This is a genomic window from Nocardia sp. NPDC019323, assembly GCF_044389845.1.
In the GTDB taxonomy this organism is placed as follows: Bacteria; Actinomycetota; Actinomycetes; order Mycobacteriales; family Mycobacteriaceae; genus Nocardia; species Nocardia implantans.
On sequence record NZ_JBIRYN010000008.1, the window covers coordinates 1 to 115,343 of the forward strand.

Here is a 115,343-nt window from a genome sequence, read left to right on the forward strand (position 1 = left end):
GACTTCGCCACCGCATACATCGCCACAACCAGATCCACCGACCGACGCAACGCCAGCGCCACCCGCGACTCCGGACCAACACCCAACGAAATCAGGTGCCGCGCAAGACGATTCACCCGCACATCGAGTGCGGCGTAGGTGATCGACTCGCCGTCCTCGGTGACGAGCGCGACTTCCTTCGGCCCGGCCGCCACGGTCGCGTCCAGCAGCGACACCAGCGTGGCGGAGGTGTCCACCGGCTGGTCGGTCGCGTTGCGCGCGGTGAGCAGCTGGGTCCGCTCGGCGGCGTCGAGCAGCTCGAGGTCGCCGACCGGGGTGCGCGGCGCGACGACGATCTCGCCGAGCAAGCGCGCGAACCGGTCCACGAAGCCCTGCACCGTCGCGCGGTCGAACATGTCGGTCGCGTAGGTGAAGAAGCCGGTGATGCCCTCGGGCGCGCCGGCGTCGTCGTAGCGGTCGGTCGCGATCAGGTGCAGGTCGAACTGGGACAGCTCGGTGTCGATGTCCAGACCGGACACGCTCAGGCCGGGCAGTTCCAGCGCCGACTGCGCCAGGTTCTGGAACGACAGACCCACCTGGAACAGCGGGTGCCGCGCGGTCGAACGCACCGGGTTGAGCACCTCGACCAGGCGCTCGAACGGCACGTCGGCGTTGGCGAACGCCTGGATGTCGATCTCGCGCTGACGGCCGAGCAGATCGGTGAACGCCTCGCCCGCGTCCACCCGGGTGCGGAACACCAGGGTGTTGACGAACATGCCGATCAGATCGTCCAGCGCGGCCTCGCCACGGCCCGCCATCGGCGTGCCGATCGCGATGTCGTCGGTGCCGGACAACCTGGCCAGCAGGACCGCCAGCGCGGTGTGCACGACCATGAACAGCGTCGCGCCCTCGGCACGCGCCAGTTCGATCAGCGCCTGATGGGTCTGCGCGTCCACCCGCAGTTCGACCTTGCCGCCCGCGAACGACTGCACCGCGGGGCGCGGCCGATCCGAGGGCAGGTCCAGCTGATCGGGCAGATCGGCCAACGCCTGCTTCCAGTAGGCGACCTGCTTGGCGGCCAGCGATTCCGGATCGTTCTCGTCGCCGAGCAGTTCGCGCTGCCAGATGCTGTAGTCCGCGTACTGGACCTCCAGCGGCGCCCAGTTCGGCGCCTCGCCGGCCGACCTGGCGGCGTAGGCGATCATCAGGTCCCTGGTCAGCGGGCCGACCGAGGAGCCGTCACCGGAGATGTGGTGCACGACCATGGCCAGCACGTAGTCCACCGACCCGTCCGCCGGAGTCTGCGCGCCATCCCCGGCGACCTGGAACAGCGCGACCTTCACCGGCACCTCGGTGGTGACGTCGAAGATCGTCGAGGTCAGCGCCACCACGGCGGCCTCGATCTGCGACGGCGCGACCACCCGCACCTCCAGCCGCGGCACGGCCTGGGCGGGCGGGAGGATGACCTGCACCGGCCCCGCCTCGGTCTGCGGGTAGACCGTCCGCAAGATCTCGTGCCTGCTCACCAGGTCCGCGATCGCGGCACGCAGCGCGGCCACGTCCAGCGCGCCGGACAAGCGCACCGCGATCGGCACGTTGTAGGCCGCCGACTGGGTGTCGAACCGGTTGAGGAACCACATGCGCTGCTGCGCCAGCGACAGCGGGATGTGCTCCGGACGCGGTCCCGCGGTCAGCGCGCGGCGACCGCCCATGTCGGCGTGCTGCTCCACCCGCACCGCCAGCGCGGCCACGGTGGACGCCTCGAACAGCAGGCGCACCGGCACCCGCGTGTTGAGCGCCTCGCCCAGCCGGGCGGCGACCTGCGTGGCCAGCAGCGAGTTGCCGCCCCACGCGAAGAAGTCGTCGTCCAGACCGAGCCGCTTGGACCCGCCGGAGCCGCCGTCGCGATCGGAGATCCGCAGCACCTCGGCGAAGGTGTTCGCCACGATCTGCTCGATCGGCGTGACCGGCGCGCGGAACACCGCCTTCTCGAAGGTGGGCTCAGGCAGCGCCTTGCGGTCCAGCTTGCCGTTGGCGTTGAGCGGCAACGCGTCCAGCTGGATCAGCATCGACGGCACCATGTACGACGGCAGCTCGGCCGACAGGGCGGACTGCAGCGCGCGCTTGTCGAGCGCGCCCGTGCGGGTCACCACGTAGGCGACCAGCCGGTCACCGATGTTCGGATCGGTGTGCGCGACGACGGCAGCGGCGCTCACCGCGTCCTGCCGCAGCAGCGCGGCCTCGATCTCGCCGAGTTCGATGCGGAAACCACGGATCTTCACCTGGAAGTCGGTGCGGCCGCGGTAGTCCAGCTCGCCGGTGGCGCTCCAGGCCACCAGGTCGCCGGTGCGGTACATCCGCTGGCCCGGCGCGCCGAACGGGTCGGCGACGAACCGGTCCGCGGTCAGGTCCGGGCGGCCGAAGTATCCACGCGCCAGCTGCGCACCGGCCAGGTACAGCTCACCCGACACGCCGACCGGAACCGGCCGTAGGCGCGAGTCGAGCACGTAGACGCGGCTGTTCCACTCCGGCGCGCCGATCGACACCGACGCCTCGTCGGCGTCGGTGACCAGGTGGCTGGTGATCGACACCGCCGCCTCGGTCGGGCCGTAGAGGTTGTGCAGTTCGGCGGCGTTGTTGCGGCGCAACCGCTGGGCGGTCGCCGCGGGCAGCGCCTCGCCGATGGCCAGCACTCGCCGCAGCGAATCCGACAGGCGGCCACCGGATTCGGTGAGCAGCGCGTCCAGCATGGACGGCACCACATGCAGGGTGGTGACGCCGGTGGCACGCATCAGCTCGTTCAGGTACGCCGGGTCGCGGTGTCCGTCGGCGGAGGCGATCACCAGGCGGCCACCGGAGACCGCGGCCGACCAGAACTCCCAGACCGAGAGGTCGAAGGTCGCCGCCGTCTTCAGCAGCACCGCGTCGGCCGCGCCGAGCTCGAAGACGGAGGTCTCCCACTGCAACTGGTTGGCGATCGCGGCGTGCGGGACCGCGACGCCCTTCGGCTGGCCGGTGGAACCGGACGTGAAGATCACGTACGCGGTGTTCGCCGGGGTCAGCGCGCCCCTGCGCTCGGCAGCGGTCACCGGGGCGGTCGGGTGGTCGGTCAGGTCGATGGCGTCGATCTGCACGACGTCGGCCGCCGCGGTGTGGAACCCGTCGCGGCCGGTGGTCAGCACGCACACCGGCGCGGCGGTGCCGAGGATGTAGTCGGTGCGCTCCGCGGGCTGATCCGGATCGATCGGCACGTAGGCGGCACCGGCCTTGGCGACCGCGTACATGGCGATCACGAGATCGCTGCTGCGGCGGATCGCCAGCGCGACCCGGTCCTCCGGGCCGACGCCGCGGCCGATCAGGTACCGGGCCAGGCGGTTGACCCGGGCGTCCAGCCCGGCGTAGGTCAGCTCGCGGCGGCCGGTCGGCTCGTCGGCGACCAGCGCCACCGCCGCCGGGGTCGCGGCCACCGTGGCATCCAGCAGGGACACCAGCGTCGCGGTCGTGTCCACCTCGTGCTCGGTGGCGTTCCACGCGGTGAGGATGCGCTCGCTCTCCTCGGCCGCGAGCAGATCGATCTCGCCGACCCGCACCGTGGCGTCGGCCAGCACGGCGTCGAGCACCCGCAGGAACCGGTCGGCGAAGCCCTGCACCGTGTCCTCGTCGAACAGGTCGGTGGCGTAGCCGAATTCGGTGATGATCTCGGCGGGCGTGCCGTCCTCGGCGTACCGGTCGTAGAGCGTGACGTGCAGGTCGGTCTTGGCCAGCTGCGAGTCGAAGTTGACCGCGCTCACCGTCAGGCCGGGCAGCTCGAAGGTGGTCTCGGCCAGGTTCTGGAACGACAGGCCCACCTGGAAAAGCGGGTTGCGCGCGGTCGAGCGCACCGGGTTGAGCACCTCGACCAGGCGCTCGAACGGCACGTCGGCGTTGGCGAACGCCTCCAGGTCGCGTTCCTTGACGTCGCCGAGCAGAGCGGCGAACGAGTCACCGGCCTTCACTTCGGTCCGGAACACCAGGGTGTTGACGAACATGCCGATCAGGTCGTCGAGTTCGCGCTCGCCGCGACCGGCGATCGGGGTGCCGACCGCGATGTCGTCGGTACCCGACAACCGCGACAGCAGCACCGCGAGCGCCGCGTGCACCACCATGAACAGCGACGCGTTGTGCGCGCGCGCCAGCTCGTGCAGGCGGGCGTGCCGCTGCGGGTCGATCTCGAAGCGGATCGCCTTGCCCTGGAACGACTGCGCCGGCGGGCGCGGCCGGTCGGCGGGCAGTTCCAGCTGATCGGGCAGGCCGGCCAGCGCCTGCTTCCAGTACGCCACCTGCTGGGCGGCCAGCGATTCCGGATCGTCCTCCGACCCGAGCACCGCGCGCTGCCACAGCGCGTAGTCGGCGTACTGCACCGGCAACGGCTGCCACTGCGGCGCCTCGCCCTGCACGCGGGCCACGTACGCGGCCATCACGTCGCGGGCCAGCGGGCCCATCGACGAGCCGTCGGCCGCTACGTGATGCACGGTGAACGCCAGCACATGTTCGTTGTCGGCGATCCGGAACAGCGCCACCGCCAACGGCACCTCCACGGTGACGTCGAAGGTGGTGAGCGCGAACCCGATGACGGCGCCGAGCAGGTCGTCCTCGGTGACGTCGATCGGGGTGAGCGCCGCCGCGGACCGGTCGGCCGGGCGGATCACCTGGTGCGGGCCCTCCGCCGAGCGCGGGTAGGTGGTGCGCAGCACCTCGTGGCGGGCGAACACGTCGCCGATGGCCTGCTCCAGCGCGGCCACGTCGAGCGTGCCGGACAACCGGACGGCCAGCGGGATGTTGTCCACCGCCGAGGTGGCCGTGTCGAACTGGTTGAGGAACCAGTACCGCTGCTGCGCGGGCGACAGCGGGATGCGCTCCGGGCGCTCCCCCGCCTCCAGGCGCGGCCGGGCCCGGCCGGACCCGGCGTTGCGCTCCACCCGGGCGGCCAGCGCCGTCACGGTGGACGCCTCGAACAGGTCGCGCACCGCCAGCTGGGTGTCCAGCGCGGCGCCGAGCCGCGCGGTCACCTGGGTGGCCAGCAGCGAGTTGCCGCCGAGTTCGAAGAAGTCGTCGTCCAGGCCGACCCGCGCGACGCCGAGCACGTCGCCGAAGGTGCCCGCCACGATCTCCTCGATCGGGGTGGACGGCGCCCGGAACACCTTGGCCTCGAACACCGGAGCGGGCAGCGCCTTGCGGTCCAGCTTGCCGGAGGCGTTCAACGGGAACGCGTCCAGCACGACGAACGCCGACGGCACCATGTACGCGGGCAGTTCGCCGCCGAGTTCCGCGCGCACGCCCTCGATGTCCACCGAGCGTCCCGCCGTCGCGATGACGTACGCGACCAGCTGATCGCCAAGCCGCTCGTCCGAACGCACCACCACCACGGCCTGGGCGATCGAGTCCAGCGCGGTGAGCGCCGACTCGATCTCGCCGAGCTCGATGCGCAGACCGCGCAGCTTCACCTGGAAGTCGGTGCGGCCCAGATATTCCAGCTCGCCCTTGTCGGTCCAGGAGACGAGGTCGCCGGTGCGGTACATCCGCTCGCCCGGCCGGCCGAACGGGTTGGCCACGAACCGGTCGGCGGTCAGGTCGGGGCGCGCGACGTAGCCGCGGGCCAGTTGGACGCCCGCGAGATACAGCTCACCCGCGACACCCACCGGCACCGGGTGCAGGCGCGAATCCAGCACGTACACCTGCGTGTTGAACACCGGAGCGCCGATCGGCACCGACACCGCGTCGTCCTCGGTCACCTCGTGATAGGTGACGTCGACGGCGGCCTCGGTCGGGCCGTACAGGTTGTGCAGGCGCGCGCCGGTCAGCTCGACGAGCTTCTGCGCCGTCTGCGCGGGCAGCGCCTCACCGGAGGCGAAGACGTTGCGCAGGCTGGTGCATTCGTCGGCGCGTTCCTCGGCGACGAACACCGACAGCATCGACGGCACGAAGTGCGCCGTGGTGACCCGCTCGCCGGTGATGACCTGCACGAGGTAGGCCGGGTCGCGATGCCCGTCCGGCTTCGCGACCACCAGGCGCGCGCCGACCTGTAACGGCCAGAAGAACTCCCACACCGACACGTCGAACGTGGCCGGGGTCTTCTGCAACACCACGTCGGTGTCGTCCAAGCCGTATTCGTCCTGCATCCACACCAGGCGGTTGACGATCGCGGCGTGCGAGACCGCCACGCCCTTCGGGCGGCCGGTCGAACCGGAGGTGAAGATCACGTAGGCGGTGTTCGACGGGCGCAGCGGCGCACGGCGGTCCGCGTCGGTGACCGGTTCGTCGGAGTAGCCGGCCAGCGAGACCACATCGATCTCGACGGCCTTGGTCGCGCCCGCGTCGAACCCGTCGCGCGAGGTGGTGAGCACGCACACCGGCTGTGCGGTGTCGAGCACGTAGCGGGTGCGGTCGGCCGGATGGTCCGGATCCAGCGGCACGTACGCGCCACCGGCGACGCTCACCGCGTACATGCCGACCACCAGGTCGATCGAGCGGCGCATGCCGAGCGCGACCATCGAGTCCGGGCCGACGCCCAGCGAGATCAGATGGCGGGCGAGGCGGTTCACCCTGGCAGCGAACTCGGCGTAGGACAGACTCGTCCCCTCGAACGTCACCGCGGTCGCGTCCGGAGTCCGCGCCAGCTGCGCGGCGAACATCGACACCAGGGTGGCGTCCGGGTCGACCAGGTGCGCGGTGTCGTTCCACCGCTCCAGCACCTCGGTGCGCTCGACGCTGTCGAGCAGCTCGACATCGCCGATGGCCACCGACGGATCGGCGGCGATCGCGGTCAGCAGCCGCACCAGCCGCGCCGCGACGCCCGCGATGGTGTCGGGGTCGAACATGTCGGTGGCGTAGGCGAATTCGGCGGTCATGCCGTCGGCCGAGCCCGAGGCGTCGAACCGGTCGGCGAGGTTGAGGTGCAGGTCGAACTTGGCGGTCACCACGTCCAGCGGCACCCCGGCCACTTCCAGGCCGGGCAGCTCGAAGGTGGCCTCGCCGGTGTTCTGGAACGACAGCATCACCTGGAACAGCGGATGCCGCGCCTGCGAACGCGCCGGGTTCAGGATCTCCACCAGCCGCTCGAACGGCAGGTCCGCGTGCGCGAACGCCGCGAGGTCGGTGTCCTTGGTGCGCGCGAGCAGTTCGGTGAACGCGAGGGCGGGATCGACCGCGCTGCGCAGCACCAGAGTGTTGACGAACATGCCGATGGCGTCGTCGAGCACCGCCTCGCCGCGGCCGGCGACCGCGGTGCCGATGGCGATGTCGTCGCTGCCGGACAACCGCGCCAGCAGCGCGGCGAACGCGGCGTGCACCACCATGAACAGGCTGGCGCCGTTCGCGCGGGCCAGCGCGTTCAGCTCCCGCAACAGCTGCGCGTCGAGCGAGAACTCGTACACGCCACCGCGGTTGGACGCCACCGCCGGACGCGAGCGGTCCGACGGCAGGTCCAGCTGGTCGGGCAGCCCGGCCAGGGTGTCGGACCAGAACGCGACCTGCTGGGCGATCAGCGAGGCGGGATCGCCCTCGGAGCCGAGGGTTTCGCGCTGCCACAGCGCGTAGTCGGCGTACTGCACCGGCAGCGGAGCCCACGCGGGCGCCTCGCCGCGCGAACGCGCCGAGTAGGCCACCATCACGTCGCGCGCCAGCGGGCGCACCGACCAGCCGTCGGCGGAGATGTGGTGCACCACGAACACCAGCACGTGGGTGTCGGGCTGGGAGCCGTCCATCGAGCCCGCGATGCGGAACAGCTGTGCGCGCACCGGGACCTCGGCGGTGACGTCGAAGCCGGTCAGCACCAGTTCGCTGATCCGATCGGAGATCTCGGCCTCGGACACCTCGATCGGGGTGAGATCGATGGCGCTGTGCCCGGCGGGCAGCACCACCTGCACGCCTTGGCCGTCGGCGGTCTCCGGGTAGACCGTCCGCAGCACCTCGTGCCGGTCGACCACGTCGGCGACAGCTTGGCGCAGCGCCTCGGTGTCCAGGGTGCCGGTGAGCCGGACCGCGAGCGGGATGTTGTTCACCGCGGTCTGGTTGTCGAACCGGTTCAGGAACCACATGCGCTGCTGGGCCAGCGACAGCGGGATCTTCGGCGGGCGCGGTCCGGCGACCAGCTCGCGGCGGCGGCCGGTGCCCTGGTGCGTCTCCACCCGCGCGGCCAGCGCGGCCACGGTCGGCGCCTCGAACAGCGTGCGCACCGGGATCCTGGTGTCCAGCGCGGCGCCGAGGCGGGCCACCACCTGGGTGGCGATCAGCGAATTGCCGCCCAGGTCGAAGAAGTCGTCGTCCAGGCCGACGGCGCGTTCGGCCGTTGCCAGGCCGAGCACTTCGGCGAAGACGTCGGCGACGATCTCCTCCACCGGCGTCGAAGGCGCGCGGAATTCCCGCGCCTCGAAGACCGGTTCGGGCAGCGCGCGGCGATCCAGCTTGCCGTTCGGGTTCAGCGGCATGGCGTCGAGCACCACGATCGCGGCGGGCACCATGTACGACGGCAGCTGCGCGGCCAGGTGCGCGCGCAACGCCTCGACGTCCACGGTCGCGCCGTTCGCGGGCACCACGTAACCCACCAACTGGTCGCCGGTGCGCGCGTCGGAACGCACCAGCGCGACCGACTGGGCGACCGATTCGTGCGCCGTGAGCGCGGTCTCGATCTCGCCGAGCTCGATGCGCAGACCGCGCAGCTTCACCTGGAAGTCGGTGCGGCCCAAGTACTCGATGGCGCCAGTTGCGTCCCGGCGCACCAAGTCGCCGGTGCGGTACATCCGCGCACCCGGCGCGCCGTACGGGTTGGCCACGAAGCGGTCGGCGGTCAGGTCGGCGCGGCCGAAGTAGCCGCGCGCCAGCTGGTCGCCCGCGAGGTACAGCTCGCCCGCGACGTTCGCCGGTACGGGGTGCAGCCGCGAATCCAGCACGTACGCCTGCGCGTTCCACACCGGAAGGCCGATCGGGACAGCACCGTCCACCTGGTCGGCGACCGGACCGTGCGTGGCGTGCACGGTGAACTCGGTGGGGCCGTACAGGTTGTACAGCGCGGCGTCGCTGACGCGGCGGATCGCGACCACTGCGTCGGCGGTGAACGCCTCACCGGCGACGAACAGCGTGCGCAGCGAGGCGAGCGCGTCGGCGTCGGCCGGGTCGATGGCGCCGGCGAAGACGGTCAGCATCGACGGCACGAACGAGGTCATGGTGACCCGCTCGGCCGCGATCACCTCGGCCAGGTACTGCGGGTCGCGGTGCCCGTCCGGGCTCGCGACCACGATCCGCCCGCCGGTGCTCAGCGGGCCGAACAGCTCCCACACCGACACGTCGAAGGTGGCGGGGGTCTTGAACAGCACCACGTCACCCGAGCCGATGCCGTATTCACCGGTGATCCAGCGGATCTGGTTGACGACCGCCGAATGCGGCACCGCGACGCCCTTGGGGCGTCCGGTGGAGCCGGAGGTGAAGATCACGTACGCCGGGTGCTGCGGGCGCAACGGCGCGATGCGCTCGGCGTCGGTGACCGGGGCGTCCGCGTAGCCGGACAGCTCCAGCTCGTCGATGCGCAGCGTCGGGCGGCCAGCGCCGTCGAACGCGTCGCGCGCGGTGGTCAGCACGCAGACCGGGTCGGCCGAGTCGAGCACGTAGTGCACGCGGTCGGCGGGCTGGTCCAGATCCAGCGGCACATAACCGCCGCCCGCCGCGTGCACCGCGTAGGCGGCCACGACCAGGTCCACCGAGCGGCGCAGGCCCAGGGCGACCAGGGTCTCCGGGCCGACGCCCGCCTCGATGAGGCGACGCGCGAGCCGCCGCACGCGGGCGGCGAATTCGGCGTAGGTCAGGTGCGTCCCGGTGGCCGGGTCGATCACCGCGACCGCGTCCGGCGTGGCCGCGGCCTGCGCGGCGAACTCGTCGACCAGCGTGCTCGCCGGGCCGAGGTCGCGCGCGGTGTCGTTCCAGCCGCGCAGCGCCTGCTCGGTCTCCGGCTCGTCCAGCAGGACGATATCGCCGATCGGCCGGTCCGGCGCGGCGACGACGGCCTTCAGCAGCCGGCCGAAGCGCCGCCCGAACTCGGCCATGGTGGCCGGGTCGAACAGGTCGGTGGCGTAGATCAGCTCGGCCGCGATGCCCGCGGGAGCCGAGCCTGCGCCGGTTTCGGCGTCGCGTTCGGAGAGCACCAGTTGCAGGTCGAACTTGGCGACGTCGATGGGCAGCTCGACACCGCTCACCGTCAGGCCGGGCAGCTCCAAGCTGTTCTGGCCGGTGTTCTGGAACGACAGCATCACCTGGAACAGCGGATGCCGCGCCTGCGAACGCGCCGGGTTCAGGATCTCCACCAGCCGCTCGAACGGCAGGTCCGCGTGCCCGAAGGCGGCGATGTCGGTGGCGCGCACCGCACGCAGCAGTTCGGTGAACGTCGCACCGGACTCGATCGGGGTCCGCAGCACGAGGGTGTTGACGAACATGCCGATCAGATCGTCGAGCGCGCGCTCACCGCGTCCGGCGACCGGCGTGCCGATCGCGATGTCCTCCTCGCCGGACAGCCGCGACAGCAGCACGGCCAGCGCGGTGTGCGCGACCATGAACAGCGTCGCGCCCCTGGTGCGGGCGAGTTCGGTGAGCTGGGCGTGGGTCTGCGCGTCGATCTCGAAGACGTGCGTGGCGCCGCGGCCGGAGGCCACCGCGGGACGCGGCCGGTCCGACGGCAGGTCCAGCTGCTCGGGCACCCCGCGCAGCGTGTCCGACCAGAACGAGATCTGTTCGGAGATCACCGAAGCCGGATCGTCCTCGGCGCCGAGCACTTGGCGCTGCCACAGCGCGAAGTCGGCGTACTGGACCTCCAGCGGACGCCAGGCCGGTTCGCCGCCGTCGACGCGGGCGCCGTAGGCGGTCATCACGTCGCGGGTCAGCGGGCCCATGGAGAAACCGTCGGCCGAGATGTGGTGCACCACCAGGGCGAGCACGTGCTCGGTGGGGCTGATCTCGAACAGCCTGGCGCGGAAGGGCACCTCGGCGGTGACGTCGAAGGCCGTGCCGATCAGCTGCGAAAGGCGCTCGGGCAGTTCGGCTTCGGTGACGTCGATCGGCGTCAGGTCCGGGATGACCTTGGCCGTGGCCACGATCTGCTGATGCGCGGCGCCGTCCACCTCGGGGTAGAAGGTGCGCAGCGACTCGTGGCGGGCCAGCACGTCGGCGACGGCGATCTGCAGCGCCTGCCGGTCCAGCAGGCCCGACAGCCGCACCGCGGCCGGGATGTTGTCCACCGCCGAGTCGGGGTCGAAGCGGTTGAGGAACCACATGCGCTGCTGGGCAAGCGACAGCGGCACCAGCTCGGGCCGCTGCTGCGGCGCCAGCGGCGCACGGCCGCCCGCGCCCGCCTTGGTCTCCGCGCGCGCCGCCAGCGCGACCACGGTGGAGGCCTCGAACAGCTCGCGCACGCCGAGATCGGTGTCCAGCGCGGCCGACAGCCTGGCCGCGACCTGGGTGGCCGACAGCGAGTTGCCGCCGAGGGCGAAGAAATCGTCGTCCAGGCCGACCCGCTCGAGGCCGAGCACGTCGGCGAAGGTGGCGGCGACGATCTCCTCGACCGGCGTGGTCGGGGCGCGGAACACCGCGGCCTCGAACACCGGCGCGGGCAGCGCCTTGCGGTCCAGCTTGCCGGAGGCGTTGAGCGGGAATTCGTCGAGCGTCATCACGATCGACGGCACCATGTAGGCGGGCAGCTGACGGCCCAGGTCCTCGCGGACCAGGTCGGTGTCCAGCGCGGCGTCCGGCGCGGGGATGACGTAGGCCACCAGCTGGTCGCCCGCGTGCGGGTCGGAGCGCACCACGACGACGGCTTGAGCGATTTCGTCCAAGCCGGTCAGCGCCTGTTCGATCTCGCCGAGCTCGATACGCAGACCACGCAACTTCACCTGGAAGTCGGTACGGCCCAAGTACTCGAGCTCACCGTGCTCGGTCCAGACCACCAGGTCGCCGGTGCGGTACATCCGCGCACCCGGCTCACCGAACGGGTTCGCGACGAACCGGTCACTCGTCAGGTCCGGGCGCGCGACATAGCCACGGGCGAGCTGGACGCCCGCGAGGTACAGCTCACCCGCGACACCCACGGGAACCGGGCGCAACCGAGCATCCAGCACGAACACCTGCGTGTTGAACACCGGAGCACCGATCGGCACCGTCTCGACATCGGCATCCACGACCTCGTGGAAAGTGACGTCGACCGCCGCTTCGGTCGGACCGTACAAGTTGTGCAAGGACGCGCCGGTCAACTCCCGCAAACGATGCGCGGGCTTGGGCGGCAACGCCTCACCCGAAGCGAACACCAACCGCAACGAATCACACTGCGCCGCAGCGGCATCCGCGACGAACACCGCGAGCATCGACGGCACGAAATGGGTGACCGTCACCCGCTCGGCGCTGATGACCTCAGCCAGATAGGCCGGGTCACGATGCCCATCCGGCTTCGCCACCACCAACCGCGCACCGATCTGCAACGGCCAGAAGAACTCCCACACCGACACATCGAACGTCGCGGGCGTCTTCTGCAACACCACATCAGCCGGCGTCAACCGGTAGGCAGTCTGCATCCACACCAGGCGGTTGACGATCGCCGAATGCGGAACCGCGACACCCTTCGGACGACCCGTCGAACCCGACGTGAAGATCACGTAGGCGGTATTCGACGGACGCAGCGGCGCACGACGGTCCGCGTCGGTGACCGGCGCCTCGGACAGGCCCTTCAGATCGAGCAGATCGATCCGCACCTGCGCGGTATCGATGTCCAGATCGCTGCCGGAGGTCAGCACACACACCGGATCGGCCGTGGCGAGGATGTACTCGGTGCGCTCGGCCGGGTGATCCGGGTCCAGCGGCACGTACGAGCCACCGGCCACGGCGACGGCGTACATGCCGACCACCAGATCGATCGAGCGGCGCATACCCAGCGCCACATACGATTCCGCGCCGACGCCGCGCGCGATCAGCCAGCGCGCCAGCTGGTTCACCCGCCAAGAGAACTCGGCGTAGGACAGACTTGTCCCCTCGAACGTGATCGCGGTCGCGTCCGGAGTGCGTTCGACCTGGTCGTAGAACATCGAGACCAGAGTCGCGCCGGTGTTGTCCACCGGGTGCGCGGTGTCGTTCCAACCCGACACCACCAGCTCGCGCTCGGCGGCATCCAGCAACTCGATGTCGCCGACCACCGCGTCGGGCTCGGCGGTGATCGCGGTCAGCACCCGGATCAGGCGGTCGGCGATGCGGCGCACCGTTTGCTCGTCGAACAGGTCGCGCAGGTAGCCCGCGCGCACCCGCAACCGCGAATCCAGCTGCGCGATCAAGGTCAGCGGGTAGTGCGTGGCGTCGGCCGCGTCCAGGCCGACCACGGCCATGCCGTCGATGTCCGCCGCCTGCGCCTGCAAGCCCGCGGCGTCGACCGGGTAGGACTCGAACACCACCAGGGTGTCGAACAGGCCGCCGATGCCCGCGACCGCTTGGATGTCGGCCAGGCCCACGTAGTGGTGGTCGAGCAGATCGGCCTGCTCGCCCTGGGTCCGCGTCAGCAGGTCGCGCACCGATTCCGACGAGTCGAAACGCACCCGCACCGGCACGGTGTTGATGAACAGGCCGACCATCGCCTCCACGCCGGACAGCTGCGCGGGACGACCGGAGACGGTGGTGCCGAACAGCACGTCGTCACGGCTGGTCATGCGGCCGACGAGGATGCCCCAGGCGGTCTGCAGCACCGTGTTCGGCGTGACGCCCAGCGAGCCGGCCAGCGCGGTCAGCCGCGCGGTGGTCGCCTCGTCCAGCTCGAAGAAGTACTCGCCGGACAGCGAGGTGATCTCGCGACCGGCGTCCGGCCGCGCCAGCAGGGTCGGCTCGCCGACGCCACGCAGCGCGCGCGCCCACGCGGCCAGCGACGCCGCGTGATCCTGCTGCCGGGTCCAGTCCAGGAAGTGGCGGTAGGACCGCACCGCGGGCAGCGCGGAGACGTCCGCGTGCGCGGCGTAGAGCACCAGCAGATCCCGCATGAGCAGCGGCATCGACCAGCCGTCGAGCAGGATGTGGTGGTTGGACACCACGAACTGCCAGCGGGCCCCTCCTTCCGCCGAAGAGTCTGCCACCTGGATCAGCGTGAAGCGGATCAGCGGCGGCTCGGCCAGGTCGAACCGGCGCATGCGGTCGGCCTCGATCAGGTCTTCGGCCGAACCGGATTCGATCCGGTCGTGCTCGGCCCACGCCACCCGGACGCTGTCCAGCACGATCTGCACCGGGTTGCCGTCGTGGTCGGTGACGAACGCGGTGCGCAGGTTCTCATAGCGGTCCACCAGCGCCTGCGCGGCCGCGCGCAACCGGGCGGCGTCCACCCGGCCGGTGAGCGTCAGCACCGCCTGGGCGGTGTACACATCCACCGAGCTCGCCGCGAGGCGGGCGTGGAACAGCAGACCGGCCTGCAGCGCCGACAGCGGCCACACGTCGGCCAGCGCCGGGAAGCGCCGCTCCCAGACGTCGATATCCCGCTGGGTGCTGCGCACGAGCGTGAAGTCCGACGGGGTGTGCCCACCCACGCCCGCCGAATTGGCATGCCGGGCCACGGCTTCCAGCGCGGCGGTCCACAGCTCGCCGAACTCGCGCACGTCGTCGGCCGACAGCAGGGTGGACGGGTAGCCGATGTTCGCGGTCAGCTTGTCGCCCACCACGATCGCGTTCACGTCCAGCGGCGCCATCGCGGGCATGTCCGCGTCGTAGGCGCCGCCCAGCGCGCCGAGTTCCGGCGCGGGAATCCAGCCGAAGCCGCGCAGCGACTCCGGCACGTCGCCCTCGGAGACGCGACCGAGGTAGTTGAAGCTCACCTGACCGGGCAGTTCGCGCGGCAGCTCGGCCGCGGTCTCGGCGTTCAGGTAGCGCAGCAGTCCGTAGCCGATGCCTTTGTCCGGCACCGCGAGCAGTTGTTCCTTGACCGCCTTCAGGGTCGCGCCCAGCGCGGGGCCGCCGGTGAACGCGGCGTCCACGTCGATGCCGGACAGGTCGAAGGCGACCGGGTAGATCGCGGTGAACCAGCCGACGGTGCGCGACAGATCCGCACCGGGCACCACGTCTTCCTCGCGGCCGTGACCCTCTAGGCGCAGCAGCAGCGCGTCCCCGGCGTCCGCGGCCACCCGGCGCGCCCGCCACTTGGCGGTGGCCAGCGCCAGCGCGGTGAGCAGACCGTCGTTCACACCGCCGTGGAACAGCGCCGGAACCGTGGTGAGCAGCGCCTTGGTGACCTCGGCGGACACCTCGACCTGATGCTTGGCGATGACGCCGGAGGTGTCGACGGCCGGGTCCATCGGACGCTCGGTCAGCAGCGGATCGGCGGTAGCGACCACCGAACGCCAGTAGTCGAGTTCGGCCACCCGCTCCGGGCTGGCCGCCTCGCGCTCCAGCGCGTGCGCCCAGGCGCGCATCGACGTGGCCGGAGCCACCAGCTCGGGCGTCTGCCCGGCGGTGCGCTGCCCCCACGCGGTGACGAAGTCCGGCACCAGGATGCGCCAGGAGACGCCGTCCACCACCAAGTGGTGGGCGACGACGATCAGGCGTCCGGCGCGCTCGGCGGAGTCGGGCTCGAGCCAGACGAACCGGATGACCACGCCGGCGGCCGGATCGAGCCGGTCCAGCGACTCGTCCAGCGCGGCCGAGGCGATCTCGACCAGTTCGACGTCGGTGACGCCCGCGGCGAACTCGGTGCGGTCGATCAGCGCATCCACCTCGACCGTGCCCGGCGCGGCGGTCTCGACGACCCAGTCGTCACCGTCGCGGCGCAGGCTCGCGCGCAGCATGTCGTGGCGATCGATGACAGCGCCGACCGTCGCGGCGATGCCCGCGCGGTCGATGCCGACCGGCAGTTCCAGCGCCAGCGTCTGGTTGAACCGGCCGAACGAGCCGCGCCGCTCGGCCATGAACCGCACCACCGGCGTCAGCGGCATGACGCCGACGCCTCCGCCCGGCGGCTCGGCCAGCGTCGTCGCCGACGCCTCGGCCGCCTCGGTGGTCTCGGCGACCGACGCCAGACCCGCCACCGTGCGCTGCTCGAAGACGTGCCGCGGGGTGAACACCACGCCGCGCGCCTTGGCCCGCGACACCAGCTGGATGGAGACGATGCTGTCGCCGCCGAGCGCGAAGAAGGAGTCGTCCACGCCGACCCGCTCCACGCCAAGCACCTCGGCGAACACTTCCGCGATGGTCTGCTCGAGCGGGGTGCGCGCCGCGCGGAACACGACCTCGGTCGCGAACACCGGCTCCGGCAACGCCTTTCGGTCCAGCTTGCCCACCGGGGTGAGCGGCACGTGGTCGATCACCATGATCGACGAGGGCACCATGTAGGCGGGCAGGCGCTCCTCGACGTGCGCGGTCAGCGCCGCCACGTCGATCGACTGTCCTTGCGCGGCAACGACGTACGACACCAGCGACACCGCGCCCGCGGCGCTCTTGTGGCCGACGGTGACGGCGAAGTCGACGGTCTCGTGCGAGGCCAGCGCGGCGTCGATCTCGCCGAGTTCGATGCGGAAACCGCGGACCTTCACCTGGAAGTCGGAGCGGCCTACGTATTCGACGACAAGCGACTCGACTCCTCCAACGGGCGCGGAGCCTGCGGAGTGCCCGACCCGGGTCCAGCGCACCACGTCACCGGTGCGGTACATCCGCGCTCCGGGCACGTACGGGTTGGCGACGAAACGCTCCGCCGACAGGCCGGGGCGGGCGTGGTAGCCGCGCGCCAGCTGGACGCCCGACAGATACAGCTCACCTGCGACACCCACCGGAACGGGCCTGAGCTGGGCGTCCAGGATCAGCGACTGCATGCCACGGGTCGGGCCACCGATGGTGACCCGGTCGCCCGGCGTGAGCGCGTCGCTGATGTTGGTCATGATCGTGGTCTCGGTCGGACCGTAACCGTTGTGGAAACGGCGGCCAGAACCGTCGGGAGCGCCACCCCACTTGGCGACCAGATCGGCGGGCACCGCCTCGCCGCCCGCAACGATCACCCGCATCCCGGCCAGCGCGGCCGAATCCAGCGAGGCGAGCACCGATGGGGTGATGAAGGCGTGCGTGACCCGCTCGGCGCGGATCAGCTCGGACAGTTCCTCGCCGCCGTACACGCCGGGCGGGCAGACCACGAGCGCGCCGCCGCGACCGATCGCCAGCAGGAATTCCAGGATCGATGCGTCGAAGCTGGGCGAGGCGAAATGCAGTGCGCGCGTGTCGGAATCGACGTCGTAGCGCTCGTTCTGCTCGTCGCGGAAGTTGGCAAGGCCCGCGTGGGTGACCACGACGCCCTTGGGCACGCCGGTGGAACCGGAGGTGTAGATGACGTAGGCCGGGTGCTCCGGCCGCACCGGGCGCACCCGGTCGGCGTCGGTGATCGCGGCGGCGTCGAACCCGTCGAGATCCAGCTCGTCGAGCACCAGCCACTCGACCGACTCGGGCAGCTCGGCGCGCACCGACGCCACGGTCAGACCGATCGGGGAGCCGGAGTCGGTGACCATGTGCGCGATGCGGTCGGCCGGATAGGTCGGGTCGATCGGCACGAACGCGCCACCGGACTTCGACACCGCCCACTCGGCGAAGTACGACTCGTCCGATCGCGGCACGGCGACCGCCACCAGATCCTCGGTGCCGATGCCGCGCTCGATCAGCAAGCGGGCCAGGCGGTTCGACCGCGCGTCCAGCTCGCCGTAGGACACACTTCTCCCCTGGAACACCACGGCGGGCGCTTCGGGATTCATGGCGGCGGCCTCGGCGATCAGGTCGGGCAGCGTCCGCGCGGGTGTGGCGGGGGCGCCGGTGCGCGCGACCAGGTCGGCGCGCTCGGCGGCGTCGAGCACGTCGATCGCGCCGACGGTCACCGACGGATCGGCCGCCACCGCCGCGAGCACACGCTCCCAGCGGTCCACGATGGCCGCCGCTGTGGTCTCGTCGAACAGCTCGGTGGCGTAGGTCAGCGCCAGCGCCATGGCGCCGGAACCGGTTTCGCCGCGCTCGGCGAGGGTGAACTGCAAGTCGAAGCGCGCGACGTTCTCTTCCAGGTCCAGCGCGGACACCGAGAGGCCGGGCAGCTCGAGGGTGGTGCGCTCCAGGTTCTGGAACGCCAGCATCACCTGGAACAGCGGGTTGCGGGCCTGCGAGCGCTCCGGCGCGAGCAGTTCCACCAGCCGCTCGAACGGCACGTCGGCGTTGCCGTAGGCGTCCAGGTCGGTGCGGCGCACCCGGTCGAGCAGATCGGCGAACGACTCGCCCGGCGCGATGCCCGTGCGCAGTACCAGCGTGTTGACGAACATGCCGACCAGGTCGTCCAGCGCGGCCTCGCCACGTCCTGCGACCGGCGTGCCGACCGCGACGTCGTCGCTGCCGGACAGCCGCGCCAGCAGCACCGCCAGCGCGCCGTGCATCACCATGAACAGCGACGCGCCGCGCTGCCGCGCGATCTCCTCCAGCGCGGCGACCAGGTCACCGGACAGCTCGCGGTGCAGCGTCGCGCCGCGGTGCGAGGCGACGGCAGGCCGCGGGCGGTCGGTGGGCAGGGCCAGCTCGTCGGGGATGTCGTCGAGGGCGTGCCGCCAGTAGGCGACCTGCTTCGCCAGCAGCGAATCGGGATCGTCTTCCGAGCCCAGGATCTCGCGCTGCCAGACCGCGAAGTCGGCGTACTGCACCGCCAGTGGCGCCCAACCGGGGGCGCTGCCGGTGCTGCGCGCGGTGTAGGCGGCCATCACGTCGCGGGTCAGCGGGCCCATCGAGAAGCCGTCGGCCGCGATGTGGTGCACCACGACGACGAGCACGTGCTCGTCCGGGCCGGCCGCGTAGAGCCGGGTGCGCAGCGGAACCTGTTCGGCCACATCGAAACCGGTGGTGACGAACTCGGTGACGGTCTCGATCAGCCGCGCCGGATCGACCGGCTCGGGATGCAGATCCAGCGCGATGTCCTCGGCGGGCACGATCACCTGGACCGGGGTGCCGCCGTGCTCGGGGTAGCGGGTGCGCAGCGATTCGTGCCTGCGCACCACATCGGCCACCGCCAACCGCAGCGCCTCCACGTCCAGCGCGCCGGTGAGCCGGATGGCGATCGGCAGGTTGTAGGCCGCCGAGGAGGTGTCGTACTTGTTCAGGAACCACATGCGCTGCTGCGCGAACGACAGCGGCACCAGTTCGCCCGCCGCGCGCTCGCGGGCGACGAGACGAGCCCGCGCCGCGCCGTCGGCGTGCGATTCCACCCGCGCGGCGAGCGCTTCCACCGTCGAGGCCTCGAACAGGGTGCGCACCGCCACGGTCGTGCCGAGCGCGGAGCCGATGCGGGCGACGACCCTGGTGGCGATCAGCGAGTTGCCGCCGAGGTCGAAGAAGTCGTCGTCCACGCCGACCCGGTCCAGGCCGAGCACGTCGGCGAACACCGCCGCCACGGTCTCCTGCACCGGGGTGACCGGCGCGCGGAACGCACGGGACTGCGCGGTCGGGGCGGGCAGCGCACGACGGTCCAGTTTCCCGTTGACCGTCAGCGGGATCCACTCCAGCCGCACCACGGCCGAGGGCACCATGTAGGCGGGCAGCTGCGCGGCCGCGCCGTCGCGCACCGCGTCCAGCGCGGGCTCGGCGCCCGGCTCGGACACCACGTACGCGACGATCCGCTGATCGCCGGGCTGGTCCTCGCGCACGATGACCGCGGCCTGGGCGATGCCGGGCTGGGCCAGGATCGCGGATTCGATCTCGCCGAGCTCGATGCGGAAACCGCGCACCTTCACCTGATCGTCGGCGCGGCCCAGGTACTCGAGCTCGCCGAAGCGGTTCCAGCGGGCGAGGTCGCCGGAGCGATACAGTCGCCCACCCGGCGTGTCGCCCATCGGGTCGGCGACGAAACGGGTCGCCGACAGGTCGGGGCGTCCGAGGTAGCCGCGCGCCAATTGCGGGCCTGCCACGTACATCTCACCCGCGACGCCGACCGGCACCGGGCGCAGCCTGCTGTCGAGCACGTACACCCGCAGCCCGGCGATGGCGCGGCCGACCACGCTGCCGGAGGCGGCGGCGATGGTCGCGGCGTCCAGCGCGCGGTAGGACACGTGCACCGTGGTCTCGGTGATGCCGTACATGTTGACCAGCAGCGGCCCGGTGGAGGCACCGGTGCCGTCGCCGTGGCGCGCCACCCACTCCGACAGCCTGCGCAGCTCCAGCGCCTCACCGCCGAACACCACGTACCGCAGCGCCAGCGGCGCGGCGTCGGCCGCGGCGTTCCGGTCGGCTTCGGCCAGCTGGTAGAACGCCGACGGGGTCTGGTTGAGCACCGTGACGCGTTCGGCGCGCAGCAGTTCCAGGAACTGCTCCGGCGAGCGCGAGGTGTAGTAGTCGACCACCACGAGGGTGCCGCCGAACAGCAGCGGACCCCACAGCTCCCACACCGAGAAGTCGAAGGCGTAGCTGTGGAACAGCGTCCACACGTCCTCGGGGCCGAAACCGAAGTCGCGGTCGGTGTTGGCGAACAGCCGCACCACGTTCCGGTGCGCGACCGCGACGCCCTTCGGGCGGCCGGTCGAGCCGGAGGTGTAGATCACGTACGCGACGTTGTCCGGCGTGAGCGCGGAGTTGCGGTCGGCGTTGGTGATCGGGGCGTCGTCGGCGTCCTCGATGTTGCCGGTCTCCACCGCGAACCCGTCCAGCACGACCGACGGCAGCCCGGCGGGCACCTCGACCTGCACCGTGGAGTCGAGCACCACGCTGGTCGGCCGGGAATCGGCGAGCACGTAGGCGATGCGCTCGGCCGGGTAGGTCGGGTCGACCGGCACGTAACCCGCGCCGGTCTTCACCACGGCCAGCAGCGCGACCACCAGGTCCAGCGAGCGCGGCAGGATCACCGCGACCAGCGTCTCCGGCCCGGCGCCGTCGCTGATCAGCCTGCGCGCCAGCACATTCGCGCGCCGGTCCAGCTCGGCGTAGGTCAGCGTCTCCACGCCGAAGCGGGCGGCCACGCGGTGCGGGTGCGCGGCCACGGCCGCGTCGAACAATCCGACCAGGGTGATGTCCGGATCGGCGAACAGGCCCGCGACGCTCTCGGAGCCCGACGACACCCAGCGCTGGGCGACGTCCAGCCGCTCGCCCTCGCCGAGCAGATCGATGTCGCCGATCACGACTCGCGGATCCTCGGCGACGCCGCGCAGGATGCGCACGAAACGATCGGCGAACGCGGCCACCGTCTCGGGATCGAACAGTTCGGTGGCGTAGTTCCACGACAGCGTCAGCCCGCCGTCGGCGGCCTCGCCCACGGTGAGCTGCACATCGAATTTCGCGGTCCCGGGGTCGAATTCGACCGCGGCGACCTCGAGGCCGCCGGGCAGCGCGACCGCACCCAGATCGGCCGCCGAGGCCGCCTCGAAGGTCAGCGCGACCTGGAACAGCGGATGGTGCGCCTGCGAGCGCGCCGGGCTGAGCACGTCCACCAGCCGCTCGAACGGCACGTCGGCGTTGGCGAACGCGGCCAGATCGGTGCGGCGCACCTGCTCGAGCAGCTCGTCGAAGCCCGCGCCCGGCTCCACCTGGCTGCGCAGCACGAGCGTGTTGACGAACATGCCCACCACGTCGTCGAGCGCGCGTTCACCACGGCCCGCGATCGGCGTGCCGATCGCGATGTCGGTGCTGCCCGACAACCGGCCCGCCCACACCGCCAGCGCGGCGTGCACCACCATGAACAGCGTCACGCCGCGAGCGCGCGCCAGCTCCGCCAGCGCTTCGTGCACCTGCGCGTCCACCGCGAAGTCGTGCGTGCCGCCTGCGTTCGAGGCGATCTCGGGCCGGGGCCGATCGGCGGGCAGCTCGATCTGGTCGGGCAGGTCACGCAGCTGCTCGGTCCAGTAGGCGATCTGCCTGGCCGCCACGGAGTCCGCGTCGTCCTCGGCGCCGAGCACCTCGCGCTGCCACAGCGCGTAGTCGGCGTACTGCACCTCGAGCGGGGCCCACGAGGGAACCTCGCCGCGAGCGCGCTCGGTGTAGGCGAGCACGACATCGCGCAGCAGCGGCCGCAGCGAGAAGCCGTCCGCGCTGATGTGATGCATCACCAGCACCGCGACGTGCTCGGTCGCCGACAGCGACAGCAGGCTCGCCCGGAACGGGATCTCGGCGGTCACGTCGAAACCGACGCTCGCCAGCTCGACGATCCGCGCGGGCAGTTCCTCCGCGGCGACCGGCTCGGCGACCAGGTCGAAGCCGACCTCGCCTGCCGGGAGCACGCGCTGATACCCGGTGCCCTCCACCTCGGGGTAGATGGTGCGCAGCGCCTCGTGCCGCGCGAGCACGTCACCGATGGCCGCGCCCAGCGCGGCGACGTCCAGCGCACCGGTCAGCCGCAGCGCGACCGGGATGTTGTTCACCGCGGTGCGGTTGTCGAACCGGTTGAGGAACCACATCCGCTGCTGCGCGAGCGACAACGGCACCAGCTCGGGCCGCTCCCGCGCCACCAGCGGCGTGCGGCCGCCCTCGTCCGCGACGGATTCCACCTTCGCCGCCAGCGCGGCCACGGTCGACGCCTCGAACAGTGTGCGCACCGGGACCTGCGTGTTCAGCGCCTCGCCCAGCCGCGCCGCCACCTGGGTGGCGACCAGCGAGTTGCCGCCGAGTTCGAAGAAGTCGTCGTCCAGGCCGACCCGCTCCACACCGAGCACCTCGGCGAAGGTCTCGGCCACGATCTCCTGCACCGGCGTCGTGGCCGCGCGGAACACCTTGGCCTCGAACACCGGCTCCGGCAGCGCCTTGCGATCCAGCTTGCCGGAAGCGTTCAGCGGGAACTCGTCGAGCACCACGTAGGCCGCGGGCACCATGTACCCGGGCAGCCGCGCGCCGAGTTCGGCCTTGACCGACTCGACGTCCACCACCCGGTCCGGGTCCGTCACCAAGTAGGCGACCAGTTGGTCACCCGTCCGCTCGTCGGTGCGCACCACGACCACCGCTTGCGCCACCGAATCCAGCGCCGTGAGCGCCGACTCGATCTCGCCCAGCTCGATGCGCAGACCGCGCACCTTCACCTGGAAGTCGGTGCGGCCCAGGTACTCCAGCTCACCGTCTTCGGTCCAGGCCACCAGGTCGCCGGTGCGGTACATCCGCTCGGCGTCGCCGAACGGGTTGGCCACGAAACGTTCGGTGGTCAGGTCGGGGCGGCCCACATAGCCGTGCGCCAGCTGCGCGCCCGCGAGGTACAGCTCGCCGGGCACGCCGACCGGAACCGGCCGCAGCCGCGAATCCAGCACGTACACCTGGGTGTTGAACACCGGGGCGCCGATCGGCACCGACACGGTGTCGTGGTCGGTCACCTCGTGGAAGGTGACGTCGACGGCGGCCTCGGTCGGGCCGTACAGGTTGTGCAGCCGCGCGCCGGTCAGCTCGCGCAGCTTCTGCGCGGTCACCGCGGGCAGCGCCTCACCGGAGGCGAAAACGTTGCGCAGGCTGGTGCATTCGGCCGCACGCTCCTCGGCGACGAACACCGACAGCATCGACGGCACGAAGTGCACCGTGGTGACCTGCTCGTCGACGATCAGCCGCGCCAGGTACGCGGGATCGCGATGCCCGTCCGGCTTGGCCACCACCAGGCGCGCGCCGACCTGCAACGGCCAGAAGAACTCCCACACCGACACGTCGAAGGTCGCGGGCGTCTTCTGCAACACCACGTCGTAGGCCGCCAAGCCGTACTCGGCGTGCATCCACACCAGACGGTTGACGATCGCGGCGTGCGAGACCGCGACGCCCTTCGGGCGGCCGGTCGAACCGGAGGTGAAGATCACGTACGCGGTGTTGGCCGGACGCAGCGGCTTGTGCCGGTCGGCGTCGGTCAGCGGCTGGTCGGAGAACTCCGACAGGTCGAGCTGATCGATGCGCACCTGGCGGGAGACGGTGGTCTCCAGATCGGAACCGGAGGTCAGCACGCACACCGGGCGCGCGGTCTCCAGGATGTAGTCGATGCGCTCGGCCGGATGGTCCGGATCCAGCGGCACGTACGCGCCGCCCGCGGCGTTCACCGCGTACATGCCGACCACCAGGTCGATCGAGCGGCGCATCCCCAGCGCCACATACGATTCCGGCCCGACGCCGTTGACCTTCAGCCAGCGCGCAAGCTGGTGGACCCGGCGGGCGAACTCGGCGTAGGAGAGACTTGTCCCCTCGAACGTCACGGCGGGACTGTCCGGGGTCCGCGCGACCTGGGCTTCGAACAGCGAGACCAGCGTCGCGGCGGCGTCGCCGACCGGCGAGGTGAGCGCGGCGTCGACCGCGAATTCGGTGGCGTTCCACCGCTCGATGACCAAGGCCCGCTCGGCGTCGTCGAGCAGATCGATGTCGCCGACGGTGACCGACGGATCGGCGGCGATGCCGCGCAGCACGCGCACGAAGCGCTCGGCGAACGTCCCGGCGAACACCCCGTCGAAAAGATCGGTGGCGTAGACGAGTTCGGCGTCCATCGCCGTCTCCGCGCCGGGGACCTCGCTGAGCGTGAGCTGCAGGTCGAACTTCGCCGTCGGCTGGTCGATGCCCAGCTCGGAGACGGTGAGACCGGGCAGCTCCAGCGCGGTGCGGCCGAGGTTCTGGAACGACAGCATCACCTGGAACAGCGGGTGGCGCGCCTGCGAGCGCGCCGGGTTGAGCACCTCGACCAGCCGCTCGAACGGCACGTCGGCGTGCGCGAACGCCTGCAGGTCGCGTTCGCGGACCCGGCCGAGCAGCTCGGCGAACGACTCGGCGGTGTCCACCTGAGCGCGCAGCACCAAGGTGTTGACGAACATGCCGACCAGATCGTCGAGCGCCTGCTCGCCACGACCGGCGACCGGGATGCCGATGGCGATGTCCTCGGAGCCGCTCAACCGCGCCAGCAGGGCGGCGAACGCGCCGTGCACCACCATGAACAGCGTGCTGCCGTGCGTCTGCGCGACCCGGTTCAGGTCCTCGATCAGCTCGCCCGGCACGCGGAACCGGTAGGTGCCCGCACCGTAGGAGGCGACCGCGGGGCGCGGGCGACCGGCCAGGCGCAGTTCGTCGGGCAGTCCGGCCAGCGTTTCGCGCCAGTAGTCGAGCTGCTCGGAGATCAGCGAGGTCGGGTCCTCCTCGGAGCCGAGCGTGTCGCGCTGCCACAGCGCGAAGTCCACGTACTGCACCGCCAGCGGCGGCCAGCCGGGCTCGGCCGCGGAGGTGCGCGCCACGTAGGCGGTCATCAGGTCGCGGACCAGCGGACGCATGGAGAAGCCGTCCGCGGCGATGTGGTGCACCACGACGACCAGCACGTAGTCGTCGGGGGCGAGCCGGTAGGCGCGCAGGCGCACCGGCGGCTGGGTGGTCACGTCGAAACCGCGCTCGACGAACTCGTAGAGCACGCCCAGCAATTGGCCCTCGGCCACCTCGACCACGTCGAGTTCGGGGATCGCCCTGGTGGCGTTCAGCACGCGCTGGTAGGCCACACCGTCGCGGGACGGGTAGATGGTCCGCAGCGATTCGTGGCGGCCGACCACGTCGGCGATCGCTCCGCGCAGCGCGTCCAGATCCAGCGCGCCTTCCAGCCGCACCGCGGCCGGGATGTTGTTCGCGGCGGAGTCGGCGTCGAAGCGGTTGAGGAACCACATGCGCTGCTGCGCCAGCGACAGCGGCGGGTGCTCGGGACGCACCTGTGCCGTGAGCGCCTGGCGCGCACCGCTTCCCGCGTGCGACTCGATCCGCGCGGCGAGCGCGCCGACGGTCGGCGCCTCGAACAGCACACGCACGCCGACCTCGGTGTTCAGCGCGGCGCTGACCCGGGCGACCACCTGCGTTGCGACCAGCGAGTTGCCGCCGAGCTCGAAGAAGTCGTCGTCCACGCCGACGCGCGGCACGCCGAGCAGGTCGGCGAAGATCTCCGCGACGATCTCCTCGATCGGAGTCGACGGCGCGCGGAACACCCTGGCCTCGAACACCGGCGCGGGCAGCGCCTTGCGATCCAGCTTGCCGGAGGCGTTGACCGGGAAGGCGTCCAGCACGACCAGCGCGGCCGGGACCATGTAGCCGGGCAGCGCCCCGGCCAGCGCGGTCTTCACCTCGTCGATGTCGACGGCCACATACGGTTCGCAGACCAGGTAACCCACCAGCTGGTCGCCGGCGTGCGCGTCGGAGCGCAGCACGACCACCGCCTGCGCGATCCCGGGCTGCGCCAGCAGCGCGGCCTCGATCTCGCCCAGCTCGATGCGCAGACCGCGCAGCTTCACCTGGAAGTCGGTGCGGCCCAGGTAGTCCAGCTCGCCGTGCGGCGTCCAGGCCACCAGGTCGCCGGTGCGGTACATCCGCTCGCCCGGCGCGCCGTAGGGGTTGGCCACGAACCGGTCGGCGGTCAGGTCGGTGCGGCCGAGGTAGCCCAGCGCCAGCTGTTCGCCCGCGAGATACAGCTCACCCGCGACACCCGGCGCGACCGGGTGCAGGCGGCTGTCGAGCACGAAGACGCGGGTGTTCCACACCGGGCGTCCGATCGGCACCGACACCGTGTCGGCGTCCGTCGCCTCGTGATAGGTCACGTCGACGGCGGCCTCGGTCGGGCCGTACAAGTTGTGCAGGCGCGCGCCGGTCAGCTCGCGCAAACGCTGCGCGGTCTGCGCGGGCAGCGCCTCGCCGGAGGCGAAGACCTGCCGCAGCCGCGGCGACGGCAGTCCGTCGCCGTTCTCGTTGCCCAGCGTGGAGACGAACACCGACAGCATGGACGGCACGAAATGCGCCGTGGTGATCTGCTTCTCGGCGATGATCTGGGACAGGTACACCGGGTCGCGGTGACCGTCCGGGCGCGCGACGACCAGCCTTGCGCCGGTCTGCAACGGCCAGAAGAACTCCCACACCGACACGTCGAACGTGGCGGGCGTCTTCTGCAGCACCGCGTCGTCGCGGCCGATCGGATACTCGTGCTGCATCCACAGCAGCCGGTTCACGATCGCGGCGTGGCTGACCGCCACGCCCTTCGGACGACCGGTGGAACCGGAGGTGAAGATCACGTACGCGGTGTTCTCCGGCCGCAGCGGGCGCGTGCGCTCGGCGTCGGTGATCGGCGCGCCGCTGGTCTCGGCGAACCCGGGCACGCCCTCGATGCCCTCCACCGACAGCGCGGTCACTTCCGGCTGCGGGTCGAGGCCGAATCCGTCCGCCGAGCGGTACAGGATCATCCGCGGGCGCGCGGTCTCGATGATGTAGTTGATCCGCTCGGCGGGCTGGTCCGGGTCCAGCGGCACATAGGCCGCGCCGGTCTGCACCACCGCGTACATCGCGACCACCAGTTCGGTGGAACGCCGCAGCGCCAGCGCCACCAGCGATTCCGGGCCGACGCCCGCGCCGATGAGCTGGCGGGCGATGCGGTTGGCCCGCTCCTGGAACTGACGGTAGGTCAGCCGCTCGCCCTCGAAGTCCAGCGCGATCGCGTCCGGCGTCGCCGCCGCCTGCGCGTCGAACAGCGAGACCAGCGTCGCGACCTGATCCACCGGGTGTCCGGTGTCGTTCCAATCGACCAGCACCCGAGCGCGTTCCTCGGACGCCAGCAACTCGATGTCGCCGATCGGGACGTCCGGGTCGGCGGTCACGGCCGCGAGGATGCGGTCGAGGCGCCGGGCGAACGCCGCGACGGTGGGCTCGTCGAAAAGATCGAGGGCGTAGGAGAACTCGGCCGACATGCCCGCCGAATCGCCTTGCTCGTCCTGGGTCTCCGACAGCGTCAGCTGCAGGTCGAACTTGGCCAGCCGCGCGTCGTAGTCGATGCCGTTGACGGAGAGACCGGGCAGCTCCAGGCTGGCCTGCCTGGTGTTCTGGAAGGTCAGCATGACCTGGAACAGCGGGTGGCGCGCCTGCGAGCGCGCCGGGTTGAGCACCTCGACCAGACGCTCGAACGGCACGTCGGCGTGCGCGAACGCGTGCAGGTCGGTCTCGCGGGCGCGGGCGAGCAGGTCGGCGAAGCTCATCGCGCCGTCCACCTCGGTGCGCAGCACCAGGGTGTTGACGAACATGCCGATCAGGTCGTCCAGCGCGGCTTCACCGCGACCGGCGACCGGGGTGCCGATCGCGATGTCGCTGGTGCCGCTCGCGCGCGCCAGCAGCACCGCCAGCGCGCTGTGCAGCACCATGAACAGCGAGGCGTTGTGCTTGCGGCCCAGCTCGATCAGCGCGCGCTGGGTCTCGCCGGAGATCACGAACGGGTAGGTGCCGCCGCGGTAGGACGCCACGGCGGGGCGCGGCCGATCCGACGGCAGCGTCAATTCGTCGGGCAGGTCGGCCAGTTCGCGCGTCCAGTACCGGATCTGGTTGGAGATCAGCGAACTCGGGTCGTCCTCGGAGCCGAGCACCTCGCGCTGCCACAGCGCGTAGTCGGCGTACTGCACCGGCAGCGCCGACCAGGCGGGCGCCTCCCACGACGTGCGCGCGGCGTAGGCCACCATCACGTCGCGGGCCAGCGGGCCCATCGACCAGCCGTCGGCCGAGATGTGGTGCACCACCATGCCGAGCACGTACTCGGTCTCGCTGATCTCGAACAGCCGCGCGTGCAGCGGCACTTCGCTGGTCACGTCGAACGCCATCGACGCCAGCTCGACCAGGTGATCGATCAGGTTGTGCTCGGTCACCGGCACCGGGGTCAGGTCCGGCACGATCTGCGCCGCGTCCAGCACCACCTGCACCGGGCCGGTCTTGGTCTCCGGGAACACCGTCCGCAGCGACTCGTGCCTGTCGATCACGTCGATGACCGCGACCTGCAACGCGGCGATGTCCAGATCGCCGGACAACCGGATCGCGACCGGGATGTTGTTGACCGCCGACGAGGTGTCGAACCGGTTGAGGAACCACATGCGCTGCTGCGCCAGCGACAGCGGCACCTGCTCCGGGCGCTGCCTGGCGACCAGCGCCTTGCGCGCGCCGTCACCGGCGTGCGACTCCACCCGCGCGGCCAGCGCCTCGACCGTGGACGCCTCGAACAGCATGCGCACCGGCACCCTGGTGTCCAGCGCGATGCCGAGGCGGGAGGCCACCTGGGTGGCGATCAGCGAGTTGCCGCCCAGCTCGAAGAAGTCGTCGTCGACGCCGACGCGGGAGATGCCGAGCACCTCGCCGAAGATCTGCGCGACGATCTCCTCGATCGGCGTGGTGGGCGCGCGGAATTCGCGCACCTCGAACACCGGCGCGGGCAGCGCCTTGCGGTCCAGCTTGCCGGAGGCGTTCAGCGGGAACGCCTCGAGCACCACGATGGCCGAGGGCACCATGTACGCGGGCAGCGTGCGGTGCAGGGCGTTCTTGATGTTGTCGATGTCGACCGGGCCGCCGGTGCTCACCACGTAGGCGACCAGCTGATCACCCGCGACGGTCTCCATGACCAGCACCACGGCCTGGGTGACGGCCGGGTGGTCGAGCAGGGCGGTCTCGATCTCGCCGAGCTCGATGCGCTGACCGCGGAATTTCACCTGGAAGTCGGTGCGGCCGATGTACTCCAGCACACCGGCGCTGCCCACTTCGGGATCGCGCGGCCGCACCCAGCGCACCAGGTCGCCGGTGCGGTACAGGCGGGAGCCGGGCGGGCCGAACGGGTCGGCGACGAAGCGTTCCGCGGACAGGTCGGCGCGGCCGTGGTAACCGCGGGCGGTCTGCACGCCGCCGAGGTACAACTCGCCGGGCACGCCGACCGGCACCGGAGCAAGGCCCTCGTCGAGCACGTAGGTCTGCGCGTTCCACACCGGGCGGCCGATCGGCACCGACGTCGGCGCGACCTCGTTGAGGTGCCAGGCGGTGGCGTGCACGGTGAACTCGGTCGGACCGTACAGGTTGTGCACCGCGGCGGTGGAGAACTGCCGGAACGCGGTGACGGTCGCGGGCGGCAGCGCCTCACCGGCGACCAGAACCGCACGCAGCGAAGCGCATTCGGCGGTGTCCGCGGCCCCCGCGAACACCGAGAGCATGGACGGCACGAACGAGGTCATGGTGACCCGGTGCCGTCCGATGATCTCCGACAGGTAGATCGGGTCGCGATGACCGTCCGGCGCGGCGATCAGCATGCGGGCGCCGACGGCGAGCGTGCCGAACAGCTCCCACACCGACACGTCGAAGGTGACCGGCGTCTTCTGCAGGATCACATCGGCCGGGCCGATCCGGTATTCGGCGGTGATCCAGGCGATCTGGTTGACCACCGACGCGTGGCTGACCGCGACGCCCTTGGGGCGGCCGGTGGAACCGGAGGTGTAGAGCACGTACGCGGTGTTCGCCGGGCGCAGCGGGGCGCGGCGCTCCGCGTCGGTGACCGGGCCCTCGTCGAACCCGCTCAGGTCGAGGGTGTCCAGCGTCAGCACCGGGATGTCCGCGGCGGTGACGTTGTCGGCGGTGGTGGTGAGCACGCACACCGGCGAGGAACTGTCGAGCACGTACTCGGTGCGCTCGGCCGGGTGGTCGGGGTCGATCGGCACGTAGCCGCCGCCCGCGGTCAGCGTGGCGTAGATCGCCACCAGCATGTCCACCGAGCGGCGGATGCCGACGGCGACCAACGTCTCCGGGCCGACGCCCGCTTCGATCAGCTTGCGCGCCAGGCTGTTCACCCGCGCGGCGAACTCGGCGTAGGTCAGCTCGACCGGCGCGCCGAACTCCTCCGCGCCGCGCGAGCCGCCGTCGAACACCACGGCCGGATCGTCCGGCCTGCCCCGCACCTGCTCTTCGAACAGGTCGAGCACGGTGGCGGCGGGCACGTCGTGGCGAGTGTGGTTCCACTCGGTCAGCACCCGGGCGCGCTCGGCCTCGTCGAGGATCTCGATGTCACGCACCGTGGTTCCCGGCGCGGCGACCGCGGCTTCCAGTACACGCAGGTAGCGCCGGCCGAATTCGGCGACGGTGGGCGCGTCGAACAGGTCGGTGGCGAAAGAGATGACCGCGCCCATGCCCGCGGGCTCGCCGTTCGCGCCGCGCTCCTCGGTGACCGTCCACTGCAGGTCGAATTTGGCGATGTCCACCTCGAGCTCGTCGGCGGTGACCGAGAGACCGGGCAGTTCCAGCGTCGCGTGCGACATCTCCTGGAACGACAGCATCACCTGGAACAGCGGGTGGCGCGCCTGCGAGCGGGTCGGGTTGAGCACCTCGACCAGCCGCTCGAACGGCACGTCCGCGAACGCGAACGCGGCGAGGTCGGTTTCCCTGGTGCGGCCGAGGAATTCGGCGAACGACTCGCTGCCGTCCACCTCCGAGCGCAGCACGAGGGTGTTGACGAACATGCCGATCAGGTCGTCGAGCGCCTGCTCGCCGCGCCCGGCCACCGGCGTGCCGATCGCGATGTCGCTGGTGCCGGACAACCGGGCCAGCAGCACGGCCAGCGAGGCGTGCATGACCATGAACAGGCTGACGCCCTGCGCGCGGGCCAGCGCGACCAGCCGCCGGTGCAGCTCGGCGTCGATGTCGAAGCTCACCCGGCTGCCGTGGAAGCTCTGCACCGGCGGACGCGGGCGGTCCGCGGGCAGGTCGAGCTGATCCGGCAGGCCCGCCAGCGCCCTGCGCCAGTAGGCGATCTCGCGCGCCGCCATGGACGCGGGATCGGATTCCGCGCCGAGCAGTTCGCGCTGCCAGACGCTGAAGTCCTGGTACTGCACCGGCAGCGGCGCCCAGCTCGGCGCCTCGCCCGCGGCGCGGGACAGGTAGGCGGCGGCCACGTCGCGCGCGAGCGGTCCGAAGGAGAAGCCGTCGGCCGCGATGTGGTGCACCACGAACGCCACCGCGTAGTCGGCCGCGCCGTTGCCGCGCCCGCCGGTGACCGCGAAGACCCGCACCCGGATCGGCAGCTCGCGCGAGACGTCGAACCCGCGCGCGGCGAATTCGGCCAGCGCGCCGTGCAGTTCGGCCTCGTCGATCGGCTGCACCTCGATGCCGAGATCGACCTGATCCACCGGCAGCACCTGCTGGTAGCCGCCGTCGCCGGACTCGGGGAAGACCGTGCGCAGCGACTGCTGTCGCTCCACCACGTCCAGCAGCGCCGACTGCAACGCGTCCAAGTCCACCTGGCCGCGCAACCGCACCACGAACGGCAGGTTGTAGGTCGGCACGGTCGGGTCGAACTGGTTGATGAACCACATGCGCTGCTGCGCCAGCGACAGCGGCACCCGCTCCGGCAACTGCTGGGCCACCAGCGGCGGACGCGATTCGCCCACGGGAGCGGCGTTCTCGGCGCGCGCGGCGATACCGGCGACGGTCGGGGTCTCGAACAGCGCGCGCACCCCGATCTGGGTGCCGAACGCGGCGCCGATGCGCGCCACCACCTGGGTGGCGACCAGCGAGTTGCCGCCGAGGTCGAAGAAGTTGTCGTCGATGCCGATGCGGTCCTGGCTGAGCACGTCGGCGAAGATGCCCGCCACGATCTGCTCGGCCTGGGTGCGCGGCGCGCGGAAGTCACCGGCGTCGGCGCTGAACACCGGCTCCGGCAGGGCCTTGCGGTCCAGCTTGCCGCTGGTGTTGAGCGGGAAGGCGTCCAGCACCATGATCGATGCGGGCACCATGTAGCTGGGCAGCTGCTCGGCGGCGAACCTGGTCAGCTCGACCGGCTCGACGGTATGGCCGGGAGCGGGCACGACGTAGGCCACCAACTGCTGACCGGTCGCGGTGTCCACCACCAGCACCACGGCCTGGCTGACCGCGGGATGGGCGAGCAGATCGGTCTCGATCTCACCGAGCTCGATGCGCTGGCCGCGGAACTTCACCTGGAAGTCGGTGCGGCCGATGTATTCCAGCGTGCCCGCCTCGTTCCAGCGCACGAGGTCGCCGGTGCGGTACATCCGCTCACCGGTGGTCGACAGCGGGTTCGCGACGAAGCGGTCGGAAGTCAGGTCGGGACGGCCGCGGTAACCCCGCGCGAGCTGACGCCCGCCGAGGTACAGTTCGCCCGGCGCGCCGATCGCGGCCGGGCGCAGCCGCGAATCCAGCACGTAGACCTGGACGTTCCACTCCGGGATACCGATCGGCACGGTCACCGTGTCGGCGGCCGTCGCCTCCCAGTAGGTCACCGAGACCGCGGCCTCGGTCGGGCCGTACAGGTTGTGCAGCCCCGCGTCGGTGATCGCGCGGAAACCAGCCGCGGTCTCCGGCGGCAACGCCTCGCCGATCACGAAAACCGCCCGCAGCGTGGCGCATTGGGCCCGCGTGGCGTGCGCGACGAACACCGTGAGCATGGACGGGACGAAGTCGGTGACGGTCACCCCGTGCCGCTGGATCATCTCCGCCACGTACAGCGGGTCGCGGTGCCCGTCGGGCGAGGCGATGACCAGCTTCGCGCCCACCAGCAACGGCAGGAAGTAGCCCCACAGCGACACGTCGAACGTGGTCGCGGTCTTCTGCAGATACACGTCCGCCGCGGTCAGCCGGTACTCGTCGAGCATCCACAGCTGCTGGTTGACGATCGCGTGATGGGTGACCGCGACGCCCTTGGGGCGACCGGTCGAACCCGAGGTGTAGATGACGTAGGCGGTGTTGTCCGGGCGCAACGGCGCGAGGCGGTCGGCGTCGGTCACCGGGTCGGCGGAGTACGCCGAGGTGTCCAGGGTGTCGATCTCCACCCGTCGCACCGAATCCGGCAGCTCCAGCTCGTCGGCCGACAGCGTCAGCACGCACACCGGCGCGGCGCTGTCGAGGATGTAGGCGGTGCGCTCGGCCGGATGGTCCGGATCGATCGGCACGTACGCGCCACCGGCCTTCAGCACGGCGTGCATGCCGATCACCAGTTCCAGCGAACGGCGCATGCCCAGCGCGACCAGCGACTCGGGGCCGACGCCGTCGGCGATCAGGAAGCGGGCCAGCCGGTTGACCCGCGCGTCGAACTCCGCGTAGGTGAGCGTGGCGCCCTCGAAATCGAGCGCGACGTTGTCCGGGGTCAGCGCCATCTGCACGTCCAGCAGCGCGGCGAGCGTGGTGTCCGGGACATCCCGCTCGGAGTCGTTCCACTCCAGCAGCGTCCGCTCGCGCTCGTCGGCGGTGGTGACCGGAAGCGCCCATACCGTGGCGTCCGCTTCCGCGGCGAGGAAGCGATCGAAGAACTCCAGGAAGCGGCCGTGGTGACGACGCGCCTCGTCCTCGGTGTAGAGGTTGGGGTTGGTCTCGAAATCGATGTGCGAGCGGGTGCCCGCGACCGACTGGTAGAAGTTGACGCCCAGATCCTCGATGCTGCCGGTGGACAGCACGTGCATCTGGCCGACCACCGAGCCGAGCGCGATCTCGTCGTGGAACAGCATGATGTTGACCCACGGACCGAAGAACTCCGTGGTCACCACGCCGTCACCGGCCGCGTCGCGGCGGATGTCCTCGTGCCGGTAGCGCTGGTGCCGCAGCGCGCCGGACACCTCGACCTGCACCTGCTTGAGCAGCTCAGCCACCGTCGTGTCGTGGCCGACGCGCAACCGCAGCGGCACGATGTTCGACGACGCGCCACCCGAGCGGCGCATCGCCGCGGTGGTGCGCGCGGTCACCGGCAGGCTCAGGATGACGTCCTCGACGCCGTTCCACTGCGCCAGATACGCCGCGAAGCCGGCCAGCAGCAGCCCGGCGGGCGAGGAATCGTGTCGCGCGACCGCCGCGTCCAGCGCGGCGTTCTGCTCGTCCGACAGCGCCGCGCTGGCGATGCCGTTGATCGCCGCGGGCGGCGCGGAGCGGCCGGTCAGGCTGGTGCCTTCCTCCAGCCCCGCCACCCGCTGGGCCCAGTACTCCTTGTCGGAGGTGAAGCGCGAGCTCTCCCGGTAGGCGATCTCCTGCTCGAACAGCGTGCGCAGGTCCGTCGCCTTCGACGGCGCGGGCTCGACGCCCTCGGCGTACGCGGTGTACAGCTCGGCGATCCGGTTGACGTTCGTCATGGCGCCGAAGCCGTCGAGCGCGATGTGGTGCGAGCGGCTGTACCAGTACCAGTGATCGTCGGCCAGTTGCAGCGCGGCCGCCTTGATCAGGCGGTCGGTGGTCAGATCGAGCGGGCGGCTGTATTCCGCGCGCATCCACGCCAGCGCGGCGGCCTCCGGATCGGCCTCCGCGCGCAGATCGACGTACTCGACCCGGTCGTAGTCGGCGATCGAGTGGTCGACGAACTGCAACGGCTCGCCGTCACGCTCGACGATCCGCAGGAAACCCGAACCCAGCTCGTGCGAGGCGTCGATGCTGGCCCGGTTGAGCAGCTCGACGTCCAGCTCCCCGCGCAGGTCGACGTACTGCGCGATGTTGACCGGCACCTGCGGGTCGACATGCTGCGCGTACCAGATACCCAGCTGAGCAGGGGACAACGGGAAAGCGCCGGACAAGCCGGGGTCAACCCCTGCACCAGCGTCCGTCCGTTCGCCACCAGTTTCGCCGTTTCCGCCGAAATCCAGCCGGTCCAACCGTAACCTCGCTTCCGGAACACCACGCAAGCGCTCCCCGACCACACCCGGAGAGGGCGCCCACCTATCCGAGCGTGGCGCCTGCGTCTCCAGGTTCAGTTCTCACATCAAATCAGGCAAAAAATGTTCATTTGAACTATCTGTCCAACCGGCCGGGCTCGTTACATGGGCTCGACCGCGCCCAGAACCCACCGACCGGCTCCGCCGGGACCTTCTTTGCGAATCACCGGATCAATCTACCGTCGCCCCCGGCGGGCAACCAACCAACGGTCATAGCCGATAAACATCAGTGCTGGTTATCGCCCTGGAAAAGGTTTGCCAGGAGGATGTTGCGGTTCTCACATGAGTCACCCGCGTATCAAACCGGCACCTTCGCGCCGAGGAAGGCGGGCGCCTACGGCAGCTGCCGTCACCGGACGGGGGCACGTGGACCAAGATCGCCGCGCGCCGCCGCCTGGGTTCCCGAGCCACGCCTACCCAGCCGATCCCGCGACGACCCCCTGCCCACCGACCACGCTGTCCGCCCTGCCCGCCGACCGCACTACTCCGACCGCACTGCCCCGCCGACCGCACTGCTCCGACCGCACTGCCCCGCCGACCGCACTGCTCCGACCGCACTGCCCCGCCGACCGCACTGCTCCGACCGCACTGCCCCGCCGACTGCTGCCCGCCGACCAGGGCAGATGGGCGGCCGCCACGACTAATCGCGCGATGCGCCCGCCGGCCCACGCACGCGCGCCGGGTCGTAGAGGTGGGACTGCGCGCACGACACCGCGGGCGTGAGCGCGCGGCCCACCAGGATCACCGCGGCCTGCCGCAGTCCGGCGGCCTCGACCTGGTCGGCGATGTCGTTCAGGGTGCCGCGCAGTATCAGCTGCTCGGGCTGGCTGGCCCGGTAGACGACGGCGACCGGGCAGTCCGGCCCGTAATCGGCGGCCAGTTCGGCGGCCAAGACGCGGATGCGGGTGATAGCCAGGTGCAGCGCGAGCGTGGCGCCGGTGGCGGCGAAGTTCGCCAGCGCTTCGGACTCGGGCATCGCGGTGGAGCGGGCCTGCGCGCGGGTCAGCACGACCGACTGGACCAGCTCCGGCACCGTCAGCTCCGCGCCGAGCACCGCCGCCGCGGCGGCATAGGCGGGCACGCCCGGTGTGACGTCCCAAGGAACCCCGAGCGCGTCCAGCCTGCGGGTCTGCTCGGTCAGCGCCGAATACAGCGACGGGTCGCCCGAGCACAGGCGGGCCGCGTCCCGGCCGTCCCGGTGCGCCCGCAGCAGATGCTCGGTGATCTGGTCGAGGTCCAAGTGCTGGGTATCCACCAGCTCTGCGTCCGGCGCGCAGTACGCCAGCACGTCCGGATCCAGATACGTCCCCGCGTACAGGCACACCGGCGACGCGCGCAGCAACTCGACCGCGCGCACCGTCAACAAATCGGCCGCGCCCGGCCCGGCCCCGATGAAGTGCACGGTCATGGGCGCGAGTGTATTGACCACCGGGCATCGCTCCTTCGGCGACCGAGCGCCGGAGTGCGCCCGATCCCTCCGGAGCGGCGGGAACACCGGAAGCCGATGTCCGGTGGGCGCGGCGGTCTCACCCGCAGCCCAGTCGATCTTCTCGCCCCACCCCGTTCCAGCGCGTCAGCGCTCAGGAGGCCCGGCAATCGAGCGGCGCGCGGACGCGCCGGTCAGGCGGTGGCGTCGAAGTGGGCGATCACCTTGTCCGGGCGGAGGCGGACGACGAGTTCGCCCGGCACGCCGTTGCGCTTGCCGAATTCCTCGGCGCGGTCGGCACCCATGTAGCGGCCGCCGATCTCGGTGGCGGTGCGCAGCAGTTCGTCCGGGTCTTCCGAGAGGGTGACCGTGCCCCGCAGCTGGACCGACGCGTAGGGCGGCTCTTCCAGGTCGACACACACCGCGACGCGCCCGTCCCTGGCGAACGCCTTGCCCTTCACGGTGGACTTGCCGGTGTTGAAGACCAGGTCGTCCCCCTCGACGACGAACCACACCGGCGTCACCATCGGCGTGCCGTCGGCGGCCACGAACGCCACCTTGCCGGTGCGGGTGCCGTGGGTGAGAAACTCGCGCACTTCGGGATCGGAAAGAGAAGCCATCCGCTCACCCTAGGTGTCGCTTCGCGATCGCTCGGCACGGTTGATCAGATCGGCACCGTTCGGCTGATGGGGGGTCGTTCGATCCGCCGCGGACCGCGGATGAGCTGCCTCGACGCGGTAAGGGCCCGTAGGCGAAGCCTGGCGGTCGATGCGCGGGATGCCTCGGTGTCGCGCGTACGCCGGGTCAGCGCTGCCAATTGGTGTCGGTCGGGTTGGGGGCCGGCGGCTGGGGCCACTGCGCGCCCGGAGCGGGGTGCTGGTACTGGGCGTTCTCGGCGCCTGCGCGGGCGAGCAGGTCGGCGACCTGCGGTCCTGCGATCGGCGACGACGCGCCGCACCAGGTGCAATCCAAGTGGTGCTTGGTGCTGATCGGGAAAAGCGGGATGAAGAAGAGCGTGAACTTGGTGACGAGTTTGCGCAGCGCGTGTGCGGCGGGATTGCCGCAGCGACCGCAGATCAAGGTGATCATGGCGAGCGTGTGGACACGCTTCTGCCAGCCCCAGATCAGCATCTGAAACCCCCAGAGATAGAGAATCCGATGCCGGTCACAGTAGTTGATCGGGCACGCGACGAGTGGCCGAGTGATGACCTCTTCGCGCGGCGATCCGCCCGAACGGTGGCATGGCGAACTCGGTCGCGCTCGGCCTCACAGCATGCCGCGCTCACGGGCCCGCGCCACCGCGGAGGTGCGCGAGCGCACGCCGAGTTTTCCGTATATATGCACCAGGTGGGACTTGACGGTGGTCTCGCTGAGGAACAGCTGTCTGGCGATCTCGCGGTTGGAGCGTCCGTCGGAGACCAGCCGCAAAACCTCGATCTCGCGCCTGCTCAGTGTGGTGTCGGCGCGGCGAACCCTGGTCATGAGCTTGGAGGCCACCGCGGGCGAGAGCACGCTGTCCCCCGCCGCGGCCGCCCGGACCGCGGCCAGCAGTTCGGCGGGCGGCGTGTCCTTGAGGATGTAACCGCACGCGCCCGCCTCGACGGCGCCGAGGATGTCGGCGTCGGTGTCGTAGTTGGTCACCACGAGGACGTTCGGCGGCATCGCCAGTTCACGCAGCCGCGCGGTCGCCTCGACTCCCGACCGGCCCGACCCGAAACTCAGGTCCATCAGCACGAGATCGACCGGCGTGGTCGCGCAGAACGCGACGGCGGCTTCCGCGGTGGCCGCCGCACCCACGACGGTGATGTCGTCGGCGACATCCAGCAGTGCGCGCAACCCGGCGCGGACGATCGCGTGGTCATCGGCGAGCAGCAGGCGGATCACTCCTGCTCCTCCGTGCCCAGGTCGCGCGGCTGCGTGTCCGCCCTGCCCTGGTCGGCAGCGGATTCGGATCTACCGTGATTGCCGGAGACCGGCCCGCCGGGGTTCGGCGCAGCCGATTCCGTCCAGGCGGCCGGTTCCGTGCGCGGCGGCTGCGCCAAGCCGGGCGGCACCGCGCCGCGTTCGCCCGCCGGGACCGTGTCGAGCGGGAACGACACGGTGACCGCCGTGTGCCCCGGCTCGGACTCGACCGCCATGGCGCCGCCCTGCTCGTGTACCCGCGACCGCATGGCGGCCAGCCCGAACGATCCCGACGCGCTGCGCTGGAGCAGTTCGGGAGCCATGCCCACGCCGTCGTCGACCACGTCGAGATGGATCGCCTCGTCCGCGTAGGTGAGCGTCACGCGCATCCGGCTCGCACCGGCGTGCCGGACCACGTTCGAGACCGCGCCCTGCGCGATTCGGACCAGCGCGGCCTCGATCGGCATGGGCAGCCGCTCCGGCCGACCCTCCACCGCGAACCGGGCGTCCAGACCGGGCGGTGCGGCGCGCTGGGTGATCCGCTCCAGCGCATCGGCCAGCGACTGCCCGTCCAGCGCGACGGGAGCCAGTTCGGCGACCAGGCGCCTGGTCTCGGCGAGGTTCTCCGCGGCCGCCTCTCTGGCCAGCCGGATCCGTCGCAGCGCGGGGTGATCCGGCGCTTCCTGTTCGACGGCGTGCAGCAGCAGTTGAATGGAGCTGAGCCCCTGCGCCACCGTGTCGTGGATCTCGGCGGCCAGCCGCTCCCGCTCGGCGAGCTTGCCCGCCGTGCGTTCCCGTTCGGCCAATACCGCTCTGGTGCTGAGCAATTCGTCGATCAGGCGTTGCCGGTCGGCGGCCTCGCGGAACAACGCCTGATAACCGAGCCCGATGCCGACGGCGACGGCCGCACCGATGACCGGCCCGACGACACCGGCCGCCGACCAGCCCCGATGCAGGCCGAAGCCCACTACCGCAACGGCGGTCGCGGCGGCGACGGCGCAGAGGTTCCACACGCGCGGCAACAAGTGCAGGTACAGGAAGAACAGGCCGAACGCGAGGTAGCCGGCGTCGGGCGCGAGCACGACGAGCCCGAGCCACAGCGCCGTCAGCGCGCCGAGCCACGCCGGGATCGCGCGTCGTTTTCCGGCGAACGCGGCGCCCGCGAAGTAGGTCGCGAGGAAGGCCGCGGCGAGACTCACGGTCGCCGCCGGATGCGCGGCCCCCGGCAGCACCGCGCGCACCCCGACCACCGCCGCCAAGCCGGTCATCAGCACGTGCAGCCCGAGCCGCAACGTGGTGAAAACCGGGGTCAGCGGGGACGAGTGCACGGTGCCAGCTTATGGACCGCTATCGCACGGGCATCCATCGAAAGGTGGAAAACTGTCGCCGACTTTCGCTCATCCGCACTTCCTCCCCCGGCGCGATGGAGACGCCCCGGCGCGGCGCGAAGGTGGGAACATGTTCGTCGCACTCCGAGACCTTCGCGCCGCCCGCGGCCGGTTCGCACTGATCACACTCGTCGTCACGCTGGTGGCGGTGCTGGTGAGCTTCCTCAGCGGGCTCACGGCCGGGCTCGCGCATCAGAACGTCTCGGCCGTCGAGTCGATGCCCGGCGACACCGTGGTCTTCGCCGACACCGGCGGCGCTCCCTCGTTCGACGGCTCGGTGCTGACCGAGGACCAGCTCGCGGCCTGGCGCGCCGCCGCCGACGGCGTGACACCGGTCGGCATAGCCCGCGGCAAAGCGGCCGGTGACGGCCGCGCGCCCGCGCAGGTCGCTCTGTTCGGCACGGACACTGCATTCGGCGATCACTCGGCGACCGAAGCGGGCACGGTGCTGCTCAGTACCGGCGCGGCCGCCGGTCTCGGTGCCGTGCCGGGTGATTCCGTCGCGATCGGCGGACGCGCCTTCACCGTGTCGGCGGTGCGCGGCGACGACTGGTACAGCCACACGCCCGTGGTCTGGATGACGCTCGCGGATTGGCAAGCGCTCAACCCTCGTTCCGGCGCGGCCACCGTGCTCGCCGTGTCGGGCGCGACCGAGCCGGACGCGGTGAACGCCACCGCGCACACCCGGACCACCGACGTGCCCGGAGCGCGTTCGGCGATCGGCTCCTACCGCGCCGAGAACGGCTCGCTCACCATGATGACCGTGCTGCTGTTCGCCGTGTCGGCGCTTGTGATCGGCGCGTTCTTCACCGTGTGGACGATTCAGCGGATGCCCGACATCGCCATTCTGAAAGCGTTGGGGGCGACTTCGGGCTCACTCGTGCGCGACGCACTCGGCCAAGCCGCGATCGTGCTCGCGGCCGGTATAGCGACCGGCCTCGGGATCACCACCGCGACGGCGGCGTTGCTCGGCGACGCGGTGCCGTTCGTGCTGAGCCCGGCCACCACGCTGCTCCCTTCGGCCGCTCTCATCCTCCTCGGCCTGCTCGGCGCGGCATTCGCCCTGCGCTTCGTGTTCACCGCCGACCCACTCACCGCACTCGGTGTGAACCGCTGAACTACGCCGTCCGACCGTCGACCGCGGCCGTAACACTCGCCCTGCGAGCACCCGCGCCGCCTGCCCGCCCACGCCACCGGAGTTGCCCATGACCACACTCACCCTCGCGGACGTAACGCTCACCTACCCGGACGGCGCGGGCCGCCTCACCGCACTGGACCGAGTGAATCTGCGGGTCGCCGGCGGCGAGATCGCCGCCATCACCGGCCCTTCCGGCTCGGGCAAATCCAGCCTGCTGGCCGTGACCGCCACCCTGATCCGCCCGGACGCCGGACGGATCGGACTTCAAACGCCTTATTTCTCAGTCGATCTAGCCACCGCGAGCCGTCGCGAAGCCGCGGCGCTGCGCCGCTCGTCGATCGGCGTGGTCTTCCAGCAACCGAACCTGATCCCGGCGCTCACCGCCGTCGAGCACCTCGAGGCGATGGCCCACCTCGGGCAGCGAATCGCCACGTCACGCCGGCAGCGCCGCACGACGCGCGCCCGCGCCCTGGCCCTGCTGGACTCGGTCGGGCTCGCCGAGCAGCGGAACAAACGCCCCGCACAACTGTCCGGCGGCCAGCGCCAACGAGTGAACATCGCCCGCGCCCTGATGAACGACCCGGCCCTGCTGCTGATCGACGAACCCACCAGCGCACTGGACACCGAACGCGGCGCGGCGGTGATCGACCTGATCCTGTCGGTCGCCCGCGACCACGCGACCGCCACCCTCTTGGTCACCCATGACCGCTCCCATCTACACCGGATGGACGCCGTCTACCGCATGGTCGACGGGCGCCTCGCACCCGAAACCGCTCCGACCGATAATCCGCCGTTCGACCCCGATCGCGGCGTTTTACCGGTGGGGTGAATGCCGCCGCTACAACGTGATCGGCGGGCGGGAGTTAATTTCCGACCGGAATTCCGAAATTTACCCATACCGATCACCTATCGACATTGTCCAGGGCAAAGGAGAAGGATCAACTATTGACGGTCGATGTCGCCCGTCCGGGGGAATTCCAACACCATCGTCCGATGATTGGACTTCCGATGTTTATCAAGAAATTGGTGGCTACCGCCCTTTTGGCCGTCGCGTCGACGGGCATAGCGATGGCCACGGCACACGGTGAGGGCACCCTGGCAGACCTCACGATGAACGGGGTGGATGGACCGATCTCCTACACGACGACCCTCGCGGCGGATCACCGCACCGCTACGGTCGATCTTGCTTCGGGACGGTTCGAGGTGACACCGGCAGCGGTCGACGTGCTGTCCGAGGACGGCGCGATCGTCGGTACGATCCCGACGACGCTGCGTATGGAGACCGGCCAGAACTTCAGCGTCATACCGTCGGTAGACCCGTCGGCAAGGACGCTGACGCTCACGCCGGCGGCAGGTGTTCCGTCGCCCGCCGCGGTCACACCCGAATTGCAGGGCCTGATGCATGATGCCCTGTTCGGTGGCGCCTTGGTGGGCGCGGCGATCGGTTGCGCGATCGGCATCGCCATCGGCATCTGGTTCTTCGTGGTCGGCGCCGTCATCGGCTGCGCGGTCGGCGCTGCCGTCGGAGCCTGGTTCGGCTTCTTCTTCACACCGTTCTGATCGATCGGGGAGGAATCCCATCCAAGTGTCGGCACAGGCCGGGCGGATCACGAATCCGCCCGGCCTTATCAGTCATCGCCTGCCGTACCCGGCCACACGGCCATGCCGCGCGAGGCCCTGTAGCGATGGACAAGGTTGGCCATTCGATAAGCGAGCGCATATCATCTACGGATGCTTACCGATAGCTTGGCCAACCGATCCGACGACAACCCCAGCGAGCCTGTTCAGCAGCCCTTTTCCGACGGGACCGTGCTGATGCCCTGGCAAGCGGGGCCGCTGCATGACACCGGAGGCGCGGTGTTCGTCAGCGTGACCGACTTCCTGGCCGCCTCGGAAGCGGACGTGCAGGCGATCTACAAGACCGGGATGCGCCTGGGACGGAACTGGCCGGTGATGCAGGGCGCGGTCGGCCTGTGGCTGTGGGCTCGGCCGTCGGAGGCGCGCGGCGGCTCGATCTCGGTGTGGGAGACCGAGCACGACATGCGACGGTTCGTGCGCTGGCCGGTGCACGCCGACATCATGCGGAAATGGCGCGGCCGAGTCGGTCTGGCCACCGACTCGTGGCAGGCCGCGAAGTTCGAAGCGGAGGAAGTGTGGGCACGGGCGCGGAACACGATCGAACGGCGCCCGCACCCACAGGCCGGATAGATCCGAACGGCCGGATCTCACCCCGCGGCCGCTGTATCCGGCACGGGTGTCAGCGCTGCCAGGGCAGGCAACCCGCGAGGCGCAAGCGGGTCGCCAGACCGGAGCCGATGGTGGTGCTGGAACCGTTGCCTGCGGTGAGGGCCAGCAGGAGGTCGAGGCCGAGTCCGGCTCCGAGCGAGCAGCCGAGCAGGTTGATATCGACCGAGATGATCTCGTCCTCGGGTGCGCCGGGCAGGGTGTCCTCGGCGTGCACCGCGCTCGCGCCGACCACGGTGGCGGCGGCGAGTGTGACGGCGATGAGACCGGCTCGGATGGAACGCACTTCTGTCCTCCTTCTGCGCCATGATCCGGCGCACTTGGAATGCCGGGCAACGAGACCTGCTCCTCGGCGCCCGCGCTCCCGGCCCGCGGTCCGCCGCCTCGTTAGTTGACCGATCGGCAGCGCGGGAAACCCCATCCTCCAGCGCTACTCGGGACCCGGTGGGCACGATCGGCGACGGCATCCATACGCTCGGCCGATCCAGCGACCAAGTCACGGTGACCACCTCAGTCGTCCGTCCGATCGCCGGTGCGGGCCCGAAGGATCACGCGGCGGGCCGGGTGTCGTCCCCCCGCGGCGGGATGTGCCGGGATTCGAGCGTGATCAGCGCACATACCGCCATGATCTCGTCCGCTCGGAATTCCACATGTTCCAGCGTCGGCGTGATCACCGCGACCGCGCCGACGCGAACCACGACGGTGCGCAGCGCCGTGAGCGAAGCGGGCGCGGTCGGCCCGGCGACCAGGGTCCGCGCCAGATCGAACCCCGACGCCTTCGCCAGCGCGCGAATTTCCATTTCATGCCTGCGCGCGCGGCGTCCGGAGATATCGCGGCGCAGATATCCGACCACTTTCGGCTTCATCATCACCTCTCGTTCGATGGGAGCGCCCGCCGCCGGGGGCTCTCGCCCCCGTCCGCGGCTCACCGCGTCCGAAGTGCCGTGCCCGGCACGGCATCACCCCGGCGGCGCGCGCACGACACAGCCTCGAGCAACGAAGGGTCCACCGCGACGCTGTCAAGTGCGCGCGACCAGGTGTGCGACATCTGCGGTTGTCCGTCGGGGCCAGCGCCATGGCGCTAAAGTGCGGCGGCACAATGACTTCGACGCAGGGGGCGGATGTGGCGAACAGCGAAATCGACCGCGTATGGCAGTCGCCGCACTTTCGTAAGTTGCTCGGCGAGGGACGTCCAGGTCGGGCCCTCGCGCTCGTTCGCAAGAAAATGGGACTGTCTCAAGCCGATTTCGGCGCGCTCCTGCACTGGGACCGAACCCACGCCGGGCGCGTGGAGCGTGGGGAAGTCGGGACCATCTTCGACATCCGTGAACTGGTCCGCGCCGCCGACGCACTCGGGGTGCCACGCACGGCATTGCTGCCCCTCTTGCTCGCGACCCCCGAGACGGGGACCATCGACAACGGAGCCTGCGAAGGAGTCGATGACGTGGACCGCAGACAATTCGGCCTGGCAGCGACGATGACGGCGTTTACGGGCGTCTCCATACCGCCGACCAGGGCCGCGGAACCGATTCGAGTCGGCTCCGGGCACGTCACATATATCCGCATGCTCACAGAGCGGCTGTGGGAGCATGACCATCATCGCGGCAGCGGCGCGATATTCGATTACGCGGCAAGGCAATACGCGTCCATACGGCGGCTACTCGACTCCCGAACCTACGGCGACCGCATCGGCGTCGAATTGGTCAGCGCCACCGGGTGGCTGTCGAATACCGTCGCATGGCTGGCGCGGGACAGTAATCGCCCTGGCACATCCCGGCGGCACCTCACAGAATCGATCCTGCTTGCCGAACAATGCGGTGACACCACCTTATTGGCCGCCGCCCTCGGAGATCTCGCGAACCTCGCCGCCTCCTCACCTGCTTCCTCAGCCGAGCCCGTGCGCCTCGCCCGGCGCTCGACAGAACTCGTCAGGGGAATGCCGTCGGCGCGCATGAACGCGTTGAAGGCCGCGGAGGAAGCAACGGCTTATGCGGCCGTCGGCGACGAGCGGGAATTCACCCGCGCGATGGCGCGCGTCTGGCGTGAAGCCGACCGCGGCCTCGACGACCCGGACGACCCGGCATGGTTGGAGCACGTCAACGAGGCCGAGTTGCGCGCCCACGAGGCGCGCGGACTCCGCATGCTGGGCCACCACAACCGGGCGGTTCAGCTGTACAGCGAGAGCGTCGGCCAGCGGAACTGCTTCCCCCGCGACGAAGCGTCCTACCGCGCCTACTACGCCGCCGCCCTCACCGGCCTCGGCGATACCCCCTCCGCCATCACCGAAGCCCACACCGCAATCACCCTGCTGGAAGGCCCGGTCAACTCCCCACGCCTCCTGGCCGAACTACGCCCTGTCCGCGTCGCCGCCACCCACACCCGAGGCGACGACGCCGAACACTTCCGCCACCGCTTCGACGCGCTCGCCCACACGGCGTGACCTGGGTTCGACCGGATCTGTGAGGTTGCGGCGCAGCCGACACTCCCTCCCACGGCGCTGACCAACGATTCGAGACGTTAGAAGGCGTATCGAAGTATGCGGTTGGCTTGCCGGGACAGTGCTGGGCTGAGGGCTGTGGCGCGGGTCATGGCGCGTAGCGGTTGGGGGAAGAGGGCGACTTCGGGGGCTCGGGTGAGGAGTTGTTCTTCGATCAATTTCAGGCCAGCGCCCCAGGTTTCGGGTTCGTGGGGGTCGTCGAATCCTTGGGCGGCGCTGATGCCGAGGGCTTTGATCGAGGGGTGGTACTTCATGGCCCAGGCGGCGAAACGGGTGTAGCCGTTGAGGGCGAGTTCACCGGTCGGGAAATGCGTGGTCGCCTCGCGGATCAGGGTGTGGAAGGTGTCGCCGGGCAGGAAAGGCAGCAGGCCCTCGGCGACGATCATGGCTGGTCGATCGGCGGGCAGCTGCTCGGTCCAGCCCGGCTGGGTGAGATCGACGCCCAACAGATGGGAGCTGTGCGGAAGCAATTGCCCGCGCATTTCGACGACTTCCGGGTAATCGATGTCGTACCAGTCGACATCGGCGGAGGGATCGCATCGCAGCATGCGGGTGTCCAGGCCGCAGCCGAGATCGATTACCACCGCATTTCGGTGCGTCGCGGTGAACGCCCGCACCGCGTCGTCGAGTTTCTTCGCGCGTAGCGCCGTTCCGCAGATGAGGCTGGGTTTCAGCTTCAGTTTGGTGTAGTCGTAGTCGATCCGGTCGGCCAGCTCGGCCTGGTGGGTGTCGCCCAGGATCGGGGTGCGCGTGGTCGCGTCCAGCGCTCGGGCTCGCAGGGTGAGCAGCAGGGTTTCCTGGATCGGGTTCAGGTCGGGTCGGATTCGAAGCACGATCGGTCCTTCATGTGGTGGTGTCCCTGGGTCGGGCGGCGAGGTCGCGCAGCCAGGTCAATGCCTGCTGAGCGGCCCGGATGCGCTCGGTGAGCGCGGGATCGGCGCCCCCGACCAAGGCGAGTCCGTCCTCGGCGATGTCGCCGAAGGCGCCGAGGCCGGCGATCTTGCGCTCGATGACCTTCTCCCAGGCGTCGTCCTCGATGCGGTAGTAGGCGGTGCGGTCACCGGGGATCCGCACCTTGCGGACGAGGCCGATCGTGGTCAGCAGGCGCATGTTGGAGGTCAGCGAGGCGCGGCTGGCACGGATCGCCTCGGCGATCCGGCCTGCGGACTGCTCCGGCGGATCGCAGATCATCAGGAGTCCGAGGATGCGGCCGGTGATGGGGGGCAGTCCCCATTCCTCGACGCAGAAGGTAGCGACTCGCTCGACCCACTTCAGCGTGGCGTCCTGTCGGTCCGTGTCCGGCATGCTGTGTCCTCCTGCGCTGTGTTCGGCTGGATTACTGTGGCACAGCGGTCACCGACTCCCAGGTAGGCGCCGGGGTGGGAGCGACGAGGCGGGTCCGGCGCAGATACCGGTCGAACCACTCGACGGCCAGAGCCATGGCCTCATCGAGCCCGGGACCGGTGTAGAGACCGAGCACGTCGTAAGGCAGGATCTCGAGGCGTTTCGGCTCACCGGCCTTGGCGAAGGCGCTCTGTGCTTCCTCGAGCATGTGGTATGGGTCCCAGCCGCCGTTGGCGATCATCAGCAGCGGGGTCGGCGCCAGGCGGTGAATGAGGTCCTCCGGCGCGAAGGTCAGGAGATGTTCGGCGGAATCGAGGGTCTTCTCGTTCCGATAGTTCGGGAACATCTCGGCGGCGAGATCCGGTGTGCTCTCTACGTTTTCGCCTTGCAGCGTCAGGTGCGGCACCCGAGCGCTCTCGTGGCCGGCATATCGGCGCTGCCAGTCCTCGTCCAACCGATCCCGCAGCCCGCCCACGCCCTCCCTGCCGAGCAGCCGCTCCAGATACCGCCACCCGTTCCACACGCTCGGGCTCTGCACCACAACACATTTCACGCGCCGGTCCAAGACCGCGGCCTGCGTCGCCACCGACCCCCCGATGCTGACCCCCCAGACTCCGATTCGATCCGGGTCCACCTCCGGGCGGGTTTGCAGATACGACACCGCGCTACGGAAATCCTCTGTCTGTCGCTGTGGGTAGTCCTGGCCGCGAGGTTCCCCCGCGCTGGCACCGACCGTGCGATAGTCGATCGCCAATACCGCGAACCCCGCCCGCACGAAATACGGTGCGAAGACCCGCAACGCCTCCTTCACCATCACCCCCGAGTGCCCCAGCACCAGACCGGGGGCCGGGCCGTCCGCCGCGGGCAGATACAGATCGCCCGCACACGCGGTGCCAAGGCTGTTGAACGTCACATGCTCGATCTCGAGATCCATCAAAGCTCCCGTCGTTGCTAGTCATTTCAGTCTTCACTGAAATCACTAGCAATGTCAATGTCGCGGCTGAAACCCGACTCAGCCGAAGCAGCTGGGATCACAGACGACCGAGGAGGATGTCGCGCTGATCGGCGACCACGGCCCGGATCGCCGTCACGACGGCGGCCACTTCCGGGCGGCGCAACGTTTCGGTGCGGGCGACGAGCCAATAGCCGAGGGTGACGGTCACCGAATCGGCCAGCACCCGAACGAGATCGGGGTGGCGATCGGCCATGAAGCAGGGCAGCAGCCCAAGGCCCGCTGACGCGCGGGTGGCTTCCACGTGTACGAAAACGTTGGTGGACGTGACCGATTCCCGCATCGCGGGCACGAAGCTGGAGGCCAGGTCGAGGTCGTCCACTTGGAGCATGGAATCGATGAAGTAGACCAGCGGATACCGGGACAGGTCGTCGATCGTCGCGGGCGCGCCGTGCTCACGCAGGTATTCGCGGGAACCGTAGAGGCCGAGACAGTAGTCGGCCAGGTGGGTGGCGGTGGCGCGGTGCACTTGCGGCTCGCCCACCACGATCTCGAGATCGAGCCCCGAGCGCTGTTGCGAGGCGCGCCGGGTGATCGCCACGATCTCCACCGAGATCTTCGGATGCCGCCGCTGCACCTCCGCCGCCGCTGGCGCGGCGATGTAGGCGCTGAAGCCGTCGGTCGCCGAGAGCCGGACCACCCCCTCCAGCACCCGGTTGCCGTCGGCGTCCGCGGCCAGTGATTTCACCGCCGCCTCCACCGCCTCGGCCGCGGCCAGCGCCTCCCTGCCGAGATCGGTCAGTTCCCAGCCGCCGGTCACCCGGGTGAGCACCCGGCCGCCGAGCGTGTGTTCCAAGGCGGCGATGCGCCGGGAGATGGTGGTGTGGTTGATCCCGAGTTCCTCGGCCGCCGTCACGAATCGGCCGGAGCGCCCGACGGCCAGGAGGACGAGAAGGTCGTCCGCGCTGGGACGACCGGGAGAGGCCGGGCGCATATCTGCATCTTTGCAGAGACGCACTGCGCAAATGGTCATTGCGGCACGATTCCTCTGCACCAATACTCGGTGCAGCCAAGCATTGTGGGGGCCGTCACATCGGGATCCGAAGTGTGGCCCCGGGCACGAAGGAGAAGTGCGATGAGGGAGCACGACGCCGTAGCGGCGGATTCGGGCGCGACGACCAGCGGTCTACGCCGCGTGGTGGCCGCGTCGATGGCGGGCACGGTGGTGGAGTGGTACGAGTTCTTCCTGTACGGCACCGCCGCCACGCTGGTGTTCAGCAAGGTGTTCTTCGCCAAGGGCACCAGCGACCTGGACGCCATTCTGGCCGCGTTCGTCACCTATGCGGTCGGTTTCGCGGCGCGGCCGCTCGGCGGCGTGGTGTTCGGGCATTTCGGTGACAAGTACGGCCGCAAGAAGCTGCTCCAGTTCAGCCTGGTACTGGTGGGCAGCGCGACGTTCCTGATGGGCTGCCTGCCCACCTTCGGGCAGATCGGCTACTGGGCGCCCGCGCTGCTGGTCGCCCTGCGATTCATCCAGGGCTTCGCCGTCGGCGGCGAGTGGGGCGGCGCGGTGCTGCTGGTGGCCGAGCACAGCCCGAGCCGCGGTCGCGGCTTCTGGGCGAGCTGGCCGCAGGCAGGCGTGCCCGCGGGCAACCTGCTGGCGACGGTGGTGCTGCTGGTGCTCACCTCCACGCTGTCGGACGAGGCGTTCCTCGGCTGGGGCTGGCGAGTCGCGTTCTGGCTCTCGGCGGTGGTGGTGCTGATCGGCTACTACATCCGCACCAAGATCACGGACGCGCCCATCTTCGTCGCGGCGCAGCGGGAGGCCGAGCAGATCAAGGCGACCTCACTGAGCGTGGTCGAGGTGCTGCGCCGCTACCCGCGCGGCGTGTTCACCGCGATGGGGCTGCGCTTCGGCGAGAACGTCATGTACTACCTGGTGGTCACGTTCACCATCACCTACTTGAAGACGCAGGTGCACGCCGACACCCAAGTGATCCTGTGGTGGCTGCTGGCCGCGCACGCCGTGCACTTCGCGGTGATCCCGCTGGTGGGAGGCCTGTCCGACCGCATCGGCAGGCGACCGGTCTATCTGATCGGCGCGCTCACCGCGGGCACCTGGGGCTTCTTCGCCTTCCCGATGATGGACAGCGGCCACAACGCGGTCATCATGTCCGCCATCATCATCGGCCTGATCTTCCACGCCTTCATGTACGCCGGGCAGCCCGCCATCATGGCCGAGATGTTCCCCACCCGGATGCGCTATTCCGGTGTGTCCCTGGGCTATCAGGTGACCTCGATCGTGGCCGGTTCGCTGGCGCCGATCATCGCCGTCCGGCTGCTGAACACCTACCACTCCGCGGTGCCGATCGCCTGGTACCTGGCGGGCGCGGCGGCGGTGAGCGCGATCGCCGTGCTCGTCGCACGAGAGACGAAGGGGCTGACCTTGGAGAGCATCGACCACGCCGACGCCGAGACCGTCGGCGCGCGCGCCGAAGTGACCGTGCGATGAGCGATCTGGCGGGGCGCAGCGCCCTGGTCACCGGCGGCGCGAGCGGCATCGGCGCGGCATGCGCCCGCGCGCTCGCGGCGCGCGGCGCCACCGTCACGGTGGCCGACGTCGACGAGGCCGGCGCGAAGACCGTGGCCGGGGAACTGGGCGGGAAATCGTGGGCGGTGGACCTGCTCGACGTCGCGGCGCTGGAGACGCTGGAACTCGAGGCCGACATCCTGGTGAACAACGCCGGGGTGCAGCACGTCAGCCCGATCCAGGACTTCGCGCCGCAGCGCTTCCGCGATCTGCTCACGCTGATGGTCGAAGCCCCGTTCCTGCTGGTGCGCGCGGCGCTGCCGCACATGTACCGGCAGGGCTGGGGACGGATCGTCAACATCTCCTCGATCCACGGCCTGCGCGCCTCCGAATACAAAGTCGCCTACGTTACGGCCAAGCACGGGCTCGAGGGCCTGTCGAAGGTCACCGCGCTGGAGGGCGGCCCGCACGGCGTCACCAGCAATTGCGTGAACCCGGGCTATGTGCGCACGCCGCTGGTGGACAAGCAGATCGCCGATCAGGCCAGGGCGCACGGCGTGCCCGAGCAGGAGGTGGTGGAGAAGATCCTGCTCACCGAGAGCGCGATCAAGCGGCTCGTCGAGCCGGAGGAGGTCGCCTCGCTGGTGGCCTGGCTCGCGTCGACGGAGGCGGGCATGGTGAACGGCGCGGCCTACACGATGGACGGCGGGTGGAGCGCGCGATGAGGGCGCGCTCACCCCAGCGCGGTCAGCGCCATCCTGCGCAGCACCGGCCGGGCCCGCGCCGCGGTCGCCTCGCTAGCGCTGTGCGGGGTGGAGTTGATCAGTCCGAAGGCGGCGTGGGCCTGCACCCGCGCCGCCTCCTCGGGTAGGTCCGGATGCAGCTCGCGCAGCACGCCCACCCAGATCTCCACGTATTGGCGCTGGGTGCGGCGGATCTCGCGGCGGGCGGGGGCGGGCACGTTGTCCAGGTCGCGGTCCTGGATGCGGATCAGCTCCGGCTCGCCGAGCGCGAAGTCCAGGTGGTGATCGACCAGTCCGGCCAGCGCCTGCTCGGCGGAATCGGTGCCCGCGACCACCTTCTTGCCGCCGTCGAGCAGGCGCTGGCTCACCCCTACCAGCAGCTCGACCAGCAGCGCCTCCTTGTTCGGGAAGTGCCGGTAGACGGCGGGACCGCTGATGCCGACGGCGGCGCCGAGGTCGTCCAGGCGCATGCCGAGGAAGCCTCGGTCGGCGATCAAGCGCGCTCCCGCTTCCAGCAGTTGCGCCCTTCGCTGCGCCTTCAACTGCTCACGACGCGTGGGCGCGACGGATTCGGCACTGGTCACACGCGGTCCTTTCCGCCGATCTGGACAACTCGGTTAATCAACACTAACCTGAATTCCAGTTATCGTCGACTAACTGGACGACAGGATGGCGTGATGACCGTTACCGAAGAGGCCGTCGGGAACCGCGCCGCGCACGCGGCGTTGGTCGACGACCTGCGCGCCCGGCTGGCCGCCGCGGCGTTGGGCGGACCCCAGAAGGCGCGCGATCGGCACGTCGCGCGCGGCAAGCTGTTGCCGAGGCAGCGCGTGGACCAACTGCTGGACCCGGGAAGCCCGTTCCTCGAACTGTCCCCGCTGGCCGCGACCGGGATGTACGGCGACGAGTCCCCCGGCGCCGGGATCATCACCGGGATCGGCCGGGTCTCCGGGCGGGAATGCGTGATCGTGGCCAACGACGCGACGGTCAAGGGCGGCACCTACTACCCCATGACGGTGAAGAAGCATCTGCGCGCGCAGGAGATCGCGTTGCAGAACCAGCTGCCGTGCGTCTACCTGGTCGACTCGGGCGGCGCGTACCTGCCGCATCAGGACGAAGTGTTCCCCGACCGGGAGCATTTCGGGCGCATCTTCTACAACCAGGCGACCATGAGCGCCAAGGGGATTCCGCAGATCGCCGCGGTGCTCGGCTCGTGCACGGCGGGCGGCGCCTACGTGCCCGCGATGAGCGACGAGGCCGTGATCGTCCGTAACCAGGGCACCATCTTCCTCGGCGGCCCGCCGCTGGTGAAGGCCGCGACCGGCGAGGTGGTCACGGCCGAGGAACTCGGCGGCGGCGAGCTGCACTCGCGCACCTCCGGCGTCACCGACCACTTGGCCGAGGACGATCAGGACGCGCTGCGCATCGTGCGCCGGATCGTGGCCACGCTCGGCCCGCGCACCCCCGTTCCGTGGGACGTGCGGCCGGTCATCGCGCCCGCCGCGCCGGAATCCGAGCTCTACGACGTGGTTCCTGTCGACCTGCGCACCCCCTACGACGTGCGCGAAGTGATCCACCGCCTGGTCGACGGCACGGCCGAGGGCGAGAGCGGTTTCCACGAGTTCAAGGCCGAATACGGCAAGACCTTGGTCACCGGGTTCGCGCGCATCCACGGACATCCGGTCGGCATCGTCGCCAACAACGGCGTGCTGTTCAGCGAATCCGCCATGAAGGGCGCGCATTTCATCGAGCTGTGCGACAAGCGCAGCATCCCCCTGCTGTTCCTGCAGAACATCACCGGCTTCATGGTCGGCCGCGACTACGAAGCGGGCGGCATCGCCAAGCACGGCGCGAAGATGGTCACCGCGGTCGCCTGCGCGCGGGTGCCCAAGCTCACCGTCGTCATCGGCGGTTCCTACGGCGCGGGCAACTACTCGATGTGCGGGCGCGCGTATTCGCCGCGGTTTCTGTGGATGTGGCCGAACGCGCGGATCTCGGTGATGGGCGGCGAGCAGGCGGCGTCGGTGCTGGCGACGGTGCGCGGCGACCAGCTCGACAGCAGCGGGCGGCCCTGGTCGCCCGAGGACGAGGAGGCGTTCAAGGCACCGATCCGGGAGCAATACGAGAGCCAGGGCAATCCCTATTACTCGACGGCCAGGTTGTGGGACGACGGAGTGATCGATCCCGCCGACACCAGAACCGTGCTCGGGCTGGCGCTGTCGGTGTGCGCGCAAGCTCCGCTCGAACCCGTCTCCTACGGCGTTTTCCGGATGTGATGACGATGCTGAACAAATCCGTTCCCGTGGGGTTCGACACCGTGCTCGTCGCCAACCGCGGCGAGATCGCGGTGCGGGTGATCCGCACATTGCGCGCGTTGGGCATCCGCTCGGTGGCCGTCTACAGCGACGCCGACGCCGACGCCCGCCACGTCCACGAAGCCGACACGGCGGTGCGCCTCGGCCCGGCCCCGGCGCGGGAAAGCTACCTCGCCATCGACCGGGTGGTGGCCGCCGCGGTACGCACCGGCGCGCAAGCGGTGCACCCCGGCTACGGATTCCTCTCGGAGAACGCCGCTTTCGCCGCCGCGCTGGCCGAGGCGGGGATCGTGTTCCTCGGCCCGCCCGCCCGCGCCATCGAGGTGATGGGCGACAAGATCACCGCGAAGAACACCGTGGCCGCGTTCGGCGTCCCGGTGGTGCCAGGCATCGCCACACCCGGCCTGACCGATGACGACCTGATCGCCGCGGCCGCCGAAGTCGGTTATCCGGTGCTGGTCAAGCCGTCCGCGGGCGGCGGAGGCAAGGGCATGCGCCGGGTGGACGATCCGGCCCGGCTGCCGGAGGCGCTGCGCAGCGCCCGGCGCGAGGCCGCCGCCGCGTTCGGCGACGACACGCTGTTTTTGGAACGGTTCGTCACCCAGCCGCGCCACATCGAAGTGCAGATCCTCGCCGACCAGTTCGGCAACGTGCTGCACCTGGGCGAGCGCGAATGCAGCTTGCAGCGCCGCCACCAGAAGGTGATCGAAGAAGCGCCGTCACCGTTGCTGGACGCGGCCACCAGGGCCAGGATCGGCGCGGCCGCCTGCAACACCGCGCGCAGCGTGGACTACGTCGGCGCGGGCACCGTGGAGTTCATCGTCTCCGCCGACCGGCCCGACGAGTTCTTCTTCATGGAGATGAACACCCGCCTGCAGGTCGAGCATCCGGTCACCGAACTGGTCACCGGCGTCGACCTGGTGGAATGCCAGGTCCGGGTGGCGGCGGGGCAGAAACTGGCGGTGGCGCAGGACGACATCCGCATGGTCGGGCACGCGATCGAGGCCAGGGTGTACGCCGAGGATCCCGGTCGCGGGTTTCTGCCCACCGGCGGTACGGTGCTCGACCTCGACGAGCCGGAGGGTCCCGGCGTCCGGGTCGATTCCGGTCTGCGGATCGGCACGCGCGTCGGCAGCGACTACGACCCGATGCTGTCGAAGGTCATCGCGCACGCCGCCGACCGCTCGGCCGCGCTCGCGAAACTCGATCGGGCGCTGGCCGACACCGTGCTGCTCGGCGTGACCAGCAACATCGAATTCCTGCGCTTCCTGCTCGACGACCAGGACGTGGCCGAGGGACGGCTGGACACCGGCCTGCTGGACCGGCGCGTCACCGACTTCCGGCCCGCCGCAGTAGGCGACGACGAGTTCGCCGCCGCGGCGGCCTGGCACTGGCTGCGCCGCTGGCCCGCCGCGCCGCGCGATCCGTGGGAGATCCCGTCCGGCTGGCGGATCGGGGCCGACGCGCCCACGCCGATCCGGCTCGCGGGCGGCGAACGGATCGAGCACGTCTATCTCTCCGGCACCCCGGACGACGGCACGGTACGGGTCGACGACGGCGAAAGTCGTTCGCTGACCGCATCGTTCACCGCATCCGGCGATCGGGGCGCGGGCGTTCTCACGCTCACGCTGGACGGCCTGCGCCGCACCTACCGGGTCGCCGAGCAGGACGGCCTGCTGTGGGTGGCGGGGCCCTCCGGCATCGCGGCGCTGCGCGAAGTGGCGGAAGTCAACGTGCGCGGCGGCGACGAGCACGTGGGCGACGCCGAGATCCGCTCCCCCATGCCCGGCTCGGTGATCGCGGCGCCGGTCGCCTCCGGCGCCACCGTCGCCGCGGGTGATCCGGTGGTCATCGTGGAGGCGATGAAGATGGAGCACTCGCTCACCGCGCCGGTCGCGGGAACCGTCGAACTACTGGTCGAACCGGGCGCCCAAGTGCGCCTGGACCAAGTGCTGGCGCGCATCGTCGCGCAGGACGCAACGAATCACCCCGAACGAGAAGGAATTTCCGCATGACCGACTTCCTGTCCACCGGCACGCTGCCGGAGGAGTACCGCGATCTCGCGCTGACCGTGCGCGACTTCGCGCGGTCGGTGGTCGCTCCGGTGGCGGCCGAGCACGACGCGAACCACACCTTCCCGTACGAGGTGGTCGCGGGGATGGCCGAGATGGGCCTGTTCGGGCTGCCGTTCCCGGAGGAGTACGGCGGCATGGGCGGCGACTACTTCGCGCTGTGCCTGGCGCTGGAGGAACTGGGCAAGGTCGACCAGAGCGTGGCGATCACGCTGGAGGCGGGCGTTTCGCTGGGCGCGATGCCGATCTATCGCTTCGGCAACGACAAGCAGAAGCAGGAATGGCTGCCGCAGCTGACCAGCGGCCGCAACCTCGCCGCGTTCGGGCTCACCGAGCCGGGCGCAGGCAGCGACGCGGGCGGCACCAGGACCACCGCGGTCGCCGACGGCGGCGAATGGATCATCAACGGCAGCAAGCAGTTCATCACCAACTCCGGCACCGACATCACCAAGCTGGTCACGGTGACCGCGGTGACCGGGACCACCGGCGGCAAGAAGGAGATCTCGACCATCCTGGTGCCCACCGACACGCCCGGTTTCGTCGCCGAGCCCGCCTACAACAAGGTCGGCTGGAACGCCTCCGACACCCATCCGCTCAGCTTCACCGACGTTCGCGTGCCCGAGGAGAACCTGCTCGGTGAACGCGGGCGCGGCTACGCGAACTTCTTGCGCATCCTCGACGAGGGCCGCATCGCCATCGCCGCGCTCGCGGTCGGGGCCGCGCAGGGCTGCGTCGACGAGAGCGTGCGCTACGCCAAGGAGCGCGAGGCGTTCGGCCAGGTCATCGGGCGTAATCAGGCCATCGCGTTCAAGATCGCCAGGATGGAGGCGCGGGCGCACGCGGCGCGCACGGCCTACTACGACGCGGCGGCGCTGATGCTGGCGGGCAAGCCGTTCAAGAAGCAGGCGTCGATCGCCAAGCTGGTGGCCAGCGAGGCCGCCATGGACAACGCCCGCGACGCGACACAGATCTTCGGCGGCTACGGGTTCATGAACGAGTACGCCGTCGCCCGGCACTATCGCGACAGCAAGATCCTGGAAATCGGCGAGGGGACGACGGAGGTGCAGCTGATGCTGATCGGACGGGAGCTGGGCCTGTGACCCGGCGGACGGTCGTGCAGCGCGGCCTGTGGTTCGAGGAGTTCGACACCGAGGTGGTCTACGAGCACCGGCCCGGCCGCACCATCACCGAGGCGGACAACGTCCTGTTCACCACGCTGACCATGAACACCCAGGCGCTGCATCTGGACGCGGCGTTCAGCGAGCAGTTGCCCCCTTTCAACCAGCGGCTGGTGAACTCGATGTTCACCCTGTCCACCTTGATCGGGCTCTCGGTGGCGCAGCTGACCCAGGGCACCATCGTGGCCAATCTCGGCTTCTCGGAAGTCGCGTTCCCCAAGCCGCTGTTCCACGGCGACACCATGTACGCCGAGACCGTGGTCACCGGCAAGCGCGAGTCGAAGAGCCGTCCCGGCGAGGGCATCGTGACCTTCGCGCACACGGCGCGCAACCAGCACGGCGACATCGTCGCGACCGCGGTGCGCAAGACGCTGGTGCGCAAGGCGCCGGAGGGCGGCGCATGAGGGGGCCGGGTGGGCGACAGCGCGGCGTGGGCACGGGCTGCGCACGTACCCATGATCAACCTGGCATGAGCGGTCGGACCTCGGGATGGCAGTGCCGCGCGCATGCCGGAGGTGATGCCGCGTGAGCTGGGAGATGGCGGGCCCGGCGTGGTTGTTCTGCCCCGCCGACCGCCCCGAGCGCTTCGCGAAGGCAGCGGACGCGGCCGATGTGGTGATTCTCGATTTGGAGGACGGCGTCGCCGCGCACGACAAGGCCGCGGCACGGAAGGCGCTGCTGGATACCCCCATGGATCCGGAGACCACGGTGGTGCGGGTCAACGCCGCGGGCACCGATGACCACGCGCTCGATCTGGCGGCCATCGCCGAAACCTCCTATCGAAGGCTCATGCTGCCGAAATGCGAAGCCGCCGAACAGGTGACGACGTTGGCGGACTACGAGGTGATCGCGCTGATCGAGTCGCCGCTCGGCGCGCTCGCCGTCGGCGCGGCGATGACGGCGCGCAACGCGATCGGCGTCATGTGGGGCGCGGAGGATCTGGTCGCCGGGCTCGGCGGCACCGCGAGCAGGCACGCCGACGGCGGCTATCGAGACGTGGCCCGGCACGTGCGCTCCACCGCGCTGCTGGCCGCCAAGGCGTACGGCAAGTTCGCGCTCGACTCGGTGTACCTGGACATTCGCGATCTGGACGGGCTGCGCACCGAAGCCGAGGACGCGGTCGCCGTCGGATTCGACGCCAAGGTCGCGATCCACCCGCGCCAGGTGCCGGTGTTGCGGGCCGCCTACGCACCCTCCGAAGAAGAGGTCGCCTGGGCCCGCCGGGTGCTGGCGGAAGCGCCGAACCACCGCGGCGTCTTCGCCTTCGAGGGCAGGATGGTCGATGGCCCCGTGTTCCGGCACGCCGAGCAGATCGTGCGGCGCGCCGACCGCGCCTGAGCACCGAGTTTCCACAGTCAGGAGGACCGCGATGCAACCACAATGGGTGCCGACCGAAGCGGACATCGCCGCGGCGAGGATCACCGACTTCGCACGATTCGTGGCCGAGCGCACCGGTGTGCGCGCGGCCGACTATCACGCGCTGTGGCAGTGGTCGGTCGAGGATCTCGCCGGGTTCTGGCACGCGCTGTGGGACTACTTCGAACTCGGCGACATCGCGGGCGAAGTGCTGGCGAGCGCGCGGATGCCCGGCGCGCAGTGGTTCCCCGGCACCCGGCTGAACTATGTGGACCAGGTGATCCGGCAGCTGCGCACCGACCGGCCCGCGATCAAGGCGGTCAGCGAGGACGCACCGATCCGGGAGGTGTCCTGGGCCGAACTGATCGACCACACCGCCGCTTTCGCGCGCACGCTGCGTTCGCTGGGCGTGCGGCCGGGCGACCGGGTGGCGGGTTACCTGCCCAACATCCCGGAGGCGGTGATCGCGTTCCTCGCCACCGCGAGCATCGGCGCGGTCTGGAGCGCCTGCGGACAGGACTACTCGCCGAAAGCCGCGCTGGACCGGCTCGGACAGCTGGAGCCCACCGTCCTGGTCACCGCCGACGGCTACCGCTTCGGCGGCAAGGCGCACGACAAGCGCGACGACATCGCCGCGTTGCGAGCGGGCCTGGACTCGCTGAAGGGCACGATCGCGGTCTCCCGGCTCGGGCTCGACGTGCCGGACACGACCTCCTGGGACGAGGCGGTGACCACCACGGACTCGCCGCCTCCGGTGATCACCACGGAGTCGGTCGACTTCGACCATCCGCTGTGGATCGTGTTCTCCTCCGGCACCACGGGCCTGCCGAAGGGCATCGTGCACGGCCACGGCGGCGTGCTGCTGGAACACCTCAAAGCCGTTGCCCTGCAATCGGACATCGGCCCCGAGGACACCTTCTTCTGGTACACCAGCCCGAGCTGGATGATGTGGAACTTCCAGATCGCGGGCCTGCTGACCGGGGCGACCATCGTGACCTACGACGGCAGCCCCACCGCGCCGGCGCCGGACGCGCTGTGGCGGATCGCCGCCGAGGTCGGCGCCACCGTGCTCGGCGCGAGTCCCGGCTACGTCCTGGCCTGCATCAAGGCGGGCTCGGCGCCGCGTGCCGACCACGACCTGTCGGCGCTGCGCACCGTCGGCATCACCGGTTCCTCGCTGCCCACCTCATCGGCGCTGTGGCTGGGCGAGAACGTCGGCGAGCACGTCCAGGTCTCGTCCATCAGCGGCGGCACCGACGTGGTGTCGGCGTTCATCGGCGGCGTGCGCACCGTGCCCGTGTGGCCGGGCGAGCTGTCCGCGCCCTACCTCGGCGTCGCGCTGGACGCCTACGACCCGGCGGGGCAGCCGGTGCGCGGCGAGGTGGGCGAACTCGTCGTCACCGCGCCGATGCCGTCCATGCCGGTCTCCTTCTGGCGCGACGAGGACGGCAAGCGTTATCACGACGCGTATTTCGACATGTTCCCCGGCGTGTGGCGGCACGGCGACTGGATCACCATCACCGACCACCACAGCGTGATCGTGCACGGACGCTCGGACTCCACGCTCAACCGGCACGGCATCCGGATGGGCAGCGCCGACATCTACCAGTCCGTCGAACGGCTCCCGGAGATCGCCGAAGCGCTGGTGATCGGCGCCGAGCAACCCGACGGCGGATATTGGATGCCGCTGTTCGTCACCCTGGCGCCCGGCGCGGAACTCACCGACGAGCTGAAAGCGCGCGTCGCCGGCACGATTCGCACCGAGGTATCCCCCCGCCACGTGCCCGACGAGATAATCCTGGCCCCCGGCATCCCGCACACCCGCACCGGCAAGAAGCTCGAGGTACCGATCAAGAAACTGTTCCAGGGCGCCGACCCGAGCCGCGTCGTCGAACGCAGCGCCGTGGACAACCCGGACCTGCTCGACTGGTACGCCACCATCCGGCCCAGCGTGCGCGGGTGACTACGACGGCGCGCGTCCGGGACCACGTACGGCGACTTCCTGGTTGAGGCTGCCCTGTGGCACCACCCAGACATGGGGCTGCCTCGTCACCGACGCGATGTGTTCGAAATCCGCGTCATAGTGGACCAGTACGGCCCCGTGGAACTCGGCCACCGCGGCGGTGAGCAGATCCACGATCCCCGCGGCTCGATGGTGACCTTTGCGCGCCATCAATTGTTGAACTTCGCGCGCACGGTCGGCGATCGTCTCATTGATCGGAAGGTTGACGTAGAGGGAGCGCCGTCGTTGTGCGACGTTCTGCACGTCGGCGAGGTTGCGCCCCGAGTAACCGGCCTCCAAGTCCACCGTCACGCAGGTCGCGGCCGCACGGTCGGCGATCAGGCCGGCGATGACCGTGCGTACCGGCTCATACGCGAGCCTGGCGCTCGCGGAGGTGTCCACCAGATGCAAACGGAGCGGAGTGGTCTCGGTCAACGGCGGGCCTCGCGCATGACGTCCGCGTCACCTATGTCAGGGCCGACTCCGAACCCGTACGGGTCGGTCAACACTTGCTCGATCCGGCGGCGCCGGTCGGCGACGAATTCCAGCGCCGCGTTGACCGTGTCCTTCTTGGTGGTGGTGCCCAACTCCTTGGCGGCTAAGGCTAGAGCTTCGTCGTTGAGATCGATCATCGTCTTCATATATGCAAGGATATATCCAGCGAAACCTTGGCAGCAATACTTTCGCACCGGCGTGGTCGCACCCGGCGCGGGAAGTGCACGGTCACGGTGCGTGCGGGTGGGCTGCGCACGACTACCCGCCCGACCTGGACCGAATTGGGATGCCGAACGTGAGGCTTTCGGGCTGTTACGAGTTCGGCTGCGGCGCAGGGTCTTATCGGCGGTAGGCGCGGCCGCCGATGGACGCGGTGAAGACCGCCGCACGTGCGCCGCGGGCGGCTTCCAGGTTGCGCTTCTCCTGTGGGGTGAGCCGATAGCGCGCCGTGATCCGCCGTACCGCGGCGATCACGGCGCCGAGCACCGGTATGGGGTCCACCGGGCGCAAAGCCAACGCCATGACGAACTCCTTACCAGAAAGACGCACCGGTACAGGCGAATTCGACTGAATCGAAGCGGTGGCGCTCCGGCACGGGCATCTGATTCGCCGCGTCCGGACGCACGAGAGCGCCGGATGGCGATCCGGCTTTCGCAGGTGGCATGGACCGGCGTCCGGGTTTCTCCTAGCGTGGAAGCGACAGATGGTTCGACATCCGCGTGGAGGTGGCATCGTGGCCGCACAGGACGTCCGAGAACGCACCGGGCCCGCGGGCTTTCCGCCGGGACCGGCGCTGCCGCCGCTCGTGCAGAGCGCGTTGTTCCAGCGGGACCGGGCCCGCTTCCTCACCGCGATGACCCGCCGCTACGGTGACGTCTTCACGCTGCGGATCCCGCCGTTCGCCGACCACGTCGTGGTGTACTCGCGGCCGGAACACATCAAGGAGATCTTCGCGGGCGATCCGCGCGACTTGCACGCGGGCGAGGGCAACCAGATCCTCGGAACGATCATGGGTCCGCACTCGCTCTTGCTGACCGACGAGGCCGAGCACGCGCGGGCGCGCAGGTTGCTCATGCCCGCGTTCAACGGTGCGGCGCTGCGCGGCTACCGGGCGCTGATCACCGAGATCGCGGCCGCGGAGGCCGGCAGCTGGGCGGCCGGATCCACGGTGCGCATGCTGGACCGGATGAACGCGCTCACCCTCGAGGTGATCACCCGAGTGGTCTTCGGCGTCACCGACGAGCGGATCAGGGCCGAGCTGAACCCGCGCCTGAACCGGATCGTCCACCTGAACCCGCTGGTCTTCCTCGGGTTCAAAAGCGACCGATTGCGCCGGATCGGGCCATGGAAGAGCTTCGCCGAGAACCTCGCGGCGGTGGACGCCTTGCTCTACGCGGAAATCGCCGATCGGCGGCGGGCGGCCGATCTGGCCGGGCGTACCGACGTGCTCTCGCGCCTGCTCCAAGTCGACGACGGCGACGCGCCGCTCACCGACGCCGAACTCCGCGATCAGCTCATCACCTTGCTGCTGGCCGGGCACGAGACCACCGCGTCGGCGCTGTCCTGGGCACTCTACGAACTCGCCGCCGATCCCGGGATCCAGCGGCAGGCGGCGGAGGCGGCGCGCACCGGCGACGAGCGATATCTGGACGCGGTGCTCAAGGAGGCCATGCGGCTGCGCACCATCATCTCCGGCACCAATCGAAAACTGACCAGAGACATGACGATCGGCGGGCAGCGGCTTCCGGCCGGCACCGTGGTCGCCACCTCGATAGTCCTCGCACACCGGCGTACCGAGGCCTACCCCGACGTCGCCGTCTTCCGCCCGGCCCGTTTCCTCGACGGCGAAGTGGCGCCGAACACCTGGCTACCGTTCGGCGGCGGCGTGCGGCGGTGCATCGGCGCGGGGTTCTCACTGCTCGAAGGCACCACGGTGCTGCGGGAAATCCTCGTCCGCCACAACCTTTCGCTCCCCGCGGGAAGCGCGCCGGAGCGCGGCAAGATCCGCAACATCACCACCGTGCCGCGCGGCAGGGCGCGGGTGGTGGTCGACCGGCAGCCAACCAGTATGTGAACAATGATTCTTTGCCAGTGCAGCTCTTGTACTGGATCTATATTCGTGTAAGTTGGTCTCTGTTCGACAGACCGAACCACGGCACGGCGCGCACGGTGCCCCGCGCTTCGGCCGAGTCCGGTCGTCGACCTCCGGACGCGCCGGCGCGCGCATCCCGCCTTGTCGCGCGCCGGCGCACACCGGAGAACAGGTACAGCTCCCGGGGGCCGCTCATCCCCGGGAGCCGTATCCCGTGACACGGCGGGCCCGGCCATACGGCCAGGTCGTTACGATGTTCGTCATGAGTGTCGACAATCGCCGTACGGCGCGGAAGGCGAGCACCGGCGACTCGGCACCCCGCGAGATCCGGCGCAGGCCGAAGAACCGCCGTGCCCAGATCGCCGCGGCGTCGGCCGCCGCGTTCGGCGCGCTCGGCTACCACGGCGTGAGCATGGACGACATCGCCTCCGGGCTCGGCATCAGCTCGGCGGCGTTGTATCGCCACTATCCGAGCAAGTACGCGCTGTTCCGGGAGGAACTGCTGCGCGTCGGCCAGGCGATGACCGAATCGGTCGAGTTGCCCGAGGCGGCGGCCGAGTGGACTGCCGAGCAGCGGTTGCGGCACGTGCTCGACGCGCTCATCGCGGTCACCATCGACAACCGCCCCACCGTCACGCTGGTGCGCTGGGAGGTCAGGTACCTCGAGCCCGACGACCAGGTCACGCTCAACGAACAGCAGGCAACGGTGCTCGGCGCGCTGGGCGGCCAGCTGGCCGCGCTGCGCCCGGAACTCTCCGACGAAGACGTGCGCGTGCTGCGCGCCGCGCTGCTCAGCACGATCACCAGCATCGCCGACCACCATGCCGCCCTCCCGGCGAAAGCCCTTGCGCGCCTGCTGCATTCGGCATGCTGGGCGGTGGCGCACGCGAAGCTGCCCGCGACGGGCGCGGTGGAGCCGGTCGCGGTGGTGGAGATTCCGAATTCGTTCAAACACGAACTGCTGCTGCGCAAAGCGGTCGAGTTGTTCCACGAGCGCGGCTATCCCAACGTCAGCGTGGAGGACATCGCCACCGCCGCAGGGCTTTCGGCGGCCTCGGCGGTGTACCGGTTCTACCGGGGCAAGAGCGACATCCTGGCCGCCGCGTTCCGCCGTGCCGCCGAACGGGTGTCCGGCGCCGTCGGCCCGGCCGTGGCAGCCGCCACCGATTCCGAGGACGCGCTCACCGCGCTGATCACGCAATACGTCGCGGGGTCGTTCGCCGAGCGCGCTCTGACCTTCGTGTATTACACCGAATTCCAGCACGTGCCCGCCGAAGAACGCACGGTGCTGCGCAATATCCAGCGGCTCAGCGTCGAGGAGTGGGCCCGGTTGCTGCGCGAGGTGCGTCCGGAACTGGCTCCGGCGGAGGCGCGCATCCTCGTGCACGCGGCCTTCGCGGTGGTCGTCGACCTGGGCCGCGCGTTCGGCGACGAACCACTGGCCGCCCAGGACCGGGTGCGCCTGCTGATGCAGCTGGTGCTGTTCGGACGGCCCGCGCGATAGCGCTATAAGTTAGCCGATATTCACATTCTTCTGGCCGCATAGTGCGACCTGGCAAGCTGATCACAGGATTTTTGTGATCTACCATTCATTTCTTCTCGGCACAGGGTAGCGTTGGCGTACCGAACGCTGTGGTGGGCTACCATCGCGGCATGGGTGCCCAGGATCGCCACGCGGCGGACAAGGCGGCCGGCGGGACACCGGCACGGGTGATCCGGCGCCGACCACGCGACCGCCGAGCCCAGATCGCGGCGGCGTCGGCCGAGGCGTTCGGGGCTCTGGGCTACCACGGCGTCAGCATGGACGACATCGCCTCGCGGCTCGACATCAGCTCCGCGGCGCTGTACCGCCACTATCCGAGCAAATACGCGCTGTTCCGCGAGGAAGTGCTCCGGTTGGGCACGGTCAGCGCGGAAGCGGTCCGGCTGCCCGATGCCACCGAGCTGCCCGCCGAGCAACGCCTTGCGCGGGTGCTCGACGCCCTGATCGAGGCCGCGATCGCCAACCGGCGCAGCGCCGCACTGCTGCGCTGGCAGCGGCGCTACCTGGAGGAACAGGACGCGGCGACGCTGGCCGATCAGCTCGCGGGCGTGAACGCGACGCTCACCTCCCTGCTCGCCGAGACCAGGCCCGCGCTGTCCAAGGCCGACCGCGCCGTGCTCGCCGCGGCGGAGCTGAGCGTGCTCAGCAGCATCGGCGATCACCACGTGTCGATCCCGGTACGGACACTCACCACACGACTGACCGCGGCCTGCCAGGCGCTTGCCGCGTGCGAGCTGCCGCCGCCCGGCAGCGCCGAAGCCGAGCGCTTCACCGCGACCGAGATCCCGCTGACCTTCAAACACGAGCTGCTGCTGATGCGCGCGGTCGAACTGTTCCACCAGCGCGGGTACCCGAACGTCAGCGTGGAGGACATCGCCACCGCAGCCGGACTGCCCGCCTCCTCGGCGGTGTACCGGTTCTACCGGGGCAAGGGCGACATCCTCACGGCGGCGTTCCGCCGCGCGGCGGAACGGGTATCGGCCGCCATCGGCCCTGCCGTCTCCGCGGCCGAGACGCCCGAACAAGCGCTCGACACGCTGATCGAGTTGTATGTGGCGGGCTCGTTCGCCGAGCGCGAGCTCACCTTCGTCTACTACGCCGAGATCAGCAACGTGCCGCCGGATGAGCGCACCGTCCTGCGCAATATCCAGCGCCTCAACGTGGAGGAATGGGCCAAACTACTGGCCGATGTGCGGCCCGAGCTGTCCGCCGCCGAGGCGCGGCTACTGGTCCACGCCGCCTTCGCCCTGGTAGTCGACCTGGGCGAACGCTTCGGCTCCACCGACCCGGCCTGCTCCCCCCGGCGCGTCATCCGCCTGATGCAAGTGATCCTCTTCGGCCGCCCAGCGCACTAGCGCGACGCTCCACGGCGACGTCCACCGATCCACGGACGGAGGCGGTGACGCACCGGCTGAGCCCATCACAGCGCGTCCACCGCGAGTGGCACATGGATGCGGCGAATCGCGAGTGCGGCCCGCGACGGTGTGTCACTCCACCGACGTCGACCAGCCCGGCGCACGGGAGGCCGGACGTACCCGCCGGGAGGCGGTCCGGGTGGGGTCGCGGCGTTCAGGTGCCGGTCGCTCGGGGTGCTCGGTCATCGCGTCCGAAGTACGGTGGGACTCGTGCCGGCTACCTGGGCGTTGCCGGTAGGCCGGACTTCGGGCGCAGGCCCTCGGCCGGCTCGAGGATGCGGGCGGTTTACGCCGCCGGCGAACAGCGCGGCGGGAATCGAGCCGCCGACAGCGCTGTTGGGGCAGGAAGAGCGCGCGGCCCGACCGGCGCGGCGTTCGTAGAGCATCGATGTAGTTTTCCGACTTCGGAAGGACGAATCCATGAGCACAGATCTCGACGCGCAACCCGCCGCGGCCTCCGGAACCTTCGCCATCGGCGGCGATCTACCGGTGCATCGGCTGGGGTACGGCGCGATGCAGCTGACCGGCCCCGGCGTATGGGGTGATCCCAAGGACCCCGACGAGGCGGTGCGGGTGCTGCGCCGCGCGGTGGAACTCGGCGTGAATTTCATCGATACCGCCGACTCCTACGGCCCGTTCGTCAGCGAGAAACTGATCCGCAAGGCCCTGCACCCGTATCCGGAGGGCCTGGTGATCGCCACCAAGGCCGGTCTCACCCGGCAGGGTCCCAACGAGTGGCGTCCGGTCGCGCGACCCGAATACCTGCGTCAGCAAGCCGAACTCAGCCTGCGCCATCTCGGCGTCGACCGGATCGACCTCTACCAGCTGCACCGCATCGACCCGCAGGTGCCGCTGGCCGATCAGCTCGGTGAACTCGTGGCGCTCCAGCAGGAGGGCAAGATCCGGCACATCGGCCTCTCCCAGGTGACCGTCGAACAGCTGCGGCAGGCGCGCGAACTCGCCACCATCGTCTCGGTGCAGAACCTGTACAACCTCGCCAACCGCGCCGACGAGGATGTGCTGAACTACGCCGAGCGGGAGAACATCGGCTTCATCCCGTGGTTCCCCATCGCCACGGGCGAACTCGCCGCCCCAGGCGGTCCGCTGGCGGCCATCTCCGCCGGGCACGGCGCGACCCCCGCCCAGCTCGCCCTGGCCTGGCTGCTACGCCGCTCCCCCGTCGTGCTGCCGATCCCGGGCACCTCCAGCGTCGCGCACGTCGAAGAGAACATCGCCGCCGCGCGAATCGAATTGACCGACAAGGAATTCGAGGCACTGTCGGCCGCCACCGGGTCGGCCGGGAAATAGTCGGCACGGCCGTCGGAGGGGCACCCGCTGTGTGCGGGCGCCTCCGAACGCGACCACTTGGTGGTTCGCGTGTGGTTTCAGGAATCGAAGCCGGTGTTCAACCCGAGCTCGGCGGTCGCATCCAGCTCGGCGGCGACTCGAGCCAGCTTGCCCCGGATGCCTTGGACGGCATCCGGGCCAAGTGCCAGGCGCAGCGGTGCGCCGGGCCGGCCGACGGTGGCCAAGACCGCGGCGGCGGCTTTGTCGGGGTCGCCTTCCTGCTGCTGATCGGACTCGGGCAACCCGTCGCGGACCACGCCGGCGGTGGCGGCGTAGTCGGGGATCGCGGCGCTGACGGCCAGCGCGGCGGGTTTGGCGAAACCGGTGCGGAACGCGCCGGGCTCGACGATGAGCACCTGAATGCCCAGCGGCTCGACCTCCTGGGCAAGGGCTTCGCTGGCCAGTTCCAGCGCGCCCTTGGCGGCGCTGTAGATGCCGACGCCCGCGAAGGACATGAACCCGCCCATGCTCGTCACCTGCACGATCGCGCCCGATCGGCGTTCCCGCATCTGGGGCAGCACCAAGCGGGTCAGTCGCAGCGGGGCGTGGAACATGACATCCATGGCGGCGCGCTCATCGGCCTCATCGGTTTCCTCGATCGCGCCGACGACGCCGTAACCGGCGTTGTTGACCAGCACGTCCACGCGCCCGGCCTCCTTCACCGCGCGCTCGGCGGCCGCCGGATCCCGCACGTCCAGCGGCACGACCCGCACCCGGTCCGGCTGTGCGGCAGCGAGCTCGGCCATCGTCTCGGGTCGGCGCACAGCCGCGACCACCTCGTCGCCGGCCGCGAGCACGGCGCGGGTGAACGCCGCACCGAAGCCGCTGTTGGCACCGGTGATCAACCAGCGCCGCACCGTGTTCTCCGTAGTCATGATGCTCCTTCTCACTTTGCCGCCCGTTGAGCGCGGTCGATTCAAAATATCGATGCCGCCGCCGGATTCGGTCGGCGGACTACAGCCGCACGCCGCGTTCTCCCTGAAACGCCTGCGGCCAGAGCTTCGCCGGATTCACAGCCGGCCTTTGTGTGTGGCGAGAGGCGGCCCGAGAACCGCACAGGATCAGGCGGCCGGATCGAGGCGGCGCCGCCTCATCGGGGAAACCGTCGCGGGGCCGGGTCGCCGGTCCAGCCACCATTGCGCGATCAGCAGCGACAAGGTCCAGCCCAGCCAGGTGCCGATGCCGGCGATGGTCTGGATGAGCAGCGTCTCGTCCCCATGGAAGGTGGTGTCCAGCAGCGGGTTCAGCATCAGGAACAAGATCGCCCCCAGCACGCGGTTGAGCATGATCGACAGAGTCAGCGCGAAACTGCGGATCATCCACCGCCGGTGGTCGCCGAACCGGCGCTCACGGGCCGCCCGCAGACCGGCGAGCGTCGTGACCAGCCACAGCAGCGACAGCATCACATTGCTCACCCGAGCGACCGGACCGAACGGGCTGGTCGCGCCGATCACCAACCCGGCGAGCCCGGCCGGAAGCACGCCCGCGAAAACATAGGCGCGGCCGAGGATCCGATGCAGCCGCGGATGCCGCGCGCGAAACCACGGCCAGACCTGGAAGCCGCAGCTCAGAATGGCCGCCGACGCACAGATCACGTGCACCACCAGCAGGGGATAGTGCAGGGCGAGACCCGGGTCGGGCACTCGCGACAGGGAACGATCGAAAGTCAGGTAGGGCGGAAGGGAGAACGCGACGAAAGCGAACACCAGTACCAGCAGCGGCCCCGTCCACGGGCGTCGCCACCAGGACGTGGGGGCGGGACGAGGCGATTGCCGGGTCGGAACACTCATGAGGGACCATCCGGGAGTAACCGAGAAGCATGACTGCGTATACGATACGCAGATGCGTATGCCATACGCAATGCCCATGAGGAGTGACTTGTGAGCGATGAGCTACCCGCGGTCGCGCGGTTGTTGTGGTCGGGACAGCGGGGATCCGGGCGCGGGCCGCGCCCCGCGCTGACGCTCGACGGCATCGTCGCCGAAGCGATCGCGCTGGCCGACGCGGACGGCATCGGAGCACTGTCGATGCAGCGGGTCGCCAAGCAACTCGGTGCCGCGACCATGTCGCTCTACCGGCACGTGCCCAGCAAAGACGACCTGATCTCGCTCATGCTCGACGCGGCGATGGCAACGCCCCCGGAGCTGCCGTCCGGTGACTGGCGGCGGGCGATCGAACAATGGACCCGCGCGATGCGGCAGCTGTATCTGCGCCACCCCTGGGTGCTTGCCGTCGGCACGGGCAACCGCTACCTGGGACCGAACGAAGCCTTGTGGGGGGAAGTCGCCACGCGCGCATTGCTCGACGGAGGCCTGCCGCCGAGTCTGGTGACCGAGACCTTGCTGTCGATGAGCGCGTTCACCGCGGGAGTGACCCGCCTCGAGATCGACCCGACCAAGGGGCGTGGCGCTCCCGGCCACGCGGGGCCGGTCCTGGATCCGGCGGTGATGACCGAGTTCGGTGGCGCCGAACGCTTTCCGGCCCTCATCGCCGTCGCCGCCGAGGGCGCACCGGAGCGGGAAGGTGCGCACGCCGCTGCGGCAGCGGTATTCGAGTTCGGGCTGACCGCCCTCATCGATGGCGTCGCCAACCGCATGCGCGGATGATGCTCGGCGCCGAGCGATGGCGGCATGTCACGCCCGCGCGGCGATGCGCACGTCATCGCTCCCGCCAGGGGCACGCACTCAGCGACCGCCGATGAAAAACCGTGCGGGAACGAACAGTTCGTGTCCGGATTCGAAGCGGACGGAAACCCCGTCGGCCCGCCATTGCGCCTCCAGTATCACTAGATCCGGCGTGCCCGTGATTCGTACTTCGACCGCATGCCCGTAGCTCATATCCGGTTGCCGGCTCACCCATACCTCGTCGGGAGACCGCCGCCGTAGCAGCGCGCTTTCGCGACGGACCACGCCGACGTGATATGTGGCCCCGTCGTATTCGACGGTCTCCGGCTGGGTATGGACCTTACGTACCTCGGTATGACCGAAGGTGGTATCCACGAAGACCGCCCCGAGCAGGACCAGAACGACGATCCCCCCGAGCAGCCATCGCACCGTACGTGACTGTGGCACAGGACCAACCTTAGGCGCGCGGCCGGTGGTTGAGGGTTCTGGGACGAGGAACCCTCGAAGTCGCACCGTCTCCCCGATTCGGAACGCCCGAGGCGGCGCCCGGCGCTCCGGATACGTGGTCGCCCAGTGCGGACAGTGCCGATTCCGGCAGCGAAATGTGCAACGCGATCAATATCGACGCTGGACGATCCACAGCAAGAAGCAGCGCGATCACCGCGGACCGCGAGGACCTATCGATGCCGAACTGGGCCTGGCGGACTCGATGGCCGGAAAGCGAATGTGGGTGAGGCGCTCGGAGACCCGCCAGATGCGCTCGGCGTCGTCCTCGCTGCGAAGGCGGGAGTAGACGGCCTGCTCGGCGGGCGGGCCGGACAGGTGCCCGAGACCGCTCGGACCGTACATGCGGCCGCCGCGCGCTTCGGGTGCGGTGGCGGCCAGCAGGGCAGGTAGCAGCGCGGTCTCGACCGTCCCGAAAACGATGCCGCGGCGAGAGAGAGCACGGATGGCACGCACGGCGGCGGTGTCATGCGCCCGGCCGACCTCGGGGCGCGCGGCCAGGAGGCTGGTGGGAGCCACACCGGGATGGGCGAGGTTGCTGGTGATCTCCCAGCCTCCGGCCGCACTGCGCCGATCCAGTTCGAGCCCGAACAAGCCGAACGCGATTTTGGACTGACTGTAGGCGCGGCGGCCGTGGTAGGACCGTTCCCAGTTCAGATCGTCCCAGTTGATGGCGTTCTCGTTCGCGGCGATACTGATCTGCGAGGTCACGCGCGCCCGTCCCGCGCGCAGCAGGGGCAGTAGGTGGGCGACGAGAGCGAAATGCCCGAGGTGGTTGCTGCCGAATTGCAGCTCGAAGCCGTCGGTGGTGGTCTTCCGGTCCGGTGGAGTCATCACGCCCGCGTTGTTCACCAGGATGTGGATCGGTCGGCCCTCCTCGCGCAGCGTGGTTCCCAGCGCGGCGACCGAGTCCAACGACGACAGGTCGAGGTCCCGCAGGGACACCACGGCTTCCGGGTGCCGCTGCCTGATCTTCGCGATCGCCGCCTCGCCCTTGCGAGAGTTGCGGACGGGCATGACGACCTCGGCACCGGCGGCGGCGAGGCGAGCCGCCAGGCCCAGGCCGACCCCGTCGCTGGCTCCGGTGACGACGGCGAGCTTCCCGGACAGGTCGGGAACGGTGACGTCCGGTCGGGTGCGTGCCATGTGCTGCTCCTGGTTCCCTGGAAAGTGGATGTGCTCTCAGGCTGCGGCCGATCAACCGGGATATCCACGGCCTCTCGATCCCAGGCTCGCTCAGGCAGCCATCCGGCAACGAAGGCAGACTGAACAGCAGCGGACCGAAAGGGAGGAAGCAGCCGTGATCGATCGAGCGGGGCTCGCCGAGTTCCTGCGCCGCCGGCGGGAGTCACTGCAACCCGAAGACGTCGGTCTCCCCCGCGGGCGACGGCGCAGGACCGCCGGTCTGCGGCGGGAGGAAGTCGCCACGCTCTGCCACATCTCCACCGACTACTACAGCCGGCTCGAGCGGGAACGCGGACCGCACCCGTCCGAGCAGATGATCGCCTCGATCGCGCAGGGTCTGCATCTGTCCCTGGAAGAACGCGATCACCTGTTCCGCCTCGCCGGGCACAATCCGCCCGCGAGAGGTGCGACCAGCGAACACATCAGTCCCGGACTGCTGCGCATCTTCGACCGGCTCGGCGACACCCCCGCCGAGATCGTCACCGAACTCGGCGAGACACTCCGGCAGACCCCGCTCGGCGTCGCGCTCACCGGCGACACCACCCGATACACCGGTCCGTCCCGCAGCATCGGCTACCGGTGGTTCACCGACCCGGCCACCCGGGCGATGTACCACCCGGACGACCACGCGCTGCACTCCCGCGTCTTCGCCGCCGGACTACGCAAGATGGTCACACTCCGCGGACCGGGCTCACGGGCCGCTCACCTCATGGACCTGCTGCTCGACCGCAGCGAGGAATTCCGCGCCGTCTGGAACGAGCACGAAATCGGCGTCCACTACAACGGCGTCAAACGCTACACACACCCCGAGGTCGGCTCCTTGGAGCTGACCTGCCAGACACTGGTCGACCCGGAGCAGTCGCATCTCCTGCTCGTCTACACCGCCGCCCCCGGCAGTGAGAGCTACGAGAAACTGAGGCTTCTCTCCGTCATCGGCCCTCGGACCCCTCCCGGTGCATGACCCGGCGGCGGGCACGCGGCGACTCGCGTCGGCGGGCACCGGGGCGTCCTCGTAGCCCCGCGGTACGGGGATACGAGGACGCCGGCGCTGCCGGGGCTCCCTCGCCGTAGTCCCGGGCAGCGGTGAATCTCGTTGGCGGGCGGATCACGCCGGACGGCAACGAGTTCGGCACGCCGACGCTCGGTCAGCGCGAGTATCCGTCGGCCCGGTTGTCCGGGACGACGCGGCCGGAGGCGACCAGGGCGCGGAAGGCCGCTCGCTTGCGCGGGCAGACGTCGGCGCGGCACGGCCGGTGGCCCTGCATCACCCGGTGCGCCTGTTCGACGGTGAACGGCTCATCGGGCGGCCGGTGCGCGTCCTCGGCGCCGCCGCGCGGCAGGCAGGAGCCGACGCCGAGGATCGCGGCCACCAGCAAGGTGCACGCGCCGAGCATGCTCAGCAGCGGATTCACGACCGCTCACTGGCCCGCGGCCTGCCGGGAACAGAATGCCGACGCGGATAGGTACTGCCTGCACTGCGCGCCGTGCCCGGCGTGGACAGCACACAGGAAACGCGCGCGGTCATAGGTCAGACCGAGCGGCTCCTGCGTGCAGTCGCGGCTCTGGATCAACCACAGCTCGCGGACATCCGAGTGCAACACGTCCATCGTCAACCTCCATCAGCGCAGTGCACCCGGCATCGAGAAGGCGCCGCCGGAGCCGCGCTCGACACGGATGGATCGGGCCGTGTCGGGACCGTGCGCCGGGCTCCGGGCAACGGGCGCCCTCGACAGGGTTTGGGCGGACCCCCGATGCCGGGTGCGATTCAACAGTGCGCGTTGCGATTCGGTAGATAACAGACCCGAATGCGGTAATTGCGAGTACTTTCCGTTTGTAGCGGCCTGGAGCGAGGAAGAGAGACCTATGGTGGAGGTCGACTGGACGGGCGAAGCTGTACATGCGCTTCGCACGGCGATGAAGCGAAGCCGTTACGAATTCGCGCGTCTGGTGGGCGTCACACCGCGCACCGTGGTCCTGTGGGAGAACGGCCGAACAACCCGGATGCACGCCGCTAGCCAGCGTCTCCTGGACAGGGTCCTGTCGGGCGTCGATTCCGTCGTCGCCGAACGATTCGAACGCGCGATCACCACGCGCCAGGAGACGGCCCCCGACTACGAAAGCGCCGATTCGGCGCCCGAAAGGCACACCAAGCTCGGTAGGGAAATCGGGCTCGACAAGGAAGTCGAGGAAGACGACGTGAGAAGGCGAGAACTGCTGGCCTGCATCGGCGCGGGCCTGGCAGGCCAGGCGGCGGACCTGGTGGCGAGTGAACCCGAACGGATGCTGGCAACCCTCGACGCGGGGTCCATCAGCGAACGGCGGCTGGCGTTCCTGGAGCAGTCGGCCGAGGTCCTGGGCACGCGGGTGGTGCAGGTCCCGCCGCACGAGCTGTTGCAGACGGGGCTGGAGCAATTCCGTTTGGTGCGTGGCTGTCTCGGCGAACGGCAGCCGACCCATCATCAGGTCCGGTTGGTGCGCACGGCGGGGCGGCTGGCGAACGTGGTCGGCGAGATCCTGTTCAACGAGGGGCACTTCGGTCAGGCCCGCATGTGGTACGCCACCGCCATCCACGCCGCGCAGGACATCGGCGACCGCTATTCGGAGGACATCGCCCTGGCCGGGCTCGCGTATTTGCCGACGTATAGCGATAAACCGAAGGAAGTTTTGCAGTTACTCGACGGGCGCTTGCAAGAAAATCCGTCCTACGGCCCGGCCGCCGCGTGGTTGTGGGGAATGGCGGCGCGTGCGCACGCCAGTCTCGGCCACGCCGATGAATTCGCACGGTGTATAACCCGATCGGCATCGGCGTTGGAGGACGTCGGCACAGAAGACCTTTCGGTCGGTATCTTCTCTTTCCGCCCGGAGAAACTCGCTTTTTATCAGGCGATCGGATATTCCCGCCTCGGCCGCGCCGAGGAGACCGCCGTGGCGGCCGCGCGCGCGATGGCGCTGTACGACCCGTCGGAGACCATGGAACCGGCCTTGGTGCGCTTCGAGCACGCCACGGCGCTGCTGGCCTCGGGCGAAGTCGAGGAGGCGTGCGCGGTGGCGACCGGCGCCATCACCAACGCGCACACCTACGTCGGGCTCACGGTCACCAAGCGCGCCAAACAGTTCGACTCGGCGCTCGGCGGCCTGCGCACCAAAGCCGTCGCGGAATGGCGGCAGCACGCGCACGCGGTGATCGACGCGGCGCACGTCGAGGTCTGAGCCGGCGGACGAGGCGGGGCGCACCGGTCGGCAGGGGGGATGTGGACCGGCGCGCCCCGCGCATTCAGGTGGTCACTTCCCCTCGGTGGACATGGCCTCGATGAGCGACTTGGGACGCATGTCCACCCAGTGCGTCTCGACGTACTCCAGGCAGGCCTTGCGGTTGGCGGCGCCGTAGGCGATGGACCAGCCGCCGGGGACGGCGGCGAAGACCGGCCAGAGCGAGTGTTCGCCCTCCTGGTTGATCAGGACGTAGAACTTGGCGTTGTCGTCGTCGAACGGGTTGGTCATTTCGGATTTCCTTCCTGAGTCGGTTCGTGGGGGCTAGGGGCGGTCGGTGTCGGCCAGCGCGGCGGTGAGGACGTGGCCGATGCGCGCCAGCGCGGATTCGGAGGTCATCCGCCAGTGCGAGGCGTGCACCGCGTGGTTGTGCACGGTGCCGTCCACGGCGTCCGCCCAGCTCGCCGCGCCCGCGGCGCCGGTGGGATCGTCCAGCGCGGCGGTGAAGTACACGAGGTTGCCCTTGTAGGGGCGGGGGCGGTAGCGCCGGATCAACTCGAGTGACCTGGCGCCCGCGCCGAGCACACGGTCGAGGCGGTCGGCGCCGAAGGAGGCGAACGGCTCGGGCAGGTCGGCGATCCTGCGGGCCAAGCGGGGCAGGTCGAGTTCGGCGTCCTGGTCGTCGGCCGCCTCGCCGAGCAACCCGCCGAGCAGGTCGGCGAGCGGCAATGCCGCTGCCGTGTCCATGGGGACGCGCAGCGAGCTGTCCATCATGGCCAGCACCGCGACCCGCTGGCCCTGCTCTTGCAGCCGCACCGCGACCGCGTGCGCGAGTACGCCGCCGAGCGACCAGCCGAGCAGGTGATACGGGCCATCGGGCTGCACGGCGCGGATCTCGCGCACGTAGCGGCTCGCCCAGTCGTCGATGGATTCCGGCAGCGCCGCCGCCGAGTTCAGCACCGGCGACTGGATGCCGTACACGTCGCGGTCCTGCTCCAAGTGCGCCGCGAGACCCGCGAACGACCACGCGACACCGCCTGCCGGATGGATGCAGAACAGCGGTTCGCGCGCGCCGCCGGTCCGCAGCGGAAGCACGACGTCGAACGCGGCTGCCGCGTCCACCCGGCCGCGACCGGACCGGTGCTGCTCCAGCTGGGCGATCAGGCGGGCGGGCGTCGGCGCGGCGAACAGCCACAGCACCGGGATCTGTTCGCCGAGCGCCGCGCTCAGCCGGGCGGCCGAGCGGGTGGCCAGCAGCGAGTTGCCGCCGAGCTCGAAGAAGTTGTCGTCCAGGCCGACTCGCTCGGCGGCGAGCACTTCGGCGAAGCCCGCGCACACGGCACGCTCCAAGTCGGTACCGGGGGCGCGGAATTCCCTGGCGTGCGTTTCGGGCCGTGGCAGGGCGGCGCGGTCGACCTTGCCGTTCGCGGTGAGCGGCAAGGTCTCCAATTGCCGCAGCGCGGCGGGCACCATGTAGCTGGGCAGGACATCGGCCAGCGCGGCGCGCAACGCGCTCGGCTCGAGCCGCTGCGCGGCGGTGAAATAGCCTGCCAGCACGGCGTTCGCGCCGTCGGTGGCGTAGGCGACGACGATCGCGTCGCCGATCTCCGGCAGCGAGCGCATGGCGTGCTCGATCTCGGCGAGTTCGATGCGGTAGCCCCGGATCTTCACCTGGAAGTCGCGCCGCTCGACGTACTCGAGGTTGCCGTCGGCGGACCAGCGCACCATGTCGCCGGTGCGGTACAGGCGGGCGCCCTGCGGTCCGAACGGGTCGGCCACGAACCGCTCCGCGGTGAGCGCGGCGCCGCCGTGGTAGCCGCGAGCCAGTTGCGCGCCGCCGAGATACAGCTCGCCGGTCACCCCGGCGGGCACCGGGTGCAAACGGTCGTCGAGGACGTAGACCCGATTGCCGGATTGCGGTGTGCCGATGGGTGCCAGCGCTTGCCGGACGCCCGCGGCGGTACGGAACCGGGTCACCGACACCGCGGCCTCGGTGGGGCCGTAGAGGTTGTCGATCCTGGCCGCGGTGCGCGCCTCGGCCCGCCGCAGGGTCGCGGCGGGCAACGCCTCGCCGATGACCAGCAGCCGGCGCAGCGAACGCGGCAGGCGGCGCTCGCCGGGCGCTTCGGCCAGCATCGCCAGCAGCGAAGGCACCAGCGTCAGCGTCGTCACCGACGCGCGGCGCACCAGATCGAGCAACCCCGCCGGATCACGCTGCGCGTCCTGGGGCGCGAGCACGAGCCGGGCTCCGGTGCGCGGCGCCCACCAGTACTCCCACACCGACAGGTCGAAGGCGGCGGAGGTCAGCACCAGCACCGCGTCGTCCTTGCCGAGCGCGTACTCCGACTGCATCCAGTCCAGCTGGTGCGCGACCGCAGCGTGCGGCACCGCGACGCCCTTCGGCGCGCCGGTCGAACCGGAAGTGAAGATGACGTAGGCGGTATCGGCGGGCGAGAGCGCGGCGATCCGTTCGGCATCGCGCACCGGGCCGTCGGGCACGGTGTCGGCGACGGCCGAGATGTCGAGCACCACGCTGTGCTCCGACGCCGTCGCGGGCAGCATCGGCGCCCGCGCCGAGGTGAGCACCAGCTGCGGCGCGGCGGCGGCCAGCACGCTCGCGGTGCGTTCCAGCGGATGCGCCGGATCCAGCGGCACGTACGCGCCACCGGCAGTCACCACCGCGTACATCGCGACGAGCAGGTCTACGCTGCGCGGAATGGCCAGCGCCACCAGCTTTTCCGGGCCGATGCCGCGATCGATGAGGACGCGCGCCAGGCGATTGACCCGCGCGCCGAACTCCTGGTAGGTGACCGTGACGTCGTCGTCGACGATCGCGACGGCCCCCGGCGACCGGGCCGCCCGCTCCTCGAACGCGGTGACCAGCGTGGCCGGGGCGAAGGCGAGCTCGGCCCGGTTCCAGGTGACCAGCACGCGCTCGGTCTCCGCCGGGTCCAGCAGCGCGAGATCGCCGACCGGCAGCCGTGGGTCCGCGCAGACCGCGTCCAGCAGCCGGTGCAGGCGAGTGGCGAAACCGGCCACCGTGGACTCGTCGAACAGGGCGGTGGCGTAGGTGATCGATGCCGCCATGCCCGCCGGAGTTCCGTCGGGGCCGTAACGATCGGTGACGATCAAGTGCAGGTCGAACTGAGCGACCTCGGAATCGAAATCGGCCGCGTGGGCGGTCAATCCGTCCAGGGAGAAGTCGGCCTCCGCCTGGTTGTGGAAGGAGAAGCCGACCTGGAACAGCGGGTGGCGGGCGGTGGAGCGCTCCGGGTTGAGCACCTCGACCAGACGCTCGAACGGCACGTCGGCGTGCGCGAAGGCCGCGACGTCGGCGGCGCGCACGCGAGCGAGCAGGCCGGTGAAGTCCTCGCCCGCGTCCACGCGGGCGCGCAGCACCAGCGTGTTGACGAACATGCCTACCACGTCGTCGAGTTCGGCCGCGCCGCGTCCGGCGACCGGGGTGCCCACCGCGATGTCCGAGGCGCCCGACAGGCGAGCCAGCAGCACCGTGAACGCCGCGTGCAGCACCATGAACAGCGTCGCACCGCAGGCGCGGCCGAGATCGGCCAGGCGCGTGTGCACCTCGGGCGCGATCGCGAAATCGACATGCCTGCCGCGCGTGGAGACGACGGCGGGGCGCGGCCGATCGGCGGGCAGGCTCAGTTGCGCGGGCAAACCGGCCAGCGTCTCGGTCCAGAACCGGATCTGCCGCGCCAGCGGCGAATCGGGATCGTCCTCCGCGCCGAGTGATTCGCGCTGCCACACGCTGAAATCGGTGTACTGCACCGGAAGCGGTGACCAGTCCGGGGCGACGCCGCGTTTGCGTGCGGCGTAGGCGGTCATGACATCGCGGGCCAACGGCGCCAGCGACGAGCCGTCCGCGGCGATGTGATGGACCACCACCACGAGCACGTGCTCGGTGCCCGCCGCGTCGCCGTCGACCGGAGCGAACAAGCGGGCGCGGACCGGGACGGTCTCGGTGACGTCGAAGCCGCCGCCGACGAAGTCGGCCACCGCCGCGGCCAGGTCGTCGGCCTGCACCGCGATCGGCGCGAGCACGGGCGTGCAGTCCGCGACGGGCAGGACGACCTGCACCGGGCCGGACGCGTGCAGCGGATACACGGTGCGCAGCACGTCGTGGCGGGCGACCACGTCCCCGATCGCCGCGTTCAGCGCCGCCACGTCCAGTTCGCCGGTCAGCCGCACCGCCAGCGGGATGTTGTAGGCGGTGGACTGCCGATCGAGGCGGTTGAGGAACCACATGCGCTGCTGGGCGAGCGACAGCGGCACGGGGCCGGTCACCGCGCGCCGGGTGAGCGCGGCGCGGGCGGAGGCGCCGGAGCCGTCCAGCGCGCGGGCCAGCGCTTCGACCGTCGAGTGCTCGAACACCGCACGGACGCCGACGGCGACCGAGAGCCGGTCACCGAGCCGTGCGGCCACCTGGGTGGCGGTCAGCGAGTTGCCGCCGCGGGCGAAGAAGTCGTCGTCCAGCCCGACGCCGCCGTCGAGCCCGAGCACCTCGGCGATCGTCCGCGCCACCGCCCGCTCGGTCGCGGTGCGGGGGGCGCGGAACTCGGCGGCGCGGAACTCGGGTCGCGGCAGGGCTTTCCGGTCCAGCTTGCCTACCGGGGTCAGGGGCAGCTCGTCGAGCACCAGCACGCTGCTCGGCACCATGTACCCGGCGAGCGAGCGGGCGGCATGCGCCAGCAGGTCGGCGGTGTCGATCGTGTGACCCTCCGCCGGAACCACATAGGCGACCAGCGACACCGCGCCCGCAGCGTCGGTGTGTCCGACCGTGACGGCCGTGCGCACCGTCTCGTGCGCCGCGAGCACGGCGTCGATCTCACCGAGTTCGACGCGCAGGCCGCGCACCTTCACCTGGTGGTCGGAACGCCCGACATAGCGCAGGGCGCCGGAACTGGTCCAGCGCGCCAGATCTCCGGTGCGATACAGCCGCCCGCCCTCGGGACCATAGGGATCGGCGACGAACCGGGACGCCGAAAGCCCCGGCCGCGCATGATATCCGCGGGCAAGACCGGGACCGCGCAGATACAGCTCCCCGGTGACGCCCACCGGGACGGGTCGCAATCCGCCGTCCAGCACCACGGCGGACATGCCGTGGATCGCCGTGCCGAGATCGAGCGGATCGCCGGGCCGCATCGCCGCGCTGATCGTCGCGATGACGGTGGTCTCGGTCGGGCCGTAGGTGTTGTGGAACGACCGGCCGGGCGCCCAGCGGCGCACCGTGTCCTGGCCGTAGGACTCGCCGCCGACGGTGAGCCGCCGCAGGCAGTCCAGCTCGGCCGGGTCGAGCGTGGGCAGGACGGCCGGGGTGAGGAACGCGTGCGTCACCCGCTGATCGCGGATGAGCGCGGTGAGTTCCGCGCCGCCGTAGACACCGGGAGGCGCGATCACCAGCGCCGCCCCCGCGGAGACGGCCAGCAGCAGTTCCAGCATGGACGCGTCGAAGCTGGGCGAGGCCACGTGCAGCACGCGCGCGTCCGCGGTGACCAGGTACCGGTCCCGCTGGGCGAGGGCGACGCCGGCCAGGCCGGTGTGCGTGGCGACCACGCCCTTGGGCGTCCCGGTCGAGCCGGAGGTGTAGATCATCCAGGCCGGGTTCTCGCACCGGACGGGACGGATCTGTTCGGCGGCGGTGATCGGCGCTCCGCTGTTGCGGCGCATCCGCGCGGCGGTGGACGGGGCGTCGAGCACCAGCCAGTCGACGTCGCTGGGCAGCGCCGCGCGGCAGGTGGCGATCGTCAGGCCGAGCGCGGCGCCGGAATCGGTCAGCATGTGCGCGATCCGCTCGGCCGGATAGGTCGGGTCGACCGGGACGAACGCGGCGCCGGTCTTGGCCACCGCCCACACCGCGAGCACGGAGGTGATCGAGCGCGGCACCGCGACGGCCACCACGTCCTCGGCGCCGAGTCCGTGCCCGATCAGCATGCGCGCCAGCCGCGACGACTGCTCGTCCAGCATCCGGTAGGTCAGCTGCCGCTCGCCCGCGACCAGCGCGACCGCGCCCGGATCGACCGCGACCGCTGCGGCCAGCAGTTCGGCCAGGGTGCGCGGCGGCACCGGCGCGTCGCCGCCGCGGCCGAGCAGGTCGGCGCGCTCGGCGGGCGCGAGCAGGTCGGCGGCGGCGATCGGCGCGTCCGGGCGCGCCGTGAGCGCGCCGAGCAGTCTGCCGAACCGGCGCAGCAGAGCGCGCGCGGTGGCGCCGTCGAACAGGTCGGTGGCGTAGTCCAGCTCGACCGCGAGGTGACCGTCGGCATCCGGCTCGGCGGACACGGTGAATTGCAGGTCGAAACGGGCCACCGGCTCGTCGAATGCGACGGCGGTGAGGTCGAGACCGGGCACGGTGAAGGCGTCCGCGGCCGCGTTCGGGTAGCTCAGCGCCACGGTGAACAGCGGATGCCGCGCCGGGGAACGCTCGACGCCGAGCGAGTCCACCACCCGATCGAACGGCACGCCCGCGTGCTCGAACGCCGCGAGGTCGACGGCCCTGATCCGGGTGAGCAGTTCGGTGAAGGACTCGTGGGCGCGCACGTCGGCGCGCAGCACCACGGTGTTGACGAACATGCCGACCAGGTCGTCCAGAGCCGCGGCGCCGCGTCCGGCCACCGGAGTGCCGATCGGGACGTCGCCGGAGCCCGACAGCCGCGACAGCAGGACGGCGAGGACGGCGTGCACCACCATGAACGGCGTCGCCTCGTGGCGCAGCGCCAGCTCGCGCACCCGCCCCGCGACGCCGCCGCCGATCCTGGCCCGCACGTTCGCGCCGCGCTTGCTCGCGATCGCCGGACGCGGACGGTCGGTGGGCAGTTCCAGCTCGCCCGGCAGATCGCGCAGCGTCTCGGCCCAATACGAGAGCTGGGGCGCGGCAGTGTTTTCCAGCTCGGCGGCCTGCCACAGGGCGTAGTCGGCGTACTGGGCGGCGAGCGCGGGCCAGGCCGGTTCCGTGCCGAGCACGCGGGAGAGATAGGCCGTCAGCAGATCGCGCAGCAGCGGACTCATCGAGTAACCGTCGGCGGCGATGTGGTGCACCACCGCGACGAGCACGTGACTGGTGGCGTGTTCCCGCAGCAGCGCCGCGCGCACCGGAACGGCGGCGGTGAGGTCGAAGCCCGCGTCGAGGAATTCGGCGATCCGGTCCTCGGCGGCGCGACCGTCCAGCGCCTCGACCGTCAAGCGCACCGCCGCGGCGTCCACGGGCAGGATCACCTGGTGACCCGCGCCGGTAGCGTCGGCCGGGTACACCGTGCGCAAGGTCTCGTGCCTGGCCACGACGTCGGCGAACGCGCCGATCATGGCGTCGGCGTTCAGTTCCCCTTCGATGCGCAGCGCGACCGGGATGTTGTGTGCGGCGGACGCCGGATCGAGCCGGTTGAGGAACCACATGCCGCGCTGGACCGGCGCGAGCGGAATCCGGTCCGGTCGCGGACCGGCCACCAAGGGCACCGCCTGTTCGGTCGCGGCGGCCTGCGCGCCGAGCAGCGCGGCCAGCGTTCCCACCGTCGGCGCTTCGAACAGCAGCCGCACCGGGACACGGCGACCGAGCCGGTCGGCCAGCCTGGCCGCGACGCGGGTGGCGCTGAGCGAGTTGCCGCCCAGGGCGAAGAAGTGGTCGTCCACACCGATCGGCCCGGCGCCGAGCACTGTTTCGAATGCCTCGGCCACCAGCCGTTCGGCCAGGGTGACGGGGGCGAGATAGGCGACGCGATCGAAGACCGGGTCCGGCAACGCTTTCCGGTCCAGTTTGCCGGAGGCGTTGAGCGGGAATGCGTCCAGCGTGACCAACGCCGAGGGGAGCATGTACGACGGCAGCGTGCGCGCGGCGGCGCGCAGCACCTCGACGTCCGGAACCACCGTTGCCGGTTCGGCGGTGACGTAACCGACCAGGTGGTCCTCGCCGGTGACGGTGGTGACCACCCGTGCCGCCGCCTGCGCCACCCCTGGCGCGGCCGCGAGCGCGGCCTCGATCTCGCCGAGCTCGACGCGCTGGCCGCGGAACTTCACCTGGAAGTCGGTGCGGCCCAGGTACACCAATTCGGCGGTGTCCCCCCGGATCTGCCAGCGCACCAGGTCGCCGGTGCGGTACATCCGCCGGCCCGGCGCGCCGAACGGGTTGGCCACGAACCGTTCCGCGGTGAGGTCCGGCCTGCCGTGATAGCCGCGCGCGAGCTGGACACCCGCGAGGTACAGCTCTCCCGCCACGCCGGGCAATGTCGGGCGCAATCGCGAATCCAGCACGTAGACCCGGCTGTTCCATTCCGGATTGCCGATCGGCACGGCGGTGTGGCCGCTGTCGCCCGTGACGTCGCGGTGGGTGATGCTCACCGCCGCTTCGGTGGGTCCGTACAGGTTGTGCAGCCGCGCGGCGCTCACCGCGCCGAATGCCCGCACGGTCTCGGCGGGCAGCGCCTCGCCGATCAGGAACACCGTCCGCAGCGACGCGAGCGCGGCGCCGCACCCTGCGGAGGCGACGTACCCGGCGAAGACGCTCAGCATCGACGGCACGAAATCGGTGACGGTGACCCGTCTTTCGCCGATCACCGAGGCGAGGTAGGCCGGGTCGCGATGGCCGTCGGGGGCGGCCAGCACGAGGGTGGCGCCGACGCGCAGCGGCAGGAAGTAGCCCCACAGCGACACGTCGAAGGTGGTCGCCGTCTTCTGCAGGTACACGTCCTCGGCGGTGAGCCCGTACCGCGCCTGCATCCAGGTCATCTGGTTGACGATCGCGGCGTGCGACACGCTGACGCCCTTGGGTTTCCCGGTGGAGCCGCTGGTGAAGATCACGTACGCCGGGTTGTCCGGGTGGATCGGCGCGCGACGCTCCTCGGCGGTGATCGGGTCGTCGGAGTAGCCGTCCAGGGCGACGGCGTCGACCAGGACGGTGACGACGGATTCGCCGACATCGATCCGGTCGGCCGTCGTGGTGAGCACGGCCGCGGGCGTGGCGGTGCCGAGAATGTGGGCGATGCGCTGGGCGGGGTGATCCGGGTCGATCGGCACGTACGCGCCGCCCGCCTTGAGCACCGCGTACATCGCGATCACCAGCTCCGGTGCGCGCCGGATCGCCAGCGCCACCAGCGTTTCCGGGCCGGCGCCCGTCGCGATCAGGTAGCGGGCCAGCCGGTTGGCGCGCCGGTCGAGTTCGCCGTAGGTCACGGTGACCGCAGACGTCGCGCTGTCGGGCACGAACACCAGCGCCGGGTCGTCCGGCGTCGCGGCGGCCTGCGCCTCGAACTCGTCGAGCAGCAGTTCGTCGGCCAGCGCGGTGTGCGCGGAGTCGTTCCACTCGGTGACCACGCGATGCAGTTCCCCCGCGCCGAACAGATCGATGTCGCCGACCAGCTGTTCCGGGTCGGCGGCGACCGCGCCGAGCAGGCGGGTGAAGCGCGCGCCGAAGGTCGCCACGGTGGCCGCGTCGAACAGGTCGGTGGCGTAGGTGAAGCGCAGCGCGTCACCGGTGACGGTGAGCTGGAGGTCGAACGGCGTGGTCTCGTAGTCGATGTCGTGCTCGGTCACGGTGACACCGGCCATGTCCAGGGTGACCGGCGCGAGATTCTGGAAGAACAGCGCGATCTGGAACAGCGGGTGCCTGGCCTGCGAGCGCGGCGGGTCCAGCACCTCGACCAAGCGCTCGAACGGCACGTCGGCGTGGGCGAAGGCGTCCAGGTCGCGTTCGCGCACCCGGCGCAGCACGGCGGCGAAGGTGTCCGAGCCGGGAACCTCCGCGCGCAGCACCAGCGTGTTGACGAACATGCCCACCAGATCGTCCAGCGCCGCGTCGCCTCGGCCCGCGACGGGCGCGCCGATCGCGATGTCGGCCGTGCCGGACAGCCTGGCCAGCAGGGTGGCCAGCGCGGCGTGCACGACCATGAACGGTGTGGCCTCGTAGCGCGCGGCCAGGTCGGCGATGCCTGCACCGATTTCCGGCGGAAGCGCCACGGTGGTGCTCGCCGCGGCGTGCGAGGCGACGGCGGGGCGCGGTCGGTCGGCGGGCAGGTCGAGCTGGGCGGGCAGTGCGCGCAGCGTCTCGCGCCAGTACGCCAGCTGGCGCGCGGCCACGGAGCCGGGGTCGTCCTCGGCGCCGAGCACCTCGCGCTGCCAGAGCGCGTAGTCGGCGTACTGCAGGTCGAGTTCGGTCCAGTCCGGGGCGGTGCGGGTCGCGCGGGCCGCGTAGGCGGCGGCGAGATCGCGGGCCAGCGGGCCCATCGAGAAGCCGTCTGCCGCGATGTGGTGCACCACCAGGGCCAGCAGGTGGTCGCGATCCGACCGCGTCACCAGGCCGATGCGCAGCGGCACCTCGGCGGTCGGGTCGAACGGGACCGCGACGAATTCGCGCAGCGCGCCGGCCTCCAGCGCTTGGATCGCGGGCACCTGATCGACGTCGAGAACGCGCTGGTAGCCGATGCCCTCGTGGTCGGGGTAGACGGTGCGCAGCGTCTCGTGCCTGGCGACCACGTCGCCGACGGCGGCGGCGAGGGTGTCCTGGTCCAGGTAGCCGGCGAGCCGCACCACCACCGCTATGTTGTGCACGGTCTCGGCGGGATCGAAGCGGTTGAGGAACCACATGCGCTGCTGCGCGGGCGAGAGCGGAACGCGCTCCGGGCGCGGCCGCGGCGCGAGCGCGGGCTTGCCGCCGGTCCCCGCGAGCCGTTCGGCGCGCGCGGCCAGCGCGGTCACCGTCGGCGCCTCGAACAGCAGGCGCACCGGGATCTCGGCGTCCAGCTCGGCGCCGAGCCGGGCGGCGACCTGGGTCGCGATCAGGGAGTTTCCGCCGAGGGCGAAGAAGTCGTCGTCCGCTCCGACCCGCTCGACGCCCAGCAGCGCCGCGACGATCCGCGCGACGGTCGCCTCGGTGCGCGTGGCCGGAGCCCGGTAACCCGCGGTCGCGACCTGCGGTGCGGGCAGCGCCGCGCGGTCCAGCTTGCCGGACGCGTTGACCGGGAACCGCTCGAGCACGACGAACGAGGTGGGCACCATATAGGCGGGCAACTCGGCGCTCAGCGCGGCGCGCACGTCATCGGTGTCGATCGCGTGGCGGTCCGACGCCACCAGGTAGGCCACGAGCCGATCGCCCAGCCGCCCGTCGGAACGGACCAGCACCACCGCCTGCGCGACCGCGTCCAGCGCCAGCAGCGCCGACTCCACCTCGCCGGGCTCGATGCGCAGGCCGCGCAGCTTCACCTGGAAGTCCGTCCGGCCCAGGTACTCCAGCTCCCCTCGGCCCGTCCAGCGGACCAGATCACCCGTGCGGTACATCCGCGCACCGGCGGGCCCGTACGGATCGGCCACGAACCGGTCGGCGGTCAGCTCCGGGCGCGCCACATACCCCTGGGCCAGTTGCGCGCCCGCGAGGTACAGCTCCCCCGCGACGCCGACGGGCACCGGCCGCATCCGGGCGTCCAGCACCAGCAGGCGGGTGTTGGCCACCGGCCTGCCGATCGGCACGGACACCACGTCCCGATCGGTCACCTCGTGATAGGTGACGTCGACGGCGGCCTCGGTAGGGCCGTACAGGTTGTGCACCCGCGCTCCGATCACCTCTCGCGCCCGCTGCGCGGCGACCGCGGGCAATGCCTCGCCCGATGCGAAGACGTTGCGCAGCGTAATGCACTTTTCTGTGTGCGGATCGGCCAGGAAAACCGCCAGCATGGCGGGTACGAAGTGCGCGATCGTGACGCGTTGCCCGACGATCAGCCGGGCCAGATACGCCGGGTCGCGATGCCCATCTGGACGTGCGACCACCAAGCGTGCGCCGAAAGCCAACGGCCAGAAAAATTCCCAGACGGAGACATCGAAGGTGGCCGGGGTCTTCTGCAGCACCACATCGTCGGCGGCCAGCGGATAGGCCGACTGCATCCAGGTGAGGCGATTCACGATCGCCGCGTGGGTGACGGCCACGCCTTTGGGGCGGCCGGTCGATCCTGAGGTGAAGATCACATACGCGGTGTGGCCGGGGGCGGGCGTGCCGAGCCGGTCGGTGGCGGTGAGCGGGTCGTCGCAGTAGCGGGACAGATCGAGCCGGTCGATGCGGACCTGCCGCGCCGCTCCCGTGTCCAGATCGAGGCCGGAGGTGAGCACACACACCGGCCTGGCGGTCGACAGCACGTACTCCAGCCGCTCGGCCGGATGGTCGGGGTCGAGCGGGACGTACGCGCCGCCCGCGACGATCACCGCGTAGACGCCGACCACCAGGTCCAGCGACCGTCGCATGCCGAGCGCGACCGGCGTGTCCGGGCCGACGCCATGGGCGGCCAGCCAGCGCGCCAGCCGCCGCGCCCGCGCCGCGAACTCGGCGTAGGACAGGGTGCGCCCCTCCACCGTCACCGCCGGCGCGTCCGGAGTCCTGGCCACCTGGGCTTCGAACAGCGAGATCAGCGTGGCGGCCGGGTCGACGGGGACCGCGGTGTCGTTCCAGTGGTCGAGCACCAGCGCCCGTTCGGCGTCGTCCATGAGTTCGAGGTCGCCGACGCGCGCCGACGGGTCGGCCACCGCGGCCCGCAGCACGCGCGTGAAACGAGCCCCGAACGTCTCGACGGTGGCGCGGTCGAACAGGTCCGTGGCGTATCGCAGCACGCCGCGCAGCGCGTAGCCGGTCTCGACGCGGTGTTCGGTCAGTTCCACCGCCAAGTCGAACTGCGCGACGCGGTTGTCCAGCGGATAGGCCGACACCGTCAGACCGGGCAGGCGCAGCGCGGTGTCGTCGTGCTGCTCAAAGGTGAGCAACGTCTGCACCAGCGGCGAATGCGCTTGCGAGCGCACCGGGTTCAGCTCCTCGACCAGACGCTCGAACGGCAGGTCGGCGTGGGCGAAGGCCCGCACGTCGACCTCGCGCACCCGGCCGAGCAACGCGGCGAACGACGCGTCCGCCGCGATCGGCGTGCGCAGCACCAGGGTGTTGACGAACATGCCGACGAGGTCGTCGAGTTCGGCCTCGCCTCGGCCCGCGACGGGAGTGCCGATCGCGACATCGCCGACCCCGGTGAGGCGGGCGAGCAGCGCGGCGTAGGCCGCGTGCAGCACCATGAACGTCGAGACGCCGTGCCGACGGGCGAGTTCGGCGATCGAGCCGGTGAGATCGGCGGGGATCGCGAACTCGACGGTGGCGCCGCGCCCAGAGGCCACCGCTGGGCGGGGACGGTCGGCGGGCAGTTCCAGCACCGGCGCGAGTCCGTCGAGTTCGGCTCTCCAGTAGGCGATCTGGCGCGACAGCGGCGAATCCGGGTCGTCGGCGGAACCGAGCGCCTCGCGCTGCCAAAGGGTGAAGTCGGCGTACTGCACGGGCAGCGGCGGCCACGACGGCGCATCACCCGCGACGCGCGCGGTGTAGGCCGTCATGAGGTCGCGGGCCAGCGGCGCGGTGGAGACGCCATCGGCGGCGATGTGGTGCACCACCACGGCAAGCACATGATCTTCGGGGGCGACGCGGAACAGGCTCGCGCGCACCGGAACAGCGGTGCGCAGGTCGAAACTCGCGCCGATCGCCGTGAGCACCGCCTCCCGCAGGTTCGGCTCGTCCACCTCGATCGGCGGCAACGGCAGTTCGGGCACATCCGCGCCGCCGCGAACGACCTGGGCGGGCCCGTCGGCATCCGCGGGGAAGACGGTGCGCAGCGATTCGTGCCGCTCGATCACGTCGCGCACGGCCGCGCGCAATGCCGCGAGGTCCAACGCGCCGGTGAGCCGGATGGTGATCGGGATGTGGTAGACCGCCGAGTCGGGATCGAGCCGGTGCAGCAGCCACATCCGGGTCTGCGCCAGCGACAACGGGATGCGCTCGGGCCGCTCTCGCGGAACGAGCGCGGGCCGGTCGACGTCCACCCGTTCCGATCCCGTCACTCGCGAGGCCAGCCCGGCGACGGTCGGCGTTTCGAACACCTCGCGCACGGTCAGCGCGCACCCGAAAGCCGCGTTGACCCGCGCGATCAGCCGCATGGCCAGCAGCGAATTCCCGCCGCGGGCGAAGAAGTCGTCGTCCGCGCCGACCCGCTCCGCGCCGGTCAGGTCGGTGACCAGCGTGGCGAGCACCGCCTCGGTCCCCTCCCGCGGCGCGCGGAACGCCCCCGTCGCGGCGGTGAACTCGACGGCGGGCAGCGCCGACCGATCGAGTTTGCCCACCGTGGTCAACGGCATCTCGTCGAGCACGGCGATGTGGGCGGGCACCATGTAGGCGGGCAGCTGGGCCCGCGCCGCGCCGAGCACCGCCTCGGGCGTCAGGCCCGCACCGGTGACGTAACCGACGAGACATTCCTGTCCCGCGCCGTCGCGGGTGACGAGCACCGCCGCGTTGGTCACGCCGGTCGCGGCGGCGAGGACGGCCTCGATCTCGCCCAGCTCGATCCGCTGGCCGCGCAACTTCACCTGGAAGTCGTTGCGGCCCAGATACACCAGATCGCCGTCGCGGTTCCAGCGCGCCAGGTCGCCGGTCCGGTACATCATTCGGCCGGGCACCCCGAACGGATCGGCGACGAATCGTTGCGCGGTCAGCCCTGGGCGGGCGTGGTAGCCGCGCGCCAACTGGTCACCCGCGAGATACAGCTCGCCGGTGACGCCGATCGGCACCGGGCGCAGCCGGGCGTCCAGCACGTAGGCCCTGGTGTTCCAACACGGGCGGCCGATGGCCACGTCCCGCCCGGATTCGGCGTCGGCGTCGGTGAATTCGTGGTAGATCGCCGAGATCGCGGCCTCGGTCGGACCGTAGGCGTTGTGCACCGCGCCGTCGAAACTGCCGCGCAGCGCGGCGAGCAGGTCCGGAGTGAGCGCCTCGCCGCCGCAGTGCAGGTGCCGGAACGACCGCAGCGCGTCGCCCATGCCCTCACCGAGCAGCGCGGCCAGCACCGAGGGCACGTACTCCGCGATGGTGATCCGGTGTTCGCGCAGCAGATCCGCGAAGTAGGCCAGGTCCAGGTGCCCGCCGGGCCTTGCGAGCACCAGCGGCGCGCCGACCGCGATCGGTAGGAAGCACTCCCACACCGACACGTCGAAGGTCAGCGGGGCCCGTTGCAGGATGCGGTCGGACGCGGTGACCTGGTAGCGGAATTCCAGCCAGCGCAGTTGGTTGGTGATCGCGCGGTGGGTGACCGCGACGCCCTTGGGCCGTCCGGTGGAGCCGGAGGTGAACAACACATAGGCGGTGTTGTCCGGGCGCAGCGCGGCCGTCCGCTCGGCATCGGCCACCGGTCCGTCGGCGATGTCGTCGAGGTCGAGATCGGCGAGATCGAGCACGGGCACCCCGTCGAGCGCGGGCAGCCTCGCCCCACCGGCCGTCAGGATCAGCCGCGGCGCCGCGCTCGCGACGACCTGCGCCGAGCGGTCGGCCGGATGCGCCGGATCGATCGGCAGATACGCCGCCCCCGCGCGCACGATCGCGTACATCGCCACGAGCATGTCGATCGAGCGCGCCGCGGCCAGCCCGACGATGTCCTCCGGGCCGGCACCGGCGTGAATCAGCCTGCGGGCCAAGCGGTTGACGCGGGAGGCGAACTCGGCGTAGGTCACCGCTTCGTTCTCGTAGCGCACGCCGACGCGGTCAGGCGTGGCCGCGACGCGGGCGGTGAGCAGGTCGTCGAGCGTCTCGGCGGGCAGCGGGTGCGCGGTGGCGTTGCGATCCGACAGCAGCAGGCCGCGTTCGGCCGGCGACATCAGCTCGACCGCGCCGACCGGGGTGCGGGCGTCGCGCGCCATGGCGCGCAATACCCGTTCGAAGGCGGCGATGAACCCGGCGACGGTCGGTTCGTCGAACAGGTCGAGCGCGTAGTGCAGGTGCACGTCGATGCCGTCGGGCGCGCCGTCGGCGGTGTAGCGGTCGGTCAGCGTCCAGTCCAGGTCGAGCTGGATCGGCGCGGCGCCCACCTCCAGCGCCGCGATGGCCAGCCGGTGCAGCCGGAACTCCGGCGCGGTCTGGTTCTGCAAGGTCAGCGCGACCTGATACAGCGGGGCGTGCGCCTGCGAGCGGACCGGGTTCACCGCCTCGACCAGCTGCTCGAACGGCACCGCGGCGTGGTCGAAGGCGGCCAGGTCGGCCGCGCGCACCGACTCCAGCAACTCGGCCAGGGTCGCACCCGGATCGACCTCGGTGCGCAGCACCAGCGTGTTGACGAACATGCCGACCAGCTCGTCCAGCGCTTCCTCGCCGCGGCCGGCGACCGGAGCGCCGATGACGACGTCGCGGCCAGCGCCGGAGCGGCTCAGCAGCACGGCCAGCGCGGTGTGCAGCACCATGAACGGGGTCGCGCGGTGGGCGGCGGCGAGTTCCTGGATCCGCTCGTGCAGGGCGGCGTCGAGCCGTGCGGTCAGCGCGCCGCCCCGGTTGGTGGCGACCGCGGGGCGGGGCCGGTCGGACGGGAGCGTCAGCACGTCGGGCAGCCCGGCCAGCCGCTCGGTCCAGTAGGCCAGCTGACCTGCCAGCGCCGAAGCCGGATCGTCGGCGGAGCCGAGCGCGGCGCGCTGCCAGATCGCGAAGTCGGCGTACTGCACCGGCAGCGCTCCCGGCGCCGGAGCCGTGCCCGCGCACCGCGCGACGTAAGCGTTGGCCAGGTCCCGGGTGAGCGGCGCGAACGACCACCCGTCGGCGGCGATGTGGTGCACGACGAACAGCAGGACGTGCACTCGATGTGCGCCTGCGGCCGCGTCGTCCTCCACCCGCAGCAGCCGCACGCGCAGCGGCACCTCGGCGGTCACGTCGAACCCGGCTCGCGCCGCGGCGGCGACGATTTCCGGCACCTGCGCGGCGGGCACCGGCCGTGCGACCAGTTCGACCAGCTTGGTCCCGGCGGGGAGCACCAGCTGCGTCGCGCCGCCGTCGTGTTCGGGGTAGATCGTGCGCAGGGTTTCGTGCCGGGCGATCACGTCGGCGATCGCCGCCTCCAGGGCGGGCACGTTCAGCGCTCCCGTAAGGCGCAACGCGAACGGGATGTTGTACGCGCCGCTGGTGGTGTCGAACCGGTTCAAAAACCACATGCGCTGCTGGGCGATCGACAGCGGGATGGACCCGCCGCGCTCCTGCGGGGTGAGCGGCGGTAACGCGACGGGCCCGGTCTCGGCCGGAGCGTCGACGGTGATCCGCCGCGCCAGCGCCCGCACCGTCGGCGCGTCGAAGATCGTGCGTACCGCCACCTCGGCCCCGGTGGCCTTGCCCAGCCGGGCGGCGAGCTGGGTGGCGCTGAGCGAGTTGCCGCCCAGGGCGAAGAAATCGTCGTCCGCTCCGACCTCGGAGCTGCCGAGCAGGGCCGAGAACGTGGCGGCGACCAGCTTTTCCGCTTCCCCGCTCGGCTCCTCGAACGCCGCGGCGGCGACGGTGGGCGCGGGCAGCGCCGATCGGTCCAGCTTGCCGGACGCGTTCACGGGGAACCGGTCCAGCACCACGACCTCTCGCGGCACCATATAGCCGGGAAGCCGCTGGGCCACCGCGTCACGCACCGCCGTCACATCGACCGGCCCGTCCGTCACCACGTAGGCGACCAGGCGCTCGCCCACGCCGCGATCGTCGCGGACCAGGACGACGGCCTGCGTCACGCCCGGCGTCGCGAGCAGCACCGACTCGATCTCGCCGAGTTCGACGCGCAGGCCGCGAATCTTGACCTGGAAGTCGCTGCGACCCAGGAACTCCAGCTCGCCCGTCGCGGTCCACCGCACCAGGTCGCCGGTGCGGTACATCCGTTCGCCGGGCGGGCCGAACGGGTTGGCGACGAACCGGTCGCCGGTGAGGTCGGGGCGGCCCAGATAGCCGCGCGCCAGTTGCACGCCCGCGAGGTACAACTCCCCCGGCACACCAGCGGGCACCGGCCGCAGCCGCGCGTCGAGCACATAGGTTCTGGTGTTCCAGATCGGCACGCCCATCGGCACGGTCTCGAAGTCGGTGTCGCGCACTTCGTGGAAGGTCACCTCCACCGCGGCTTCCGTGGGGCCGTAGCCGTTGTGCACCCGCGCACCGGTTTCGCGCATCCGCTGGGCGACGCCGACGGGCAGCGCCTCGCCGGAGCAGAACACCTCGCGCAGCGACGGCACGTCGAACTCGCCCGCGACGAAGACGGCCAGCATGGACGGCACGAAATGCGCGGCGGTGACGCCCTCGGCGCGGATGACGCGCGCCAGGTACGCCGGGTCGCGATGCCCATCCGGCCGTGCCAGCACCATGCGCGCGCCGACCTGCAACGGCCAGAAGAACTCCGGCACCGACACGTCGAAGGTGGCGGGCGTCTTCTGCAACAGCACATCCCCCGGCCCGAGCGGTGCATACGCCGACTGCATCCAGCGCAACCGGTTCACGATGCCCCGGTGGCTCATCGCGACGCCCTTCGGCTTGCCCGTCGAGCCGGAGGTGAACAGCACGTAGGCGGTGTCGGCCGCGCGCAGCGGAGCGCGCCGGTCGGCATCGGTGAGCGGGGTGTCCGGGTAGCCGGACAGGTCCAGCCGGTCGATCCGCGTCTCGGGCAGGCCGCAGTTCAGGTCCGAGCCCGCCGTCAGCACACACACCGGCGCGGCGGTGGCGAGGATGTCGGCGGTGCGTTCGGCCGGGTAGTCGGGGTCGAGCGGCACGTATCCGCCGCCCGCGACGGTCACCGCGTACATGCCGATCACCAGGTCGACAGATCGGCGCATACCCAGCGCCACCAGCGTTTCCGGGCCGACACCCTGCGCGACGAGCCACCGCGCCAGGCGGTTGACCCGGCCCGCGAATTCGGCGTACGTCAGCGTCGCGGAGCGATTGGTCGCGGGGTCGTAGTCGGACGACGGGCGAGCAGGGGGCGCGGAGCCACCCAGCGCACCACGGTCCTCTGGCGACAGATGGGCCAGCGGCGCGGAGCCACCCACCTGGGCGCGGTCGTCGGGCGACAGCTGGGACGGGGTCGTCGCCTCGAAAGTGATGGCGGGCGCGTCCGGTGTGCGGGCGACCTGGTCGGCGAACAGTGAAGCGAGCGTGTCGGAGTCGGGCAAGGGGTGCGCGGTGTCGTTCCACTCCCGCAGTACGCGAGCGCGTTCGGCGTCCGACAGCAATTCGATGTCACCGATCCGCGCGGCGGCGTCGGCCACGACGGCGGCCAGCATCCGCTGGAAGCGCTCGGTGTAGGACTCGGCCGTCGCGGCGTCGAACAGATCGGTCGCGTAGCGCAAGGCGCCCGAAAGCCCCGCGGAATTCCCGTTTTCCGCGATAACCAGGTGCAGGTCGAATTTCGCTCCGGTATCGGGGATCTCGACCGGGCGCACCGACAGCCACGGCACCTCCACCGTGTCGAACGCGGGCGTCGCGCTCTCGAAACTGAACATCACCTGGAACAGCGGGTGCGCGCCCGAGGAGCGATCCACCGCCATGGCGTCCACCAGGCGCTCGAACGGCAGGTCGGCGTTGGCGAACGCGGCCAGGTCCGCGTCGCGCACCTCGGTCAGCAGCGCGGCGAACGAGGCGTCGGCGCAAACCCGGGTGCGCAGGGCGAGGGTGTTGACGAACATGCCCACGAGGCCGTCGAGCACCCGCTCCCCGCGTCCGCCGACGGGCGAGCCGATCACGATGTCGGAGCTGCCGCTGAGCCGGGCCAGCGTGGCGGCGAAGGCCGCGTGCAGTGTCATGAACAGCGTCGCGCCGCCGCGCCGGGCCAGCGCACGTAAGCCCGCCGCCACCTCGGGCTCGATCACGAACTCGACGGCCGCGCCCTCGTGCGAAGGGATGGCGGGGCGCGGATGATCGGCCGGGAGGGGCAGTTGCGCGGGCGCGCCGTCGAGCACGTCGCGCCAGAAACGCAACTGCTGAGCGGCGAGGTCGCCGGGAACGTCCTCGGCGCCGAGCAGTTCCCGGTGCCAGAGGCTGTAGTCGGCGTATTGCACCGGCAGCGGCTCCCAGTCCGGCCGTCCGCCGGTCAGGCGCGCTCGGTAGGCCCGCACCAGATCGGTGACCAGCGGGACCATCGACATGGCATCGGCCGCGATGTGGTGCACGACGAACACCAGCAGGTATTCGTCGCCGGTGCGGCCGCGCGCCTCGTCCACCCGGTCCACCGCGAGCAACGCGACCCGGCAGGGCAACTCGGCGGTCACGTCGAATCCGGCGCGGACGATGCCCGCCACGGCGTCCTCCGCCGCGCGGCGGTCGATCGGCACCGGGTGCAGGCTCAGACCGATGTCGGCGGCGTCGCGAACGGACTGGCACGGGCCCTCGTCGGTGTCGGGATAGGTGGTGCGCAGCGTCTCGTGCCTGGCCAGCACGTCGAGCACGGCGCGCTCGAGCGCGGTCACGTCGAGACGGCCGGTCAGCCGCAGCACGATCGGCAGGTTGTAGACGCTGTCGGCGCCGTCCTGGCTCTCGACGCGGTTGAGGAACCACAGGCGCTGCTGCGCTGGCGAGAGCGGCACCCGCTCCGGCCGTGGGCGGCGCGCCAGGGGAAGTCGCGCTGCCCCGGTGTCGCCGAGCCGCTCGACGGCGGCGGCGAAGCCCTCCACCGTCGGCGCGTCGAACAGCGCGCGCACCGGCACGCGCACGCCCGCCGCCTCGCCGGTGCGTGCGCTGACCCGCGTGGCGTCCAGCGAACTGCCGCCGAGAGCGAAGAAGTCGTCGTCGAGCCCGGCCCGTTCGACCCGCAACACCTCCGCGAACACGGCGGCGACCAGACGTTGCGCTGCGCTCACCGGCGGACGGAAGCGCTCGGCCGCGAGCACGGGCGCGGGCAGCGCCGCGCGATCGAGCTTGCCGCTGGTGTTGCGGGGGAACTCGTCCAGCTCGACCAACGCGGTCGGCACCATGTAGTGGGGTATACGTTGAGCTACAGCGCCTTTCACCACGTCGAGATCGAGCGCCGCACCTGGTGCCTGGATCACATAGCCCGCCAGGAACTCGCCCGCCGGTCCGGTGACCAGCCGCGCCGCCGCCTGACCGACCCCGTCCGCCGCCAGCAGCGCGGCCTCGATCTCGGCGAGCTCGATGCGCTGGCCGCGGAATTTCACCTGGAAGTCGGTGCGGCCCAGATAGATCAACTCGCCGTCACGGCTCCAGCGCACCAGGTCGCCGGTGCGGTACATGCGCGCGCCCGGCGCGCCGAAGGGGTTGGCGACGAAACGGTCAGCGGTGAGGTCAACGCGGCCGTGGTAGCCGCGCGCCAGCTGCGCTCCGGCCAGGTACAGCTCGCCCGGCACACCGATCGGCGCGGGCCGCAACCGGCCGTCCAGCACATAGACCTGCGAATTCCACTCCGGCTCGCCGATCGGCACCTGCGGCGAGTCCAGCCCGATGACCTCGCGATTGGTGATCGACACCGCCGCCTCGGTAGGGCCGTAGAGGTTGTGCAACCCCGCGCCGCACACCCGCCGGAACGCCGCGACCGTCTCCGGCGACAGCGCCTCGCCGATGACGAACACCTCGCGCAGCGAGTCCAGTTCGCCCGGCTCGGCGTGCGCGGCGAACACCGCGAGCATCGACGGCACGAAGTCGGTGAGCGTGACGCGATGGCGGGCGACGGTTTCGGCGAGATAGCGCGGATCGCGGTGCCCGTCCGGCGCGGCCAGCAGCAGGGTCGCGCCCGCCCGCAACGGCAGGAAGTAGCCCCACAGCGAGACGTCGAAAGTGCTCGCGGTCTTCTGCAAGTAGACATCGCCGGCACGCGGACCGTACTCCGCGTGCATCCAGGCCAGCTGGTTGGCGATGGCCTGGTGGCTGACCGCCACGCCCTTCGGTTTGCCCGTCGACCCGGAGGTGAAGATCACGTAGGCGGGGTGCTGCGGGTGCAGCGTGCCGTGGCGTTCGCGGGCGCCGATCTTGCCGGAGGGATACGCGGAGAGATCGAGTTCATCGAGGTGATACACCGGCGCGGCAGTTGTCGCGGGCAAGGCGAACCGGCTGGTGGTCAGTACCGCGTGCGGGCGCGCGATGGCGAGGATGTGGCCGATGCGTTCGGCCGGGTGCGCGGGGTCCACCGGAACGTACGCGCCGCCCGCCCGCGCCACCGCGTACATGGCGACGACCAGCTCGACCGAGCGCGGCAAGGCCAGCACGACCAGCGCTTCCGGCCCCACGCCGATGCCGATGAGCATCCTGGCCAGCCGGTCGGCGCGGTCGGACAGCTCGGCGTAGGTGAGCTGTTCGCCGTCGGCGACCACCGCGACGGCATCCGGGGTGCGGCGCGCCTGCGCGTCGAAACCCTCGTGCAGGAAGCGATCGGGCACCTTGTGTCCGCTGGCGTTCCAGCTCGCGGTGACGTAGTCGAGTTCACCCGCGTCCAGCAGCGGCAGGTCGCCCACCGGCGCGTCCGGGTCGTCGACGGCCGCGCTCAGCAGCCGGATGAACTTCGCGGCGAACTCCCGCACCGTCGGCGCGTCGAACAGGTCGGTGGCGTAGGTGAATTCGGCACGGTAGCCGTCGACGGCGTCCGAGATCGTGAGCTGGAGGTCGAACTTCGCGAAACCGGAGTCGAAGTCCACCTGCTCGGTGTCGAGACCGGCCATGTTCAGCGCGATCGGCCCGATGTTCTGCATGAACAGCGCGACCTGGAACAGCGGATGCCGGGCGGCCGAACGCGGCGGGTTCAGCGCCTCCACCAATTGCTCGAACGGGATGTCGGCATGGGCGAAGGCGCGCAGATCGCGGTCGGCGGCGTGGGCGACCAGGTCTGCGAAGCCGAGCGCCGCGTCCACCTCGGTGCGCAGCACGAGGGTGTTGACGAACATGCCGACCAGGTCGTCCAGCGCGGCCTCGCCCCGGCCCGCGACGGGCGTGCCGATCACGATGTCCGCGGTGCCCGACAGCCGGGCCAGCAGTGCGGCCAGCGCCGCGTGCAGCACCATGAACGGCGTCGCGCGCACCCGTGCCGCCAGCGCCTCGACACCGCAGCGCAGCGTGGCGTCGACGGCGAACTCATAGGTGGCGCCCCGGTACGAGGACGCGGCCGGACGCGGCCGATCGGCGGGCAGATCCAGTTGCGCGGGCAGTCCGGCCAGTTCGGCGCGCCAGAAGGCGAGTTGCCGCGCCGCAACGGAATCGGCGTCGGTCTCCGCACCGAGGACCCGTTGCTGCCACAGCGCGTAGTCGGCGTACTGCACGGGCAGCGGAGCCCACTGCGGGCCGCGGCCGTCCCGGCGCGCGGCATAGGCGGTGGCCAGGTCGCGCATCAGCGGCCCGAGCGAGAAGCCGTCGGCCGCGATGTGGTGGATGACGAGCACGAGCGTGTGGTCCTCGGGCCCGCAGCGCAGCAGGCGCACCCGTACCGGGATCTCCTCGGCGACGTCGAAGCCTTGCGCCGCCGCCCGGCGGATCGCGGCGGCCAACCGCTCCTGCGGCACTTCGGCGGGCGACAGGTCGAACACCGCGTGCACCCGCCGCACCGATTGCGCGGGCCCGTCGGTGGTCTGCGGATACACGGTGCGCAGCACTTCGTGCCTCGCCACCAGATCGGTGATCGCCGCCGACAGCGCCGCGACGTCCAGCGGGCCGCGCAGGCGCAGCGCCACCGGGATGTTGTCCACGGCGGCGGCGCCCAGGTCGCGGGACTGCTCGGTGTCGGCGTCGAACCGGTTGAGCAACCACATGCGCCGCTGCGCTGGCGAGAGCGGAATCCGCTCCGGGCGCGGACCGGCCACCAGCGGCGGACGCGGCGCGACCGGACGCGCCGACGCGGCCACCGCGGCCACGGTCGGACGGTCGAAGAAATCGCGCACGTCCACGGTCGCGCCGATAGCCGCGGCGATCCGGGCGATGGCGCGGGCGGCGAGCAGCGAATTGCCGCCGATGGCGAAGAAATCGTCGTCCGCGCCCACCCGCGGCAGGTCGAGCAGCTCGGCGAAGACCGCGGCGACCGCCGCCTCCGCTTCGGTTTCCGGCGCGCGATAGGCCGGTGCGCGCGAGCCGAATTCCGGTTCGGGCAGCGCCCTGCGATCCAGCTTGCCGTTGGCGTTCAGGGGCATCGCCGCCAGCGGGACGAGCAGCGACGGCACCATGTACTCGGGCAGTTCGCGGCGGACGGAGTCCAGTACCTCGGCGGTCACGACCCCCGCACCGACCACGTAACCGACCAGGTGATCGCCGCTCGCATGCCGGTGCAGCAGCACCGCCGCCTGGGTGACGCGCGGATGACGCAGCAGCGCCGCCTCCACCTCGCCGAGTTCGATCCGCAGGCCGCGCAACTTCACCTGGAAGTCGGTGCGGCCCAGGTACTCCAGTTCGTCCGGCCCGCCTTCCGCACCGGGCGCCCAGCGCACCAGATCGCCGGTGCGGTACATCCGCTCCCCGGCCGGTCCCTCCGGGTTGGCCACGAAACGCTCGGCGGTCAGACCGGGGCGGGCGACGTAACCGCGGGCCAGTTGCACGCCCGCCAGGTACAGCTCGCCGGCGACGCCGCGCGCCACCGGGCGCAGGCTGTCGTCGAGCACCAGCAGTTCCGTGTCGTCGGCGGCGACGCCGATCGGCACGCCCGTCACGTCAGCGCCGGTCACCTCGTGCCCGGTCACGTCGACCGCCGCCTCGGTGGGCCCGTACAGGTTGTGCAGCGTCGCGCCGCAGACGTCGCGGAAGGCCGCGGCGGTGGCGGCCGGAAGCGCCTCGCCCGAGGCGAAGACCAACCGCAGCGAGTCCACCGCCGCCGCCCCCGGCTCGGCGACGAAGACCGCGAGCATGGACGGCACGAAATGCGCCACCGTGACACCACATTCGGCGATCACGCGCGCCAGGTACGCCGGATCGCGGTGACCGTCCGGCTGCGCGACGACCAGCCGGGCGCCGACCTGCAACGGCCAGAAGAACTCCCACACCGACACGTCGAAGGTGAACGGCGTTTTCTGCAACACCACGTCGTCGGCGCGCAACCGGTAGATCCGTTGCCGCCAGCGCAGATTCGCCACGATCGCGCGGTGCGACACGGCGACGCCCTTCGGCTTGCCGGTCGACCCGGAGGTGAAGAGCACATAGGCGAGGTCGTCGGCCGACCGGGCGACCTCGGGTGCCTCAGACGTCGGCGCGCCCGCGAATTCGTCGATCCGCAGCGTCGCGACCGTGCGGCCGAAGTCGGGTTCGTCGCGCGTGGTGGTGAGCACGAGCACCGGTTCGGCGACGGCGAGTACGTACGCGATGCGATCGGCCGGATGGTCCGGGTCGATCGGCACATACGCGCCGCCCGCCCGCAGGATCGCGTACATGCCCACCAGCAGGTCGATCGACCGCCGGACGGCCAAACCCACCAGCGTGTCCCGCCGGACCCCGAGTTCGACCAGGCGGTGGGCAAGCGCGTTCACCCGCCCGTGGAACTCGGCGTAGGTGAGGGCGCCGCCCCCGTATTCGACGGCGATCGCGTCGGGGGTCCGCGCCACCTGCTCTTCGAACAGGCTCACCAACGTCTCGACCGGTGCGGCGGCGACCGGAAGGCCGGGCGCGATCGCGAGCGCGTCGCCGAGCAGCGCGTCCAGCACCGCGCCGAGCGCGCCGTCACCGGATTCCAGCAGCGCGGGCAGGAGACCGGAGATCACCACCGGGACCAGCGCGTCCGCGCCCACCCCCGCGCCCATGGCGTCGGACAGCGCCGCGAGTTCGGCGGCCAGCTCCGCGTAGGTGACGGTGCGTTCCCCGTGCCGCAGCGCCACCCGCCCCGGCGCCGACCCGGCGACGGTCGCGATGAGACCGGGCAGGTCCTCGATGCCGTAGCCGCGGCGCACGGCGTCTGCGTGGGTCATCAGCGGTTTCCTTCCGAATCGATGGCCGCCGCCGAGTCGGCGAGCAGTGCCTCGGCGGCGACGGGCAGGGTCCGCAGCAAGGCCGCGAGACCGCTGCCGCCGAGGGCGGCGAGCAGGCCGGGCACCAGCCCGGCGAGCGAGACATGGATCATGGCTTCGGGTTTGGCCGCCGCGCCCATCGCTTTGGCGACGGTCGCGAGCTTGGCGTCGAGTTCGCCGAAGGAGATGCGCCGGTCACCGTGCTCGAACGCGATGGCGGCGGGGTCCGCCTGCGCCGCCCGGGCGATCAGCGCGGGCAGTTCCGCCATCGACGCGGCGGGCCGGGGCAGCCGTTCGGCCGCGGATCGGATGTCGATCGCGCGCACGGCCACCGCCGGATCCGCGGCGGCCGTCTCCAGCACCCGCAGCAGCCGGTCTCCGAAGGCGTGCGCCGTCGGCTCGTCGAAGATGTCGGTCGCATAGCCGACGCGCAGTTCCAGACCGGCCCGTGCGCCGTCGGCGGCGAAGCGCTCCAGCACGGTCACCTGCAAGTCGAATTTCGCCTCCGCCGGCGAGAGATCGATCGCCTCCACCGCCAGTCCGGGCAGCTCCACCGCCGCGCGTGGCAGGTTCTGGAAGGTGAGCAGCACCTGGCACAGCGGCGCGTGCGAGCCGGAACGGGTGACGCCGAGCGCCTCGACCACCTGATCGAACGGGGCGTCGGCGTGCGAGAACGCCGCCAGGTCCCGCCGGGTGACCTGCCGCAGCAGCTCGCCGAAACTCGCCCTCGGGTCGAGCTCGGTGCGCAACGCCACGGTGTTGACGAACATGCCGACCAGCTCGTCCAGCTCGCGGACTCCGCGCCCGGCGACCGGTACGCCGACCGTGACCTCCCCCGCGGCGGACAGTTTCGCCAGCAGCACCGCGAGCGCGCTGTGCACGAGGGTGAACAGTGTGCCGCCGTGTTCGCGGGCCAGTCGCTCCAGGCGGGCGGTGCGCTCGGCGTCGATCACGCGGGCAACGCTCGCCCCCCGCGTGTTCCGTCGGGCCGGTCGCGGGCGATCGGTGGGCAGGGCGAGCAGTTCCGGGGCACCGGCCAATTCGGCGCGCCAGAAGGATAGTTGGCGCGTCAGCAGGCTGTCCGGGTCGGCGGCGTCGCCGAGCAGCTCGTGCTGCCAGCGGCTGTAGTCGCGGTACCGGATGGCGAGGGGCGCCCAGTCCGGGGCGTGCCCGGCGGATCTGGCCAGGTAGGCGCGTACCAGATCGGCGGTCAGCGGCGCGATCGAGTACCCGTCCGCGCCGATGTGGTGCAGCACGACCACCAGGACGTATTCGTCGGCGGCGGTGGCGAACAGGGCGGCGCGCACCGGAGGCGCGGCGGCGAGGTCGAAGCCGAGTGACACCAATTCCGCTATGCGCGAGTCGAGTTCGGCGACCGTCACCGGGATAGGCGTCAGCTCGACCGGGGACGCGGGCACGACCTCCTGGACCGGTCCGGCATCGGTGTCGGGGTATCTGGTGCGCAAGGTCTCATGCCGCTCGAGCACATCGCCGAGCGCCGCCGTCAGCGCCGCCACGTCCAGCTCGCCGCGCAACCGCAGCGCCGTGGGGATGTGGTAGGCCGACGAGTCCGGCGCGAGCCGGTCGACCACCCAGATGCGCTGCTGCGCGGGCGCGAGCGGCGCCGGTCCGGCATGGTCCCTGCGGACCAGGGCGGGCCGCGCCGCGCCGCGCTCGCCGGCCGCGATGCGCTCGGCGAGGGCGGACGGCGTCGGGGCTTCGAAGATCGCGGCCACCGGGACATGGCCGCCGAGTGCCGCGCCGAGCCGGGCCGCGAGCCGGGTGGCCATCAGGGAGTTGCCGCCCCTGGCGAAGAAGTCGTCGTCCGCGCTCACCGACTCCACGCCGATGACCTCCGCGAACGCGTCCGCGACCAGGCGCTCCAGCGCACCGGCCGGTGCGCGGAAGGCCGCCTCGGCGAACACCGGCGCGGGCAGCGCGCCGCGATCGATCTTGCCGTTGGGCGTCAGCGGCAGCGCGGCCAGCACGACGACGGCGGTGGGCGTCATGTACCCGGGTAGCCGGGCGGCCACCGCCGCGCGCAGCGACGCGGCGAAGTCGGCGTAGGTGGACGGATCAGCTTGGGGGACTGCGGCATACGCGATGAGCCGGGCCCCGGCGCGCTCGTCGGCTTTCGCCACCGCCACCGCCGCGGTCACCCCCGGCTGCCGCAGCAGGGCGGCCTCCACCTCACCGAGTTCGATGCGGAAGCCGCCGATCTGCACCTGGAAATCGGCGCGCTCGAGGTATTCCAGGGCGCCGTCGGGACGCCAGCGCACGATGTCGCCGGTGCGGTACATCCGCTTGCCCGCCGCCGCGCCGAGTTCCGCCGCGAACGGATCGGCCACGAAGCGGTCGGCGGTCAGCGCGGCACGGTTCTGGTAGCCGCGCGCCAGCTGTACCCCGGCGAGGTACAGCTCGCCCGGCACCCCGATCGGCGCGGGCCGCAGCCGTCCGTCCAGCACATAGACCCGGCTGTTCCAAGCGGGCGAGCCGATCGGGACGGTGTGCTCCGGCTCGGCGTCGACCGCGAACGCGGTGATCGACACCGCCGCCTCCGTGGGGCCGTAGAGGTTGTCCAGCGCGGTCCGGTCGCGGTGGCGGCGCAGGAAATCGGCGGCCGTTGCCTGGGGCAGCGCTTCGCCGATGGCAAGCACGTGGCGCAGGGTTTCCGGCAGCGCGGCGGCGGGCTCGGCCGCCAGCAGCATGCCGATCAGGGCGGGCACCGCGTGCAGCACGGTCACGCCGTGGCGGCGCAGCAGTGCGCGCAGCAGGTCCGGGTCGCGTTCGGCGCCGGGCGAGGTGACGATCAGCCGGCCGCCGGTGACCAGCGCGGACCAGAACTCCCACACCGACAGATCGAAGGTCGCGGGTGTCTTCAGCAGCACGCGATCATTCGGGCCGAGGCCGTATCGCGCCGCCAGCCAGGCGAGCTGATTGACGATCGCGGCGTGCGGAACCGTCACGCCCTTGGGCAGGCCCGTGGATCCGGAGGTGAAGACGATGTACGCCGGATGCTCCGGACGCAGCGGACGGACCCGTTCCGCGTCGGTGATCGGGGTCGCGGCGAACTCCGTGCCGTCGAGTCGATCGATCTCCACGACGGCGCAGCCGATGTCGAACGGAAAACCATCGCGCGAGGTGGTCAGCACGACAGCGGGCGCAGCGGTGGTCACGATATGGGCGACCCGCTCGGCGGGATGATCCGGATCGACGGGCACATAGGCCCCGCCCGCGCGCACCACGGCGTACATCGCGACCACCAGTTCGAACGAGCGGCGCATCGCCAGCACCACCGTCGACTCCGGTCCGACACCCGATGCGATGAGCCTGCGCGCCAATCGGTTCACCCGGTCGTCGAACTCGGCGTAAAGCAGCTGGTCGCCGGTCGTCGCGTCCACCAGCGCGACCGCGTGCGGGCTGCGCGCGGTCCGCGCGTCGATCAGATCCGCCAGCGTGGCCCGTTGGACGGGCTGCCTGGTCCGGTTCCATTCGGCGAGCACCTGTGAACGGTCGGTTCCGAGCAGGTCGATGTCGCCGACCGGCGATTCCGGCCGTACCGCGATCGTTTCGAGCACCCGGCGCAGCTGAGCGGCGAACCGGAGCGCGGTCGCCCGCTCGAACAGATCCGTGGCGTACCCGAGCGACAGCTCGATGCCGTCGGGCTCGCCGTCGGCGTCGTAGGCGTCCACCGCGAACAGGTGCAGGTCGAATTGCGCCACGCCGGTGTCGAAGTCGAACTCGCGGACGTCGAGGCCCGGCAGCCGAAGCTGTCCGCGCTCGTGGTTCTGGAAGGAGTAGCCGACCTGGAACAGCGGGTGCCGTGCGGTGGAGCGCACGGGGTTGAGCACTTCCACCAGACGTTCGAACGGCACGGTCGCGTGTTCCAGCGCCGCCAGGTCGGCGGCCCGGGCCCGGGCCAGGAGTCCGGCGAACGACTCGCCGCCGTCGACGCCGACGCGCAACACGAGGGTGTTGACGAACATCCCGATCACGTCGTCCAGTTCGGCCGCGCCGCGTCCGGCCACCGGCGTGCCGATCGCGATGTCACCGGTGCCCGACCAGCGCGCGAGCAGCACGGCGAACGCGGTGTGCACCACCATGAACAGCGTCGCGCCGTGCCGTCGGCCGAGGGCGGCGAGATCCGCGTGCAGCCGGGCGCCGATGGTCAGCGGAACCTTGTCCCCGCGCAGGGTCTGCTTCGCTGGGCGAGGACGGTCGGTCGGCAGCGCCAGCTGATCCGGCAGTCCGGCCAGCGTCCTGGTCCAGAACCGGATCTCGCGCGCCGCCACCGATTCCGCGTCGTCCTCGGCGCCGAGCAGTTCGCGTTGCCACAGTGCGTAATCGGCGTACTGCACGGTCAGCGGCGTCCAGTCCGGCGCGGCGCCTGCGCGACGCGCGGTGTAGGCGACCATCAGGTCCCGCACGAACGGCGCGATGGAGGAGCCGTCGGCGGCGATGTGGTGCAGCACCGCGGCGAGCACGAACTCACTCCGCGCACCGGTGCGGACCACGCGGAACAGCCGTATCCGCACTGGAATCTCGGCGGTGACGTCGAAGGTCGTCTCCGCCAGCTCCCGCACCCGCCGCGGCAGCTCGTCTGCCGGGACATCGATGGACGCCGGCGCGGGAGCGACGGCGGGTTCGGCGAGCTGCACCGGTTCCCCGTCGATTTCGGGGTAGCGGGTGCGCAGCGTTTCGTGCCGTGCCACCACGTCGCCGAGCGCGGCCCGCAACGCGGGCACGTCCAGCTCACCGGACAGCCGCAGAGCCACCGGGATGTTGTAGGCGGTGGAGGACCGATCGAACCGGTTGAGGAACCACATGCGCTGCTGCGCCGGCGAGAGCGGCACCCGCTCCGGACGCGCCGCCGCCACCAGCGCGGGCCTGCTGCCTCCCATCGCCACCGCGCTCGCCGCCGCCGCCAGGTCCGCGACCCGGGGCGCTTCGAACAGCGCCCGCACACCGACCGTCCGGCCCAGCGCCGCACCGATCCGGGTGACCGCTTTGGCGGCCAGCAGAGAATTGCCGCCGAGCGCGAAGAAGTCGTCGTCGGCGCCGACACGCTCGACGCCGAGCACTTCGGCGAACACCTGCGCCACGACCCGTTCGCTCGGTGTGGACGGCGCCCGGTAGGCGGTCGATTCGAACCGTGGCGCGGGTAGCGCGGCGCGGTCCAGCTTCCCGTTGACCGTCAACGGGATATGCGGCACCGGGACGATCGCGGCGGGCACCATGTGCTCGGGCAGGCGGTACACCAGGGCTTGGCGCAGCGCGGCGGGGTCGATCGAGTCGTCCGCGGCGACCACGTACGCGACGATGCGCGGTTCGTCCACCAGATCCGCGCGCACCACAACGGCCACTTCCCGCACCGTTTCGGACGCCTCCAGCAGCGCGGCCTCGATCTCACCGAGTTCGACGCGGAAGCCGCGCAGGTTCACCTGCTGGTCGGCGCGCCCGAGGTACTCCAGCTCCCCGTCGGCGGTCCACCGGGCCAGATCACCGGAGCGGTAGGTGAGTGATCCGTCGCCCGCGTACGGGTCGGCGACGAAGCGGCCCGCGGTGAGGGCCGGACGGTGCAGGTAGCCGCGCGCCAGTTGGCCGCCGGAGACGTAGATCTCGCCGGGCACTCCCACCGGGACCGGCCGCAACCGGTCGTCGAGCAGCCGGACGGTCAGTCCTGGCAGTCCCGCGCCGATCACGCTCGCGGAGCCGGTGCGTCCGTCGATCTCGCGGTAGGACACGTGCACCGTGGTCTCGGTGATGCCGTACATGTTCACCAGGCGGGGCGCGTCCGGGTAGCGGGCGAACCAACCCGCGAGCCGCTGCGGCTCCAGCGCCTCGCCGCCGAAGACGACGGTGCGCAAGGCGAACGCGGCGGGTTCCGGCTCGGCCAGATCGACCGCGACGAGCTGATAGAACGCCGACGGGGTCTGGTTGAGCACGGTGACCCGCTCGGCGATCAGCAGTTCGCGGAACTGCCGCGGTGAGCGGGAGGTGTAGTAGTCGACCACCACCACCGTCGCGCCCGACAGCAGCGGACCCCACAGTTCCCACACCGAGAAGTCGAAGGCGTAGGAGTGGAACATGGTCCACACGTCCGCCGGGCCGAAGCCGAAGCGCCGTCGCGTGTTGTCCAACAGCCGCAGCACGTTGCGATGCGGCACCACAACGCCTTTCGGCCTGCCGGTGGAGCCGGAAGTGTAGATGACGTAGGCCGCGTTGCCGGAGCGCAGCGGGGCGCGCCGGTCCGCGTCGGTGATCGGCGCGCCGCTGAATTCGGTGAGATTCGGCGCGTCGACATCGATCACCGGTCCGCCGAACCAGCCGCGCGGCAACTCGGTGGCGGCTCCTGCGATCGCGCAGATCGGTCTCGCGTCGTCCAGGACGTATTCGATGCGGTCGTCCGGGTAGGCCGGATCGATCGGCAGGTACGCGCCGCCCGCTTTGAGGACCGCGAGCAAGGCGACCACCAACTCCGCCGAGCGGGGCAGCGCGACGGCCACCAGCGCTTCCGGCCCGACGCCCGCGGCGACCAGCCGTCGCGCCAACCGGTTGGACCAGTCATCGAGTTCGGCGTAGGCCAGTGACCGCGCGCCGTCGCGCACCGCGACGGCGGCCGGGTCCAGCGCGGCGGCCCGCGCGAAACGCTCGGCCAGGCTGCCGGTGACGTCCACGACGCCCGCCGCACCGACGGGCCATTCGTACAGGGCGCGATGCTGTTCCTCGGCGCTGAGCAACTGGATGTCGCCCACGACCACCGTGGGATCGGCGGCGATGGCGGCCAGCACCTGGGTGAACCGCCTGCCGAGCACGGCGATCGAGGGCGCGTCGAAAAGGTCGATGGCGTAGCGGATCTCGACCTGCATGCCGTCGGCGCGCCCGTCCGGGTCGTTCGACTCGAGCACGGTGAACTGCAGGTCGAATTCGGCGACGGGCGCGTCGAACTCCTGCGCGCGCACCCGCAGGCCGGGCAGTTCCAGGTCGGGCAGGGTGAAGTTCTGGAAGGTCAGCGCCACTTGGAACAGCGGATGACGGTTGCGCGCGCGGGCCGGCGCGAGCAGTTCGACGAGCCGTTCGAACGGCGCGTCGGCGTGCGAGAGCGCGTCGAGGTCTTGATCGCGCACCGCGTCGAGCAAGGTCTCGAACCTGGCTCTGGTGTCGACGGCGGTGCGCAGCACCAGCGTGTTCACGAACATGCCGACGAGCCGGTCCAGCTCCGCGTCACCGCGTCCGGCGACCGGGGTGCCGATCGCGATGTCCGAGCGGCCCGACAGCCGGGCCAGCAGCACCGCCAGCGCCGCGTGCACCGTGCTGAACAGCGTGGTCTCGCGTTTGCGCGCCAGCTCGCCCAGTTCGCTGTGCAGATCGGAATCGATCCGCAGGCGGTGCGTCGCGCCGCGATAGGAGGAGACCGGGGGACGCGGGCGATCGGTCGGCAGTTCGAGTTGCTCGGGCAGGCCGTCCAGGGCGGTGCGCCAGAAGTCGAGCTGCCGCTCGGTGTCGGCGAGGTCGGCCTGCCAGAGCGTGTAGTCGGCGTACTGCACCGGCAGGGGGTCCCACGCGGGCGCGGCGGCGGCCCGGCGCGCCGAGTAGGCGGTCATCAGATCCTCGGCCAGCGGTCCGAGCGAGAATCCGTCCGCGGCGATGTGGTGCAGCACCAGGGCGAGCACGTGCTCCGTGCTCGGCGCGCCGTCGATCGCGAACAGCGCGGCGCGCAGCGGGGTGTCGGTGGTCAGATCGAACGGCGCGGCAGCCAGCTCCCGAAGCCTATCCGGCACAGCGGTTTCGGCCAGTCGAGTGACGGGAAGTCCGGGCGCGGCTTGCGGCAGGACCCGTTGTTCGGGCCCCTCCGGACCGTCCGGGTAGACGGTGCGCAAGATCTCGTGCCGGGCGGCCACGTCGGCGAGAGCGGCGGTCATCGCCGCGATGTCCAGTTCACCGGACAGGCGCAGCGCGACCGGGATGTTGTCGATCGCGTCGGCGGCGGCGGCTTGCTCGGCGGCGTGGAAGCGGTTGACGAACCAGACGCGCTGCTGGGCCGGCGACAGCGGGACGCGCCGCGGCCGCGGGCGGGGGCGCAGCGGGACGCGTCCGCCCTCGCCTCGATGCGTTTCGGCGCGGACGGCCAGCGCGGCGACCGTCGGCGCGTCGAACAGCGCCCGCACCGGTATCCGGGTATCGAGCGCGGAGCCGAGCCGGGCCACCACCCTGGCGGCGGTGAGCGAATTGCCGCCCAGGGCGAAGAAGTCGTCGTCCAGGCCCACCCGTTCGACGCCGAGCAGCTCACCGAACGCGGCGGCGACGAGCCGCTGCACCGGTGTGGCGGGCGCACGGAACCGCGCGGGCTCCGCCGCGGGCGCCGGTAGGGCGCGGCGGTCCAGCTTGCCGGAGGCGTTGACCGGGAACTCGGGCAGGACGACGTATGCCGAGGGAATCATGTACGCCGGTAGTCGCCGGGTCAGCGTCGCTTCGAGCGCCCCGAGCTCGAGGTCCGCGCCGGAGGCGGGCACCAGGTAGGCGACGAGCCGCTCGCCGGTCCCGGCGTCGTCGCGCACGAGCACGACTGCCTGCGCGATTTCGTCCAAGCCGGTCAGCGCCTGTTCGATCTCGCCGAGCTCGATACGCAGACCACGCAACTTCACCTGGAAGTCGGTACGGCCCAAGTACTCGAGCTCACCGTGCTCGGTCCAGACCACCAGGTCGCCGGTGCGGTACATCCGCGCACCCGGCTCACCGAACGGGTTCGCGACGAACCGGTCACTCGTCAGGTCCGGGCGCGCGACATAGCCACGGGCGAGCTGGACGCCCGCGAGGTACAGCTCACCCGCGACACCCACGGGAACCGGGCGCAACCGCGCATCCAGCACGAACACCTGCGTGTTGAACACCGGAGCACCGATCGGCACCGTCTCGACATCGGCATCCACGACCTCGTGGAAGGTGACGTCGACCGCCGCTTCGGTCGGACCGTACAAGTTGTGCAAGGACGCGCCGGTCAACTCCCGCAAACGATGCGCGGGCTTGGGCGGCAACGCCTCACCCGAGGCGAACACCAACCGCAACGAACCACACTGCGCCGCAGCCACATCAGCAACGAACACCGCGAGCATCGACGGCACGAAATGGGTAACCGTCACCCGCTCGGCGCTGATGACCTCAGCCAGATAGGCCGGGTCACGATGCCCATCCGGCTTCGCCACCACCAACCGCGCACCGATCTGCAACGGCCAGAAGAACTCCCACACCGACACATCGAACGTCGCGGGCGTCTTCTGCAACACCACATCAGCCGGCGTCAACCGGTAGGCAGTCTGCATCCACACCAGGCGGTTGACGATCGCCGAATGCGGAACCGCCACACCCTTCGGACGACCCGTCGAACCCGACGTGAAAATGACATAAGCGCAGTTCGACGGCGTGAGCGTGCCCAGCCGATCCGCGTCGGTGAGCGGCGCACCGGCGTAATCGCCGGTGTCGAACAGATCGACATCCAGCACCGCCCACATCCCGGCGTCCCGGCCGGACAGGTCGAGCCCGTCCACGGAGCGGGTCAGCACGCAGACCGGACGCACCGTCCGCAGCATGTCGGCGATCCGTTCGGCCGGATGCTCCGGATCGATGGGCACGTAGGCTCCCCCGGCCGCGAGCACCGCGTACAGGGCGATCACGAGATCGGCCGACCGCCGCATGCCCACCGCCACCGGCTGGTCCGGCCGCACGCCGACGGACACCAGCAGCCTGCCCAACCGGTGCACCCGGTCCGCGAATTCGGCGTAGGTGAGCGATGCGCCGTCGCAGGTCACCGCGACCGCTTCCGGCGTCAGCGCCGCCTGCGCCTCGAACAGCGATACGAGCGTCGCGCCCGGATCCACCGGATGCCCGGTGGCGTTCCAGGTGTCCAGGATGCGGGCGCGCTCCCCTGGGCTCAGGACGTCGATCGCGCCGACGGGCGCCTGCGGGTCGGCGGCCACCGCGTCCAGCACCCGGCGCAGGCGCAGCGCGAACGACGCGACGGTGGCCGGGTCGAACAGATCGGTCGCGTATTCGAAGACCGCCGCGAGACCGGACTCGTCCTGGGCCACCGACAGGTGCAGATCGAATTTGGCCGTGCCCGTGTCGATGTCGAGCCCGGATGCGGTCAGGCCGGGCAGCTCGAGTTCGGTGCGCGCGGTGTTCCGCAGGTCCAGCATCACCTGGAACAACGGGTGCCTGGCCGCCGACCGCTCCGGCGCGAGCACCTCCACCAAGCGCTCGAACGGCGCGTCGGCGTTCGCGAAAGCGGCCAGGTCGCGATCGCGCACCGCCGCGACCAAGCCGGCGAAGGTCAGCTCGGGACGGACGTCGGCGCGCAGCACGACGGTGTTCACGAACATGCCCACCAGTTCGTCCAGCGCCCGCTCACCGCGACCGGCCACCGGGGTGCCGATCACGATGTCCTGCTGTCCGGACAATCGGGCCAGCAGCGTGGCGAACGCCGCGTGCAGCACCATGAACAGCGAGGCGTTCGCTCCGTCCGCGAGCGCGCGCAACCGGCGCAGCGTCGCGGCATCGACGGTGAACGCATGGCGCGCGCCGCGACCCGACGCGACGGCCGGGCGCGGCCGGTCGGCGGGCAGCGTCGTCAGGTCCGGCAGACCGGCCAGCTCGCCCTGCCAGAACCGGATCTGCTCGGCCAGCATAGAACCGGAGTCGTCCTCGGAACCGAGTGTCTCCCGCTGCCACAGCGCGTAGTCGGCGTACTGGACGGCAAGCGGCGTCCATTCGGGTGCTCCGCCCGCGTGGCGCGCGGCGTAGGCGCGCATGAGATCACGGGTGAGCGGTGCGAGCGACCAACCGTCGGCGCCGATGTGGTGCAGAGCGACGACGAGCACATGGTGCTCCGCGCCGACGCGCAGCAGGACGAGGCGCACCGGCGGCTCGCGATCCACCCGGAACGGCGTGGCCACCAGTTCCCGAATCCGCTCGGTCAGCCGCCGCTCGTCGATCGACTCCGCCACCAGCGCGACCCGCGCCTCCCCGACCGGAAGCGCCAGTTGATACGGAATGCCGTCCGCGGCCGGGTAGATCGTGCGCAGGGACTCGTGCCTGGCGAGCACGTCGAGCACCGCGTCGGCCAGCGCCGCCTGGTCGAGCGCGCCGCGCAGCCGGATGGCAGCCACCAGATTGTCGGCCACCGAGTCCGCGTCGAACTGGTTGAGGAACCACATGCGCTGCTGCGCGTAGGACAGCGGGATCAGCGCGGGACGCGGCCCGGCGACCAGCGGCGCCCGTTTGCGCGCCCGGCCGCAGGACAGGTGCGCGGCCAGCGCGGCCACGGTCGGGTGCTCGAACAGCGCCCGCACCGGCACTTCGGCGTCCAGCGCGTCCGCCAGGCGGGCCGCGATCTGCGTGGCGACCAGCGAGTTGCCGCCCAAAGCGAAGAAGTCGTCGTCCGAGCCGACCGGATCGACGCCGAGCATCTGCCCGAACACCGCGGCGACGGCCCGCTCCGCCGGGGTGCCCGGCGCACGGAAGGCCCTGGTGACCGGCACGGGATCGGGCAGCGCCTTGCGGTCCAGCTTGCCGGAGGGAGTCAGCGGCATCGCGGCGAGCGGGACGTACGCGGTGGGCACCATGTACGAGGGCAGCACGGGGCGCAGCCGCCGCTCCAGCTCCGCGGTTAGCCGGTCGGGGGCGATCGCGCCGACCACGTAAGCGGCCAGCGTCTGCCCGGAGGGCTGCGCGACGATCCGGACCGCCGCCGCGCGCACGTCGTCCATGGCGAGCAGGGCGGCCTCGATCTCGCCGAGTTCGATCCGCTGCCCGCGCAGCTTCACCTGGAAATCGCCGCGGCCCAGGTACTCCAGTGCGCCGTCGCGGCGGCGGCGCACCAGATCACCGGTCCGGTACATCCGGCTGCCCGCCGGTCCGTACGGGTCGGCGACGAAACGCTGTGCGCTCAGGTCGGCGCGGCCGTGGTAGCCGCGCGCCAGCTGCACGCCGGACAGGTACAACTCGCCGACCACCGCGTCCGGAACCGGTCGTAACCGATCGTCGAGGACCATGGCCCGGCTGCCCGGCACCGGAAGCCCGATCGGTGCGGGACCGCTCGCGGCCGGGTCGACGGGGGCGTGCGTCGCGTGCACGGTGAATTCGGTGGGGCCGTAGAGGTTGTGCAGCCGCGCGTGACTCACCGCGGCGAACGCGGCGGCGGCCTCACCGGTCAACGCCTCCCCCGCGACCAGCACGGTGCGCAGGGACGCGATCTCCTCCGGCGCGGCGGCGCCGGCGAACACCGTGAGCACGGACGGAACGAACGAGGTCATCGTGACGCGGTGCGCGGCGATGGTCGCGGCGAGATACCGGGGATCGCGGTGCCCGTCGTGGTCGGCCACCACGATCCGCGCGCCCCGGGTGAGCGGCGCGAACAGCTCCCACACCGACACGTCGAAGGTGGCAGGGGTCTTGAACAGCACGACGTCGCCCGCGGCGATCCGGTATTCCTCCGCGATCCACTTGATCTGATTGACCGCCGAAGCATGCTGCACCGCCACGCCTTTGGGACGTCCGGTCGATCCGGAGGTGAAGAGGACGTACGCCGCGCACGCCGCGCGCAACGGGGCGAGGCGATCCGCGTCGCCGACCGGCGCGGCGGAGTATCCGGCCACCGCAGGGGCATCGGCCGTGACGACCGGCGTCGCGGGGAGGCCCGCGAGCGCGCACCGATCGGCGAATTCGGCCGCCTCCGCTCGCGAGCGAGTGAGCACGCACGTCGGGCGGGCCGCGGCGATCACCTGGGCGATCCTGGCCGCGGGCTGGTCCGGGTCCACCGGCACGTACCCACCCCCCGCGGTCAGCACCGCGTACGCGGCCACCACGAGATCGACCGAACGCCGCATGCCGAGCACGACCAGCCGCTCGGGGCCGACGCCCGCGGCGATCAGCCGCCGCGCCAGCCGGTTGACCGCGCCCGCGAGCTGCGCATAGGTCAGCCGCCGCTCGGCGTCGAGCACCGCGACCGCGTCCGGCGTGCTGCGCACCTGCGCCTCGAACGCGTCCAGCAGAGTCTCCGCCGGGTCGTGCGCAGCCACGGGAGCCCGCCCGGCCTCCAGCGCGCGGGCTTGCTCGTCCGGGTCGAGCAATGGCAGGTCGCGCACCGCGATCGCGGGATCAGCGGTGATCGCCCACAAGAAGCCGATCAGCCCGCGGACGTACCCCGCGATGGTGGCTTCGTCGAACAGATCGGTGGCGTAGGTGAATTCCGCGGGAACGCCCGCCGGTGCCGAACCTTCCCCGAGTCCGGCGCCGGCGGCGTTCTCGGTGACCGTGAGCTGGAGATCCAGCTTGGTCACTCCGGTGTCCAGGGTACTGGTGACGACCGACAGTTCGGGCAGTTCGAAGGCGATTGCCTCGGCATTGTCGAAGGCGAGCAGCACTTGGAAGAGCGGATGGCGCGCCTGCGAGCGCGGCGGATCCACCGCCGCGACCACCCGCTCGAACGGCAGTTCGGCATGGCCGAAGGCGGCGAGGTCGCCCGCGCGCACCCGCGCCAGCAAGGCGGTGAACGGCTCGGCCGCCTCGACCCTGGTCCGCAGCGCGAGGGTGTTGACGAACATGCCGATCAAGTCGTCGAGCGCGCGGTCGCCCCGGCCGCCGACCGGGGTGCCGATCACGATGTCGTCGCCGCCGGACAGCCGCGCCAGCAAGGCGACCAGCGCGGCGTGGGTCAGCATGAAGGAGGAAACGCCGCGCGCGCGGGCGAGTTCGCGCATCCGGGCGACCAGTTCGCCGGGGAACTCGAAGCCGAACACCGCGCCGCGACCGGAGGCCACCGCGGGGCGGGGCCGGTCGGCGGGCAGGTCGAGCTGGTCGGGCGCGCCCGCGAGCGCATCGGTCCAGAAGGACGACTGAGCGGCCGCGAACGATTCGTCCGCGGAGCCGAGCAGTTCGTGCTGCCACAGGCTGTAGTCGGCGTACTGCACCGGCAGCGGAGCCAATGCGGGCGCGCTGCCGCCGCGCCGCGCCCCGTAGGCGGTCATCACGTCGCGGGCGAGCACGCGCAGCGAGAGCCCGTCGGCGGCGATGTGGTGCAGGACCAGCGCGAGCGCGTGGGTGCCGTCGTCCACCGCGAAGATGCGGGCCCGGATCGGGATCTCGCGTTCCACGTCGAAGCCACCGGCGGCGAACGCCCTCAGCCGCCCGTCCAGCTCGGCGGCGGCGATCGCCTCCGGCGCGCCCGCCACCTCCGCCGCGGGCAGCACCACTTGCCGTGCCGCGGGACCGGTGCCGTCGCCCGGCAGCGCGGGGAAGATCGTGCGCAGCACCTCGTGGCGGATGACCAGATCGTCGAGCGCCTGCCGCAGTGCGGTGACGTCCACCGCGCCACGCAACCGCACCACGAACGGCATGTTGTAGCTCGCGCCCGGCTCGAAACGGTTCAGAAACCAGATGCGCTGCTGCGCCGGGGAAAGCGGAACCAGCGGCGGCCGTGGCCGTGCCCGCAGCTGCGCGACCAAGGACGCGCCGCCGGATCCACCGGCCCGCTCGACGACCCCGGCGAGTTCGGCCACCGTGCAGGCGGCGAACACGTCGCGGACTCCGAGCGGGCAGTTCAGGTCGGCGGACAGCCGGGCGGCGACCTGCGTGGCCACCAGACTGTTTCCGCCGAGTGCGAAGAAGTCGTCGTCGCGACCGACCAGCTTGTTACCGAGCACTTCGGCGAACACCCGCGCGATCGCCCGCTCCACAGGGGTCGCGGGCGCGGTGTAACCGGT

At 70.9% G+C, this 115,343-nt stretch carries 45 protein-coding genes (1 of these 45 running past the window's edge); 20 read left to right on the forward strand and 25 right to left on the reverse strand.

Annotated elements, in window-relative coordinates:
* The 6 genes from ACH49X_RS25935 to ACH49X_RS25960 form a co-directional block, all read right to left on the reverse strand.
* Positions 1–35,327, reverse strand: a 35,327-nt coding sequence (locus tag ACH49X_RS25935; RefSeq protein WP_397071076.1) for a non-ribosomal peptide synthase/polyketide synthase, incomplete at its 3' end; no start/stop codon positions are given.
* Between the two features lie 700 nt (positions 35,328–36,027).
* Positions 36,028–36,795, reverse strand: coding sequence for a precorrin-4 C(11)-methyltransferase (gene cobM, locus ACH49X_RS25940; protein WP_357206477.1), 768 nt, complete (start codon positions 36,793–36,795; stop codon positions 36,028–36,030).
* A 212-nt stretch (positions 36,796–37,007) separates the two neighbouring features.
* Complete coding sequence (locus tag ACH49X_RS25945) at positions 37,008–37,433, reverse strand: PPOX class F420-dependent oxidoreductase (protein ID WP_195078321.1); 426 nt, start codon at positions 37,431–37,433, stop codon at positions 37,008–37,010.
* 184 nt (positions 37,434–37,617) lie between these two features.
* Positions 37,618–37,944 carry a zinc-ribbon domain-containing protein gene (locus ACH49X_RS25950; RefSeq protein WP_195078320.1) on the reverse strand — a complete coding sequence of 109 codons (327 nt, stop codon included), beginning with the start codon at positions 37,942–37,944 and terminating at the stop codon, positions 37,618–37,620.
* Positions 37,945–38,079: 135 nt separating this feature from the next.
* On the reverse strand, positions 38,080–38,697 hold the full coding sequence (locus ACH49X_RS25955) for a response regulator (protein WP_195078319.1): 618 nt from the start codon (positions 38,695–38,697) through the stop codon (positions 38,080–38,082).
* Positions 38,694–40,043 carry a sensor histidine kinase gene (locus tag ACH49X_RS25960; RefSeq protein ID WP_357206479.1) on the reverse strand — a complete coding sequence of 450 codons (1,350 nt, stop codon included), beginning with the start codon at positions 40,041–40,043 and terminating at the stop codon, positions 38,694–38,696. The genes ACH49X_RS25955 and ACH49X_RS25960 overlap by 4 nt, the downstream gene beginning before the upstream one ends.
* Before the next feature lie 130 nt (positions 40,044–40,173).
* On the opposite strand from ACH49X_RS25960, the gene ACH49X_RS25965 reads away from it, so the two are divergent.
* From ACH49X_RS25965 to ACH49X_RS25980, 4 genes are all read left to right on the forward strand, one after another.
* A complete protein-coding gene (locus tag ACH49X_RS25965) occupies positions 40,174–41,220 on the forward strand; it encodes an ABC transporter permease (protein WP_357206480.1) in 1,047 nt (348 codons plus the stop codon).
* Between the two features lie 88 nt (positions 41,221–41,308).
* Complete coding sequence (locus ACH49X_RS25970; RefSeq protein ID WP_357206482.1) at positions 41,309–42,070, forward strand: ABC transporter ATP-binding protein; 762 nt, start codon at positions 41,309–41,311, stop codon at positions 42,068–42,070.
* Positions 42,071–42,186: 116 nt separating this feature from the next.
* Positions 42,187–42,801, forward strand: coding sequence for a hypothetical protein (locus tag ACH49X_RS25975; protein ID WP_323124142.1), 615 nt, complete (start codon positions 42,187–42,189; stop codon positions 42,799–42,801).
* 171 nt (positions 42,802–42,972) lie between these two features.
* A complete protein-coding gene (locus ACH49X_RS25980) occupies positions 42,973–43,449 on the forward strand; it encodes a hypothetical protein (protein ID WP_357206484.1) in 477 nt (158 codons plus the stop codon).
* A 49-nt stretch (positions 43,450–43,498) separates the two neighbouring features.
* On the opposite strand, the gene ACH49X_RS25985 is transcribed toward ACH49X_RS25980, so the two are convergent.
* Both ACH49X_RS25985 and ACH49X_RS25990 read right to left on the reverse strand, forming a co-directional pair.
* Positions 43,499–43,771, reverse strand: a complete 273-nt coding sequence (locus ACH49X_RS25985) for a hypothetical protein (protein ID WP_357206486.1) — start codon at positions 43,769–43,771, stop codon at positions 43,499–43,501.
* Between the two features lie 262 nt (positions 43,772–44,033).
* A complete protein-coding gene (locus ACH49X_RS25990) occupies positions 44,034–44,354 on the reverse strand; it encodes a hypothetical protein (RefSeq protein ID WP_357206488.1) in 321 nt (106 codons plus the stop codon).
* 230 nt (positions 44,355–44,584) lie between these two features.
* Between ACH49X_RS25990 and ACH49X_RS25995 the strand changes: the two genes are divergently transcribed.
* On the forward strand, positions 44,585–45,925 hold the full coding sequence (locus tag ACH49X_RS25995; protein ID WP_357206490.1) for a helix-turn-helix transcriptional regulator: 1,341 nt from the start codon (positions 44,585–44,587) through the stop codon (positions 45,923–45,925).
* A gap of 77 nt (positions 45,926–46,002) precedes the next feature.
* Here the strand turns inward: ACH49X_RS25995 and ACH49X_RS26000 are convergent, their stop codons facing one another.
* From ACH49X_RS26000 to ACH49X_RS26015, 4 genes are all read right to left on the reverse strand, one after another.
* The gene (locus tag ACH49X_RS26000; RefSeq protein ID WP_357206492.1) at positions 46,003–46,815 is read right to left on the reverse strand and encodes a class I SAM-dependent methyltransferase; all 813 of its coding nucleotides are present in this window, start codon (positions 46,813–46,815) and stop codon (positions 46,003–46,005) included.
* A gap of 10 nt (positions 46,816–46,825) precedes the next feature.
* Positions 46,826–47,287, reverse strand: coding sequence for a GbsR/MarR family transcriptional regulator (locus tag ACH49X_RS26005; protein WP_195078310.1), 462 nt, complete (start codon positions 47,285–47,287; stop codon positions 46,826–46,828).
* Between the two features lie 31 nt (positions 47,288–47,318).
* The gene (locus ACH49X_RS26010; RefSeq protein WP_357103992.1) at positions 47,319–48,260 is read right to left on the reverse strand and encodes an alpha/beta fold hydrolase; all 942 of its coding nucleotides are present in this window, start codon (positions 48,258–48,260) and stop codon (positions 47,319–47,321) included.
* 97 nt (positions 48,261–48,357) lie between these two features.
* A complete protein-coding gene (locus ACH49X_RS26015; protein ID WP_195078308.1) occupies positions 48,358–49,272 on the reverse strand; it encodes a LysR family transcriptional regulator in 915 nt (304 codons plus the stop codon).
* Between the two features lie 141 nt (positions 49,273–49,413).
* Here ACH49X_RS26015 and ACH49X_RS26020 point away from each other — a divergent pair, with 141 nt between their 5' ends.
* Together ACH49X_RS26020 and ACH49X_RS26025 are read left to right on the forward strand one after the other, a co-directional pair.
* Positions 49,414–50,790, forward strand: coding sequence for an MFS transporter (locus ACH49X_RS26020; protein ID WP_195078307.1), 1,377 nt, complete (start codon positions 49,414–49,416; stop codon positions 50,788–50,790).
* A complete protein-coding gene (locus ACH49X_RS26025; protein ID WP_195078306.1) occupies positions 50,787–51,533 on the forward strand; it encodes a 3-hydroxybutyrate dehydrogenase in 747 nt (248 codons plus the stop codon). The genes ACH49X_RS26020 and ACH49X_RS26025 overlap by 4 nt, the downstream gene beginning before the upstream one ends.
* An 8-nt stretch (positions 51,534–51,541) precedes the next feature.
* Here ACH49X_RS26025 and ACH49X_RS26030 read toward each other — a convergent pair whose 3' ends face one another.
* A complete protein-coding gene (locus ACH49X_RS26030; RefSeq protein WP_195078305.1) occupies positions 51,542–52,135 on the reverse strand; it encodes a TetR/AcrR family transcriptional regulator in 594 nt (197 codons plus the stop codon).
* A 93-nt stretch (positions 52,136–52,228) separates the two neighbouring features.
* On the opposite strand from ACH49X_RS26030, the gene ACH49X_RS26035 reads away from it, so the two are divergent.
* From ACH49X_RS26035 to ACH49X_RS26060, 6 genes are all read left to right on the forward strand, one after another.
* Positions 52,229–53,827: a carboxyl transferase domain-containing protein gene (locus ACH49X_RS26035; protein WP_357206494.1), complete on the forward strand. Its 1,599-nt coding sequence runs from the start codon at positions 52,229–52,231 to the stop codon at positions 53,825–53,827.
* A gap of 5 nt (positions 53,828–53,832) precedes the next feature.
* On the forward strand, positions 53,833–55,881 hold the full coding sequence (locus ACH49X_RS26040) for an acetyl/propionyl/methylcrotonyl-CoA carboxylase subunit alpha (RefSeq protein ID WP_357206496.1): 2,049 nt from the start codon (positions 53,833–53,835) through the stop codon (positions 55,879–55,881).
* Complete coding sequence (locus ACH49X_RS26045) at positions 55,878–57,038, forward strand: acyl-CoA dehydrogenase family protein (RefSeq protein WP_195078302.1); 1,161 nt, start codon at positions 55,878–55,880, stop codon at positions 57,036–57,038. Before ACH49X_RS26040 ends, ACH49X_RS26045 begins: the two co-directional genes overlap by 4 nt.
* Positions 57,035–57,520, forward strand: a complete 486-nt coding sequence (locus ACH49X_RS26050; RefSeq protein ID WP_357206498.1) for a MaoC family dehydratase — start codon at positions 57,035–57,037, stop codon at positions 57,518–57,520. Before ACH49X_RS26045 ends, ACH49X_RS26050 begins: the two co-directional genes overlap by 4 nt.
* 121 nt (positions 57,521–57,641) lie before the next feature.
* Entirely contained in the window at positions 57,642–58,454 is an 813-nt protein-coding gene (locus ACH49X_RS26055) for a CoA ester lyase (protein WP_195078300.1), read from the forward strand.
* A gap of 31 nt (positions 58,455–58,485) precedes the next feature.
* Positions 58,486–60,435, forward strand: coding sequence for an acetoacetate--CoA ligase (locus ACH49X_RS26060; RefSeq protein ID WP_357206500.1), 1,950 nt, complete (start codon positions 58,486–58,488; stop codon positions 60,433–60,435).
* Here the strand turns inward: ACH49X_RS26060 and ACH49X_RS26065 are convergent, their stop codons facing one another.
* The 3 genes from ACH49X_RS26065 to ACH49X_RS26075 form a co-directional block, all read right to left on the reverse strand.
* The gene (locus ACH49X_RS26065) at positions 60,436–60,909 is read right to left on the reverse strand and encodes a PIN domain nuclease (protein ID WP_323124141.1); all 474 of its coding nucleotides are present in this window, start codon (positions 60,907–60,909) and stop codon (positions 60,436–60,438) included. It lies immediately after the preceding gene.
* Entirely contained in the window at positions 60,906–61,115 is a 210-nt protein-coding gene (locus tag ACH49X_RS26070; protein WP_084485632.1) for a type II toxin-antitoxin system VapB family antitoxin, read from the reverse strand. Before ACH49X_RS26070 ends, ACH49X_RS26065 begins: the two co-directional genes overlap by 4 nt.
* 193 nt (positions 61,116–61,308) lie before the next feature.
* The gene (locus tag ACH49X_RS26075; protein ID WP_357206501.1) at positions 61,309–61,491 is read right to left on the reverse strand and encodes a hypothetical protein; all 183 of its coding nucleotides are present in this window, start codon (positions 61,489–61,491) and stop codon (positions 61,309–61,311) included.
* Between the two features lie 211 nt (positions 61,492–61,702).
* Between ACH49X_RS26075 and ACH49X_RS26080 the strand changes: the two genes are divergently transcribed.
* From ACH49X_RS26080 to ACH49X_RS26095, 4 genes are all read left to right on the forward strand, one after another.
* Entirely contained in the window at positions 61,703–63,043 is a 1,341-nt protein-coding gene (locus ACH49X_RS26080; RefSeq protein ID WP_323124140.1) for a cytochrome P450, read from the forward strand.
* Between the two features lie 280 nt (positions 63,044–63,323).
* Positions 63,324–64,565, forward strand: a complete 1,242-nt coding sequence (locus ACH49X_RS26085) for a TetR/AcrR family transcriptional regulator (RefSeq protein ID WP_195078296.1) — start codon at positions 63,324–63,326, stop codon at positions 64,563–64,565.
* 149 nt (positions 64,566–64,714) lie between these two features.
* On the forward strand, positions 64,715–65,959 hold the full coding sequence (locus ACH49X_RS26090; RefSeq protein WP_357206503.1) for a helix-turn-helix domain-containing protein: 1,245 nt from the start codon (positions 64,715–64,717) through the stop codon (positions 65,957–65,959).
* Positions 65,960–66,439: 480 nt separating this feature from the next.
* Positions 66,440–67,327, forward strand: coding sequence for an aldo/keto reductase (locus ACH49X_RS26095; protein ID WP_195078294.1), 888 nt, complete (start codon positions 66,440–66,442; stop codon positions 67,325–67,327).
* A 77-nt stretch (positions 67,328–67,404) separates the two neighbouring features.
* On the opposite strand, the gene ACH49X_RS26100 is transcribed toward ACH49X_RS26095, so the two are convergent.
* Positions 67,405–68,241: an SDR family NAD(P)-dependent oxidoreductase gene (locus ACH49X_RS26100; protein WP_195078293.1), complete on the reverse strand. Its 837-nt coding sequence runs from the start codon at positions 68,239–68,241 to the stop codon at positions 67,405–67,407.
* 186 nt (positions 68,242–68,427) lie between these two features.
* On the reverse strand, positions 68,428–69,156 hold the full coding sequence (locus ACH49X_RS26105) for a DUF2306 domain-containing protein (protein WP_357206504.1): 729 nt from the start codon (positions 69,154–69,156) through the stop codon (positions 68,428–68,430).
* A 90-nt stretch (positions 69,157–69,246) separates the two neighbouring features.
* Here ACH49X_RS26105 and ACH49X_RS26110 point away from each other — a divergent pair, with 90 nt between their 5' ends.
* Entirely contained in the window at positions 69,247–69,972 is a 726-nt protein-coding gene (locus tag ACH49X_RS26110; RefSeq protein ID WP_357206506.1) for a TetR/AcrR family transcriptional regulator, read from the forward strand.
* Between the two features lie 78 nt (positions 69,973–70,050).
* Here ACH49X_RS26110 and ACH49X_RS26115 read toward each other — a convergent pair whose 3' ends face one another.
* Together ACH49X_RS26115 and ACH49X_RS26120 are read right to left on the reverse strand one after the other, a co-directional pair.
* Positions 70,051–70,419 (reverse strand): hypothetical protein, encoded by a 369-nt coding sequence (locus ACH49X_RS26115; RefSeq protein WP_195078290.1) that lies wholly within the window; start codon positions 70,417–70,419, stop codon positions 70,051–70,053.
* Positions 70,420–70,647: 228 nt separating this feature from the next.
* Positions 70,648–71,640, reverse strand: coding sequence for an SDR family oxidoreductase (locus ACH49X_RS26120; RefSeq protein ID WP_357104027.1), 993 nt, complete (start codon positions 71,638–71,640; stop codon positions 70,648–70,650).
* 154 nt (positions 71,641–71,794) lie between these two features.
* On the opposite strand from ACH49X_RS26120, the gene ACH49X_RS26125 reads away from it, so the two are divergent.
* Positions 71,795–72,640, forward strand: coding sequence for a helix-turn-helix transcriptional regulator (locus ACH49X_RS26125; protein ID WP_195078288.1), 846 nt, complete (start codon positions 71,795–71,797; stop codon positions 72,638–72,640).
* A gap of 184 nt (positions 72,641–72,824) precedes the next feature.
* On the opposite strand, the gene ACH49X_RS26130 is transcribed toward ACH49X_RS26125, so the two are convergent.
* Entirely contained in the window at positions 72,825–73,091 is a 267-nt protein-coding gene (locus tag ACH49X_RS26130; protein WP_323124139.1) for a hypothetical protein, read from the reverse strand.
* A gap of 6 nt (positions 73,092–73,097) precedes the next feature.
* Positions 73,098–73,286 (reverse strand): hypothetical protein, encoded by a 189-nt coding sequence (locus ACH49X_RS26135; protein ID WP_195078438.1) that lies wholly within the window; start codon positions 73,284–73,286, stop codon positions 73,098–73,100.
* Positions 73,287–73,437: 151 nt separating this feature from the next.
* Between ACH49X_RS26135 and ACH49X_RS26140 the strand changes: the two genes are divergently transcribed.
* Positions 73,438–74,889 (forward strand): DNA-binding transcriptional regulator, encoded by a 1,452-nt coding sequence (locus tag ACH49X_RS26140; protein ID WP_195078287.1) that lies wholly within the window; start codon positions 73,438–73,440, stop codon positions 74,887–74,889.
* A 72-nt stretch (positions 74,890–74,961) separates the two neighbouring features.
* Here ACH49X_RS26140 and ACH49X_RS26145 read toward each other — a convergent pair whose 3' ends face one another.
* The 3 genes in view from ACH49X_RS26145 to ACH49X_RS26155 are tightly spaced (at most 33 nt apart) and all read right to left on the reverse strand, a layout consistent with a single transcriptional unit that may run on beyond the window.
* Positions 74,962–75,180 carry an MbtH family protein gene (locus ACH49X_RS26145; RefSeq protein WP_195078286.1) on the reverse strand — a complete coding sequence of 73 codons (219 nt, stop codon included), beginning with the start codon at positions 75,178–75,180 and terminating at the stop codon, positions 74,962–74,964.
* 33 nt (positions 75,181–75,213) lie between these two features.
* Positions 75,214–100,548: a non-ribosomal peptide synthase/polyketide synthase gene (locus tag ACH49X_RS26150; RefSeq protein ID WP_357206508.1), complete on the reverse strand. Its 25,335-nt coding sequence runs from the start codon at positions 100,546–100,548 to the stop codon at positions 75,214–75,216.
* On the reverse strand, positions 100,548–115,343 hold the 3' portion of the coding sequence (locus tag ACH49X_RS26155) for a non-ribosomal peptide synthase/polyketide synthase (protein WP_357206510.1). The gene runs 2,985 nt beyond the window's last position; 14,796 of the gene's 17,781 nt are visible here — the last part of the coding sequence; its start codon lies beyond the right edge, outside the window; the stop codon is at positions 100,548–100,550. The genes ACH49X_RS26150 and ACH49X_RS26155 overlap by 1 nt, the downstream gene beginning before the upstream one ends.

What these genes read in the sequence shown, in the direction of transcription:
- cobM (WP_357206477.1), bottom strand. Translation starts at nt 36,795, where the DNA reads ATGACCGTGCACTTCATCGGGGCCGGGCCGGGCGCGGCCGATTTGTTG.
- ACH49X_RS25945 (WP_195078321.1), bottom strand. Translation starts at nt 37,433, where the DNA reads ATGGCTTCTCTTTCCGATCCCGAAGTGCGCGAGTTTCTCACCCACGGC.
- ACH49X_RS25950 (WP_195078320.1), bottom strand. Translation starts at nt 37,944, where the DNA reads ATGCTGATCTGGGGCTGGCAGAAGCGTGTCCACACGCTCGCCATGATC.
- ACH49X_RS25965 (WP_357206480.1), top strand. Translation starts at nt 40,174, where the DNA reads ATGTTCGTCGCACTCCGAGACCTTCGCGCCGCCCGCGGCCGGTTCGCA.
- ACH49X_RS25970 (WP_357206482.1), top strand. Translation starts at nt 41,309, where the DNA reads ATGACCACACTCACCCTCGCGGACGTAACGCTCACCTACCCGGACGGC.
- ACH49X_RS25980 (WP_357206484.1), top strand. Translation starts at nt 42,973, where the DNA reads ATGCTTACCGATAGCTTGGCCAACCGATCCGACGACAACCCCAGCGAG.
- ACH49X_RS25990 (WP_357206488.1), bottom strand. Translation starts at nt 44,354, where the DNA reads ATGATGAAGCCGAAAGTGGTCGGATATCTGCGCCGCGATATCTCCGGA.
- ACH49X_RS25995 (WP_357206490.1), top strand. Translation starts at nt 44,585, where the DNA reads ATGACTTCGACGCAGGGGGCGGATGTGGCGAACAGCGAAATCGACCGC.
- ACH49X_RS26005 (WP_195078310.1), bottom strand. Translation starts at nt 47,287, where the DNA reads ATGCCGGACACGGACCGACAGGACGCCACGCTGAAGTGGGTCGAGCGA.
- ACH49X_RS26010 (WP_357103992.1), bottom strand. Translation starts at nt 48,260, where the DNA reads ATGGATCTCGAGATCGAGCATGTGACGTTCAACAGCCTTGGCACCGCG.
- ACH49X_RS26015 (WP_195078308.1), bottom strand. Translation starts at nt 49,272, where the DNA reads ATGCGCCCGGCCTCTCCCGGTCGTCCCAGCGCGGACGACCTTCTCGTC.
- ACH49X_RS26020 (WP_195078307.1), top strand. Translation starts at nt 49,414, where the DNA reads ATGAGGGAGCACGACGCCGTAGCGGCGGATTCGGGCGCGACGACCAGC.
- ACH49X_RS26025 (WP_195078306.1), top strand. Translation starts at nt 50,787, where the DNA reads ATGAGCGATCTGGCGGGGCGCAGCGCCCTGGTCACCGGCGGCGCGAGC.
- ACH49X_RS26035 (WP_357206494.1), top strand. Translation starts at nt 52,229, where the DNA reads ATGACCGTTACCGAAGAGGCCGTCGGGAACCGCGCCGCGCACGCGGCG.
- ACH49X_RS26040 (WP_357206496.1), top strand. Translation starts at nt 53,833, where the DNA reads ATGCTGAACAAATCCGTTCCCGTGGGGTTCGACACCGTGCTCGTCGCC.
- ACH49X_RS26045 (WP_195078302.1), top strand. Translation starts at nt 55,878, where the DNA reads ATGACCGACTTCCTGTCCACCGGCACGCTGCCGGAGGAGTACCGCGAT.
- ACH49X_RS26060 (WP_357206500.1), top strand. Translation starts at nt 58,486, where the DNA reads ATGCAACCACAATGGGTGCCGACCGAAGCGGACATCGCCGCGGCGAGG.
- ACH49X_RS26070 (WP_084485632.1), bottom strand. Translation starts at nt 61,115, where the DNA reads ATGAAGACGATGATCGATCTCAACGACGAAGCTCTAGCCTTAGCCGCC.
- ACH49X_RS26075 (WP_357206501.1), bottom strand. Translation starts at nt 61,491, where the DNA reads ATGGCGTTGGCTTTGCGCCCGGTGGACCCCATACCGGTGCTCGGCGCC.
- ACH49X_RS26085 (WP_195078296.1), top strand. Translation starts at nt 63,324, where the DNA reads ATGAGTGTCGACAATCGCCGTACGGCGCGGAAGGCGAGCACCGGCGAC.
- ACH49X_RS26090 (WP_357206503.1), top strand. Translation starts at nt 64,715, where the DNA reads ATGGGTGCCCAGGATCGCCACGCGGCGGACAAGGCGGCCGGCGGGACA.
- ACH49X_RS26095 (WP_195078294.1), top strand. Translation starts at nt 66,440, where the DNA reads ATGAGCACAGATCTCGACGCGCAACCCGCCGCGGCCTCCGGAACCTTC.
- ACH49X_RS26100 (WP_195078293.1), bottom strand. Translation starts at nt 68,241, where the DNA reads ATGACTACGGAGAACACGGTGCGGCGCTGGTTGATCACCGGTGCCAAC.
- ACH49X_RS26105 (WP_357206504.1), bottom strand. Translation starts at nt 69,156, where the DNA reads ATGAGTGTTCCGACCCGGCAATCGCCTCGTCCCGCCCCCACGTCCTGG.
- ACH49X_RS26120 (WP_357104027.1), bottom strand. Translation starts at nt 71,640, where the DNA reads ATGGCACGCACCCGACCGGACGTCACCGTTCCCGACCTGTCCGGGAAG.
- ACH49X_RS26135 (WP_195078438.1), bottom strand. Translation starts at nt 73,286, where the DNA reads ATGGACGTGTTGCACTCGGATGTCCGCGAGCTGTGGTTGATCCAGAGC.
- ACH49X_RS26145 (WP_195078286.1), bottom strand. Translation starts at nt 75,180, where the DNA reads ATGACCAACCCGTTCGACGACGACAACGCCAAGTTCTACGTCCTGATC.
- ACH49X_RS26150 (WP_357206508.1), bottom strand. Translation starts at nt 100,548, where the DNA reads ATGACCCACGCAGACGCCGTGCGCCGCGGCTACGGCATCGAGGACCTG.